At 61.0% G+C, this 111,690-nt stretch carries 106 protein-coding genes and 1 pseudogene (1 of these 107 only partly in view); 47 read left to right on the top strand and 60 right to left on the bottom strand.

Annotation, left to right across the window (positions count from 1 at the left end):
* Positions 1-688 carry the 3' portion of a LysR family transcriptional regulator gene (locus PS14A_RS15175; RefSeq protein WP_212616628.1) on the top strand. The gene continues 227 nt to the left of window position 1, outside the view, so the window shows 688 of its 915 coding nt (coding positions 228-915); its start codon lies beyond the left edge, outside the window; it ends in the stop codon at positions 686-688.
* Here the strand turns inward: PS14A_RS15175 and PS14A_RS15170 are convergent.
* Positions 678-1,448 carry a substrate-binding domain-containing protein gene (locus tag PS14A_RS15170; protein ID WP_056789012.1) on the bottom strand — a complete coding sequence of 257 codons (771 nt, stop codon included), beginning with the start codon at positions 1,446-1,448 and terminating at the stop codon, positions 678-680. The genes PS14A_RS15175 and PS14A_RS15170 overlap by 11 nt on opposite strands.
* Before the next feature lie 12 nt (positions 1,449-1,460).
* Complete coding sequence (locus PS14A_RS15165) at positions 1,461-2,753, bottom strand: MFS transporter (RefSeq protein ID WP_016775219.1); 1,293 nt, start codon at positions 2,751-2,753, stop codon at positions 1,461-1,463.
* 485 nt (positions 2,754-3,238) lie between these two features.
* Here PS14A_RS15165 and PS14A_RS15160 point away from each other — a divergent pair, with 485 nt between their 5' ends.
* Positions 3,239-3,547 (top strand): RcnB family protein, encoded by a 309-nt coding sequence (locus PS14A_RS15160; RefSeq protein WP_130912864.1) that lies wholly within the window; start codon positions 3,239-3,241, stop codon positions 3,545-3,547.
* Between the two features lie 22 nt (positions 3,548-3,569).
* On the opposite strand, the gene PS14A_RS15155 is transcribed toward PS14A_RS15160, so the two are convergent.
* Positions 3,570-3,881: a protealysin inhibitor emfourin gene (locus tag PS14A_RS15155; RefSeq protein ID WP_137214834.1), complete on the bottom strand. Its 312-nt coding sequence runs from the start codon at positions 3,879-3,881 to the stop codon at positions 3,570-3,572.
* A 14-nt stretch (positions 3,882-3,895) separates the two neighbouring features.
* Positions 3,896-4,942, bottom strand: coding sequence for a M4 family metallopeptidase (locus PS14A_RS15150; protein ID WP_212616627.1), 1,047 nt, complete (start codon positions 4,940-4,942; stop codon positions 3,896-3,898).
* Positions 4,943-5,073: 131 nt separating this feature from the next.
* Here PS14A_RS15150 and PS14A_RS15145 point away from each other — a divergent pair, with 131 nt between their 5' ends.
* Positions 5,074-5,412 carry an FKBP-type peptidyl-prolyl cis-trans isomerase gene (locus PS14A_RS15145; protein WP_137214836.1) on the top strand — a complete coding sequence of 113 codons (339 nt, stop codon included), beginning with the start codon at positions 5,074-5,076 and terminating at the stop codon, positions 5,410-5,412.
* Positions 5,413-5,474: 62 nt separating this feature from the next.
* Here PS14A_RS15145 and PS14A_RS15140 read toward each other — a convergent pair whose 3' ends face one another.
* From PS14A_RS15140 to ftrA, 4 genes are all read right to left on the bottom strand, one after another.
* A complete protein-coding gene (locus PS14A_RS15140) occupies positions 5,475-5,810 on the bottom strand; it encodes a hypothetical protein (protein WP_212616626.1) in 336 nt (111 codons plus the stop codon).
* Between the two features lie 8 nt (positions 5,811-5,818).
* Complete coding sequence (locus PS14A_RS15135; RefSeq protein ID WP_130910800.1) at positions 5,819-6,058, bottom strand: pyocin S6 family toxin immunity protein; 240 nt, start codon at positions 6,056-6,058, stop codon at positions 5,819-5,821.
* 14 nt (positions 6,059-6,072) lie between these two features.
* On the bottom strand, positions 6,073-7,293 hold the full coding sequence (locus PS14A_RS15130; protein WP_212616625.1) for an S-type pyocin domain-containing protein: 1,221 nt from the start codon (positions 7,291-7,293) through the stop codon (positions 6,073-6,075).
* Positions 7,294-7,422: 129 nt separating this feature from the next.
* The gene (ftrA, locus tag PS14A_RS15125) at positions 7,423-8,397 is read right to left on the bottom strand and encodes a transcriptional regulator FtrA (protein WP_212616624.1); all 975 of its coding nucleotides are present in this window, start codon (positions 8,395-8,397) and stop codon (positions 7,423-7,425) included.
* Between the two features lie 101 nt (positions 8,398-8,498).
* Here ftrA and PS14A_RS15120 point away from each other — a divergent pair, with 101 nt between their 5' ends.
* From PS14A_RS15120 to PS14A_RS15105, 4 genes are all read left to right on the top strand, one after another.
* Positions 8,499-8,927 carry a rhodanese-like domain-containing protein gene (locus PS14A_RS15120; protein ID WP_137214840.1) on the top strand — a complete coding sequence of 143 codons (429 nt, stop codon included), beginning with the start codon at positions 8,499-8,501 and terminating at the stop codon, positions 8,925-8,927.
* Between the two features lie 335 nt (positions 8,928-9,262).
* Entirely contained in the window at positions 9,263-10,042 is a 780-nt protein-coding gene (locus tag PS14A_RS15115) for an ABC transporter substrate-binding protein (protein ID WP_024013359.1), read from the top strand.
* Positions 10,043-10,241: 199 nt separating this feature from the next.
* Positions 10,242-11,354: a succinylglutamate desuccinylase/aspartoacylase family protein gene (locus PS14A_RS15110; protein WP_130910804.1), complete on the top strand. Its 1,113-nt coding sequence runs from the start codon at positions 10,242-10,244 to the stop codon at positions 11,352-11,354.
* A gap of 182 nt (positions 11,355-11,536) precedes the next feature.
* Positions 11,537-12,253 carry a dienelactone hydrolase family protein gene (locus PS14A_RS15105; protein ID WP_212616623.1) on the top strand — a complete coding sequence of 239 codons (717 nt, stop codon included), beginning with the start codon at positions 11,537-11,539 and terminating at the stop codon, positions 12,251-12,253.
* On the opposite strand, the gene PS14A_RS15100 is transcribed toward PS14A_RS15105, so the two are convergent.
* Together PS14A_RS15100 and PS14A_RS15095 are read right to left on the bottom strand one after the other, a co-directional pair.
* On the bottom strand, positions 12,243-12,800 hold the full coding sequence (locus PS14A_RS15100; RefSeq protein ID WP_212616622.1) for a hypothetical protein: 558 nt from the start codon (positions 12,798-12,800) through the stop codon (positions 12,243-12,245). The genes PS14A_RS15105 and PS14A_RS15100 overlap by 11 nt on opposite strands.
* An 84-nt stretch (positions 12,801-12,884) precedes the next feature.
* Positions 12,885-13,658 (bottom strand): hypothetical protein, encoded by a 774-nt coding sequence (locus PS14A_RS15095; protein WP_212616621.1) that lies wholly within the window; start codon positions 13,656-13,658, stop codon positions 12,885-12,887.
* A 146-nt stretch (positions 13,659-13,804) separates the two neighbouring features.
* Between PS14A_RS15095 and PS14A_RS15090 the strand changes: the two genes are divergently transcribed.
* From PS14A_RS15090 to PS14A_RS15075, 4 genes and pseudogenes are all read left to right on the top strand, one after another.
* Positions 13,805-14,341, top strand: coding sequence for a chalcone isomerase family protein (locus tag PS14A_RS15090; protein ID WP_212616620.1), 537 nt, complete (start codon positions 13,805-13,807; stop codon positions 14,339-14,341).
* Positions 14,342-14,421: 80 nt separating this feature from the next.
* Complete coding sequence (locus tag PS14A_RS15085) at positions 14,422-15,741, top strand: Nramp family divalent metal transporter (protein WP_212616619.1); 1,320 nt, start codon at positions 14,422-14,424, stop codon at positions 15,739-15,741.
* Between the two features lie 166 nt (positions 15,742-15,907).
* Positions 15,908-17,128 (top strand): putative DNA modification/repair radical SAM protein, encoded by a 1,221-nt coding sequence (locus tag PS14A_RS15080; protein ID WP_024013352.1) that lies wholly within the window; start codon positions 15,908-15,910, stop codon positions 17,126-17,128.
* Positions 17,125-17,940: pseudogene (locus tag PS14A_RS15075) on the top strand (TIGR03915 family putative DNA repair protein); the annotation flags it as partial. The gene PS14A_RS15080 and the pseudogene PS14A_RS15075, both read left to right, overlap by 4 nt.
* Before the next feature lie 279 nt (positions 17,941-18,219).
* Here the strand turns inward: PS14A_RS15075 and PS14A_RS15070 are convergent.
* The 5 genes from PS14A_RS15070 to PS14A_RS15050 all read right to left on the bottom strand — a co-directional run bounded on the left by PS14A_RS15070 (position 18,220) and on the right by PS14A_RS15050 (position 24,403).
* Positions 18,220-19,239, bottom strand: coding sequence for a branched-chain amino acid aminotransferase (locus PS14A_RS15070; RefSeq protein WP_137214846.1), 1,020 nt, complete (start codon positions 19,237-19,239; stop codon positions 18,220-18,222).
* Between the two features lie 215 nt (positions 19,240-19,454).
* On the bottom strand, positions 19,455-20,828 hold the full coding sequence (gene lpdA, locus PS14A_RS15065; RefSeq protein WP_130910810.1) for a dihydrolipoyl dehydrogenase: 1,374 nt from the start codon (positions 20,826-20,828) through the stop codon (positions 19,455-19,457).
* Between the two features lie 4 nt (positions 20,829-20,832).
* Positions 20,833-22,107, bottom strand: coding sequence for a dihydrolipoamide acetyltransferase family protein (locus PS14A_RS15060; protein ID WP_212616618.1), 1,275 nt, complete (start codon positions 22,105-22,107; stop codon positions 20,833-20,835).
* Positions 22,108-23,166 carry an alpha-ketoacid dehydrogenase subunit beta gene (locus PS14A_RS15055; protein WP_003224000.1) on the bottom strand — a complete coding sequence of 353 codons (1,059 nt, stop codon included), beginning with the start codon at positions 23,164-23,166 and terminating at the stop codon, positions 22,108-22,110. It lies immediately after the preceding gene.
* A gap of 1 nt (position 23,167) precedes the next feature.
* Positions 23,168-24,403: a 3-methyl-2-oxobutanoate dehydrogenase (2-methylpropanoyl-transferring) subunit alpha gene (locus PS14A_RS15050; protein WP_024013347.1), complete on the bottom strand. Its 1,236-nt coding sequence runs from the start codon at positions 24,401-24,403 to the stop codon at positions 23,168-23,170.
* A 184-nt stretch (positions 24,404-24,587) separates the two neighbouring features.
* Here PS14A_RS15050 and bkdR point away from each other — a divergent pair, with 184 nt between their 5' ends.
* Positions 24,588-25,076, top strand: a complete 489-nt coding sequence (gene bkdR / locus PS14A_RS15045) for a Bkd operon transcriptional regulator BkdR (protein WP_039762201.1) — start codon at positions 24,588-24,590, stop codon at positions 25,074-25,076.
* Positions 25,077-25,177: 101 nt separating this feature from the next.
* Here the strand turns inward: bkdR and PS14A_RS15040 are convergent, their stop codons facing one another.
* Positions 25,178-26,041, bottom strand: coding sequence for an MBL fold metallo-hydrolase (locus PS14A_RS15040; protein ID WP_024013346.1), 864 nt, complete (start codon positions 26,039-26,041; stop codon positions 25,178-25,180).
* Between the two features lie 92 nt (positions 26,042-26,133).
* Here PS14A_RS15040 and PS14A_RS15035 point away from each other — a divergent pair, with 92 nt between their 5' ends.
* From PS14A_RS15035 to PS14A_RS15025, 3 genes are all read left to right on the top strand, one after another.
* The gene (locus PS14A_RS15035; RefSeq protein ID WP_133336678.1) at positions 26,134-26,475 is read left to right on the top strand and encodes a metalloregulator ArsR/SmtB family transcription factor; all 342 of its coding nucleotides are present in this window, start codon (positions 26,134-26,136) and stop codon (positions 26,473-26,475) included.
* 166 nt (positions 26,476-26,641) lie between these two features.
* On the top strand, positions 26,642-27,886 hold the full coding sequence (locus PS14A_RS15030; RefSeq protein WP_212616617.1) for an FAD/NAD(P)-binding oxidoreductase: 1,245 nt from the start codon (positions 26,642-26,644) through the stop codon (positions 27,884-27,886).
* 10 nt (positions 27,887-27,896) lie between these two features.
* The gene (locus PS14A_RS15025; RefSeq protein WP_016775192.1) at positions 27,897-28,697 is read left to right on the top strand and encodes a sulfite exporter TauE/SafE family protein; all 801 of its coding nucleotides are present in this window, start codon (positions 27,897-27,899) and stop codon (positions 28,695-28,697) included.
* A gap of 86 nt (positions 28,698-28,783) precedes the next feature.
* Here PS14A_RS15025 and PS14A_RS15020 read toward each other — a convergent pair whose 3' ends face one another.
* From PS14A_RS15020 to PS14A_RS14995, 6 genes are all read right to left on the bottom strand, one after another.
* Entirely contained in the window at positions 28,784-30,064 is a 1,281-nt protein-coding gene (locus PS14A_RS15020) for a TRAP transporter large permease (RefSeq protein ID WP_016775191.1), read from the bottom strand.
* A complete protein-coding gene (locus PS14A_RS15015; protein ID WP_212616616.1) occupies positions 30,064-30,591 on the bottom strand; it encodes a TRAP transporter small permease in 528 nt (175 codons plus the stop codon). The genes PS14A_RS15020 and PS14A_RS15015 overlap by 1 nt, the downstream gene beginning before the upstream one ends.
* A gap of 75 nt (positions 30,592-30,666) precedes the next feature.
* Positions 30,667-31,641: a TRAP transporter substrate-binding protein gene (locus PS14A_RS15010; RefSeq protein WP_137214851.1), complete on the bottom strand. Its 975-nt coding sequence runs from the start codon at positions 31,639-31,641 to the stop codon at positions 30,667-30,669.
* Positions 31,642-31,702: 61 nt separating this feature from the next.
* Entirely contained in the window at positions 31,703-32,596 is an 894-nt protein-coding gene (locus tag PS14A_RS15005) for an SMP-30/gluconolactonase/LRE family protein (RefSeq protein WP_212616615.1), read from the bottom strand.
* Positions 32,597-32,639: 43 nt separating this feature from the next.
* Positions 32,640-33,464, bottom strand: coding sequence for an NAD(P)-dependent oxidoreductase (locus tag PS14A_RS15000; RefSeq protein WP_110645549.1), 825 nt, complete (start codon positions 33,462-33,464; stop codon positions 32,640-32,642).
* A 272-nt stretch (positions 33,465-33,736) separates the two neighbouring features.
* The gene (locus PS14A_RS14995) at positions 33,737-35,032 is read right to left on the bottom strand and encodes an OprD family porin (RefSeq protein ID WP_212616614.1); all 1,296 of its coding nucleotides are present in this window, start codon (positions 35,030-35,032) and stop codon (positions 33,737-33,739) included.
* A gap of 309 nt (positions 35,033-35,341) precedes the next feature.
* Here PS14A_RS14995 and PS14A_RS14990 point away from each other — a divergent pair, with 309 nt between their 5' ends.
* On the top strand, positions 35,342-36,997 hold the full coding sequence (locus tag PS14A_RS14990) for an MFS transporter (protein WP_073471236.1): 1,656 nt from the start codon (positions 35,342-35,344) through the stop codon (positions 36,995-36,997).
* Entirely contained in the window at positions 36,994-38,136 is a 1,143-nt protein-coding gene (locus PS14A_RS14985; protein ID WP_212616613.1) for an HlyD family secretion protein, read from the top strand. The genes PS14A_RS14990 and PS14A_RS14985 overlap by 4 nt, the downstream gene beginning before the upstream one ends.
* A gap of 125 nt (positions 38,137-38,261) precedes the next feature.
* On the opposite strand, the gene PS14A_RS14980 is transcribed toward PS14A_RS14985, so the two are convergent.
* Positions 38,262-38,456, bottom strand: coding sequence for a hypothetical protein (locus PS14A_RS14980; RefSeq protein WP_212616612.1), 195 nt, complete (start codon positions 38,454-38,456; stop codon positions 38,262-38,264).
* 107 nt (positions 38,457-38,563) lie between these two features.
* On the opposite strand from PS14A_RS14980, the gene thpR reads away from it, so the two are divergent.
* Positions 38,564-39,103, top strand: coding sequence for an RNA 2',3'-cyclic phosphodiesterase (thpR, locus tag PS14A_RS14975; protein WP_137214856.1), 540 nt, complete (start codon positions 38,564-38,566; stop codon positions 39,101-39,103).
* A gap of 245 nt (positions 39,104-39,348) precedes the next feature.
* Here thpR and PS14A_RS14970 read toward each other — a convergent pair whose 3' ends face one another.
* The 5 genes from PS14A_RS14970 to PS14A_RS14950 all read right to left on the bottom strand — a co-directional run bounded on the left by PS14A_RS14970 (position 39,349) and on the right by PS14A_RS14950 (position 44,644).
* Positions 39,349-40,446, bottom strand: a complete 1,098-nt coding sequence (locus PS14A_RS14970; RefSeq protein WP_095182000.1) for a polyamine ABC transporter substrate-binding protein — start codon at positions 40,444-40,446, stop codon at positions 39,349-39,351.
* 141 nt (positions 40,447-40,587) lie between these two features.
* A complete protein-coding gene (locus PS14A_RS14965; protein ID WP_212616611.1) occupies positions 40,588-41,463 on the bottom strand; it encodes an ABC transporter permease subunit in 876 nt (291 codons plus the stop codon).
* A complete protein-coding gene (locus tag PS14A_RS14960; RefSeq protein ID WP_212616610.1) occupies positions 41,460-42,374 on the bottom strand; it encodes an ABC transporter permease subunit in 915 nt (304 codons plus the stop codon). The genes PS14A_RS14965 and PS14A_RS14960 overlap by 4 nt, the downstream gene beginning before the upstream one ends.
* The gene (gene potA, locus PS14A_RS14955) at positions 42,371-43,513 is read right to left on the bottom strand and encodes a polyamine ABC transporter ATP-binding protein (protein ID WP_039763289.1); all 1,143 of its coding nucleotides are present in this window, start codon (positions 43,511-43,513) and stop codon (positions 42,371-42,373) included. Before potA ends, PS14A_RS14960 begins: the two co-directional genes overlap by 4 nt.
* A gap of 369 nt (positions 43,514-43,882) precedes the next feature.
* Positions 43,883-44,644: a gamma-glutamyl-gamma-aminobutyrate hydrolase family protein gene (locus PS14A_RS14950; RefSeq protein ID WP_212616609.1), complete on the bottom strand. Its 762-nt coding sequence runs from the start codon at positions 44,642-44,644 to the stop codon at positions 43,883-43,885.
* A gap of 282 nt (positions 44,645-44,926) precedes the next feature.
* Between PS14A_RS14950 and PS14A_RS14945 the strand changes: the two genes are divergently transcribed.
* The 6 genes from PS14A_RS14945 (at position 44,927) to PS14A_RS14920 (ending at position 51,312) form a co-directional block, all read left to right on the top strand.
* Positions 44,927-46,303: a glutamine synthetase family protein gene (locus PS14A_RS14945; protein WP_007918694.1), complete on the top strand. Its 1,377-nt coding sequence runs from the start codon at positions 44,927-44,929 to the stop codon at positions 46,301-46,303.
* Positions 46,304-46,557: 254 nt separating this feature from the next.
* Positions 46,558-48,048 (top strand): aldehyde dehydrogenase, encoded by a 1,491-nt coding sequence (locus PS14A_RS14940; protein WP_212616608.1) that lies wholly within the window; start codon positions 46,558-46,560, stop codon positions 48,046-48,048.
* A 49-nt stretch (positions 48,049-48,097) separates the two neighbouring features.
* Entirely contained in the window at positions 48,098-49,381 is a 1,284-nt protein-coding gene (locus PS14A_RS14935) for an FAD-binding oxidoreductase (RefSeq protein ID WP_130910983.1), read from the top strand.
* Positions 49,382-49,803: 422 nt separating this feature from the next.
* Complete coding sequence (locus PS14A_RS14930) at positions 49,804-50,352, top strand: cupin domain-containing protein (protein WP_011333561.1); 549 nt, start codon at positions 49,804-49,806, stop codon at positions 50,350-50,352.
* 196 nt (positions 50,353-50,548) lie between these two features.
* Positions 50,549-50,833: a hypothetical protein gene (locus tag PS14A_RS14925; protein ID WP_130910982.1), complete on the top strand. Its 285-nt coding sequence runs from the start codon at positions 50,549-50,551 to the stop codon at positions 50,831-50,833.
* Positions 50,834-51,027: 194 nt separating this feature from the next.
* Positions 51,028-51,312 carry a hypothetical protein gene (locus PS14A_RS14920; RefSeq protein WP_130910981.1) on the top strand — a complete coding sequence of 95 codons (285 nt, stop codon included), beginning with the start codon at positions 51,028-51,030 and terminating at the stop codon, positions 51,310-51,312.
* A gap of 70 nt (positions 51,313-51,382) precedes the next feature.
* On the opposite strand, the gene PS14A_RS14915 is transcribed toward PS14A_RS14920, so the two are convergent.
* Positions 51,383-51,814 (bottom strand): hypothetical protein, encoded by a 432-nt coding sequence (locus tag PS14A_RS14915; RefSeq protein WP_130910980.1) that lies wholly within the window; start codon positions 51,812-51,814, stop codon positions 51,383-51,385.
* 158 nt (positions 51,815-51,972) lie between these two features.
* Between PS14A_RS14915 and PS14A_RS14910 the strand changes: the two genes are divergently transcribed.
* Together PS14A_RS14910 and PS14A_RS14905 are read left to right on the top strand one after the other, a co-directional pair.
* On the top strand, positions 51,973-52,395 hold the full coding sequence (locus PS14A_RS14910; protein ID WP_212616607.1) for an HD domain-containing protein: 423 nt from the start codon (positions 51,973-51,975) through the stop codon (positions 52,393-52,395).
* 145 nt (positions 52,396-52,540) lie between these two features.
* Positions 52,541-53,560 (top strand): AbrB family transcriptional regulator, encoded by a 1,020-nt coding sequence (locus PS14A_RS14905; protein ID WP_212616606.1) that lies wholly within the window; start codon positions 52,541-52,543, stop codon positions 53,558-53,560.
* A gap of 133 nt (positions 53,561-53,693) precedes the next feature.
* Here the strand turns inward: PS14A_RS14905 and PS14A_RS14900 are convergent, their stop codons facing one another.
* Positions 53,694-53,858 (bottom strand): hypothetical protein, encoded by a 165-nt coding sequence (locus PS14A_RS14900; protein WP_163012744.1) that lies wholly within the window; start codon positions 53,856-53,858, stop codon positions 53,694-53,696.
* 83 nt (positions 53,859-53,941) lie between these two features.
* Between PS14A_RS14900 and PS14A_RS14895 the strand changes: the two genes are divergently transcribed.
* Complete coding sequence (locus tag PS14A_RS14895) at positions 53,942-54,727, top strand: DeoR/GlpR family DNA-binding transcription regulator (RefSeq protein ID WP_212616605.1); 786 nt, start codon at positions 53,942-53,944, stop codon at positions 54,725-54,727.
* A gap of 112 nt (positions 54,728-54,839) precedes the next feature.
* On the opposite strand, the gene PS14A_RS14890 is transcribed toward PS14A_RS14895, so the two are convergent.
* From PS14A_RS14890 to PS14A_RS14870, 5 genes are all read right to left on the bottom strand, one after another.
* Positions 54,840-56,123 (bottom strand): FAD-binding oxidoreductase, encoded by a 1,284-nt coding sequence (locus PS14A_RS14890; protein WP_212616604.1) that lies wholly within the window; start codon positions 56,121-56,123, stop codon positions 54,840-54,842.
* 146 nt (positions 56,124-56,269) lie between these two features.
* Positions 56,270-57,634 carry a glutamine synthetase family protein gene (locus PS14A_RS14885; RefSeq protein ID WP_130911054.1) on the bottom strand — a complete coding sequence of 455 codons (1,365 nt, stop codon included), beginning with the start codon at positions 57,632-57,634 and terminating at the stop codon, positions 56,270-56,272.
* A gap of 573 nt (positions 57,635-58,207) precedes the next feature.
* On the bottom strand, positions 58,208-59,107 hold the full coding sequence (locus tag PS14A_RS14880; RefSeq protein ID WP_212616603.1) for a bestrophin family protein: 900 nt from the start codon (positions 59,105-59,107) through the stop codon (positions 58,208-58,210).
* Between the two features lie 25 nt (positions 59,108-59,132).
* The gene (moaA, locus tag PS14A_RS14875) at positions 59,133-60,131 is read right to left on the bottom strand and encodes a GTP 3',8-cyclase MoaA (protein ID WP_016775169.1); all 999 of its coding nucleotides are present in this window, start codon (positions 60,129-60,131) and stop codon (positions 59,133-59,135) included.
* A 119-nt stretch (positions 60,132-60,250) separates the two neighbouring features.
* On the bottom strand, positions 60,251-61,102 hold the full coding sequence (locus PS14A_RS14870) for a CAP domain-containing protein (RefSeq protein ID WP_212616602.1): 852 nt from the start codon (positions 61,100-61,102) through the stop codon (positions 60,251-60,253).
* A 197-nt stretch (positions 61,103-61,299) separates the two neighbouring features.
* Here PS14A_RS14870 and PS14A_RS14865 point away from each other — a divergent pair, with 197 nt between their 5' ends.
* Entirely contained in the window at positions 61,300-61,920 is a 621-nt protein-coding gene (locus PS14A_RS14865; protein WP_137214868.1) for a cell wall hydrolase, read from the top strand.
* Here the strand turns inward: PS14A_RS14865 and PS14A_RS14860 are convergent.
* On the bottom strand, positions 61,917-62,630 hold the full coding sequence (locus PS14A_RS14860) for a murein L,D-transpeptidase catalytic domain family protein (protein ID WP_016775166.1): 714 nt from the start codon (positions 62,628-62,630) through the stop codon (positions 61,917-61,919). The genes PS14A_RS14865 and PS14A_RS14860 overlap by 4 nt on opposite strands.
* A gap of 152 nt (positions 62,631-62,782) precedes the next feature.
* On the opposite strand from PS14A_RS14860, the gene PS14A_RS14855 reads away from it, so the two are divergent.
* Entirely contained in the window at positions 62,783-64,399 is a 1,617-nt protein-coding gene (locus PS14A_RS14855) for a L,D-transpeptidase family protein (RefSeq protein ID WP_212616601.1), read from the top strand.
* 86 nt (positions 64,400-64,485) lie between these two features.
* Here the strand turns inward: PS14A_RS14855 and PS14A_RS14850 are convergent, their stop codons facing one another.
* The 6 genes from PS14A_RS14850 to PS14A_RS14825 form a co-directional block, all read right to left on the bottom strand.
* Positions 64,486-65,328: an NAD-dependent protein deacetylase gene (locus tag PS14A_RS14850; RefSeq protein WP_212616600.1), complete on the bottom strand. Its 843-nt coding sequence runs from the start codon at positions 65,326-65,328 to the stop codon at positions 64,486-64,488.
* A gap of 54 nt (positions 65,329-65,382) precedes the next feature.
* The gene (locus tag PS14A_RS14845; protein WP_137214871.1) at positions 65,383-66,429 is read right to left on the bottom strand and encodes a class I SAM-dependent methyltransferase; all 1,047 of its coding nucleotides are present in this window, start codon (positions 66,427-66,429) and stop codon (positions 65,383-65,385) included.
* Between the two features lie 149 nt (positions 66,430-66,578).
* Positions 66,579-67,649, bottom strand: a complete 1,071-nt coding sequence (locus tag PS14A_RS14840; RefSeq protein ID WP_249121310.1) for an NAD(P)/FAD-dependent oxidoreductase — start codon at positions 67,647-67,649, stop codon at positions 66,579-66,581.
* Complete coding sequence (locus tag PS14A_RS14835) at positions 67,612-69,795, bottom strand: hypothetical protein (RefSeq protein WP_212616598.1); 2,184 nt, start codon at positions 69,793-69,795, stop codon at positions 67,612-67,614. Before PS14A_RS14835 ends, PS14A_RS14840 begins: the two co-directional genes overlap by 38 nt.
* A 218-nt stretch (positions 69,796-70,013) precedes the next feature.
* Entirely contained in the window at positions 70,014-71,324 is a 1,311-nt protein-coding gene (locus PS14A_RS14830; RefSeq protein WP_130911046.1) for a HAMP domain-containing sensor histidine kinase, read from the bottom strand.
* Positions 71,321-72,061: a response regulator gene (locus PS14A_RS14825; protein WP_039762337.1), complete on the bottom strand. Its 741-nt coding sequence runs from the start codon at positions 72,059-72,061 to the stop codon at positions 71,321-71,323. The genes PS14A_RS14830 and PS14A_RS14825 overlap by 4 nt, the downstream gene beginning before the upstream one ends.
* A 297-nt stretch (positions 72,062-72,358) precedes the next feature.
* On the opposite strand from PS14A_RS14825, the gene PS14A_RS14820 reads away from it, so the two are divergent.
* From PS14A_RS14820 to PS14A_RS14800, 5 genes are all read left to right on the top strand, one after another.
* On the top strand, positions 72,359-72,622 hold the full coding sequence (locus PS14A_RS14820) for a DUF2790 domain-containing protein (RefSeq protein ID WP_016775158.1): 264 nt from the start codon (positions 72,359-72,361) through the stop codon (positions 72,620-72,622).
* Positions 72,623-72,655: 33 nt separating this feature from the next.
* Positions 72,656-73,036 (top strand): hypothetical protein, encoded by a 381-nt coding sequence (locus PS14A_RS14815; protein ID WP_110600975.1) that lies wholly within the window; start codon positions 72,656-72,658, stop codon positions 73,034-73,036.
* An 88-nt stretch (positions 73,037-73,124) separates the two neighbouring features.
* Positions 73,125-74,336, top strand: a complete 1,212-nt coding sequence (locus tag PS14A_RS14810; protein WP_212616597.1) for a cytochrome c biogenesis protein DipZ — start codon at positions 73,125-73,127, stop codon at positions 74,334-74,336.
* Positions 74,337-74,609: 273 nt separating this feature from the next.
* Positions 74,610-74,882, top strand: a complete 273-nt coding sequence (locus PS14A_RS14805) for a DUF4242 domain-containing protein (RefSeq protein ID WP_137214877.1) — start codon at positions 74,610-74,612, stop codon at positions 74,880-74,882.
* Positions 74,883-74,915: 33 nt separating this feature from the next.
* Positions 74,916-75,728, top strand: coding sequence for a class I SAM-dependent methyltransferase (locus PS14A_RS14800; protein ID WP_212616596.1), 813 nt, complete (start codon positions 74,916-74,918; stop codon positions 75,726-75,728).
* A gap of 134 nt (positions 75,729-75,862) precedes the next feature.
* Here PS14A_RS14800 and pcsA read toward each other — a convergent pair whose 3' ends face one another.
* Positions 75,863-76,585 carry a phosphatidylcholine synthase gene (pcsA, locus tag PS14A_RS14795; RefSeq protein ID WP_130911042.1) on the bottom strand — a complete coding sequence of 241 codons (723 nt, stop codon included), beginning with the start codon at positions 76,583-76,585 and terminating at the stop codon, positions 75,863-75,865.
* 260 nt (positions 76,586-76,845) lie between these two features.
* Between pcsA and PS14A_RS14790 the strand changes: the two genes are divergently transcribed.
* A complete protein-coding gene (locus PS14A_RS14790; RefSeq protein WP_137214879.1) occupies positions 76,846-77,583 on the top strand; it encodes a tellurite resistance TerB family protein in 738 nt (245 codons plus the stop codon).
* A 263-nt stretch (positions 77,584-77,846) separates the two neighbouring features.
* Here PS14A_RS14790 and PS14A_RS14785 read toward each other — a convergent pair whose 3' ends face one another.
* Complete coding sequence (locus tag PS14A_RS14785; RefSeq protein WP_137214880.1) at positions 77,847-78,305, bottom strand: transposase; 459 nt, start codon at positions 78,303-78,305, stop codon at positions 77,847-77,849.
* 194 nt (positions 78,306-78,499) lie between these two features.
* On the opposite strand from PS14A_RS14785, the gene ligD reads away from it, so the two are divergent.
* A complete protein-coding gene (gene ligD, locus PS14A_RS14780) occupies positions 78,500-81,121 on the top strand; it encodes a DNA ligase D (RefSeq protein ID WP_212616595.1) in 2,622 nt (873 codons plus the stop codon).
* Here ligD and PS14A_RS14775 read toward each other — a convergent pair whose 3' ends face one another.
* A complete protein-coding gene (locus tag PS14A_RS14775; protein ID WP_178083677.1) occupies positions 81,122-81,523 on the bottom strand; it encodes a hypothetical protein in 402 nt (133 codons plus the stop codon).
* A gap of 80 nt (positions 81,524-81,603) precedes the next feature.
* Positions 81,604-81,918 carry a DUF2388 domain-containing protein gene (locus PS14A_RS14770; RefSeq protein WP_039762352.1) on the bottom strand — a complete coding sequence of 105 codons (315 nt, stop codon included), beginning with the start codon at positions 81,916-81,918 and terminating at the stop codon, positions 81,604-81,606.
* A 161-nt stretch (positions 81,919-82,079) separates the two neighbouring features.
* Between PS14A_RS14770 and PS14A_RS14765 the strand changes: the two genes are divergently transcribed.
* On the top strand, positions 82,080-82,733 hold the full coding sequence (locus PS14A_RS14765) for a DUF2238 domain-containing protein (protein WP_212616594.1): 654 nt from the start codon (positions 82,080-82,082) through the stop codon (positions 82,731-82,733).
* A 4-nt stretch (positions 82,734-82,737) separates the two neighbouring features.
* On the opposite strand, the gene sodC is transcribed toward PS14A_RS14765, so the two are convergent.
* The gene (gene sodC / locus PS14A_RS14760; protein WP_016775149.1) at positions 82,738-83,259 is read right to left on the bottom strand and encodes a superoxide dismutase family protein; all 522 of its coding nucleotides are present in this window, start codon (positions 83,257-83,259) and stop codon (positions 82,738-82,740) included.
* A 243-nt stretch (positions 83,260-83,502) separates the two neighbouring features.
* Here sodC and PS14A_RS14755 point away from each other — a divergent pair, with 243 nt between their 5' ends.
* Positions 83,503-85,116, top strand: coding sequence for a methyl-accepting chemotaxis protein (locus PS14A_RS14755; RefSeq protein WP_212616593.1), 1,614 nt, complete (start codon positions 83,503-83,505; stop codon positions 85,114-85,116).
* Between the two features lie 159 nt (positions 85,117-85,275).
* Here PS14A_RS14755 and PS14A_RS14750 read toward each other — a convergent pair whose 3' ends face one another.
* Positions 85,276-85,707 (bottom strand): nuclear transport factor 2 family protein, encoded by a 432-nt coding sequence (locus tag PS14A_RS14750; RefSeq protein WP_130911035.1) that lies wholly within the window; start codon positions 85,705-85,707, stop codon positions 85,276-85,278.
* Between the two features lie 528 nt (positions 85,708-86,235).
* Here PS14A_RS14750 and mqo point away from each other — a divergent pair.
* Positions 86,236-87,882 carry a malate dehydrogenase (quinone) gene (mqo, locus tag PS14A_RS14745; protein ID WP_076563408.1) on the top strand — a complete coding sequence of 549 codons (1,647 nt, stop codon included), beginning with the start codon at positions 86,236-86,238 and terminating at the stop codon, positions 87,880-87,882.
* Positions 87,883-88,100: 218 nt separating this feature from the next.
* Here the strand turns inward: mqo and PS14A_RS14740 are convergent, their stop codons facing one another.
* Positions 88,101-88,529 (bottom strand): nuclear transport factor 2 family protein, encoded by a 429-nt coding sequence (locus PS14A_RS14740; RefSeq protein ID WP_212616592.1) that lies wholly within the window; start codon positions 88,527-88,529, stop codon positions 88,101-88,103.
* 486 nt (positions 88,530-89,015) lie between these two features.
* On the opposite strand from PS14A_RS14740, the gene PS14A_RS14735 reads away from it, so the two are divergent.
* Positions 89,016-89,774 (top strand): OBAP family protein, encoded by a 759-nt coding sequence (locus tag PS14A_RS14735; RefSeq protein WP_249121320.1) that lies wholly within the window; start codon positions 89,016-89,018, stop codon positions 89,772-89,774.
* A 1-nt stretch (position 89,775) separates the two neighbouring features.
* Here the strand turns inward: PS14A_RS14735 and PS14A_RS14730 are convergent, their stop codons facing one another.
* Together PS14A_RS14730 and PS14A_RS14725 are read right to left on the bottom strand one after the other, a co-directional pair.
* On the bottom strand, positions 89,776-90,642 hold the full coding sequence (locus tag PS14A_RS14730; RefSeq protein ID WP_212616590.1) for a CAP domain-containing protein: 867 nt from the start codon (positions 90,640-90,642) through the stop codon (positions 89,776-89,778).
* Positions 90,643-90,894: 252 nt separating this feature from the next.
* Entirely contained in the window at positions 90,895-91,665 is a 771-nt protein-coding gene (locus PS14A_RS14725) for a hypothetical protein (protein ID WP_212616589.1), read from the bottom strand.
* Between the two features lie 111 nt (positions 91,666-91,776).
* Here PS14A_RS14725 and PS14A_RS14720 point away from each other — a divergent pair, with 111 nt between their 5' ends.
* Positions 91,777-92,736 carry an aldo/keto reductase gene (locus tag PS14A_RS14720; RefSeq protein WP_212616588.1) on the top strand — a complete coding sequence of 320 codons (960 nt, stop codon included), beginning with the start codon at positions 91,777-91,779 and terminating at the stop codon, positions 92,734-92,736.
* A gap of 6 nt (positions 92,737-92,742) precedes the next feature.
* Here PS14A_RS14720 and PS14A_RS14715 read toward each other — a convergent pair whose 3' ends face one another.
* Positions 92,743-93,636 (bottom strand): LysR family transcriptional regulator, encoded by an 894-nt coding sequence (locus PS14A_RS14715; RefSeq protein WP_212616587.1) that lies wholly within the window; start codon positions 93,634-93,636, stop codon positions 92,743-92,745.
* A 96-nt stretch (positions 93,637-93,732) separates the two neighbouring features.
* On the opposite strand from PS14A_RS14715, the gene PS14A_RS14710 reads away from it, so the two are divergent.
* Positions 93,733-94,209: a cupin domain-containing protein gene (locus PS14A_RS14710; protein WP_212616586.1), complete on the top strand. Its 477-nt coding sequence runs from the start codon at positions 93,733-93,735 to the stop codon at positions 94,207-94,209.
* Between the two features lie 338 nt (positions 94,210-94,547).
* Here the strand turns inward: PS14A_RS14710 and paoC are convergent, their stop codons facing one another.
* The 4 genes from paoC to PS14A_RS14690 form a co-directional block, all read right to left on the bottom strand.
* Positions 94,548-96,746 (bottom strand): aldehyde oxidoreductase molybdenum-binding subunit PaoC, encoded by a 2,199-nt coding sequence (gene paoC / locus PS14A_RS14705; protein ID WP_212616585.1) that lies wholly within the window; start codon positions 96,744-96,746, stop codon positions 94,548-94,550.
* Entirely contained in the window at positions 96,743-97,699 is a 957-nt protein-coding gene (locus PS14A_RS14700; protein WP_016775138.1) for a xanthine dehydrogenase family protein subunit M, read from the bottom strand. The genes paoC and PS14A_RS14700 overlap by 4 nt, the downstream gene beginning before the upstream one ends.
* On the bottom strand, positions 97,696-98,319 hold the full coding sequence (paoA, locus tag PS14A_RS14695; RefSeq protein ID WP_016775137.1) for an aldehyde dehydrogenase iron-sulfur subunit PaoA: 624 nt from the start codon (positions 98,317-98,319) through the stop codon (positions 97,696-97,698). The genes PS14A_RS14700 and paoA overlap by 4 nt, the downstream gene beginning before the upstream one ends.
* A 270-nt stretch (positions 98,320-98,589) precedes the next feature.
* Positions 98,590-100,344 carry an L-lactate permease gene (locus PS14A_RS14690; protein ID WP_130902471.1) on the bottom strand — a complete coding sequence of 585 codons (1,755 nt, stop codon included), beginning with the start codon at positions 100,342-100,344 and terminating at the stop codon, positions 98,590-98,592.
* Positions 100,345-100,589: 245 nt separating this feature from the next.
* Between PS14A_RS14690 and PS14A_RS14685 the strand changes: the two genes are divergently transcribed.
* The gene (locus PS14A_RS14685; RefSeq protein WP_016775135.1) at positions 100,590-100,796 is read left to right on the top strand and encodes a hypothetical protein; all 207 of its coding nucleotides are present in this window, start codon (positions 100,590-100,592) and stop codon (positions 100,794-100,796) included.
* Between the two features lie 51 nt (positions 100,797-100,847).
* Here PS14A_RS14685 and PS14A_RS14680 read toward each other — a convergent pair whose 3' ends face one another.
* A complete protein-coding gene (locus PS14A_RS14680; protein ID WP_212616584.1) occupies positions 100,848-101,129 on the bottom strand; it encodes a hypothetical protein in 282 nt (93 codons plus the stop codon).
* Positions 101,130-101,408: 279 nt separating this feature from the next.
* On the opposite strand from PS14A_RS14680, the gene PS14A_RS14675 reads away from it, so the two are divergent.
* Positions 101,409-102,431: a hypothetical protein gene (locus tag PS14A_RS14675; RefSeq protein ID WP_212616583.1), complete on the top strand. Its 1,023-nt coding sequence runs from the start codon at positions 101,409-101,411 to the stop codon at positions 102,429-102,431.
* A gap of 90 nt (positions 102,432-102,521) precedes the next feature.
* Positions 102,522-103,142, top strand: coding sequence for a TetR/AcrR family transcriptional regulator (locus PS14A_RS14670; protein WP_024013291.1), 621 nt, complete (start codon positions 102,522-102,524; stop codon positions 103,140-103,142).
* Between the two features lie 584 nt (positions 103,143-103,726).
* Here PS14A_RS14670 and preA read toward each other — a convergent pair.
* From preA to hydA, 3 genes are all read right to left on the bottom strand, one after another.
* Complete coding sequence (preA, locus tag PS14A_RS14665; RefSeq protein ID WP_212616582.1) at positions 103,727-105,001, bottom strand: NAD-dependent dihydropyrimidine dehydrogenase subunit PreA; 1,275 nt, start codon at positions 104,999-105,001, stop codon at positions 103,727-103,729.
* Complete coding sequence (locus PS14A_RS14660; RefSeq protein ID WP_212616581.1) at positions 105,002-106,369, bottom strand: NAD(P)-dependent oxidoreductase; 1,368 nt, start codon at positions 106,367-106,369, stop codon at positions 105,002-105,004.
* 155 nt (positions 106,370-106,524) lie between these two features.
* Complete coding sequence (hydA, locus tag PS14A_RS14655) at positions 106,525-107,964, bottom strand: dihydropyrimidinase (protein WP_212616580.1); 1,440 nt, start codon at positions 107,962-107,964, stop codon at positions 106,525-106,527.
* A gap of 623 nt (positions 107,965-108,587) precedes the next feature.
* Here hydA and PS14A_RS14650 point away from each other — a divergent pair.
* Together PS14A_RS14650 and PS14A_RS14645 are read left to right on the top strand one after the other, a co-directional pair.
* On the top strand, positions 108,588-110,072 hold the full coding sequence (locus PS14A_RS14650) for an NCS1 family nucleobase:cation symporter-1 (RefSeq protein WP_212616579.1): 1,485 nt from the start codon (positions 108,588-108,590) through the stop codon (positions 110,070-110,072).
* Between the two features lie 235 nt (positions 110,073-110,307).
* A complete protein-coding gene (locus PS14A_RS14645; RefSeq protein WP_122602773.1) occupies positions 110,308-111,591 on the top strand; it encodes a Zn-dependent hydrolase in 1,284 nt (427 codons plus the stop codon).
* Positions 111,592-111,690 lie beyond the last annotated feature (99 nt).

The following is a 111,690-nucleotide window of genomic DNA, read 5'->3' as shown; positions in this document are numbered from 1 at the left end:
GGATGATCTCGACATTGCCTTGCTCGGCATCAGCGAAGTCGCCTCGACCCGTTTGGGGCATGTCACCGTCGCCTGCGTGCCGTCGGCGGCGTACTATTTCATGCCCCGCGTGGTCGCGCGCTATCACCAGCAATTTCCACGGATCAAGGTCAAAGTCCTCGATTCCAGCGCCCACGATGTGTTGAGTGCGGTGGTCAATGGCGAGGCGGATTTCGGTTTGAGTTTTCTCGGCACGCAGGATGCCAAAGTCGAGTTCGAACCGCTTGTGCAGGAGTGCTACGTTGTCGCCTGTCGCCGCGATCATCCACTGGCCGGGCGCAGCAGCGTCAGTTGGGACGAGTTCTATCAGCAGGATTACATTGCGCTGGACAAGACTTCGGGCAATCGCTTTCTGCTTGATCAGGCCTTGGGCGGGGTGGTGCCGCAGCGGCAGAGCATCTGCGAGACGCGGCATGTGACGACGATGATCGGCTTGGTGGAGGCGGGGCTGGGCGTGGCGGCGGTGCCGTTGATGGCGATGCCCGGGCCGGAACATCCGATCCTGACGCGGGTGCCACTGATTGAGCCGCAGGTGATGCGCAGTGTCGGCATCATCAAGCGCCGGGATCGCACGTTGACCCCGGCGGCTTTGGAACTGGAGCGGCTGGTCGTGGAAATGCGCGTCCAGCCGCCAACGATCAACGCTTGACCGAATCCAGCCCGGTGGCCTGCACGTCAGCCTGAGCGGCCGGTGCCGCGAGGTAGGCGAGCAGGGCCTTGGCTTCTTGCGGATGCTCGGCCTTGACCGGGATGCCCGCGGCAAAACGCGTCACCGACTGCACCGATTCCGGAATCTTCGCGACGAAGCTCACACCCGGCACCGGCAGCAATTCGCTGACCTGCTGGAATCCCAACTGATAGTCGCCAGTGGCGACCACCGAACCGACCGGTATCCTGGCAATCATTTTCGCCTTCGGTTTCAACTGGTCTTCGATGCCGAGTTTCTTGAACAGCTGCTGCTCGATATACACGCCGCTGGCGCTGTCGGAGTAGGCCACTGACTGCGCATCGAGCAGGGTTTTCTTCAGGCCGTCGACGCTGCTGATGTCCGGTTTCGCCGCGCCTTCACGCACCACCATACCGATTCGCGAATCCGCCAGTTCAACGCGGGACGCCGGGTCGACCTTGCCCTGTTTGATCAGCTCATCAAGGGCGTAACCGACCATGATCACCACGTCGGCGTGCTCGCCGCGCGCCAGACGATTGGGGATCGCTTCCGGCGCCTTGCCCATCGACGGGCCGAGGCTGGTGGTCAGCGTGTTGCCCGTTGCGGCAGCGAATTTCGGCCCGAGGATCTTGTAGGCGGCGGTGAAGCCACCGGAGGTCATCACGCTCAATTCTTCGGCTTGGGCCGCGAAGTTGAATGCGAGACCGGCGAGCAGGGCGGTGACAGTAAAAAGTTTTTTCATGGCGAGTTTTCCTCAGGCCGCGACAGGTTGCAGACGACCACCGGCACGGCGGTACAGGTAAAGCGTGGCGCACAGCGCGCACAGCGCACCGATGCTCATCCAATAACCTGGCGCGGCTTTGTCGCCGGTGTACTGGATCAGGAAAGTCGACATCGCCGGGGTGAAACCGCCGAAGATCGCCGTGGCCAGGCTGTAGGCCAGGGAGAAACCGGCGACGCGCACTTCCACCGGCATGATTTCGGTCAGCGCCGGAATCATAGCGCCGTTGTACAAGCCATAGATGAACGACAGCCACAGCAGCGACAGCAGCATGTTGGTGAAGCTCGGCGCCTGCACCAGGAACGACAGCGCTGGATAAGTCGTGGCCAGCGCCAGCAGGGCCATGCCTATGAGCACTGGGCGACGACCGATACGGTCGGACAACGCACCACCAATCGGCAGCCAGAAGAAGTTCGACACACCCACCAGCAGCGTCACCAGCAGCGCGTCGGAAGTGCTCAGGTGCAGCACGGTTTTACCGAAGGTCGGCGCGTACACGGTGATCAGGTAGAACGCGGTGGTGGTCAGCGCGACCATCAGCATTCCGCCGAGCACCACGCCCCAATTCTGGCCGAGGGTGCGGAACACTTCGCGCATGCTCGGGCGATGTTTACGCGCGGCGAACTCTTCGGTTTCCGCCAGGTTGCGGCGCAGGAAGAAGATGAACGGGACGATCATGCAGCCGACGAAAAACGGAATGCGCCAGCCCCAGGCGGCCACGGCTTGCGGCTCCATCCACTGGTTCAGACCGTAGCCCAGCGCGGCAGCAACGATGATCGCCACTTGCTGACTGGCCGACTGCCAAGCAGTGAAAAAGCCTTTGCGGCCCGGCGTGGCGATCTCGGACAGATACACCGAAACACCACCGAGTTCCGCGCCGGCGGAGAAGCCTTGCAGCAACCGCCCGATCAACACCAGCGCCGGAGCGAACAGGCCAATGGTTTCGTATCCGGGCACCAGCACAATCAATATCGTGCCGCTGGCCATGATCGACAAGGTGACGATCAGACCTTTGCGCCGGCCGACGTCATCGATGTACGCGCCGAGCACAATGGCGCCGAGCGGACGCATCAGGAAGCCTGCGCCGAATACTGCGAAAGTCATCATCAGGGAGGCGAACTCACTGCTCGCCGGGAAGAACACCGCCGCGATCTGCGTGGCGTAGAAGCCGAACAGAAAGAAGTCGAACTGTTCGAGGAAGTTGCCCGAGGTCACCCGGAAGATGGCACCGGCCCGCGAGCCGTTGGTAGGAATTGAGGCTGTCATTGAAAAGTACTCCACCGCTTTTATGACGTGCGCTACGGAGAAGCGGCGCACGGTTTTTATTGAGGTGGATGGTGGCGCAGATGTAACAATCTGTTAATTGCATTGTTGGCATGGATTGATGCGTGGGGCGGATCAATGCTTCCGGTGCTTGGTCCATTTGTGGGAGCGAGCCTGCTCGCGAAGGCTTTCCGTCAGTTGGCAACGATGGCGGATGTGCCGGCGTATTCGCGAGCAGGCTCGCTCCCACAGGGGATCGGTGGGGATCAGAGAATCAGCGTCCGCCAAGTCTTGTGGGAGTGGAGCTCAGGTCAAAAACTGTGGTGTAACACCAACCCTGTGGGAGCTGCGGTGCGACGATTCGAGTTGCCAGCGATGGCGGTCTGATGGACAAGGCCTCTTACGGCCACCTCCAGCAAAAAACAAGGAATGTTTCCCGCGCCGCGCAGTCGGAGTTCAGGTACTACCTATCTGAAAGAGGTTCACCGATGAACAGCAAAACCCTAATCGCCAGCATGGCCCTCGTCGCCGGCATTGCCGGGATCACGCCCATTGTTCAAGCGGCGCAAACCTCCAGCGATCCCTCTGTGCAATCGCCGACCAGCGATCGCCAGCTGAAGGTCAACGACCGCGCGCCGGAAATGTACCAGCGCGAAGACAAGGCTCTGAAGAACTGGAAAGCCAAAGGTCTGAAAGCACCGATCGAGCAGGCACAGTGGGTGCAGATCAACGACAAGTACGTAATGGTGATGATCACCAACGGCACGATTGTCGAGATGCAGCCGGTCGAGAAATAGCCTGATTGCGGGGGGAGAGCGTTTACAGAAGCTCTCCCTTGTCCCACAGACTCACCAGCTCCCCCGGCGCCCGATCCTCCGGCACCTTCAACACCATTTCCCCGGACTGATAGCGCACTTCAATCTGGTAGAAGCGCTGATCCCCACGGCCCGATTCGCTGCTATCGAGTGGCAGGCAACCCTCAAGCACCGAGCAGATCCTTGAACGCTGGCTGATGTCGCACTGGGCAAATTCGATTTCCCGTGGGCGGCTCAGGCTGTGAATCGCTGCAACGCCACCCTGGCGAGATACGCGCAAAACGGAATCTTTATCCAGCTCGGGTAGCGTTTTCATACGGTCTCCTCGGATTATTCGATACCGACCTGTGCCCAGGCTTGCTGCACCGTGTCGGCTGCTTCGGTGCCGAAGCGCCGGTCAGCGTGGTCGATCGTCAGTTTCGCGAACGCGTCGAACGTTGCGTCCTGGCTCAAGCGATCGTCACACAGCGTGTCGTACCAAATGCGTCCGGCCTTTTCCCAGGCGAAACCGCCAAACGCTCGGGCTGCCAGGTAAAACGCGCGGTTGGGAATGCCGGAGTTGATGTGTACGCCGCCATTGTCTTCGCTGGTGATGACGAACTTGCGCATGTGATCCGGTTGCGGATCCTTGCCCAGCATCGGGTCGTCGTATGCCGTGCCGGGGTGCGACATCGAGCGCAGGCCCTTGCCTTGGATCTGTGGCATCAGCAGGTCGGCGCCGATCAACCAGTCTGCCTGCTCGGCGGTTTCGCCGAGGGTGTATTGCTTGGTCAACACGCCGAATACGTCCGAGAGCGACTCGTTCAACGCGCCGGACTGGTTGGCATAAATCAGCCCGGCTTCGCTTTCGGTGACGCCGTGGGCCAGTTCATGGCCGATGACGTCGAGCGAGCGAGTGAAGCGCTGGAAGATTTCGCCATCGCCGTCACCGAAAACCATCTGCGCGCCGTTCCAGAATGCGTTCTCGTAGCCCTGGCCATAATGCACGCTGCCGATCAGCGCGAATCCCTGATTGTCGATCGAGTCGCGACCGAGCACCTTCCAAAAGAAATCATAGCTGGCGCCCAGCGCATCGTAAGCCTCGTCGACCGCCGGGTCCCCCGATGCCGGCTGGCCCTCGAGGCGCACCGGCATGCCCGGCAAGAGCATTTTGTTCTGCGCATCATGCACGCTGCGCCGCGCCAGGCCAGGCTTGCTCGCCTCCGGCAGAATCGCCCGTGCCGGCGGCTGCGAAGGACGGCCAGGGTTGGGCAGCAGGCTGCGCACATGATTCAGCGTCTGCATCGCGGCGTTGCGCTGCGGCTCGGAACCGTGGGCAATGATGCGGTTGAGAATGTAGGGTGGGATGAAACTGCGCAGCAATCGAGAGTCGGTCATCTAAGCATCCTTGTCGTCATACGATGTCGATACACATGTGAGCGGCAAGGCGTGTTTTCGGTTCCATGGATTGCCATCGACGCCGGATTCTGCGAAAAACGCCGCCTGCGAACATCTCAAGAGCCAACGACATGACAGACGAACTGCAAATCATCGACCTGCAACCGGGCGACGGCAAAGCCGCGGTGAAAGGCGCGCTGATCACCACCCAATACACCGGCTGGCTGGAAGACGGCACCGAATTCGACTCGTCCTGGAGCCGAGGCAAACCGTTTCAGTGCGTGATCGGCACTGGCCGCGTGATCAAAGGCTGGGATCAGGGGCTGCTGGGCATGCAGGTCGGCGGCAAACGTAAATTGCTGGTACCGGCGCATCTGGGATACGGCGAGCGGACCATGGGTAAGATTCCGCCGAATTCGAATCTGGTGTTTGAAATTGAGTTGTTGGAGGTTTTGACGCGGGAGGATTGAGGTCTGAGGAACGTGCGTCTGGATGAAGCCACCCTCATCCAAACGCTTGCAACTCCGGATGCTCAGGTGAACATCTCTATATCGTCAATCGTGTCCTGAATGATGCCCTGCAATGAGGGCATCCGACGCCTTACGTTCTCAAGGGCAGGCAAAACGGTTTCGGTATCCAGTCTTCCATGCCGACGAGCGATATGGCCCAGGGCGGTGATGGCAGATGCAGCAATCGCCTCGGTTTTGCTGGAGAGGTATTGGAGGCAGATCGCCTGATCCCACACTGGATCTTCTTCGCTCATACCAATCGACACTAGGCCCGTTACCACATTTTCGGCGACGCCACTTGCAATGCGTGTCATCGCCGCGTCGCGGGAAATGGATGGATCCTGGTAGATGATGCTCACCGTCGACGCTAGCCCCTGACGCCGATGAATAAATCCAGCTCCTTCGGCAATTGCTCTCCGAGTATTTCGCTGATTCGTTGAGTTTGCTCCGCAGTCATTAGCCATTCTCCGTCAGGGCTTAGGCTTAGTTCTGGCCAGCCCATTACGGCCAATATCGGATGCTCAGATTTCGAGTCTACCGTCAGCTCGAATTTGAGCGCATCGTCCTCGCTTTCGTCTGGTAAAAAGCCACTAATCCATAAAAACATATCTTGATTCCTCTTCACTTTGGAGTCCATCGCTCGGGATCGGCAGGATCGATTTGCTCGCCCGTTTCATGATTGAACTCGCCTAAATGTTTGCCTTGCTTGTTATAGAGTTCTATAGCGCCTGTTTTGCTATCCCATTCATAGATTCGACCTTTCTTGTCTTTCCATCTGCTGCGCTTGCCGCCACCACCTTGAACACTGCTTTTGGATTTGACGGGATAGGTATCCGGGTATGCTGGGAGAGAAACGGGAGGCCGGTGATATTTGATATCACCGCCAAGAGCAGGTCTTGAAAGCACAACGTATAGAGGCTGTACTCCGGAGTCAGCCGGAAAGACCAGAATAAAGTCTTGGTATTCAGGCGGGTAAACCGGATTGACAATGATTTTGTCCGCCTGCTCGGTCGGCGGGTATACCCAGATATGGGGAACCTGCGGCGCACTTTCCAGCGGCGGAATTGCCGATCCGCGTGACGAGTCTACTGAGGGAGTCCAGAGTAGGGTCGACCCATTGCCAAAATCTGCGACGTACGAGGCGCCTTGCTTGACGAACTGGACGACAGGAATCATTTCCCAATCGCTGCGCGTTTGAGTGTTGTATCCGTATCCTTTCACCGTGCCGTCGGGCTGCTGTTGTACATGCAATCGAACCCGAGTCCGAGCTGTATCGAGGGACTGTAGTTGCTCTTCTGAGTAGAGAGCACTATCGGCGAGACTCGAAGGCCACAGCAGCGCAACCAATCCGAGCAACCCGCCTGCGACGACACCGCCGGTAGCCAGGCTTGTGCTACTGGCGGCCGCAGTGCTGGCGCTCAGACTGCCAGAGCTGCCGAGAGCAAAAGCTCCGATGGATGCCTGCAGATTGGTGGCTCCGATAGCTTTGAGTGGGATATTCCCAGTCGAGTCACGTTCCCGCCCCGCTAGCAAGGACAGCGTTCCATAATCCGAAATTTTCCCAACCGGTATAAATCCGGATGGATTGGCATTATTGATGACGCCGTTCGGCAGCTTGCAACTTTTCGCAAATACACAGCCGCTTAAATAGTGCTGTTGTCGTATGGCCTGATTGCCAAGTCGATCTTCGTGAAACTGCTGCCGCGCCAGCATGTCTTCATAAGCGCCTTGTGCGGCCTCGCGCTCAGCAAGTTCGCTGGCTGTCATGTAGCGGCTGGTGATGTGGTGTCCATCTCCCTCTGGCGGGTTTTGAACCCGGGGGATGTCTTTCTTGCGAGCCATGAGCGTCCTTGTCCGCTGTTTAAAAACGAAGCGGACGCTAAAGCAACGAAGGGGTAATGGATGTAGGACGCGTCTGAAAGTGTTGCTGTTGTTACAACTGCAAAAAGATCAAATCCATGACCAGACAGGTCAACAAATCGCCTTACCCTCCCGCCCAAACCGCTCCCGATAAACCGACGGCGGCACACCCACCACGCTGCGAAACGCCACGCGAAAACTCTCCACCGAGCGATAGCCGCAGCGCTGGGCGATCTGCTCGGTGTGTTGATGGGTGCTCTCGAGCAGCTCCCGCGCTCGCGCCAGGCGTTCATGTTGCAGCCACGCCTTGGGCGTTTGCCCGCTGGCTTCGGTGAAGCGCCGCAAAAACGTGCGCTCGCTCATCGCCGCTTCGCTGGCCAGATCGCGGACTTCCAGTGGTTCGTGCAGGCGTTCGCGGGCCCATTGCATGACGCGCGACAGGTCGCTGCGGGGTGTCGGGCTGACCGGGGTGGGGATGAATTGGGCCTGGCCGCCGGTGCGTTGTGGCGACATGACCAGGCGCCGCGCAACGGCGTTGGCGACCTGCGTGCCGAAGTCGCGGGTTACCAGGTGCAGGCAGGCGTCGATCCCGGCGGCGCTGCCGGCGGAGGTGATCAGTTGGCCGGCGTCGACGTAGAGCACGTCCGGATCGACCTCGATCGCCGGGAAGCGTTGCGCCAGTTCACCGGTGTAGCGCCAGTGCGTGGTGGCGCGGTGGCCGTCGAGCAGGCCGCTGGCGGCGAGGACGAACACGCCCGAGCAGATCGACAGCAACCGCGCGCCTCGGTCATGGGCCTGACGCAACGCGTCGATCAGCGCTGGCGGTACCGGGGCGTTGCGGTCGCGCCAGCCGGGAATGACGATGGTGCGCGCTGCGGCGAGCAGTTCCAGGCCACCATCGGCCAGCACCTGAATCCCGCCCATGGCGCGCATCGGGCCTTTATCGACCGCGGCAATCGCGTGTTCGTACCAAGGGAAGTCGAACTCTGGCCGGGCCAGGCCGAAGATCTCCACGGCAATGCCGAACTCGAATGTGCAGAGGCCGTCGTAGGCCAGAATGGCAACCAGATTGGGCTGAGTGGGCATTTGGCGGAAATCTCCCGGTCGGTGTCTTGCGCGCCACTGTAGCGGCAAGCGCCGTCTCGATAAAGTCTGTTCATCCCCCACAGACAAAGGAGCAACACAGCATGACCAGCCTGGTTAGCGAAATTCCCGCCGCCCCTTCGGCGATTGCCCTGATGCATTTCAGCAATCGTCTGACCTTCGAAACCGATTGTTCCGACGTGTTCAGTAGCCACGAGGCCGGGGAGGTCGATTTTGTTCTGGTGGATGTGCGCGGCCCATTGGCGTTCGAGCGCGGCCATGTGCCCGGCGCGATCAATATCCCGACCCGCTTGCTCACGGCGGAGCGCTTGGCCGATTACCCGAAATACACTTTGTTCGTGGTCTATTGCGCCGGGCCGCATTGCAACGGCGCGAACAAGGCTGCGGTGAAACTCGCCGCATTGGGTTATCCGGTCAAGGAGATGATCGGCGGCGTCACCGGATGGCTGGATGAGGGTTTCGAACTGAGCGCGGCGTCAGTCGCCAACACACCTGTCGCCTGCGAATGCTGACGTTTCTGTAGGAGCTGCCGAAGGCTGCGATCTTTTGATCTTGATCTCAAAAAAACAGGATCAAAAGATCGCAGCCTTCGGCAGTTCCTACAGAGGCAATCAGCGTTTTTTGCTCTGAAAGCAGTCTTGTCCTACAGCCTTCGCACCACCACGGCGCACGCGTTGACCCTCGTCAATGCGTGCGCCGATGTTCTGTAAGTATTTGTCGCTTAAAAACAATTGCCTCCCTGCGCGCCGCCATAGACTGCCGGCCACGTCGGTTTTTGCCGTTAGAACGCCATGACCGAACGCTGACTCGAAAGCTGCCAATAAAAGCCTCCGCACGGGAGTAATAAATGAAAAAGCTAGTGATGTTCGGTGCCCTGGCACTGTCGATGTTGTCCCTGACCGCCGTGGCCGAAGACGCCAAGCCGATCCGCATCGGTATCGAAGCCGGGTACCCGCCATTCTCGATGAAAACCCCTGACGGCAAACTCACTGGTTTTGACGTGGACATCGGTGACGCACTGTGCGCGCAGATGAAGGTTAAATGCACGTGGGTCGAGCAAGAGTTCGATGGCCTGATCCCGGCGCTGAAAGTGAAGAAGATCGACGCGATCCTGTCGTCGATGACCATCACTGACGATCGCAAGAAAAACGTCGATTTCACTATCAAGTACTACCACACCCCGGCACGTTTCGTGATGAAGGAAGGCTCGGGCGTGAAAGACCCGCTGACCGAACTCAAGGGCAAGAAAGTCGGCGTGCTGCGCGCCAGTACTCACGACCGTTACGCGACTGAAGTGCTGGTTCCGGCCGGGATCGAACTGGTGCGCTACGGCTCGCAGCAGGAAGCCAACCTCGACATGGTGTCCGGGCGTATCGACGCGATGCTGGCCGACTCGGTCAACCTCAGCGACGGTTTCCTGAAAACCGACGCCGGCAAAGGCTTCGAATTCGTCGGCCCGACCTATGAAGACGCCAAGTACTTCGGCGGCGGCGCTGGCATCGCGGTGCGCAAGGGCGATACCGCGCTGGCTGAGCAGTTCAACAAAGCCATCACCGAAATCCGCGCCAATGGCGAGTACAAGAAAGTCCAGGACAAGTACTTCGACTTTGACGTATACGGCCATTAATACGCCGTGAAAAAAAGTGGCCCCGTTTGCGCGGTGGCCACTTTTTTTATGTTTTTTTATTGATGGAAATTCTCTGTGGGAGCGAGCCTGCTCGCGAAAGCGGTCTGACATTCGACATCGTCATCGTCTGACCTGACGCATTCGCGAGCAGGCGCGCTCCCACAGGGATTTGCGTAACCCAGCTATTGAGGAGTTTTTCATGCAACGCATCGACCACGTTCTGCCCTGGAGCCATTTGGGCAGCGAGCGCTCCCTCAGCGTGTTCCGCTACGGCGCCGGCAGCCGCAAGGTGTATATCCAGGCCAGCCTGCACGCCGATGAACTGCCGGGCATGCGCACCGCGTGGGAACTCAAGCTGCGCTTGAACGAACTGGAACGGCAGGGCCGTTTGCAGGGCGTTATCGAACTGGTGCCGGTGGCGAATCCGATCGGCCTGGATCAGCATCTGCAAGGCAATCACATGGGCCGCTTCGAACTGGGCAGCGGCAAGAATTTCAACCGCGCATTCGTCGAACTCAGCGCCCCGGTCGCGGCGCTGGTTGGCGAGCGTCTGGGCGCGGATGCCGAGGCCAACGTCGCGCTGATCCGCCAGGCCATGGCTCAGGTCTTCGAAGAATTGCCGGCGCCGGCCTCGCAACTGGAAGCCTTGCACCGCCTGTTGCTGCGCCACGCCTGCGACGCCGACATCACTCTCGACTTGCACTGCGACTTCGACGCTGCGATTCACCTCTATGCGCTGCCGCAACACTGGCCGCAGTGGCAATCATTGGCGGCGCGACTGAAGGCGGGCGTCGCGTTGCTCTGCGAGGACTCCGGCGGCAGCTCGTTCGATGAATCCTGCTCGACGCCGTGGCTGCGTCTGGCCAAAGCTTTCCCGAACGCGGCGATTCCGGCGGCGAATCTGGCGACGACGCTGGAGCTGGGCAGTATGGGTGATACTCGCGTCGATCAGGCTCAGGCCAATTGCGAAGCGATCCTGGGTTTTCTCGCCGAGCAGGGTTTCATCAGCGGCGAATGGCCGGCGGCGCCGAGCGAATGTTGTGAAGGTCTGCCGTTCGAAGGCACCGAATACCTGTTCGCCCCGCACCACGGCGTGGTCAGTTTCCTGCGCAATGCCGGCGAGTGGGTAGAGCAGGGCGATGCGCTGTTCGAGGTTGTTGACCCGTTGCAGGATCGCGTGACCACCGTGCGCGCTGGCACCAGCGGGGTGCTGTTTGCGCTTGATCGCGGGCGTTATACCGAGCCGGGGATCTGGCAGGCGAAAGTGGCGGGGCGAGTGCCGTTTCGTACCGGCAAGCTGACCAACGACTGACAGGTTGCGGTGAAGGTGCGGGCCTCTTCGCGAGCAGGCTCGCTCCCACAGGGGGAACGCATTTCAACGGTGGGAGCGAGCCTGCTCGCGAAAGGGCCATCAGCCACTCCACAAAATTTGGATCCTCAGCCGAGAATGTTAGGCTCCCCCGCGAACCCGACACTCTGTGAAGGAACGCTGCAATGCTCAAATTGTTCGCCCTGCTGACCCTGCTCGCATCCACCGCCGTCCACGCGCAAACCACCCTGCAATCCGATCTGCCGCTCAAATACCTCGAACAGGTCCATGCCGACGCTGAACCACGTCCGCTGGTGATTTTCCTGCACGGTTACGGCAGTAACGAGGCCGATCTGATCGGCATGAAATTTCAGCTGCCAGCGCAGTACAACTACCTTTCCGTGCGCGCACCGATGACGTTGGGTGAAGGACGTTTCCAGTGGTTTCGCAAGAAAGGTGAAGGCGCCTACAACGGCGAGACCGATGATCTGAAGGTCAGCGGCCAGAAGCTGCGCGACTTTATCGCCCAGGCGGCGAAGAAATATCACGCCGCGCCGGACAAGGTGTACCTGATCGGCTTCAGCCAGGGCGCGATGATGAGTTACGAAGTGGGCCTGCGCGCGCCAGCGGTCGTGGGCGGGTTTGCCGCGTTGAGCGGGCGCTTGTTGCCGGTGCTCAAAGCCGAACTCAAGCCCGGGCAAGCGCCACTGCCGCTGAGCATATTTATCGGCCACGGCACCGCTGATGATCCGGTGCCTTACCGTCACGGCACCGAGGCCAACGCGCTATTGCACAAGCTCGATTACAAACCCGAGTTTCACGCGTATCCGGGCGTCGGCCACAGCATCAGTGCGGCCGAATTGCGCGATTTGAACGGCTGGTTGCAGCGGCTCAATCCTTGACGATGGCTTTGACCAAAGCATCGTGACCCTTCTTGTCGCTGGCGCGGGAAATCACCTGCACCAGCGCCATCTTCGTTCCCGAGCCGGCCAGCAGCGTGGTATTCAGGGTTTGGCCACCACCCTGGGTGGCGGTGCTGTCAACCTGACGCAGACCCAGGCCGGTGCCTTTTTGGGTCAGGCTTTTCTCGCTGAGTTTGTTGAAGTCCGGCAGAGCCTTGCGCTGATCATCGATGAAACTCGACACGCTGCCGTCGAGAAACTCACCGTCGTTGTCCTTGACGTTCTGCCCAGCCGGGATCTGGTTTTCGGCGGCGATGACCACGGTCTTGGTGGTCTGGTTGGTGTACATCGTGCCCTTGGCCCCGCTCGGGCTGGTGGGCAGCGGGTCAGCGACAAAGCCTTTGGGCAGGACGAAGGCGAATTTGCCGTCGAGCAGCGTAACCTTCTCGGTTTTGACTTTTTCCTTGGCGGCGTGCGCGCTGATCGCACCGAAACCGGCAACGGCCGCCAGCATCAGGACGACGGCTTTTTTGCTCAACAATGACATCTGAATCTCCGGGAAATGGTCGCGCGAGGCGGGCGATCATCCCACGGAGCGTACCGGGCGTTCCAGCGCGATTCGTCCGGGCGGTTATTGCGCTTGCGCCTTGGCCAATGGCCGCGCCAGCAGACGCCGGGTCACCCCGAGCATCGCCACCGACACTGCCACGCCTACGACAAAACCGCTGAGGCCCATGGTCGGCAGCGTCAAGGCCGACACCAGGCAGAACGCCGAAAACGAATACATGCCGGTCGCCGTTGCGCGCAATAACGCAGCGGTAAACGCCGGGCCGCGGGTTTGTTGCGAGAACACCGCCATGACGCTGCCCAGCACCGGGAACACCGCGAGCAGGCCGCTCCAGCGTTCGCCGACGGTGCTGGCGAGCATCGTCACCACCAGCGTCAGCGCCGCGCCGGCGATCATCCGCCAGATCAGTTTGTCCGACTTCGGTGCCGGCCCGTTCAACACCAGCTGCACCTCGGGGAACAGATAAGGCGAAGCGAGCAGTGCCACCGCTGCCGCAATCACCGAGAACGGCAGGGACGCCGGAATCACCGACAACACCGTCGCCAGCGCGGCCCAAACCGCCAGTGAAATGGTCAACGCCCACGGCCAGTTCGCCCGCTGCGCCACCTGCGCATAAGTGATGCAGAAAGCGATCATCGCGAACATTGCCGACAGCGCCGCGACCGCCGATTGCGCGGCAAATTGCGGCCCTTGTTCGATCGCCAGAAAGAACAGAATCGGCCCGACCACCACTGGCAATCCCGACAGCCACCCGGCCACGCTCGGCCCCCAACGTTTGCCCGCCAGGGAAATCAGCAGGAGAAAACCGGGAATCAGCAGCAGTTTGAGGATCAGCACGCGGGTGTCTCCATCGGGTCAGGATGGGCCACGTTAGCACTGCCACCTGAAGATTGCTGCCTATGTTCGCAATTTTTGTATACAAAAATTCAGGCGTGAATCCAGCTATGCTTTGATCATCAGAATGCAGCGGAGACGATACGGCGATGAACAGAACACCGAAGCTCGTACGAGGCTGTTGTGGCATCGGCTTGTGGGTGCTGTTGCTGACGCCGACGTGGGCCAATTGGCAGGACGCGGTGCCAGGGGCGCAAATCATCGGCAGCGGCGATTTCAGTGTATTCGGCTTCGATGTTTACAGCGCGCGCTTGTGGAGTGCCGCGCGGCCGCTGGCGGACGGCCAGCCGTTTGCACTGGAGCTGATCTACCGGCGCAACATCTCGCGAGACGATCTGGTCAGCACCAGCGTCGATGAGATCAAACGCCTTGCCGGTCCTCGGGTCACTTCAGCGCAATTGGCCGGCTGGCAGGCGCAGATGCAGCAATCCTTTGTCGACGTCCAGGCCGGCACGCGGATTACCGGCGTGTATCTGCCGGGGAAGGGCGCGCGGTTTTTTGTCGGGCAGAAGCTCCAGCATGAGATCGAGGATCCGCAGTTTGCCAAGGCGTTTTTTGCTATCTGGCTGGATCCGCGAACACGCAGTCCCGAATTGCGCGAGCAGTTGCTGGGGGTGAACCCATAGGTTCAGTGATCTTTGCGCTTCAAGGCATCAGGCGAAACGACTAAGCTGCCGGGCTCCCGTTTTTGTTTCTGGATGTGTGCGTGAAATTCAGTTTGCCCAAAATCGCCACCGCGCCGTTTTGCCCGCCGGAAGTGGCCGGCAGTGTTGCGGTCGATCCGACTGCCTCGTTCTTCAAACGTGTGCTGCGCTTCGCCGGCCCCGGTTTGCTGGTGTCGATCGGCTACATGGATCCGGGCAACTGGGCCACCGCGATCGAGGCTGGTTCGCGTTTTGGCTACAGCCTGTTGTTCGTGGTGCTGCTGGCGAGCCTGGCCGGCATGGTCGTGCAGTGCCTGTGTTCGCGGCTGGGCATCGCCACTGGGCGCGATCTGGCGCAGTTGTCCCGCGAGCGTTACAGCACGCGGACCGCGCGCCTGCAATGGATACTGGCGGAAATCTCGATCATCGCCACCGACCTCGCCGAAGTGCTTGGCTGCGCCCTGGCGTTTCACTTGCTGCTCGGTTGCTCGCTGAGTTTCGGCATCGCTCTGACGGCTTTCGACACGCTGCTGGTACTGGCCCTGCAGAACCGGGGATTCCGTCGTCTCGAAGCGATCATGCTGGTGCTGGTCGCGACCATCGGTGTGTGTTTCTTCGTCGAATTGTTGTTGATCAAACCGTACTGGCCAGACGTGGCGCTGGGCTTTAAACCCTCGCTGTCCGCGATCAGCGATGCGGCGCCGCTGTATCTGGCCATCGGCATCCTCGGCGCCACCGTCATGCCGCACAACCTTTATCTACACACCTCGATCGTGCAAACGCGGATGTTCGGCAAGGACCTGGCGAGCAAGCGGGACGCGGTGAAACTGGCGCGGATCGACACCATCGGTTCGCTGGCCCTGGCGCTGCTGGTCAACGCTGCGATCCTGATTCTCGCAGCGGCGGCGTTTCACCAGTCCGGGCACACCGATGTGGTCGACATTCAGGACGCCTATCACCTGCTCGACCCGCTGGTGGGCGGTGCGCTGGCCAGTGTGTTGTTCGGCGTGGCGCTGCTCGCGTCGGGGCAGAGTTCGACCTTCACCGGGACCATCGCCGGGCAGGTGATCATGGAAGGCTATCTGAACCTGCGCATCCCGTGCTGGCAGCGGCGTTTGATCACTCGCGGGCTGGCGCTGATTCCAGCGTTCATCGGCGTATGGCTGCTCGGTGATGGCGCTATCGGCAAGTTGCTGGTGTTGAGCCAGGTGGTGCTCAGCCTGCAACTGCCGTTCGCCTTGTACCCGCTGATCCGCATGACCAACGATCGGCAATTGATGGGGCCGTTCGTCAATCGCTGGCCCACGCGGGTGCTGGCCTGGGGGCTGTTTGTGTTGATCAGCGGGGCGAACAGTTGGTTGATATTGCAGTGGGCGGTTTGATCACTGTGTTGCGGTGACTGGCAGGGCCTATTTGCGAGCAGGCTCGCTCCCACTGGTTGCGCGGTTGGCCGCAATTCAGATGGCCAGCCGACGAGGGGTCATCCATCAACTTGTTTCGCAGCGGGCGAGCCTATACTGTATATGCACACAGTAAAGAGCCCGCGCCATGCAAATCATCGACAAGCTGAGCATCCTCGCCGACGCCGCCAAGTACGACGCCTCCTGCGCCAGCAGTGGTGCGCCCAAGCGCAGCTCTGAAGGCAAGAGCGGGCTCGGTTCGACGGACGGCATGGGCATTTGCCACAGCTACACGCCGGACGGGCGCTGTGTGTCGTTGCTGAAAATCCTGCTGACCAACTTCTGCCTTTATGATTGCCAATATTGCGTCAACCGCCGTTCCAGCGATGTGCCGCGTGCGCGCTTCACCCCGGAAGAAGTCGTGACGCTGACCATGGATTTCTACCGGCGCAACTGCGTCAGCGGCCTGTTTCTCAGCTCCGGGATCATCCGCTCGGCGGACTACACCATGGAGCAACTGGTGCGCGTGGCGAAGCTGCTGCGTGAAGAGCACGAATTTCGCGGCTACATCCATCTAAAGACCATTCCGGAAGCCGATCCGGCCTTGATCGAAGAAGCCGGGCGTTATGCCGACCGCCTCAGCGTCAACATCGAACTGCCCACCGATGCCAGCCTGCAGACCCTGGCGCCGGAGAAGGACATCACTTCCATCAAGCAAGCGATGAACACCATCTACACCGGCGTGCAAACAGTATTGAACGAGCCGCGCTCGGCAAAGTTCGCCCCGGCCGGGCAAAGTACGCAATTGATCGTCGGTGCCGATGACACCGATGACAGCACCATCCTTCACAGCGCCCAGTCCCTGTACGGCAATTTCCGCCTGCGCCGGGTCTATTACTCGGCATTCAGTCCGATCCCCGACAGCCCGAAAAGCGTACCGCTCGCCGCGCCACCGCTGATGCGCGAGCACCGTTTGTATCAGGCTGACTTCCTCCTGCGCAGCTACGGCTACAGCGCTGACGAACTGCTCAAAGGCCCGGGCAATCTGGCGCTCGATATTGACCCGAAGCTGGCCTGGGCACTGGAGAATCGCGAAGTGTTCCCGCTGGACCTCAACCGTGCTGACGCGACGTTGATCGCGCGCATCCCCGGCATTGGCTTGCGCACCACCGAGCGCTTGGTCGAGTTGCGCCGTCAGCGCCGCATCCGTTACGAAGACGTCGCGCGGATGCGCTGCGTACTGGCCAAGGCCAAGCCGTTCATCATCACCAGCGATTACCACCCACAACAGGCGGAAGTCACCAGCCACATGCTCTACCAGCAATTGCGCGACCGGCCGATGCCGCAGCAGATGGGGTTGTGGGGATGATCAGTCTCGATTGTGACGATCTGTTCGACACCTGGCGCCAGCAGGCGCGCTGGTTGCTCAGCCATGAGATCGATCCGAGTCTGGTGAGCTGGGCGGCGGAAGGCGTTGGCGATCTGTTTGCCAGCGATGATCACGTGCCCGAAGGGCAGGGGCCGTTTCAGGCGCGTATCCCGCGCGCGCTGCTCGACACCCTCGAGCACGCGGCGCGCTATCGCGGCGAACAGCGCTGGAGCCTGTTGTATGAAGTCCTGTGGCGCGTCAGTCACGGCGACCGCACGGCGATGATGGCCGGCGACAAACTCGGCAGCGAGTTGCAGCGGCGCATCAAGCAGGTCAGCCGCGAGGCCCATCATCTGCATGCATTCGTGCGTTTCATCGAGCGGCCAAAGGATCTGCCCGGCCCGCAATATGTCGCGTGGCATGAACCGGCCCATGACATTCTGCACAGCGCCAGCGAGCATTTCATCGGGCGCATGGGCCAGCATCGCTGGTTGATCGCCACACCGCGTGACGGCGTTTATTACGACGGTGAGCAATTGATTCACGAGCGGCAGTGCCCGATTGAATGGCAGCAACTGGCGCAGAACGTCGACGACCCCCACGGCGATTTGTGGTTGACCTACTACAGCCACATCTTCAACCCGGCGCGGTTGAACCCGAAGGTCATGCAAGGACATTTGCCGGTGCGGTTCTGGAAGAATCTGCCGGAGGGCGAATTAATACCGGGATTGATCACCCAGGCGCGGATGGGCAAGCAGCAGAATGGGCAGGCGAGCGGGATTGCTGATCGGACGGGTAAACGCATTACCTCCAAAAATCAAAAGCAAACCCTCACCCCAGCCCTCTCCCGGAGGGAGAGGGAGCCGACCGAGGTGTTCTCGCAAAATACATCGACGTGAATCACCGAGTCGAACTCAGTTTTGAAAAGCACACGGATCGGCTCCCTTTCCCCCTCGCCCCCACTGGGGGAGAGGGCTGGGGTGAGGGGGAAAAGATCTCCAGCCTTACACAAAAAAAACCAACAACCACAATCAAAAAAGCCCCCCACCAATCACTCGGTGGAGGGCTTTTGAGCATCAGCAGTCGTCAGATCAAACCTTGACGATCCAGCCCGCTGGCGCTTCGATGTCGCCGGTCTGCACGCCAGTCAACTCTTTGTAGAGCTGATGGGTCACCGGGCCTACCTCGGTTTCGCTGTGGAACACATGCAGGTGATCGTTGTAGCTGATGCCGCCAATCGGCGTGATCACCGCAGCGGTACCGCAGGCACCGGCTTCCTTGAAGTCCGACAGCTTGTCGATCAGCACGTCGCCTTCAACCACTTCCAGGCCCAGACGCGATTTGGCCAGTTCGATCAGCGACAGGCGGGTGATGCCTGGCAGGACCGATGGTGAGTTCGGGGTGACGAACTTGTTGTCGTGGGTGATCCCGAAGAAGTTGGCCGAACCGACTTCCTCGATCTTGGTGTGGGTCATCGGATCGAGGTAGATCGCGTCGGCAAAGTTGGCTTTCTTGGCTTTCGAGCCCGGCATCAGGCTGGCGGCGTAGTTGCCGCCGACCTTGGCCGCACCGGTGCCTTGCGGGGCCGCGCGGTCGTAGCTGGAGATCTGGAAGTTGTGCGGGGTCAGGCCGCCCTTGAAGTAGGCGCCGACCGGGATGCAGAAGATCGAGAAGATGAACTCGGGCGCGGTGCGTACGCCGATGTTGTCACCGACGCCGATCACGAACGGGCGCAGGTACAGCGCGCCGCCGGTGCCGTACGGCGGGATGAAACGCTCGTTGGCGCGAACCACGGCTTTGCAGGCTTCGATGAACTGCTCGGTGTCGACCGTCGGCATCAGCAGGCGCGCGCAGCTGCGTTGCATGCGCAGGGCGTTCTGGTCCGGGCGGAACAGGTTGATCGAGCCGTCCTTGCAGCGATAGGCCTTCATGCCTTCGAAGCACTGCTGACCGTAGTGAAGGGCAGTGGAGCCTTCGCTGATGTGCAGGACGTTATCTTCGGTCAGGGTGCCTTTGTCCCACTCGCCATCGCGAAAGTACGACAGATAGCGCTTGTCGGTCTTGATGTAGTCAAAACCCAGCTTGTCCCAATTGATGCTTTCGTTACCCATGACACCCTCTATCACTGAACAACCGCCGAAACGGTTCAAGGCTTCTGACGTTTTTTTGGATGGGCACAACAATACTTCATTCTTGAGCGGTTTCGCAGCCCGGACTATCTGATGACACTCAGATAAATAGTGTTGCCCTCAAGAATTCGCGAGCAGGCTCGCTCCCACAGGGGAATGCATTGCAAGTGTGGGAGCGAGCCTGCTCGCGAAAGGGCCTACAGATGCAGCGCATGCCCCAGTGCCCGCAACGCCGCTTCCTGCACCGCTTCGCCCAAGGTCGGGTGGGCATGAATGGTGCCGCCGATGTCTTCCAGGCGCGCGCCCATCTCCAGGCTCTGCGCGAATGCCGTCGACAATTCGGAAACCCCGACTCCCACCGCTTGCCAGCCGACAATCAGATGATTGTCGCGACGTGCGACCACGCGGACGAAGCCGCTTTTCGATTCCAGGGTCATTGCGCGGCCGTTGGCGGCGAACGGGAAGCTTGCAACGATGCAGTCCAGCCCGGCAGCCTTGGCCTCGTCCGGAGTTTTGCCGACCACCACCAGTTCCGGGTCGGTAAAGCACACGGCGGCGATGGCGGTCGGGTTGAATTCGCGGCGCTTGCCGCTGATCAGCTCGGCAACCATTTCGCCCTGAGCCATGGCGCGGTGGGCGAGCATCGGTTCGCCGCTCACGTCGCCAATGGCGTAGACGTTGCGCATGCTGGTCTGGCAACGGCTGTCGATCCTGATCGCCGAACCGTTCATGTCCAGGTTCAACGCCTCGAGATTGAAGCCTTGGGTGTTGGCTTTGCGACCGACGGCAACCAGTACCTGATCGGTTTCCAGATTGAGGGTTTCGCCTTCGGGATCGCGCACCTGCAACGTGCCGTCGAAGCCCAGCACGCTGTGCTTGAGGTACAGCTTCACGCCCAGCTGCTTCAGCGCTTCATGCACCGGTTGCGTCAGTTCTGCGTCATAGGCCGGCAGAATCCGGTCCTGCGCCTCGACCACGCTGACTTCGGCACCGAGCTTGCGATAGGCGATGCCCAGCTCCAGGCCGATGTAACCACCGCCGACCACCACCAGACGCTTCGGCACAGCCGTCGGCGCCAGCGCTTCGGTGGAGGAGATGATCGGCCCGCCAATCGGCAGGATCGGCAGGTTGACGCTGGTCGAACCGGTGGCCAGCACCAGATGTTCGCACTGGATACGCGTATCGCCGACTTCCACGGTTTTGCCGTCGATGATTTTCGCCCAGCCGTTGATGACCTGAATCTTGTTTTTCTTCAACAGCGCGGCGACGCCAGTGGTCAGGCGATCAACGATGCCGTCCTTCCACTCGACGCTTTTGCTGATGTCCAGGGTCGGCGCGGCAACGCTGATGCCGAGCGCCGAATGCTGGCTGTGATGCTGCGTCTGATGAAACTGCTCAGCCACATGAATCAGCGCTTTCGACGGAATGCAGCCGATATTCAGGCAGGTGCCGCCCAACGATTGGCCTTCGACCAGGATGGTCGGGATGCCCAGTTGCCCGGCGCGGATCGCCGTGACGTAACCGCCGGGGCCGCCGCCGATGATCAGCAAAGTGGTGTTCAAAGTCTGCATTCCATTACTCCACAAACAAGGTGGCGGGTTGTTCGATCAAGCCACGGATGGCCTGGATGAAAAGCGCCGCGTCCATGCCGTCGACCACGCGGTGATCGAAGGAGCTGGAGAGGTTCATCATCTTGCGGATCACCACTTGGCCTTTGACCACCATCGGCCGTTCGACGATTTTGTTCACGCCGACAATGGCCACTTCCGGCAGATTGAGCACCGGCGTGCTGACAATGCCGCCCAGCGCACCGAGGCTGGTCAGAGTAATGGTCGAACCGGACAGCTCATCGCGGCTGGCCTTGCCACTGCGCGCGGCGTTGGCCAAACGCGAAATTTCCGCGGCGCTGTCCCACAGGCTGCGCGCCTCTGCATGACGCACCACAGGCACCATCAGGCCGACATCGCTTTGCGTGGCGACGCCGACATGCACCGCACCGAGGCGGGTGATGACTTGCGCTTCGTCGTCGTAACGGGCGTTCATCTGCGGGAAGTCGCGCAGGGCCACCACCAGCGCGCGAACAAGGAACGGCAACAAGGTCAACTTGCCTCGGCTGGCGCCATGTTTTTCATTCAGGTGCGCTCGCAGTTCTTCGATCGCGGTGACGTCGATTTCCTCGACATAGCTGAAATGCGCTGCGCGCTGCGTGGCGTCCTGCATGCGCTGGGCGATCTTGCGGCGCATGCCGATCACTTGAATCTGTTCTTCGTCGTTGCGCTGAGCGTACGCGGCGCCAACTGGTGCCGAAGCGTTCGACTGACCTTGCGCCAGATAGGCTTCAAGGTCTTCGTGCAGCACACGACCGGCCGGGCCGGTGCCGCGCACCAGACGCAATTGAATGCCCAGATCCAGCGCATGTTTGCGCACGGCCGGCGATGCGAGCGGGCGTTCATCCGCTTCGCGAGCAACCATCGGGCCTTGGCAAACGGCAGCCGGACGTGGTGCGGCGGTTGCGGCGGGTTTGCTTTCGACAGCGGCTTCAACTTTCGGCGCAACCGGTGCTTCTTTGACAGCCGCGGGTGCGGCGGACTCTTTAAGGTTGCCGGCTCCTTCGACTTCGATGCTGATCAGCACACTGCCGACCGCCATCACTTCACCCGGCTGACCACCAAGGGCGATCACCTTGCCATGCACCGGCGACGGAATATCGACCATCGCCTTGTCGGTCATCACATCCGCCAGCACCTGGTCTTCAACCACCAGATCGCCAACCTTGACGTGCCACTGCGACAGTTCTACTTCTGCGATGCCTTCGCCAATGTCCGGCATCTTGATAACGTGCGTGCCCATTCAGACCTCCATGACCCGTTTCAACGCCGCGCCCACGCGGGACGGCCCTGGGAAATACGCCCACTCCTGCGCGTGCGGGTAGGGAGTGTCCCAACCGGTGACGCGTTCGATCGGCGCTTCCAGGTGATGGAAGCAATGTTCTTGCACCAGCGACACCAGCTCGGCGCCGAAACCGCAGGTGCGGGTGGCTTCGTGAACCACCACGCAGCGGCCGGTTTTCTTCACCGACTTGACGATGGTTTCCAGGTCCAGCGGCCACAGGCTGCGCAGGTCGATGACTTCGGCATCGACGCCGGATTCTTCGGCAGCGACTTGCGAGACGTATACGGTGGTGCCGTAGGTCAGCACGGTCACGTCCTTGCCCGGGCGAGTGATCGCAGCAACGTCCAGCGGCACGGTGTAGTAACCGTCCGGCACCTGGGCTTGCGGGTGTTTCGACCACGGGGTTACCGGGCGGTCGTGATGGCCATCGAACGGGCCGTTGTACAGGCGTTTCGGCTCAAGAAAGATCACCGGGTCATCGTTTTCGATGGAGGCGATCAGCAGGCCTTTGGCGTCGTACGGGTTGGACGGCATCACCGTGCGCAGACCGCAGACCTGAGTGAACATCGCCTCGATGCTCTGGCTGTGGGTCTGGCCGCCGTAGATGCCACCGCCGCATGGCATGCGCAGGGTCATCGGTGCGGTGAACTCGCCGGCCGAGCGATAACGCAGGCGCGCTGCTTCGGAAATGATCTGGTCGGAGGCGGGGTAGACGTAGTCGGCGAACTGGATTTCGGCGACCGGACGCAAACCGTAGGCGCCCATGCCGACGGCGACGCCGACGATGCCGCTTTCCGAAATCGGTGCGTCGAACACCCGCGAAGTGCCGTACTTGGTCTGCAGGCCTTCGGTGCAGCGGAACACGCCGCCGAAGTAGCCGACGTCCTGACCGAACACGACGACGTTGTCATCGCGCTCAAGCATCACATCCATGGCCGAGCGCAGGGCCTGGATCATGGTCATGGTGGTCGTGGTCATGGCGGTTTCCAACTGAATATTGTTGTTGTGATCGTTCATGTCAGATCCCCAACTGCTGACGCTGGCGCTTCAAGTGCTCCGGCATCTCTTTGTAGACGTCTTCGAACATGGTCGCGGCGCTTGGAATCTGCCCGCCGGCGAGGGTGCCGTACTGTTCGGCCTGTTTCTGCGCGGCAATCACTTCGGCTTCAAGTTCAGCGCTGACGGCGCTGTGCTCTTCCTCCGACCAGTGACCGACTTTGATCAGGTGCTGTTTCAGACGCGCGATCGGATCGCCGAGCGGGAAGTGGCTCCAGTCATCGGCAGGGCGGTATTTCGATGGATCGTCGGAGGTCGAGTGCGGGCCGGCGCGGTAGGTGACCCATTCGATCATGGTCGGGCCGAGGTTGCGCCGGGCGCGTTCGGCAGCCCAGGCAGAGGCGGCGTAGACCGCGTAGAAATCGTTGCCATCGACACGCAGCGAGGCGATGCCGCAACCGACGCCGCGTCCGGCGAAAGTCGTGGCTTCACCGCCGGCGATGGCCTGGAAGGTGGAAATCGCCCACTGGTTGTTGACCACGTTGAGGATCACCGGCGCCCGATAAACGTGAGCGAAGGTGAGGGCGGTGTGGAAGTCCGATTCGGCGGTGGCGCCGTCACCGATCCACGCCGAGGCGATTTTCGTATCGCCCTTGATCGCCGAGGCCATGCCCCAGCCAACGCCCTGAATGAACTGGGTGGCGAGGTTGCCTGAGATGGTGAAGAAACCGGCGTCCTTGACCGAGTACATGATCGGCAACTGGCGGCCCTTGAGTGGATCGCGCTCGTTGGACAGCAGTTGGCAGATCAGGTCGACCAGCGGCACATCGCGGGCCATCAGGATGCTTTGCTGGCGGTAGGTCGGGAAGCACATGTCGTCGATGTTCAGCGCCAACGCCTGGGCGCTGCCGATGGCTTCTTCGCCAAGGCTCTGCATGTAGAACGACATCTTTTTCTGCCGCTGGGCGACGACCATGCGGTTGTCGTAGATGCGCGTCTTGAGCATCGCGCGCATGCCTTTGCGCAGTATCTCGACCGGCACGTTTTCGGCCCACGGGCCCAACGCATTGCCTTGGTCGTCGAGCACGCGAATCAGGCCACGGGCGAGGTCGGCGGTGTCGGCAGGTTCTACATCAACAGGAGGTTTGCGCACCGTACCGGCATCGGTCAGATGCAGGTAGGAAAAGTCGGTTTTGCAGCCGGGACGGCCCGAGGGTTCAGGGACGTGCAGGCGCAGCGGTTCATACGCTTGGGTCATGGCTTCTACGCTCGATCTTGTGAATTTCTTGTAGTGAGCTGGCAGTCATTCCGGGATGAGGAAATCTTGTCCTACAACAATCATAGGCGTGGCCAAGAAGAATATTTCTCTGTGTTTCGTTGCGCTGGCGACCATTTGCAGATAGAAATTCTGCATAAACATAAAAAACAGGTGGTTTTGTCTCATGCGCAAACTGGACCGTACCGATATCGGCATTCTCAACAGCCTTCAGGAGAACGCGCGCATCACCAACGCCGACCTCGCTCGTTCGGTGAATTTGTCACCGACGCCTTGCTTCAACCGGGTCAAGGCCATGGAGGAATTGGGCCTGATTCGCGAGCAGGTCACGCTGCTGGATGCCGATCTGCTGGGGCTGCACGTGAACGTGTTCATTCACGTCAGCCTGGAAAAACAGGTAGAGGAGGCGTTGCAGCATTTCGAGGAAGCGATTTCTGATCGGCCTGAGGTGATGGAGTGCTATCTGATGGCGGGTGATCCGGATTATCTGATTCGCGTGCTGGTGCCGAGCATTCAGTCGCTGGAACGCTTCATGATGGATTTTCTGACCAAGGTGCCGGGGGTGGCGAACATTCGCTCGAGCTTTGCGCTCAAGCAGGTGCGCTACAAGACTGCGTTGCCGCTACCTGCGAACGGTTTGACGTTGGGCACGTGAAGATCAAAAGATCGCAGCCTGCGGCAGCTCCTACAGTTGCACCGCATTCCAAATGTAGGAGCTGCCGAAGGCTCGGGCCGCGATCGGACGATCTTTTGACGTTAAAGCTTGTTAAGCGGGATCTTCAGATAAACCACGCCATTGTCCTCAGGCGCCGGCATGTTCCCCGCCCGTACATTCACCTGAATCGCCGGCAGCAGCAACGTCGGCATGCCTAACCCAGCGTCACGTGTCGTGCGCATTTCGACGAACGCCGCTTCATCGATCCCGTCATGCACATGAATATTGCTTTTGCGCTGTTCGCCAACAGTGGTCTGGCACTGTGAGGCGCGGCCCTCGGGCGGGTAATCGTGGCAGACGTAAAGCTTCACGCTGGCCGGAAACGCCAGCAGCTTCTGGATCGACTTGAACAATTGCTGCGCATTACCTCCAGGGAAATCACAGCGCGCGGTGCCAACGTCCGGCATGAACAGCGTGTCACCCACCAGGATCTGCTCGCCGTCGATCAGGTACGCCATGTCCGCTGGCGTATGGCCGGGGACGTGCAGGGCGGTGGCCTTGAGATTGCCGATCATGAACGACTCGTTCGGCGCGAACAGGTGATCGAACTGCGAGCCATCGACGCAAAATTCCGGCTCCAGATTGAACAGCGCCTTGAACACATTCTGCACTTTGCTGATCGATTCGCCGATGGCGATCTTGCCGCCCAGTTCCCGACGCAGGTACGGCGCAGCGGAGAGGTGATCGGCGTGGGCGTGGGTTTCCAGCAGCCATTGCACTTGCAGCCGGTGCGCACGCACGAAAGCGATGATCTTGTCCGCCTGCGCGGTGCCGGTGCGCCCGGCAGCGCCGTCGTAATCGAGCACCGGGTCGACGATCGCGCACTGGCCGCCGTCGGCTTCATAGACCACGTAGCTGTAGGTCGAGGAGGCGGGGTCGAGGAACGCTTCAATCTGGGCGGACATGGCAGAAACCTGTGCTGAGGAATTTCGAGTTGCAACAGTTTATGTAAAAACATAATGTTCGCAGCTTAAGTGACCTTCAAGGCCTCGTGCAAATGCAATCCAGTCTGACCGAATGTGAAGTCGCCCAACTGCGCGCCTCGGCGTCCAAAGCCTGCGCCTTGCTCAAAGCCTTGGCCAATGAGGATCGCCTGTTGATCCTCTGTCAACTGACCCAGGGCGAACGCAACGTCGGCGAGCTGGAAAAAATCACCGGCGTACGCCAGCCGACGCTGTCCCAACAACTGGGCATCTTGCGCGATGAAGGCCTGGTCGCGACCCGCCGCGAAGGCAAATACATTTTCTACGGCCTGGCCAGTCACGAAGTGATTCAGGTGATGAAAACCCTCTCGGGGCTCTATTGCGGAGCGGTACTCAAGAGCTGGGAACAGCCATAAATGCCAGCCCTCACAAACATCTCCTGTGGGAGCGAGCCTGCTCGCGAAGGCGGCATGTCAGCCGACGAATAGTTGACTGAGCCACCGCTTTCGCGAGCAGGCTCGCTCCCACATTGTTTGTTGTGGTGGACCAAAAAATCCTTGCGTGCAGCAAAAGGAACAAGCAATGAACGATCAACACTGGGGCCCATCCATCAGTGCCGACATCGTGGTCATCGGCGGCGGCACGGCCGGCATCGGTTTTGCCGCCAGCCTGCTCAAGCGTGACCCGCAGCTCAAAGTCACCGTGATCGAACCGAGTTCACAGCACTACTATCAACCGGCGTGGACGCTGGTCGGCGGTGGTGCGTTTGATGTGAAAGACACCGTCAGGCCGATGAGCAAAGTCATGCCGCGTCAGGCGACCTGGATTCAGGCCAGTGTCAGCGCCATCGACCCGCAAAGCCGCCAACTCACCCTCGACGACCGACGCACCGTCAGCTATCAGAACCTGGTCGTCTGCCCCGGCCTGCGCCTGGCCTGGGAGAAAATCGAAGGCTTGCAGGAAAGCCTCGGCCAGCACGGCGTCACCTCCAACTACAGCTATCAGCACGCCCAGTACACCTGGGATCAAGTGCGGAAACTGCGCGATGGCCGGGCGCTGTTCACCCAACCAGCGATGCCGATCAAATGTGCCGGCGCGCCGCAGAAGGCCCTGTACCTGTCTTGCGATTACTGGCGCAAATCCGCCGTGCTGAAAGACATCAATGTCGAATTCAATCTCGCTGGCGCTGCGCTGTTTGGCGTGCCGACCTTCGTGCCGCCGTTGATGAAGTACATCGAACAGTACGGCGCGCAACTGGCGTTCAACTCGAATCTGGTCAAGGTCGACGGCCCGGCGAAAACCGCCTGGTTTGAAGTCAAGGACGCCGACGGCAATGTCAGCCGGATCGCGAAAACCTTCGATCTGCTGCACGTCGTGCCGCCACAAGTCGCGCCGGATTTCATCGCACAGAGTGCGCTGGCCGATGCCGGCGGTTGGTGCGAAGTCGATCCACACAGCTTGCAGCATCCGCGTTATCCCGAGGTGTTCGCACTGGGCGATATCTGCGGCACCAGCAATGCGAAAACTGCGGCGGCGGTGCGCAAGCAGGTTGTCGTCGTTGCGCAGAACCTCCTGGCCGCGCGCAAGCATCAACCGCTGCCGCTCAAATACGACGGCTACGGCTCGTGCCCGCTGACGGTGGAGAAGGGCAAGGTGATCCTCGCCGAGTTCGGCTATGGCGGCAAACTGCTGCCGACTTTCCCGCTGGACCCGACCGTGCCAAGGCGTTCGGCATGGTGGCTGAAAGCGACGCTGCTGCCGTGGTTCTACTGGCACGGCATGCTCAAGGGCCGCGAGTGGCTGACGCGTCTGTCCAGGGTCGACTGAGAAAACCCCTATGTTGCTGGCAAGTCTGTTTGGCGTGGTGATGGGGTTGGTCCTCGGCCTGACCGGCGCGGGCGGCGGGATTCTCGCGGTGCCGGCGCTGGTGCTCGGGCTCGGCTGGACGATGACGCAAGCGGCGCCGGTGGCCTTGTTTGCGGTCGGCAGCGCGGCGGCGGTCGGGGCTATCGATGGTTTGCGCCATGGTCTGGTGCGTTACCGCGCGGCGCTGTTGATCGCGGCACTGGGTGCGGTGTTTTCGCCGCTGGGGATCTACTTCGCGCATCAGTTGCCGGAAAAGATTCTGATGATGCTGTTTAGCCTGCTGATGGTTCTGGTCGCCTGGCGAATGTTCAGAAAGGAGCGTCAGCAAGCCGGGCCGAGCGATCACGGTCACGCCAGTTGGGGGCAGAAAAACTGCATGCTCAACGAGCAGACCGGGCGCTTCGACTGGACCGCCAAATGCACCGCCACCCTGGCTGCACTGGGAGCGGTTACTGGCGTGGTTTCGGGTTTACTGGGCGTCGGCGGCGGCTTTCTGATTGTGCCGGCGTTCAAGCAACTGACCGATGTGCAGATGCGCGGCATCGTTGCGACGTCGTTGATGGTTATCAGTCTGATTTCCGCGATCGGGGTGATCGGCGCGTTTCATGCGGGGGTGCGTATCGACAGCCAGGGTGGGGCGTTCATTGTCGCCAGCATCGTTGGCATGCTCATCGGTCGCAGGCTGTGCGCGCAGGTGCCGGCGCGGGCGTTGCAGGTGGGGTTTGCCAGTGTCTGTCTGGTGGTGGCGGGGTACATGTTGTTGCGGGCTTGACGATCAGAAGATCGCAGCCTCGTTGCACTCGACAGCTCCTACAGGGGGAATGCGATTCCTGTAGGAGCTGCGATCTTTTCAGACGGTTACAACACCAGGTGCGGCAGCCACAGCGAAATCGCCGGAACGTAGGTCACCAGCAGCAGCACCAGGAACAGCACGCCATAGAACGGCAGCAGCGCTTTTACGGTGCTTTCGATACTGACCTTGCCCACCGCCGAGCCGACGAAGAGCACGGCCCCCACGGGCGGTGTTATCAATCCGATCCCCAGGTTCACCAGCATGATCATGCCGAACTGCACCGGATCGACACCGATGCCCATGATCACTGGCATCAGGATCGGCGTCAGGATCAGGATCAGCGGCGCCATGTCCATCACCGTGCCGAGCAACAGCAGCATGACGTTGATGCACATCAGGATCACGTAGCGGTTGTCCGACAGGGTCAGGAACAGCGTGGTGATTTTCGCCGGGATCTGCATCAGGGTCATGATGTAGCCGAAGCTGGCGGCGAAACCGATCAGGATCATCACGATGGAGATGGTGCGCACCGTGCGGTGCATCAGCTTGGGCAACTCGCTCCATTTGTAATCGCGGTAGATGAACATGGTCACGAAGAATGACCACAGCACCGCGATGGCCGCCGATTCAGTGGCGGTGAAAATCCCCGAGAGAATGCCGCCGAGGATGATCACCATCGCCATCATGCCCCACAGGGCTTCGCCGACGATCTTCAGCGCCTGGCGCATCGGAATCACTTCGCCCTTGGGGTAGTTGCGCTTTTTCGCGAAGATCAGGCACAGCACCATCAGGCAGGCGCTCATCAGCAGGCCCGGGACGATGCCGGCCATGAACAGCGAAGCGATCGACACCGTACCGCCAGCGGCCAGCGAGTAGAGCACTGAGTTATGACTTGGCGGGGTCAGCAGGGCTTGCACCGAACCGCTGACGGTCACAGCGGTAGAGAAGTCGCGCGGATAACCCTTGCGCTCCATCTCCGGAATCAGCACCGAACCCACCGACGCGGTGTCGGCCACTGACGAACCGGAGATCGCGCCGAAGAACGTCGAGGCAACGATGTTGACCAGCGACAGACCACCACGGACGAAACCTACCAGCACCCCGGCACATGCCACCAAACGCCGGGACATGCCGCCCTCGGCCATGATCGCGCCGGCGAGGACGAAGAACGGAATGGCCAGCAGCGAGAATTTGTTCACCCCCGAGGCGACCTGGATCATTACCGCCTGGAATGGAATGTCGATCCACCAAGCGCCGATCAGCGCAGCGGCGCCCAACGCGTAAGCGACCGGCATGCCGATCAGAATCAATACGATAAAACTGCCCAGCAGAATCAGAGCGTCCATTAAGCGGCACCTTCACTTTCTTCAACCAGGTCGAACTGCACGACCCGACGTTTGCTCTGGTCACCGAGCAAGAGTTTTTCCACGACAAAAATCAGCGTCAGCAAGCCGCCCAGGGGGATCGGCAAGTAGGTCACGCCAACGCGCAGATCGGGCAGGGCGGCCATGAACTGGTTCCAGGTGGACATGCACAGCTTGGTGCCCCAGATGGTCATGAAGATGCAGATGGCCGCCATCAGCAGTTGCGAAAAAATCGCCGCTGCGGATTTCAGCTGCGGTGGCATGCGGTCGGTGAGCATGGCCACGGCCATGTGCGCACCGGCGCGGTAACTGGCGGCGGCGCCGATGAAGGTGAACACCATCATCAGCAGGATCGCCGTCGGCTCTGGCCAGCTGGAGCCGGTGCCGAGCACGTAGCGGGCGAAGACGCCCCAGGGAATCATCAGGGAAATCGCCAGGACGGAGAGGCCGGCGACCCAGATGCACGTCATGTAGATCTTGTCGTTGATACGCAGCAGCAGATTCTTCATCGGGTTCCACCGTAACCGGGCGCGCCTGAACCGCTGGCGCGCCGGGCCTTTTTCATGAGTACAGAGCGGGAGGCGTTACTGAACAGCTTCGATTTTCTTGATCAGGTCGGCGTACTTCGCGCCGTACTTTTCCCGCACCGGTGCGGTGGCGTCGTAGAAGGGTTTTTTGTCAACGGTGATGAACTCGACGCCGGCGGCCTTGAGTTTTTCTTCGCTGGCAGCGGACTTCTTGTCCCACAACACGCGTTCTTCAGCCTGGGCAGCCTTGGCCGCGGTTTTGACCATCTTCTGTTGATCCGGAGTGAGTTTTTCCCAGGTGATTTTCGACATCACGATCGGCTCTGGCAGGATCAGGTGACCGGTCAGGCTGTAGAACTTGGCGTTCTGGAAGTGGTTGTGTTCGAGCAGGGTCGGCGGGTTGTTTTCCGCGCCGTCGATCACGCCGGTCTGCAGGGCGCTGAAGATTTCCCCGGTGTCCATGGCGATGCCGTTACCGCCCATGGCGTTCATCATGTCGATGAACATCGGATTGCCTTGTACGCGGATCTTCATGCCCTTGAGGTCTTCGAGCTTGCGCACCGGTTTCTTGGTGTAGATGTTGCGCGTGCCGCCGTCCATCCACGCCAGCGCCACCAGGCCGAATTCGGAGTTGGTGATCTTGTCGAGAATCTCATCGCCAACCGGACCGTCGATGACGTTACGCATGTGTTGCTGGTCGCGGAAGATGAACGGCATGTTGAACACGTTCACATCCGGCACCACAGGGCCGACGATCCCCAGGCTGACGCGGGACAACTGCACTGCGCCGACCTGCATCTGCTCGATGACTTCCTTCTCGGAGCCAAGCACACCGCCCGGGAAGTATTGGAAGGTCAGTTCGCCGTTGGTTTCCTTGGTCAGGGTGTCGCCCATGGATTTTTCAGCCACCACGGTTGGATAACCGGCGGGGTGAATGTCGGCAAATTTGAGTTTCATTTCCGCCTGAGCGGCACCGGCAAAGGTGAACATCAGCGGGAGTGCAGCGGCGAGCAAGGTGCGTTTGAAGTTCATGGGGGGTGAGTCTCCAGTCTTGTTATTTTTGTGTTCAAGGCGCAGCGGTGCAGCAGAGGGTCTAAAGCAAATCGTTGAATTGCGGTTCGGCGAGGCCTTTGACGCCTGGCTTCAGGGCGAACACGCCGCCGGCCAGCGATTGCGGGTCGTGGTCATCGCCGGGGCGAATCGAGGCGACAAACAAGGTGTCCAGGTTGCTGCCGCCGAAAGCGCACATGGTCGGTTTCTTCACCGGTACTTCCAGCGAGAAATCCAGTCGGCCATCCGGGGCGAAGCGGTGAATCAGGCCGGCGTCGTTGGCGCAGATCCAGTAGCAGCCTTCGGCATCAACGGCAGCGCCATCGGGGCGGCCGGGGAAATGATTCATGTCGACGAAGATTCGGCGATTCGATGGCGTGCCGGTCTCGGTGTCGTAATCGAAGGCCCAGATCAGTTGCACATCGGGGTGCGAATCCGACAGGTACATGGTCTTGCCGTCAGGGCTGAAAGCGAGGCCGTTGGGCACGATGAAGCCATCCAGCTGCGCTTCGATCACGCCCGTCTGCCCGGCGCCGTAGCGATAGAGTCGGCCTTCGGGCGCGTTCAGGCCCATGTTGAGCACCATGCTGCCCGCCCAGAAACGCCCTTGGCGATCACAGCGACCGTCGTTGAGGCGCATGTCCGCGCGGCTGTGCTCGACAGTCGCAAGCAATTCACTGTCGAGGCTGCCGTCGCTGTGCGGGTGCAGGCGAAAGAAACCGCTTTCCATGCCGGCGACCCAGCCGCCACTGTGGTGGCGGGTGATGCAGGCGAGCATTTCCGGGGCCTTCCACGAGGCAACATGCCCGCTGTCAGCGTTCCAGCGTTGCAGCCCACCGTTGGGAATATCGACCCAGTACAGGGCGTTTTCCTGCGGCACCCAGACCGGGCTTTCACCGACCGCGTTGCGGGCGTCGACGATCAATTCGGCTTGCATACTCATTCCCATGGTTTTTATTAAAGGGGATCAAGTCGAACGGTCAGTCGCCGAACGGGCCTGCTGCGACGAAAGCGCCGCCCTGATAGATCCGCGCCGGATCATCGTCGGCTGGCATCGGTTGCGCTTCGACCTTGTCGCGGAACACTTCCGAGGTGTCCTTGGCTTCGAAACCGAGGTGGCTGGCGTAGCGGTTGTCCCACCAGACGTCTTTGTTGGCGGACATGCCGTAGACCACGGTGTGGCCGACATTCGGCGTGTACAGCGAGCGTTCGAGCAGTTGCGTGAGATCGTCGAAGCTCAGCCAGGTGTGCATCATCCGGCGGTTCTGCGGTTCGGGGAACGAGGAGCCGATGCGGATGCTGACGGTTTCGATGCCGTAGCGATCGAAGTAGAAACTGGCCATGTCCTCGCCGTAGGACTTGGACAAGCCGTAGTAACCATCGGGACGACGCGCCGAAGTGGCGTCGAGCTGTTGGTCCTGTTTGTAGAAACCGATGACGTGGTTGGAGCTGGCGAAGATCACCCGCTTCACACCGTGCTTGCGCGCCGCTTCGTAAATGTGGAACACGCCGCTGATGTTGGCACCGAGGATTTCTTCGAACGGGCGCTCGACCGAAACGCCGCCGAAATGCAGGATCGCATCGACCCCTTCGACCAGTTGATGCACGGCTTGCTTGTCGGCGAGGTCGCAGAGCACGACTTCTTCGTGGTCATCGACGGCCGGGGCGAGGGCGGCGATGTCGGACAGGCGCAGCACATTGGCGTAAGGGCGCAGGCGTTCGCGCAGGACTTTGCCCAGGCCGCCGGCGGCACCGGTCAGCAGCAGGCGGTTGAAAGGAGCGCGGGGGGTAGAGGTAGACGTCATGGCAATCCCTGAACACATTGTTATTAGGTTTGTTGTAGGTTGTCGTATGACTGCGCTGAAGTATCGGTAGGGTTTCCGGATCTTGTCAACGCGACTTTTGGTGTAGATGACGGAAGGGGCGGTTCATTTTCTCAACACCCTATACCTGACTTGCAATGCAATTCCCGTGTGGGAGCGAGCCTGCTCGCGAATGCGATGTGCCAGTCAGAACAAGTCGACTGGTCCGGCGCTTTCGCGAGCAGGCTCGCTCCCACAGGTGAAACCACCAACCGTTACAACAACGAAATCGGATAGCTGATAAAGATCCGGTTCTCGTCAAATTCGTTGGTGCTGAAGTCCCGGCGAATGGTCGCGTTGCGCCATTTCACGTTGAGGTTCTTCAGCGGGCCGCTCTGCACGGTGTAGGCCAGTTCCGATTCGCGGCCCCACTCCTTGCCGTCATTGGTGTTGGCGGTGTGCACGTTATCGCCGCTGATGTAGCGGTTCATCAGGGTCAGACCAGGCACGCCCAGGGCAACGAAGTTGTAGTCGTGACGCACCTGCCAGGAGCGCTCTTTGGCGTTGTCATAACTGGCGTTGTAACTGTCGTTGGCCAGGGTGCCGCCGCTGGTGCCGTTGACGCGCATCCAGGCATCGTCGCCGGTGAGTTTCTGCAGGCCGACATAGAAGGTGTTGCCACCGTACTTGGCCGAGAGCAGGGCGAACGCGGTCTTGTTGTCGAGGTCGCCGGCCTGAGCGCTGCCGTCTTCCTTGCCGGTGAAAAAACCGAGGTTGGCGCCCAGCGTCCAGTCGCCCATCGGCTGGCTGTGGCTGAGGTTGAAATACTGCTGCTGGTAGATGTCGGTGAGCTCGGCGTACCACACGCCGACCATCGTGCGTTTTTCGTTGAAGCTGTATTCGCCGCCGCCGAAGTTGAAGCGATCGGAGGTGAATGCACCGCGGCCGTTCATCGACATGTCTTCCATGCTCGCGTCGTTGCGCGGGCTGTTGCCACGGAACTGGCCGCCGTAGACGGTCAGGCCGTTGATTTCAGTGGACGTGATCTGGCCGCCGCGAAAGGTCTGCGGCAGGGAGCGGCCATCGTCAGAGCGCAGGATCGGCAGCACCGGCATCCATTCACCGACTTTCAGTTCGGTCTTCGAGACTTTGGCTTTCAGCGCCACGCCGAGACGGCCGAAGTTGTCGGCCGGGCGACCGTCATCATGGATCGGCAATAGTTGCGTGCCGCCCGTGCCTTTGCCGCCATCGAGCTTCTGCGAGTACATGCCAAGGATGTCGAGGCCGAAGCCGACGGTGCCCTGGGTGAAGCCGGATTTGGCGTCGAGAATGAAGTTCTGCGTCCATTCTTCAGCCTTGCCCTGCGGATTGGCCGGGTTGACGAAGTTGCGGTTGAAGTAGGCGTTCCGCAGGTTCAGCGTGGCTTTGCTGTCGTCAAGAAAGCCTTCGGCATCGGCGCTCATCGGCAGGGCCAGAGCGAGGCTGCTGCAACCGATCAGGCTCAGGGTCGAACGCGGTTTGAAATGGGCAAAACGTGAAGGGCGGACGGAATTGCGGGCGAGTGGGCTCACTGTGACGCTCCCTGGATCGTTTGTTGTTTTTATTATTTGTCATACGTCGTCGTACAACATCGATGCGGATATTTCCCAGATTTACGGGGATTGTCAACTGGAAGTTATACGATGACCTCCCATGCGACGCCGAACCCATGTGGGAGCGAGCCTGCTCGCGAATGCGGACTTTCATTCAATGAAGTTGTCGACTGACACAGCGCTTTCGCGAGCAGGCTCGCTCCCACAGGGTTCCTTGGTGTCTGTCGAGTCGTGTGTTGCCCGTCAAATTGCGGCAAACTTCCTTCACCCCCAGCACCAGGCCGATCCATGGATAAATACGCCCCGCGCAACTGGCAACCCCACGAAAAGCCCAGCCTGCCCGGTTCCCCTTCGACACCACTGCACTCCACGCCCAAGCGCCTGGCGTATGCGGCGGTCGGTGTACTGGTGGCGGTGACCGGTGGGCTGGGCAACTCGTTGGTGGTTGCCAACCTGCCTTACCTGCAAGGCTCGCTCGGCGCGACCACGGCGGAGATGGCCTGGCTGCCGGCGGCCTATGTGATGACCAACGTGTCGATGAACCTGCTGTTGGTGAAGTTTCGCCAGCAGTTCGGTTTGCGCGCATTCACCGAAGTATTTCTGGTGCTGTACGCGCTGGTGACCTTCGGCCATTTGTTCGTCAACGATCTCAATTCGGCAGTGGCGGTGCGGGCTGCCCACGGCATGGTCGGTGCGGCGCTGAGCTCGCTGGGTCTGTATTACATGGTGCAGGCGTTCCCGGCGAAGTGGCGGCTCAAAGCGCTGGTGCTCGGCCTCGGCACGTCGCAGTTGGCGTTACCGCTGGCGCGGCTGTTTTCCGAAGACCTGTTGCAGATCGCCGAATGGCGCGGTCTGTACCTGTTCGAATTGGGCATGGCCCTGCTGTCACTCGGCTGTGTGTTGCTGCTGAAGTTGCCGCCCGGTGACCGCTTCAAGACCTTTGAAAAACTCGATTTCCTCACCTTCGCCATCCTCGCCACGGGTGTGGCGTTGTTGTGCGCGGTGCTGTCGCTGGGGCGGATCGACTGGTGGCTGGAGGCGGACTGGATCGGCGTGGCGCTGGCCTGTTCGATCGCGCTGATCATCATGGGCCTGGCTATTGAGCACAACCGCAGCAACCCGATGCTGATGACACGTTGGCTGGGCAGCGGAACGATGATTCGCCTGGCGCTGGCGGTGACCCTGATCCGCATGGTCACCTCGGAGCAATCCACCGGCGCAGTGGGGTTCATGCAGAACCTCAACATGGGCTATGAGCAGTTGCACAGTCTGTATGTGGTGATGCTGATCGGCAGTATCGCTGGGCTTGCCACCAGCGCGTTGACCATCGACCCCAAACATTTGCTGATGCCGTTGATCATTTCCTTGGCGCTGATGGCCACCGGTTCGGTGATGGACAGCTTCTCGAACAACCTGACCCGCCCCGAAAACATGTATTTCAGTCAGTTCCTGCTGGCATTCGGCAGCACGTTTTTTCTCGGCCCGACCATGGTCTTCGGCACGCGCAACGTGCTGACCAATCCGCGCAACCTGGTGAGCTTTTCCGTGCTGTTCGGGATCTGCAATAACCTCGGCGGACTGCTCGGCGCGGCGTTGCTCGGCACTTTTCAGATCGTGCGGGAGAAGTACCATTCCAGCCACATCGTCGATCATCTGGTGATGTCCGATCCTTTGGTGGCTGCGCGAGTGCAGAGCGGCGGCTCGGCGTTCGGCGGTTTGCTCGCCGACCCGAGCCTGCGCAATCTGGCCGGCATGCGCAGCCTCGCCAATGCGGCGACACGCGAAGCGAACGTGCTGGCCTATAACGATGTCTTCATGCTGATCGCGGTCATTGCCGTCCTGACCATGATCTGGCTTTCGATTCGTGCGTTGTGGCTGATGAGCACCACCAAAGCCATTGAGCCGACACCTTCCGTACCACCCAGCGGTGCCACTTCTTCATGACCGAACCGACCACCACAACCACCAACGCCATCGCCGCCACGCCTGAAGGTGAGGCGCCGCCATCGTCGCCGAACACCGCGCCGCGTTCGCTGCGGGTGCGGATCATTTCTTCGCTGGGCTTTGCCGCAATCGCCATCGTCGGCGTGCTGATCGTGTTGTATGCCTGGCAACTGCCGCCATTCAGCAGTGCGGTCGAAACCACCGAAAACGCCTTGATTCGCGGGCAGGTGACGATCATCGGCCCGCAGCTCAGCGGCTATGTGTTCGAAGTCCCGGTGCAGGACTTCCAGTACGTCAAGGCCGGGGACCTGCTGGTGCGTCTGGACGACCGCATTTATCAGCAACGCCTCGACCAGTCCCTGGCACAACTGGCGGTGCAGAAAGCCGGATTGGCCAACGTCGTGCAGCAGCGCAACAGCGCCGAAGCAACGATCAAATTGCGTCAGGCGGTGCTCGCCGACAGCCAGGCGCAGTTGCGCAAGAGCGAGGCGGATCTGCGGCGTAATCAGGAGCTGGTGCGCGACGGCTCGGTGTCCAAGCGCGAATTCGACGTGACCCTCGCTGCCAACGCGCAAAGCACGGCTTCTGTGGCGCAGGCCAAGGCCAGTCTGGAAATCGCCCGGCAGGATCTGCAAACGGTGATCGTCAATCGCGGCTCGCTGGAGGCCGCCGTGGCCAGTGCCGAAGCGGCGGTGCAACTGGCGCGGATCGATCTGTCGAACACGCGAATTGTCGCCCCACGCGACGGCCAGCTCGGGCAGATCGGCGTGCGCTTGGGGGCCTACGTCAACTCCGGCGCGCAGCTGATGGCGTTGGTCCCGGACCAGAAGTGGGTGATCGCCAACATGAAGGAAACCCAGATGGCCAACGTCCGGGTCGGGCAACCGGTACGCTTCACCGTCGACGCCTTGAATCACCGCAGATTCACCGGCCACGTGCAACATATTTCCCCGGGCACCGGCTCGGAATTTGCCTTGCTGCAGGCCGACAACGCCACCGGCAACTTCGTCAAGATCGCCCAGCGAGTGCCGGTGCGCATCACCATCGATCCCGATCAGCAGGAAGAAGAACGCTTGCGGCCGGGGATGTCAGTGGTTGTCAGCATCGACACCGCCGCCGGCGACACCCAACCCCACTGATCAATGCATGACCCAGTGGGAGCGAGCCTGCTCGCGAAAGCGTCGTATCAGTGTCATTTGTTTATCTGACACACCGCTTTCGCGAGCAGGCTCGCTCCCACAGGATTAGTTCGCACGGGCTCTATTCACTCGGCCGAGGGAGTGACCCGGCAACTTTTGCGGTTGCGGATCTGCTCGTCGGTGGGCCTCTCGCGAACGAATTCGAAGCGCGGTTCGCCTTCGCTGTAATGCACCAGCCAGCCCCATTCCAGTTCGCTTTCGTCCTGTCCGGGATGTGGTGGCCGGGCCCACCAGGGTTCTTTGCTGAGGATCTCGCGCATGGCAGCCTCCGGTTGATGGCAATCCTTGAACTATAGCTTCCTGTCGCGAGTCGTCAGAACAGGCTGTGTAGAATCGGCGCGTTCATGACGATATGGGGGGCAGGGCGATGATGGATGAAGTGCGCAGGGATGAACCGTCGAAACGGCTGTTTTTCGCTTTGGACTGCCCGCCGGCGCAGCGCAAGGCAATCGCCCAGTGGCGCGCGGAGCTGGGCCTGCGCAGCGGCAAACCGGTGTCGGCGGATAACTTTCATCTGACTCTGCTGTTTCTCGGTGCGGTGCCGCTGGCGCAGATTCACGGCGTCTGCGAAGCAGCGAGCAGTGTGCGTATTCCCGGCGAAACGTTACGCATTGCGCTGGATCGCTTGCAGGTCTGGCATCGCGCCGGTGTGTTGTCCCTTGCACCCGAGCAGGCGCCGCCGGCGTTGCTGCGCCTGGTCTACGCGCTGGAGCAGGCGATGCTGCCGTTCGGTTTTGACGAGCCCACCCACGAGTTCCGCCCGCACCTGACACTGGCGCGGGAGTACCGCGCGCCGGAGCCGGAAGCGCGCACGCCGCCGGAGTTCTTTCTGCGTGCAGAACGCTTCGCTTTGTTCGAATCGCACAAGGGTCGGTATCGAGTTGTGCAGGACTGGCCGCTGATCTGAACGGACAAAAAAAGGCGCCCGAAGGCGCCTGCAAATTCACCCGAGCCGAGGGAGCCGGGTGAGGCCGTTCAGAGCAGGGTGCAGCGGTGGTAAGGCGCTGCGTGAACGGAAAATTTTCAGCACTGCATTGCTTCATTGTGGGAGCGAGCCTGCTCGCGAAGGCGTCGGCACATCCAACATTTTCGTCGCCTGTCCTACCGCTTTCGCGAGCAGGCTCGCTCCCACACTTTTGATCATCGCTGTTTTTATTTCCCGAGCTTCACCCGCGTCCAGCCGCGCGTCATGATCCGCTGTGTGGCAATCGGCTGATCCGGCACTGCATACAAGGTCGCCATCACAGCTTGCGACGGATACGAGCCCGGTTCGTTGCGGATCGCTTCGTCCACCAGTGGCGTGGCCGCTGCGTTGGCGTTGCTGTAGCCGATGCTGTTGGTGACTTCGGCGATGATGTCCGGGCGCATCAGGAAGTCCATGAACAGGTAGGCATTGTCGACGTTCGCCGCATCACGGGGAATGGCGACCATGTCGTAGAAACTGCCGGCGCCTTCCTTGGGAATGCTGTAGTCGATCACCACGTTGTTGCCCGACTCCACTGCGCGGGCCTTGGCCTGCAGGACATCGCCGGAGTAACCGACCGCCACGCAGATGTTGCCGTTGGCCAGATCGGAGATGTATTTCGAGGAATGGAAATACGCCACGTACGGGCGGATTTTCATGAACAGCGCTTCGGCTTCGGCGATGTGCGCCTTGTCCTTGTCGTTCACCGGATAGCCCAGATAGTGCAGGGCGGCCGGGAGCATTTCGGTCGGCGAATCGAGGAAACTGATGCCGCAGGCTTTGAGCTTTTCCGCGTTCTCCGGTTTGAACAGCAAGTCCCAGGAGTTGGTCGGGGCGTTGGCGCCGAGAACTTCCTTGACCTTGGCCGGATTGAAACCGATGCCGATCGAGCCCCACATGTACGGGAACGCGTGCGCGTTGTCCGGATCACTGGCGGCGGCGTTTTTCAGCAGCACCGGGTTGAGATTCTTCCAGTTCGGCAGCTTCGATTTGTCCAGCGGCTGATAAACACCGGCCTTGATCTGCTTGGCCAGGAAACTGTTCGACGGCACGACGATGTCATAGCCGGATTTGCCCGCGAGCAGGCGCGCTTCCAGGGTTTCGTTGCTGTCGAAGACGTCGTAGGTCACGCGAATGCCGGTCTCGTCTTCGAACTTTTTCACGGTGTCCGGCGCGATGTAATCGGACCAGTTGTAAACACGCAGCACCTTGTCGTTGGCCTGGGCGCCCATGACCATTGCGCCCATTAAGGACAGTGTCAGCAGAGTCCTGCCAAACATTTTCATCGGTACAACTCCCTTCTTCTTATTCAAAAACACAACTTGATCGACGAGCCCTCGGTAGGAGCTGACGAGTGCAACGAGGCTGCGATCTTTTGATCTTGATTTTGAAGATCAACATCAAAAGATCGCAGCGTTCCGCAGCTCCTACACGGCGGTCGCCGCACGTTGCGGCTGCCACGCTTCATTCGCGGTCTGATCCATCGCTTCCTGGATCGCTTTTTTGCGGTTGGCCTCTGCCTTGCGGCCGAAGTACCAGACCAGGAAAGTCACCAGCGACACTGCCAGCAGAATCAGGCTGGCCACGGCGTTGATCTCAGGCTTCACGCCCAGGCGCACCGCCGAGAACACCTCCATCGGCAGCGTCGTCGAGCCCGGCCCGGAGACGAAACTCGCCAGCACCAGATCGTCCAGCGACAAGGCAAACGACATCATCCCGCCGGCGGCCAGCGACGGCGCGATCATGGGAATGGTGATGAGGAAAAACACTTTGAATGGTTTGGCGCCGAGGTCCATCGCCGCTTCTTCGATCGACAGATCCAGTTCCCGCAGGCGCGCGGAGACTACCACCGCCACATAAGCGGCACAAAAGGTGGTGTGGGCGATCCAGATGGTGACGATGCCGCGCTCCTGCGGCCAGCCGATCAGTTGCGCCATCGCCACGAACAGCAGCAACAGCGACAGACCGGTGATCACTTCCGGCATCACCAACGGCGCGGTCACCAGACCCCCGAACAGCGTGCGGCCCTTGAAGCGCGTCACCCGCGTCAGCACGAACGCCGCCAGCGTCCCCAGTGCCACAGCGGCAATCGCGGTGTAGCAGGCGATTTCCAGCGAGCGCAGCACCGAGCCCATCAGTTGCGTGTTGTCGAGCAGGCCGACATACCACTTGATCGACCAGCCACCCCACACCGTCACCAGTTTCGAGGCGTTGAACGAGTAAATCACCAGAATCAGCATCGGCAGATAAATGAACATCAAGCCGAAGATCAGCATGAACTTGGAAAAGTTGAAGCGTTTCATCCCCGTGCCTCCATCTCTTTGGCCTGGCTGCGGTTGAACAGCAGAATCGGCACAATCAGGATCAACAGCATCACCACCGCCAGCGCAGAAGCCACCGGCCAGTCGCGGTTATTGAAGAACTCCTGCCACAGCACGCGACCGATCATCAGCGTCTCCGGGCCACCCAGCAGTTCCGGGATCACGAACTCGCCGACCACCGGAATGAACACCAGCATGCAACCGGCAACGATGCCGTTCTTGGCCAGCGGCACGGTGATCTTCCAGAAGTTGTTGAAGTTGCTCGAACCCAGATCCTGCGCGGCTTCCAGCAGACTGTTGTCGTGCTTGACCAGGTTGGCGTAGAGCGGCAGCACCATGAACGGCAGATAGGCATAGACCACGCCGATGTACACCGCAGTGTTGGTGTTGAGGATCTCGATCGGGTGATCGGTGAGTCCGGTCCACATCAGGAACCCGTTGAGCAGTCCGTTGTTGCTGAGGATGCCCATCCACGCATACACGCGGATCAGGATCGCCGTCCAGGTCGGCATCATGATCAACAGCAGCAGGACGTTTTGCGTTTCCTTGCCGGTCTTGGTGATCGCGTAGGCCATCGGGAAACCGATCACCAGGCACATCAGCGTGCTCAGCGCCGCGACCTTCAGCGAGCCGAGATATGCCGACAGGTACAGCTCGTCTTCGCCGAGTAGGGTGTAGTTGCCGATGTTCAGCAGCAGCTGGAATTTCTGTTCGGCGAAGGTGTAGATCTCCGAGTACGGCGGTATCGACAGCGCGGCTTCCGAGAAGCTGATCTTCATCACCAGAAAGAACGGCAGCATGAAGAACAGGAACAGCCAGATGAACGGAATGCCGATCACCAGTTTTCGTCCGCTGGGCACCAGGCGCAAGAATTGCTGATTGAAAGTTCTCATGAGCGCAGCACCACGCCGCTGTCGTCTTCCCACCAGACATAGACCTTGTCGTCCCAGGTCGGCCGCGCGCCACGGCGTTCGGCATTGGCCATGAACGACTGGACGATCTTGCCGCCTGGCAGCTCGACGTAGAACACCGAGTGGCCGCCGAGGTAGGCGATGTCGTGGACCTTGCCTTCGGACCAGTTGTAGCGGAATTCCGGTTGGGTGGTGCTGACGAGCATTTTTTCCGGGCGGATGGCGTAGGTGATCGACTTGTCCTGCACCGACGTGCTGACGCCGTGACCGACATAGATCTTCTGCTGCAAGTCGGGGCTGTGAATGATCGCGTGGCCTTCGAGATCTTCCACCACCGTGCCGTCGAAAGCGTTCACGTTGCCGATGAATTCGCAGACCATGCGGCTGACCGGCGCTTCATAAATGTCCACCGGGCTGCCGATCTGCGCGATCCAGCCCAGGTGCATGATCGCGATGCGCTGGGCCATGGTCATGGCTTCTTCCTGGTCGTGGGTGACCATGACGCAGGTCACGCCGACGCGCTCGATGATTTCCACCAGCTCAAGCTGCATCTGCGAACGCAGCTTTTTGTCCAGCGCACCCATTGGCTCGTCGAGCAGCAACAGTTTCGGCCGTTTGGCCAACGAGCGGGCGAGGGCCACGCGCTGACGCTGGCCGCCGGACAACTGGTGCGGGCGGCGCTTGGCGTATTGGGTCATGTGCACCAGACGCAGCATTTCTTCGACGCGGGCATCGATTTCGCTGGCCGGCAAACGGTCCTGTTTGAGGCCGAAGGCGATGTTCTGTGCCACGGTCATGTGCGGGAACAGTGCGTAGGACTGGAACATCATGTTGATCGGCCGCTCGTACGGCGGCATGTCGGTGATGTCCACGCCGTCGAGCAGAATCCGCCCCTCGGTCGGCCGCTCGAAACCGGCGAGCATGCGCAGCAGAGTCGATTTGCCCGAACCGGAACCGCCCAGCAGCGCGAATATTTCGCCCTGATGGATCTCCAGGGACACATCGTCCACGGCCACGGTTTCGTCGAACTTCTTGGTGACACGATCGACTTTCACCAGCACCTTTTTCGGTTGCTGATGACCCTCGAGTGCCTTGCGGTAAGTGCTGGAGGCGTTTGCCATGTGAAACTCCCAACAGGTGTCGTGTGCCTGGCCAATGTGGCCGGGCTTAAGTGGATTGCGGAGCGGTCCGGAATGCCTGTCAGCTGGCGCAGAACCTGTGGGAGCGAGCCTGCTCGCGAATACGGAGTGTCAGTCGACATCATCGTTTGCTGATACACCGCTTTCGCGAGCAGGCTCGCTCCCACAGGGGATATGCGTTGACCTGAGTGGCCTTTGTCCGTACCGATCCGGCTTGTTCGGCGCCGCTGTCCTGGCTGCCTGGGTCGTACTTGTTGTTATCACGGGTGTTGCAGTTCACGACGGGCGGATGTGCAAACGCACACCCGCCAGCCGTGGGGGCAGTAAATCGCTATCGAATCTTTGGTTGCGTCAGCGCTGACTGCGCTTCGCCGCCCGTTGCCGGCACGCTGCGCCGAACGCCTGGAAAATCTTCAGGTAGTTCGGGTTGTCCAGCACTTGCCATTCCGGGTGCCATTGCACGCCGAGGGCGAAGGTCGGGCTGTGCTCGACCGAGATCGCTTCGATCAAACCGTCCGGTGCCACGGCTTCAGCACGCAGGCCGGGAGCGAGGCGGTCGATGCCTTGGCTGTGAATCGAATTGACCTGAAATTCGTCGGGCAGCTCCAGCGCTTCGAACACACCGCCAGCGATCACGCTGACCGCATGGGCCGGCGCGTATTGCACGGCGACATCCGGGCTGTCGGCTTCACGGTGATCGAGCATGCCGGGCAGCTCGTGCACCTTCTGATGCAGGCTGCCGCCGAACGCCACGTTCATTTCCTGGAAACCACGGCAGATGCCGAGCACCGGAACGCCCGCCGCGATGGCTGCACGCAATAAAGGAAGGGTGGTGGCGTCACGGGCCGGATCGTGATCCGTGCCGGGGGCGCTTGCCGGGCCTTGATAGTGGAAGGGCTCCACGTTCGAAGGTGAGCCGGTGAGCAACAGGCCGTCGAGCTGACCGAGCAGGTCATCGATTTCAGTCAGTTTGCCGAGGGAAGGAATGACCACTGGCAACCCTTCAGCGCCAACGCTGACAGCACGTAGGTACTTGTCGCCGCTGATGTGATAGGGGTGCAGGCCAATCTGTTTGACGCACGCAGTAACGCCGATCAATGGCTTGAATGCCATTTTTATTCACCTCGAAGTCTGTCACTTGAACGAGCTTTTCCGGAGCTTAGCCTCGTTGATTTTAATTAACAACTGCCATGTAAAAAATTCTAAACGCCGTTCATCAAATCGCTCAGGTTTATCGGGATTTAGGGACGGATATGGCACGAGAGTGTTAATAAAAGCCCGAAAAATAAAGCCTGCAGGGCAGGGCGTTCGCTATTGACTTCACTTTGCCTTTCAGATTGACTGGCTGCGCAACACAGTGGTGAACATAATAATTAACAGCTAAATAGGTGCATCATGTCGGTCCCTCTGCGTACCGTTCAACTCAACGAAGCCAACGCATTCCTTAAGAAATATCCTGAGGTTTTGTACGTCGACCTTCTGATTGCGGATATGAACGGTGTGGTGCGCGGCAAGCGCATCGAACGCACCAGTCTTCATAAGGTGTACGAAAAAGGCATCAACCTGCCGGCGTCGCTGTTCGCGCTGGACATCAACGGCTCGACGGTGGAAAGCACCGGCCTGGGCCTGGATATTGGCGATGCCGATCGCATCTGCTACCCGATTCCCGGCACCCTGAGCATCGAGCCGTGGCAAAAACGCCCGACCGCACAACTGCTGATGACCATGCACGAGATCGAAGGCCAGCCGTTCTTCGCTGATCCGCGTGAAGTACTGGCTAACGTGGTGCGCAAATTCGACGACCTCGGCCTGACCATCTGCGCGGCGTTCGAACTCGAGTTCTACCTGATCGACCAGGACAACGTGAATGGCCGTCCGCAGTCGCCTCGCTCGCCGGTGTCCGGCAAGCGTCCGGTGTCGACTCAGGTGTACCTGATCGACGACCTCGATGAATACGTCGATTGCCTGCAAGACATCCTCGAAGGCGCGAAAGAGCAGGGCATCCCGGCTGACGCCATCGTCAAGGAAAGCGCCCCGGCGCAGTTCGAAGTCAACCTGCATCACGTTTCCGACCCGATCAAGGCCTGTGATTACGCGGTGCTGCTCAAGCGTCTGGTGAAAAACATCGCCTACGACCACGAGATGGACACGACTTTCATGGCCAAACCGTATCCGGGTCAGGCCGGCAACGGTTTGCACGTGCACATTTCGATTCTGGACAAAGAAGGCAACAACATCTTCGCCAGCGAGGATCCCGAGCAGAACGCCGCACTGCGTCACGCGATCGGCGGTGTGCTCGAGACCCTGCCGGCGCAAATGGCGTTCCTCTGCCCGAACGTCAACTCGTACCGCCGTTTCGGCGCACAGTTCTATGTGCCGAACTCGCCGAGCTGGGGCATCGACAACCGCACCGTGGCCGTGCGCGTGCCGACCGGTTCGGCGGATGCCGTGCGCATCGAACACCGTGTCGCCGGTGCCGATGCCAACCCGTACCTGCTGATGGCTTCGGTGCTGGCCGGCATTCACCACGGCCTGACCAACCAGATCGAGCCCGGCGCGCCGGTCGAAGGCAACAGCTACGAGCAGAACGAGCAGAGCCTGCCGAACAACCTGCGCGACGCCCTGCGCGAGCTCGACGACAGCGAAGTCATGGCGCGCTACATCGACCCGATGTACATCGACGTGTTCGTCGCGTGCAAGGAAAGCGAGCTGGCCGAGTTCGAGAACTCGATCTCTGACCTTGAGTACAACTGGTATCTGCATACGGTCTGAAGATCAAAAGCCCCTCACCCTAACCCTCTCCCGGAGGGAGAGGGGACTGACCGCGTCGTCTGGAGATATCCGGCGACCTGAACGATCCAGTCGATGATGGATTCGGCAAAGATTTTTCAGGTCGGCGCAGTTACCAGGCATCCCCCGATCGGTCCCCTCTCCCTCTGGGAGAGGGCTAGGGTGAGGGCAGCGATTCCCGGCCAGACAAAGCAACCAGACCAACCCCCAAATTCCCCCTTGTCGAGCTCAAAACAATGACCACAACCCGCAACGACTGGGAACAACGCTTCCAGTCCCTGTCCATCGAATCCCGCGCCTTCATCAACGGTGAATACCGCCCGGCGATCAGCGGCGACACCTTCGAATGCCTGAGCCCGGTCGACGGGCGCTTTCTTGCCGCCGTCGCCAGCACCGATGAAGCCGACGCCAACCTCGCCGTCGAAGCCGCGCGCCAGTCCTTCAACTCCGGCATCTGGGCGAAAAAGGCCCCGGCAGAGCGCAAGCGCATCCTGATCCGCTTCGCCGATCTGATCCTGCAACACCAGGAAGAACTGGCGCTGCTGGAAACCCTCGATATGGGCAAACCAATCAGCGATTCGATGAACATCGACATCCCGGCGACCGCCAACGCGATCCGCTGGAGCGCCGAGGCCATCGACAAGATCTACGACGAAGTCGCCGCCACCCCGCACGACCAACTCGGCCTCGTTACCCGCGAGCCCTCGGGTGTGGTCGCGGCGATCGTGCCGTGGAATTTCCCGCTGATCATGGCCAGCTGGAAGTTCGCTCCAGCGCTGGCGGCGGGTAACTCGTTCATCCTCAAGCCTTCGGAAAAATCGCCACTGACCACCATCCGCATCGCGCAACTGGCGCTGGAGGCGGGTATTCCGAAGGGCGTGTTCAACGTGCTGCCGGGCTACGGTCACACCGTCGGCAAGGCGCTGGCGTTGCACATGGACGTCGACGTGCTGGCCTTCACCGGCTCCACGGCGATCGCCAAGCAGCTGATGATCTATGCCGGGCAGAGCAACATGAAACGCGTCTGGCTCGAGGCCGGCGGCAAGAGCCCGAACGTGGTGTTCGCCGACGCCCCGGACCTGCGCGCGGCAGCCCAAGCGGCGGCCAGTGCCATCGCCTTCAATCAGGGCGAAGTCTGCACTGCCGGCTCGCGTCTGCTGGTCGAGCGCTCGATCCGCGAGCAGTTCATCCCGCTGCTGGTGGAAGCGCTGCAAGCGTGGAAACCGGGGCATGCACTGGATCCGGCGACCACCGTCGGCGCCGTGGTCGACCAGCGCCAACTGGACAACGTGCTGCGCTATATCAGCATCGGCCGCGAGCAGGGCGCCGAACTGATCGCCGGCGGCCAGCGCACCCTCGAAGAAACCGGCGGCCTCTACGTGCAGCCAGCGATTTTCGACGGCGTGACCAATGCGATGACCATCGCTAGGGAAGAAATCTTCGGCCCGGTGCTGTCGCTGATCACCTTCGACACTGCCGAAGAAGCCCTGCAAATCGCCAACGACAGCATCTTCGGCCTCGCCGCCGGGGTGTGGACCAGCAACCTGAGCAAGGCGCACACCTTCGCCCGCGGCCTGCGCGCCGGCAGCGTCTGGGTCAACCAGTACGACGGCGGCGACATGACCGCGCCATTCGGTGGCTTCAAACAATCGGGCAACGGTCGCGACAAATCGCTGCATGCGTTCGACAAGTACACCGAACTGAAAGCGACCTGGATCAAGCTCTGACTCTTTTACAGCGGCGGCCGCCCCTGGTTGGCGGCCCTCGGAGAAACCTATGAAACAGCAACACGTAAACAGCTACTACGCCGCCACCCGCAACGAAGTCATCGACTTCCCGGTTCTCGAAGAGGCAGTGGACTGCGATGTCTGCATCATCGGCGCCGGCTACACCGGTCTGTCCTCGGCACTGTTCCTCAGCGAAGCCGGCTACAAAGTCACCGTGCTGGAAGCGGCGAAAGTCGGCTACGGCGCCAGCGGTCGCAATGGCGGCCAACTGGTCAATTCCTATAGCCGCGACGTTGATGTCATCGAAGAGCGCTACGGCGACAAGACTGCAGAAATCCTCGGCAGCATGATCTTCGAAGGCGCCGACATCATTCGTTCGCGCATCAAGGATTACGACATCAAGTGCGACTACCGCCCGGGCGGCATCTTCGCGGCGATGAACAAGAAACAACTCAATGGCCTGGCCGAGCAGAAGCGCAACTGGGAACGCTACGGCAACCGCAATCTGAAGATGCTCGATGCCGCGGACATTCGTCGCGAAGTGGGTTCCGACGCCTACGTTGGCGGCTTGCTGGATATGCAGGGCGGCCACGTTCATCCGTTGAATCTGGCGCTAGGGGAGGCCGCTGCCATCGTGCGCTTGGGCGGCAAGATCTACGAGCAATCGGCGGCGGTGGAAATCACCTACGGCGAGCCGATCACCGTGCGCACCGCCAAGGGGCTGGTCCGCGCCAAATACCTGCTGATCGCCGGCAATGCTTATCTGCCGCAAGGCCTCGACAACCGCGTCACCGCGAAAAGCATGCCGTGTGGTTCGCAGATCGTCGTCACCGAACCGCTGACCGAGCAGCAGGCGCGCAGCCTGATCACCAACAACTATTGCGTCGAAGACTGCAACTACCTGCTGGATTACTACCGCCTCACTGCCGACAACCGCCTGCTTTACGGTGGTGGCGTGGTCTACGGCGCGCGGGAGCCGGACGATATCGAGCAACTGATCCGGCCGAAGATCCTCAAGACCTTTCCGCAGCTCAAGGACGTGAAGATCGACTACCGCTGGACCGGTAACTTCCTGCTGACCATGTCGCGGATGCCGCAATTCGGCCGTATTGAAAAGAACGCCTACTACATGCAGGGCTACAGCGGCCACGGCGTCACCTGCTCGCACCTGGCCGGCAAACTGATCTCGGAAATGATCCGCGGCGACGCCGAACGCTTCAACGCCTTCGCCGCGCTGCCGCACATGCCAATGCTCGGCGGCCGCACCTTCTCCGCACCGCTTACCGCTCTGGGTGCCGTCTACTACTCCCTGCGCGACCGCTTCGGCGTCTGATTGACCTCACCGGCGGCGGTCCGAAAGACCCCGCCGGTTTTTCACTTATGCAAAAGCACTGATGTCCACTGTGGGAGCGAGCCTGCTCGCGAAGAGGCCAGCCCAGCCACACTCGCTTTTGCTGACCTGCTCAAAACCAAATGTGGGAGCGAGCCTGCTCGAGAATGGGCCATGTCAGCCAAGATCTTCGTTGTCTGACACACTGCTTTCGCGAGCAGGCTCGCTCCCACAGTGACTGTATTGCCAAGGCCAACAGGACTTTTGCCGCACCATCCATCGAACCTGCTGAGCAACACCGGCAAACGTGATTTAATAGCCGCCTTTCACGGTTCCGGGACACGGGAGCAACGTGATCCGCGCCACCTGCGCGGCACCCGCCACCCACCCCCATCGCCCTTAAGTCGCTCTCACATAAGGCTGTCATGGATACGGGTTCTCGACTCAAACTAGTACGCGAAAGCTACAAACTCTCCCAGCGCGAGCTCGCCCGGCGTAGCGGCGTGACCAACGCGACCATCTCGCTGATCGAACAGAACCGCGTCAGCCCCTCCGTCAGCTCGCTGAAAAAGCTGCTCGAAGGCATACCGATGTCCCTGGCCGATTTCTTCACCTTCGACCAGCCCCCGCGCGAACACCAATACGTGTTCCGCGCCAACGAACAACCCGACCTCGGCCGCCACGGCCTGCGCCTGCTGCTCATCGGTGCCTCCGTCCCCAGCCGCCAGATGCGCCTGCTCCGCGAACAATACGCCCCCGGCGCCAGCTCCGGCGAAGAGCCGATCGTGCATGCCGAAGGTGAAGAGTGCGGGCTGGTCACGCGTGGCACGGTGGAACTGACCGTGGACGGGCAGGTGAGTGTGCTGAGTGCGGGGGATGGTTATTACTTTCCGACGACGCTGCCGCACAAGTTCCGCAATATCGGCGCAGATGAGGCTGAGATTATCAGTGCGAATACGCCGGCGAATTTTTGAGGAGCATGCGTTTCGCATAGCTTTATCGAGGTTGGTTCTCCAGGAAACCATGGGCCGTTTGGGTGTTTTCCTGCGAAGTATTCGGATGTCGACAATTCGCGGGGTCTTCGGCTGATAACCACTCGTCCGACGCATCGCACGTTCGCCGCACAGCTTCTTCCAATGCTGTAACTCACCACGCAAAGGAAGAGCCTCCATGCTGAACCATAAAATCGCGGTGTTAACCGTCGCGGCGCTGCTCTTCGGCAGTGCGCCGTATGTGCTCGCGGCAGGCGAAACGTCGACCCCGAAGGCGAGCGACGGCACCAGCCAGACTCGTGAACCGGCGTCGCCAGCCACCAATGCCGACCCGGATGCCGATTCGCTGCCCCCGGGTGGTGATGGTGGCAAGACCGACAATGGACCGGTGCCTTCCGCCTCCAAACCCAGCCCTGCGGGTCAACCATCCGGTAGCAGCAGTGGGGGGAGCGGTGGTGGTTGATGGCTACGTCGTACTGGAAAGCCCGGTCTTTCGAGCCGGGCTTTTCTCTGCCTGCCAGAAATTTTTTTGTCGATGACCCGATGTCTCTTCCGAGGCGTCGGGTTTGTTTATTTTTGCCATTCGTCAGCCCCTCTGCATTTTCGCCGCGCGCCTGATTCCAATGCATACCTTACCCCCGCAAAGGAACCGCCAAAATGCGCCCAGTCAAGCTCGCAGCACTGTCCCTGGCCACCCTGTTATCCGCCACCTCGCTCTACGCGACAGCCGCCAGCGACACCCCGGCACCCACCGCCAACGACGGCAATAGCCAAACCAACCCAAGTGCGCCGGAAGATATTCATTCCAACGGTGCCACCGTGCCCAAAGGCACTCAGGGCAACACCACCAACAATGACGGCTCGACACCTGCGGGTTCCAAGCCCAGCGGTTCGAAGCAGTCGAACGACAGCGGCACCAGCAGCGGTGCTGGTGAAGGTTGAGGCTGTTTGCAGATGCAGCAAGCCCGGCGTCAAGCCGGGCTCTCTATCAGGCAATCCTTGATAACCGAGGCTATTTAGCCTTCCAGTTCCCGCCGCTGTTTTCACAATCAATCTTCGCCTGAGCCAGATGCTCACCGTCGTAGTAATACGTGGTGACTTTGGCGTTGTCGGGCATGTTCAGCGGTTTGGCGCTTTTGTCTTTGCTGGTCGAGTGGGGGTTGGCCAGGGATTCCTGAGTCAGACGGGCGGTGCAGGTGGCCTGGTAGTGGTCGTCGCAGCGATCGACTTTTTTCTTGGTGGCGTTGAGAGTGTCCTTGGTTTCGTTGCTGCATGACCAGTTGATGGAGTCAACGGGCATGCCTTCGTATTCGTAGCAACTGTGGGTTTCCACGGCAGGCACTGCGGCGCTGGAGGAGCGGGTCTGCACGTCGCAGCCTTCGGCCATGACGCAGGTGGGGATAATGGCGAACGTGGCGATCAGGAGCAGCAGTCGGGTTTTCATCGGCAATTCCTCTCCAATGGCGCCGCGTCTGATCGGTGATTTGGCGCTTGTCTGGTTTCGAGGCGGCGAGGTCGGGCAAGGTTCAATCGGTTTGCGCTGAGCGATCTTCGCGTACACTGCGCAACAATCAGAAACATACAGCGCAGGATTCGATTCCCATGGCCCAGACCCTCGAACGCGCCATCGCCATTGCCGCCACCGCCCACAGTGGGCAAGTGGACAAGGGCGGGGCGCCGTACATTTTGCATCCGCTGAAAGTCATGTTGCGCATGCATACGCTGGAGGAGCGCATCGTCGCTGTGCTGCACGATGTAGTCGAGGATTGTGGAGTGAGCCTGGATGATTTGCGCGGGGAAGGTTTCAGCGAAGAGGTGCTGGCGGCGATTGCAGCGGTGACCAAAGTGCCGGGTGAGGCCTACGAGGATTTTGTCGACCGCGCCGCGCAAAACCCGATCGGGCGGGTGGTGAAGCTGGCGGACCTGGAGGAAAACAGCGATATCTCGCGGATCGCCTCGCCGAGTTGGGATGATCTTGAGCGTATCGAAAAATACCGACGGGCGATCGCCCGCTTGCGTATGTAAGACGTATTGGATTCTTGTGGGAGCGAGCCTGCTCGCGAAGGCGATAGATCAGTTATTCATCTGTGACTGGCAGGACGCTTTCGCGAGCAGGCTCGCTCCCACAGGGGAATGGTGGTGTGTCACAAAATAGCCAGGAAGGCGAACTATGAAATCCATTGTGTGCTTGTTGATTGCGGCCGGTTTCGGCGCGTTATTGCAGTTTGAAGGCGTACCCCACGGCTTGCTGCTGGGCTCGATTGTCGTTACCGCGTTGATTGCCAGCAAAACCGGCATCGCCCCGGCAACTCCTTATGGCTTGTGCTACATCCAGGTCACGCTGGGCATTGCCACTGGGCTGATGTTCGAAGCGTGGGACAGCGAAACGGCCACTACGATGTTGCCCAGCCTTGGCGTGTTGCTGATCTGCCTGACCGTACAAATCGCACTCGCCGGATGGTGGCTGACACGCGGTGCCGGCTGGAACCGCACCGACGCATTGTTGGCGGTGTATCCCGGCGCATTGGCCGCAGTGTTCGATTTGCTTGAGTCGGAAAAGGCTTCGAGCAAAGTCATCATCGTGCATCTGATGCGGCTGCTGTTGATCACCGTGCTGGTGAGTTTGCTCATTCCCGGGCAAGCGGCGGTGGCTGAAGTCGCCAGCGATCCGTTGACCACAGGCATGGCGCTGACCGCGTTCTCTGTCATCGCGCTGAGCGTATTGCTCGGCCGCTTGCTGTTGCTGGTCGGCGTCCCGGCGCCATTCATGCTTACCGCGATTCTCATAACCGCTGTATTTGTGAAGTCGGGATGGCTGCACGGCTTTCACATGCCGGAGTGGAGTTTGAACCTGGCCGCACTCATTCTTGGCGTGCGCATCGGCTCACGTTTTCAGGGGCTCGGCATCGCAGAACTGGCGCGGCATGGGCGTACCGCTTTGGTCTCGGTGGGTTTGATGATCGTCGTTGCAGCGGCGTTTGCCGAGGTGGCTGCGCGCTGGCTGGGCAGTGATCCGCTGTCGCTGTGGCTGGCTTACATGCCGGGCGCGATCGAGACGATTGCGATTGTCGCGTTTGGCGGCGGGCTGAATGTGGTGTTTATTCTGACGCATCACCTGAGCCGGATGGTGCTGCTGCATTTTGCCCCGGCGTTGTTGGTGCAGGTCAGGCGGGTGCGCCAGGAAACCTGAAGCAAGCCAGTGCTGCCTGGCGATTGCGGCGTGTCAGTCAGCTCCATCCCCCTCACCCCAGCCTTTTCCCCCAGGGCGGCTGCGGCGCATAAACGGCTTCGTGAGCAAGTGCTGGGCTCGGTTTGACGCGCTGTCAGGCGTGGCCCAAGGCAATCGCGAACGACACGACAATCATGCAGGCGAAGGCGAAGTTGAGATTCATGGGCTGTTCATCCTGAGCTTTTGAGAGTGGGGCCATTGTGAACAGGCGCAGCGCAAAGAAAAAATTCGCCGTGTTGATTCCAATGATCGAAAGCATTGATAGCCGCTGCGTTTGTATTTGCCCGAGACTTTCGCTAGTGTCGCTGAAACCTGCAACTACAAGCACAAAAAGGCATAACCATGCACGACCACTCCATCGCCGAATTGCCGTCCCTGCGCCGGCAGAAAATCCTTTTGCTTCTCGAGCGGGACGGCAAGGTCATGGCCTCCGAGCTGAGCCAGCATTTCGCAGTCTCCGAAGACACCATCCGCCGCGATCTCGCCGAGCTGCACAGCGCCGGGCTGGTGCAGCGCGTGCATGGCGGGGCGCTGCCGCGACCGAAGGATTCGGGCAAAGATTACTTCACCCGCCTGGATGAGACCGACGAGGTCAAGGTGCGTCTGGCGCAATTGGCGGCGCAGCACATCGAGGACGGGCAGATTGTGCTGTTCGATTCCGGCTCGACCACGTTGCAGGTGGCGCGCGCATTACCCGCCGATATCCGCATCACTGCGGTGACCGCATCACCGCTGACAGCGATTGCTCTATCGGAATACAAAGGCGTGAAAGTGATTCTGGCGGGTGGTGAATTGAATCCGCATTCGATGTCGGCCAGTGGTCAGGAAGCGCTGCGACTGCTGGCCGGAATCAAGGCTGATCTGGCAATTACCGGGGTGTGTGCGATTCATCCAGAGGTGGGGATCACCTCACTGCATTTCGATGAGGTGCCGATCAAACAGGCGATGCTCGACAGTGCAACGCGGGTGATTGCAGTGACCTCGGCGGACAAGTTGGGCGCGGTGGAGCCGTTTGTGGTGGCGCCGTGTACGCGCCTGCATACGTTGATTACCGAGCGGCATCCGGGGTCGGGGAATGTCGAGGATTATCGGCGGCTGGGGATTGTGGTGGAGCAGTTGCCGGATTGAATTTTGTGTTGGGTTTGAGGGCCTCTTCGCGAGCAGGCTCGCTCCCACAGGGTGTTGTGTCGTTCACAAATCCAATGTGGGAGCGAGCCTGCTCGCGAAAGGGCCGGTCCAGTCAGCGCAACCGTTCGAGCATCTGGTAATACCACATCCCCGCCGCCAGCAACGGGTTGCCTAGCAGGTCGCCCATTGGCACGCGAATGTGCTGGCACGCGGCGAAGGTATCGAATTGCTCCATTTGCCCGGTGATCGCGCGGCTCATGATCTCGCCCATGATGTGCGTGGTGGCGATGCCATGTCCCGAGTAGCCCTGGCAATACCAGATGTTGTCCGAAAGCTTGCCCAGTTGCGGGATGCGGTTGATGACGATGCCCATCGCGCAGCTCCACTGGTAATCGATCGGCACGCCTTTTAGCGCCGGGAACGTGCGTTCGATACACGGGCGCAGTTCCGCAGCGATGTCGCGCGAATCCTTGCCGCTGTAGTTGGCGCCGCCGCCGAACAGCAAACGGCCGTCGGCGGTGAGCCGGTAGTAATCGAGGACGAAGCGGCAGTCGTACACGGCGAGGTCTTCGGGGTTGATCTGTTGCGCCAGATCACCCAGCGGCGCGGTGGTGACGATGCCGCCCATGGCCGGGAAGATCTTGCCCTTGAGCTGACCCGGTTCGAGCTTGTGATAGACGTCACCGGCGAGCATCACCTGACTGGCGTCGATCTGGCCGTGGGCGGTGCGCACGCCAGGTGTGTCGCCGTGAATGATCTCCAGCACTTCACTGTTTTCGAAGATCTGCGCGCCCAGGCTTTCGGCTGCGCGTGCTTCGCCAATGCACAGGTTGAGCGGGTGCAGGTGCATGTTGCGGGTGTTCTTGATCGCGCCGTGGTAGAGCTCGCTTTGCAGCAGGTCGCGAACCTGGCTGCGGTCGAGCAGGCTCACTTCATCGCCTAATCCGCGACGCACGGCTTCGTCGTAGTCCTTGCGCAGATCGACCATGTGGCTCGGCTTGTACGCCGCGTGCAAATGGCCGTGTTTGAGGTCGCACTGGATCGCATATTTCTCGACGCGCTCGCGGATGATTTCATGCCCGCGCCAGCGCAGATGCCAGATGAAATCGTCCACGTCATCGCCCAGTTTCGCGCGCATCTGCTTGCGCATCGCGCCGTCGCCGGAGAGGCTGCCGGTGACTTGCCCGCCATTGCGCCCGGTGGCGCCCCAGCCAATTTTGTGGCTTTCGACGATGGCGACTTTCAGGCCTTTTTCCGCCAGTTCGACGGCAGTGGCGACGCCAGTGAAACCGCCGCCGATGATCACCACATCGACCTTGTGCCGGCCTTGCAGGGTCGGGTAGTCGGTGTCCTGGTTGAGGGTGGCGGTGTAGTAGGAATTGCAGCGAATGGTCATGTCGGGGTCCACAAAAATTCTAGTTCGAAGTGCATTCCCTGTGGGAGCGAGCCTGCTCGCGAAAGCGGTGTGTCAGTCACCCAAAATGTTGAATGTGACGACGCCTTCGCGAGCAGGCTCGCTCCCACAGGTTCGGTGTTGGATCTTTAAGCCTCGGTCAGGTACCACCGCCAATCCTGCTCACCCACTTCAGCCATGAACTGCCGATACTCGGCACGCTTCACCGCCAGATACACCCCAAGGAATTCCTGGCCCAACGCCTCCCGTGCCCACTGTGAATTTTCCAGCGCCTGCAACGACGTCAGCCAATCGGTCGGCAGCAGTTCTTTCGCCTGCGCATAACCATTGCCCTCGACCGGTGCCCCCGGATCCAGCTCTTCACGGATGCCGCGATGAATGCCGGCGAGGATCGCTGCCGCTGCCAGATAAGGGTTGGCATCGGCGCCGCAGATGCGGTGTTCGATGTGTCGTGTTGGCGCCGGGCCGCCGGGTACGCGCAGGCTGACCGTGCGGTTGTCGACGCCCCAGGTCGGCGCCAGTGGCGCGTAGCTGTTGGCCTGGAAACGCCGGTAGGAGTTGGCGTTGGGGCAGAACAGCAGCAGCGAATCGAGCAGCGAGGCAAGCATGCCGCCAATCGCCGTGCGCAACAGCGGCGTGCCGGCCGGGTCTTCAGAAGCAAACAAATTACGCCCCTCGGCATCGGCCAGGCTGACGTGCATGTGCATGCCGGTGCCGGCCAGATCATCGAACGGCTTGGCCATGAACGTCGCCTGCATGCCGTGCTTGTGCGCCACGCCTTTGACCAGACGCTTGTAGCGCACCGCCTGATCCATCGCCTCCAGCGCATCGCCGTGTTCCAGAGTGATTTCCACTTGCCCCGGGGCGTATTCGGAAATCGCCGTGCGCGCCGGAATGCCGTGCAGTTTGCAGGCGCTGTAGAGGTCGGCGAGGAAGGGTTCGATCTGCTCCAGCTCGCGCAAACCATAGACTTGCGTGTGTCGCGGTCGTCCGCCGTCAGCGTCCAGCGCCGGTTGCGGGCGGCCGTTGTGATCGCGTTTGGCATCGAGCAGATAGAACTCCAGCTCGCACGCCATGATCGGGTGATAGCCCTCGGCCTTGAGCCCGTCGATCACCTTGATCAGCAGGTGCCGAGGGTCAGCGATGCTCGCCGGCATGCCCTCGCTCGGGTGCATGCTGACCTGCACCGCAGCGGTTGGAATCTGTCGCCACGGCAAGCGCACCAGACTGCCTTGCAGCGGATAGGCGCGGCAGTCGATGTCGCCAACGTCCCAGACCAGTCCGGAGTTCTCGACGTCCTCGCCTTGTACGGTCAGGCCAAGGATGGTGCTCGGCAATGGCCGGCCGCTTTCGTACACGGCGAGCAGTTCTTCGCGGTGCAACAGCTTGCCGCGCGGCACGCCGTTGGCGTCGAGGATGAACAGTTCGATCATGTCGATATCGGGGTTCTGTTCGAGGAACAGGCGTGCTTCTTCGATGGCTGCGAATTTCATGGCAAATCACTCACGGTGGCGCCGCACAGGCGCGCAGATTCGGCCGGACACGACGCGACAAAAAGGCGTAAGTGTCCCGGCAGGGATATCAGGAAAATCGGGAAATTGACTGTCGCGGTTTCAGCTCACGCGATCAGGCAGGGACGGCGATATCCGGCGGGCGTGCGGAGTGACGCAGCTTGGAACGGCGCAGGGCCATGGGCAGATTGACGATGCGGTTCATACGCGGCCCCTGTTGCAGTGGGCGCGTACAGCAGAGACGTGCAACCTTTGGGGTTGTTGTGGTGACGTACTCATAACGCGTGTTTCCGTTGGCGGAAAGCGTCGGCGGCTGGGCAGGCCCGGCGACCGGTGTGCCCGGATAGTAAGGGGGAATTTGCGCGCGTGTAAATGGAAGATTCGTCGGTGGCGCTTTACGGCGTTTGGGCTGCTTGACCGAGTTGCCTTTTTCGCGAGCAGGCTCGCTCCCACAGGAGAGTGCATTTCAACTGTGGGAGCGAGCCTGCTCGCGAATGGCCGCACTTCGGTCCAGAGGGAACACGCCGGGCCTTTTTGTTGTTTGCCGCTGTGCCATCAGCGCAGCACGTAATCGTCCGGCTCCGGCGCGGGCGGCAACGGCGAGACGCCGAGTTCGTAAAGCACATCGCGCTCCAGGGTACGCACCAGCGCATCGGTCGGCAGATCGTTTTCATCGCGCCCGAACGGGTCTTCGAGTTCATCGGCTATCGCGTCGAAGCCGAAAAAGGTGTAGCTGACAATTGCCGTGAACAGCGGCGTCAACCATCCCAGCGATTGCGCCATGGCGAACGGCAGCAACAGGCAGAACAGGTAGATGGTGCGGTGCAGCAGCAGGGTGTAAGGGAAGGGCAGTGGCGTGTTCTTGATGCGGTCGCATACGGCCTGGGCCTGGCTCAGGCAGGTCAGGTGATTGGCCAGCAATTGATAACGCCATGGCGATAGCACACCGGCCGTTTCCAGCTGGGAAAACTGGCGCCCGAGCTGATGAAGGATCTGTCCGCAGTGATCCGGCGCCGCCCCATCGATCGGCGGGCTGACCCAGTCGGCACTGGCCTGCTCCTCGCTGTCTCCTCGCAGCCGTGCATTCAACGCATGGGCGAAACCGCACAGGTTGCGCAACAGTTGTGCACGCAGGCGGGTGTCATCGAGGTCTTGGGTTTCGCGCATCACCGCGCGCACCCGCAACAGCACCTCGCCCCAGGCCTTGCGGCCCTCGTACCAACGGTCGTAACAGGCGTTGTTGCGAAAGCTCAGGAAGATCGACAGCGACAGGCCGAGCAGGGTGAACGGTGTCGAATTGATCTGGGCGAAGTAGCTCGGCACCAGAAGTTCGATCAGCACAATCGCTGCCGCCAGCAGTGTCAGCATCAAAGTGCGCACGGCGATGCGTTTGGCGATCGAGCCTCTGAGGGTGAACAGCACGGCGAACTGATTGGGTCTCGGTCTGACGATCATCTCGCGGTCCCGGTTGCGCGGCGAATCAGCCGCCGGTCATGTTCATGAAACGCACCACTTGCACGTCGTCGTTGACTTCGAAGTTGTGTCGATACGGCTTGAGTTTCATCGCCTCGATGATCGCGTTCTCCAACCGTTCCGGGTGGCCCGGATGTGCGCGCAGTACCGCTTTGAGATCCATCGAATGCTCGTTGCCCAGGCATAGCAGCAAGCGACCTTCGACAGTAAGGCGCACGCGGTTGCAGGTGCCGCAGAAGTTGTGGCTGTGCGGTGAAATGAAGCCCAGGCGAATGTTCGGTGCTTCGGCCACGCGCCAGTAACGCGACGGCCCCTGCGTCGATTCGGTCGAGTCGATCAGGGTAAAACGTTCGGCGATGCGTTCGCGTACTTGCGCGCTGGAGTAGAAGGATTCGGCGCGGCTGTGTTCGGCGATCGCGCCCAGCGGCATCTCTTCGATGAAGGAAATATCCAGATCACGCTCGATGGCGAAACTGACCAGATCGTTGATCTCGTGATCGTTGCGGCCCTGCATCACCACGCAATTGAGCTTGGTACGGGTGAAACCGGCGGCACGCGCGGCATCGATGCCGTCGATGACCTGCGCCAGATCGCCAGTGCGGGTCAGCTCTTTGAAGCGCTGCGGATCGAGACTGTCGAGGCTGATGTTCAGGCGCTTGACCCCAGCGTCGAACAGCGGCTGGGCCAGTCGGCCCAATTGTGAGCCGTTGGTGGTCAGGCATAGTTCGCGCAGGCCGGGCAGGGCGGCGATCTGTTCGCAAAGTTGCACGACACCAGGCCGGATCAGCGGCTCGCCACCCGTGAGGCGGATCTTGCGCGTGCCGAGGGCAACGAAGCTTTGCGCTACCTGGAACAGCTCTTCGAGGGTGAGGATCTGCTGGCGCGGCAGGAACTGCATGTCCTCGGCCATGCAATAGACGCAGCGAAAATCGCAGCGGTCGGTGACCGACAGGCGCAGATAATCCACGCGGCGGTTGTGACCATCGATCAATTCACGCTGTGTCATGGGCTCGCCTCGTGGATGTGGAGCGCCGTCAGCGGGCGCAGATCGCGCAGGGTAGGCTGCGTTCGCCATGCCGTCCAATCACTCTGGCTGACCGAGTGATTGACGGCGTCGATGATGCCTTACGGTGCGCCAAACATTGCCGTCCAGTAAATGCCGGCGTTGCTTTTCGGATCGGTCGCATAGGCGGCGCCCAGTTCCTGATATTGCGGATTCATCAGATTGGCGCAATGCCCGGGGCTGGCGAGCCAGCCGTCGACCACCTTGCCGACGGTGTCTTGCCCGGCGGCGATGTTCTCGCCGACCAGTTGCCCACCGTAGCCGGACAGCTCGGCGCGGTCGCCTGGCGTGCGGCCGTCGCGGTCCTTGTGGTCGAGGTAGTTATTGTTGGCCATGTCGCGGCTGTGATCCTGAGCGACAGCGCCCAGCGTGGCATTCCACGCCAGCGGTGCTGCCGCCGCGAAGGATTGGCCACCGCACTGGCGCGCCTGGCTGCGCGCGGTATTGAGTTGCGCCAGCAGCTTTTGCCCTTCGCTTTGTGCATCGCCGAGTTTCGCCGTCAGCAACGGCCGCGCGAGAACGATGCGCCAGTCGCGGTCGACACGGTTGACGCCGATATCGACAAACTGCGGGTCGAGCACCACCTGGCAGAAGCTTTCCTTGATCGCCTGCATCGCCGCCGCTGCATCGCGCGGGCCGTTGAGGGTGATCGCCTGCACGTTGACCATCGGGTAGTGGGCGCTGGTCATGGCCTGCTGCAGATCGACCGAGCCGCTGGCAGGCAGGCGCAGACGTGGATCGGCCGACAGCGGTGGCAACTCGTTCGATGCCTGCGTGCCGCAACGCTGCGGCTGGCTGCGATAGCTGTTGATCGACTCGATCAATTGCAGTTCATCGGCAGCCAGCGCCGAGGTGGCGAACACCACGCCCAGCGACAGTGCGGCACAACGCAAAACGGACGGCATGAAGCGCATGGAAATCTCCCTTGAGCTGAATGCGCCCATGATGCGCGAAAGGCCCCCGGTGAGTGAATGTGTTTTTCTTTGCGGCGGATTTTTTCTGCGCTGGTGTGCCCGCGCATTTGCTCGCTACACTCTGCGAAGACCCCGCAAACCGGGCGTCTCACCGACGTAACATCTTGCCCCGGGCGGGCGCTGACGGAAGAACCGACATGGGATCGAAAGGCTTGGCGGGCGGTTTGTTGTGGATCTTTTTGACCGGCGCGGCATGGGCCGGGGCGCAGGCGCCGATCGAGGCCAAGGCCGAACAGAAAGCCGAGGTGCTGGAGGAGAAGGCGGCGGATAAAGTCAGTGCTGCGCCGGCGCCGAAATCCGAAGCCATCACCCCCACCGAAGCGCAGGCGGTAGACCCGGCCGGCGCCGCGCCGCTCGACGATCCGCTGACCTGTCTGGCGCGCAGCATCTATTGGGAAGCCAAGGGCAAGGACACCCCGGAAATGGAAGCCGTCGCCAGTGTGGTGATGAATCGCCTCGGCCACGACGGCTTTCCCGACACGGTGTGCGCGGTGGTCAAGCAAGGATCGGAAACCGGCAATTGCCAGTTTTCCTGGTGGTGCGATGGCAAGCCCGATCAGGTCAAGGAAGACGCCGAATACGCGCTGGCCAAGGAAATCGCCGGCAAGGCGTTGAACCGTCAGCTCAAGGACCGCACGCGCGGTGCCCTGTATTTTCACGATCGCGGCGTGCACCCGAGCTGGGCCAAGGCCTATCGCAACACCGCGCAGACCGGCAGGTTCCTGTTCTACAAACCCGCCGGCGGCGACGCGCGCTAACTGGCGTGGGTGTTGAGAATGCTCGCCACCTGTTGCGGCTGGCAGTTCAGATACGGTGACTTTTGCAGCCAGCGCTGATCCGGATACCAGGAAAACATGAACTGGCCGTTTTTCAGGCGATCGATCACCTGTTTGGCGATCTGCGGCCGTACGGCGGGGCAACCCTGACTGCGGCCGATACGCCCCTGACGCTTGCTCCACAGCGGGTTCACATAACTTGCGGCATGAATCACGATCGCGCGATCACGGGCCAGATCATTGAAACCGGGTTCCAGACCATCCATGCGCAGCGAATAGCCGTGAGTACCTTCGTAGCTTTCCTGAGTGCGGAACAGACCGAGGCTGGACTGATAACTGCCTTCGCGATTGGAAAACTGCGTGGCGAAGTTTTCCCCGGAGTTCGAACCGTGGGCAACCAGATCACGCAGCACCAGTTTCTTTTTGCTCAGATCGAAGATCCACAGGCGGCGTTCGGTGGACGGTTGCGAATAATCGATGATCGCCAGATGCCGCGAGGGTTTCGCGCCGTTGTTGACCGCGCATTGCATGGCGTTCAATGCACCTTTGAGCGCCTGGGGATTGAGTTCCGGCGCGGCGTGGGCGAGGCTGTTGTAGAGAACCGGCGATGGCTTGCCGGCGGCAAATACTGGGCTGGTCACGGCGACAAGGGTCGCGGTGCTCAACAGAAGTCGGCGCAAAAACGTCAACATTTTATAAAGTGTCCTCAACTTGCTACATAAACGGCACTTTGGCTCCTGACTCCCAGTCAATACCCGCAGGCTCGCGGTTCGAGCCTGACTGTTCAGCGCACCTGATGTAAGGTTGACCGTCATCTGGACGGCCATGGATTGGAGTAAAGCAGTTGTTCAAAAAGTACGCATGCTACTTGAGCATTTGTTTGCTCGCTGCGCCGTTTGTCGCTTGCGCCGATGAGCCGCTGCCCCCGCTCGAAACCCTGCCGACGCCTGAAACGCAATTGCCGGTCGAGCCGCGCAGCCCGTTGCAGGCGGTTTTGATCAGCCTGGCGCAGTCGTGCCCGGCCATTGCTCCGCGTCTCAATGGCCCGGCGTTGAGCCAATTGCAGGCGTTTTATGAACAGCAGGACTGGATGCCGGTGTGGGCGAGTGAGTCGGCACGCTTGCCGGCATTGCGCGCGCAATTGCAGCTGTTGGCCGATGATGGGTTGAATCCGAATCGCTATGCGGTCGCGACGACACCGCCGCAGGATGGCGAGCTGTGCGCCGACATCGACATCAGCCGCAACTATTTGCAGGCCTTGCAGGATCTGCATTACGGCCGTCTGTTGCAATCGCATTTCGAACCGCTGTGGCGTGTCGACGGCCCGCCGACCGACCGTCAGGCGCAATTGCTCAGCATTGCTGTGCCGGGCATGAACGATATTGCTACGGCGTTCGACCTGGCGCGTCCGCATCTGCCGCAATATCAAAGCCTGCGTCAGCTGTATGCCGCGCAACGCTTGCAAGCCTTGCCGCAATGGCAGCCGGTGGGCAACGGCCCGCTGCTGCGTCCGGCGATGGAAGACCCGCGCGTGCCGGAACTGGCCCGTCGTCTGTATAGCGAAGGCTATCTGCCACACGCACTGGTGCCGCCGGACAACGCCTACGATGACGTGTTGGTGGAAGCGGTGAAGCACTTTCAGGCCAGCCATTCGTTGCAGGCTGACGGCGTGGTCGGGCCGGGCACCATTGCCGAGCTGAACATCAGCCCGCTGACCCGCCGCGATCAGTTGCGGGTCAATCTCGAACGTTTCCGCTGGATGGCCCAGGACATGGAGCCCAGCGGGCTGGTGGTCAACGTGGCCGCCGCTGAGCTGACGCTGTATCAGGGCGGCCAACCGGTGTGGCAGACCCGCACCCAAGTTGGCCGCGCCGAACGCCAGACGCCGCTGCTCAAATCCCGCGTCACCCGGCTGACGCTGAATCCGACCTGGACCGTACCGCCGACCATCTGGAAAGAAGACAAGCTGCCGGAAATCCGCAAGGACCAGACTTTCCTCAGCCGCCAGAACCTGCAAGTGCTCGATGCCAACGGCCAGCCTTTGGCAGCGGCGGACATCGACTGGGACAACCCCGGCAACATCCTCCTGCGTCAGGACGCCGGCCCGCGCAATCCGCTGGGGCAAATGGTCATCCGTTTCCCCAACCCGTTCTCGGTGTACCTGCACGACACGCCAAGCAAGGCGCTGTTCGACAAAGGCCCACGGGCGTTCAGTTCCGGTTGTGTGCGCGTTGAGCACCCGCTGCAACTGCGCGATCTGCTGCTGTCCCCGGCGGAAAAAGCTCGCACCGAGACTTTGCTGGCAACCGGCACCACCCATGAATTTCGCCTGTCGGCGCCGGTGCCGATCCTGATGACCTACTGGACGGCGCAAGTCGACAGCAGCGGCCATGTGCGTTATGCGCCGGACATCTACAGCCACGACAGCGCATTGCTGGCGGGGCTGGATCGGGCGCACTAAGCCAGAACACTTCGGTCAGTTCCCTCTCCCTCGGGAGAGGGCCAGGGTGAGGGGCAAATCTCAAGTCGAGCGCAATACTCGAAAACTCACCGCCCCAGCTCCTCCACCAACCAAGGCAAAAGCTCCTCACACGACCCTTCAATCTTCAAATCGAGCAGATCATCCGCCCGGGTCTTGCCCAGATTGATCGCCATCAACGGCTTGCCACGCTCGGCAATCACCCGACACAAGCGAAACGCCGAATACGCCATCAACGACGATCCCACCACCAGCAAACCCGCCGCATTCTCGGCAGCGGCCAGCGCCCGCGCTGCCGTCGGCTGCGCCACGTTCTCGCCGAAAAACACCACATCCGGTTTCATCCGCTCACCCGCGCAATGCGGGCACTGCGGTACCTGAAAGCGCGCTTCAAATGCCGGGTCGAGCAAGGTATCGCCATCCGGCGCCTGCACCGCATCAACACCACTCAGGTAGGGATTCTGTGCCTCCATCTGCTGCTGGATCGCATCGCGCTCGCTGCGTTGCCCGCAATCCAGGCACAGCACTCGGTGCAGGCTGCCATGCAGTTCGATCACATCGTGGCTGCCGGCCTGATCGTGCAAGGTGTCGACGTTCTGCGTGATCAAAGCGTTGATCCGGCCACGCCGCTGCAACGTTGCCAGCGCCTCATGAGCGGCGTTCGGCCGGGCCTGACGCACGCGCGGCCAGCCGAGCATGGCCCGCGCCCAGTAGCGCCGGCGCGATTCCGGGGCGGCGAGAAATTCCTGGTACATCATCGGCTGCCGCCCGCGACGCACGCCGTCACTGTCGCGATAGTCCGGAATGCCCGATGGCGTGCTGATGCCGGCGCCGGTCAATATCAGGAATTTATCGTCGGCCATGGCCTGCAACAGCGTATCGAGATGTTCGCGGATCGGACTATCGAGCATGCTCAGCACTCCAGAATGGGCAGTGCTGGCAGGTTAGCACGCGATCCGCACGGGTTACTTGCGCGCCTCCAGAATCAGGTTGAACGGCGTCTGCGTGGCGCGGCGGAACTGCTTGAACCCGGCCTCGACAAAGACTTTGCGCAGGCGCATTTCACCGGCCTGCGCACCGAGCCCGAGGCCGACTTCCTGGGACAGCGAATTGGGCGTGCAGATAAACGTCGACGCGGCGTAGAACAGGCGCCCGACGGCGTTGAGATTGTCGTCCAGTTTGTCGTTGGCGAACGGTTCCACCAGCAACACCGTGCCATCGTCTTTCAGCGACTCATAAGCGTGGCGGGCGGCGCCGACCGGGTCGCCCATGTCGTGCAGGCAGTCGAAAAAGCAGATCAGGTCGTAGTCGCCGCCGGGATAGTTTTTCGCCGTGCCCTCGAAAAATCTGGCGCGATTGCCCACGCCACCTTCTTCGGCGCGTTGCGTGGCGACGGTGACTGACGGCGCATGGAAGTCGAAGCCGACAAACTGCGATTTGGGAAACGCCTGGGCCATGATCACCGTCGAGGCGCCGTGGCCGCAGCCGATGTCGGCAACTTTGGCGCCGCGTTCCAGCTTCGCCACCACGCCGTCCAGGGCCGGAAGCCATTCGGCAATCAGGTGACCTTTGTAGCCGGGGCGGAAGAAGCGTTCGGTGCCGCTGAACATGCACGGGTGGTGATCGCCCCACGACAAGGCGCCATTGCCGCGCATGGCCTTGACCAGTTTGTCCTTGTCATGGAAAAACGACGCCACCACGCCGAGACCGCCAGCGACGTACACCGGCGAATCTTCCACGGCCAGCGCCAGTGCCTGCTCTTCGGGCAAACGAAACTGACCGTCAGAGTGTTCCATGTAGCCGGATGCGGCATGGGCGCTGAGCCATTCGCGTACCAGGCGCGGATTGCAGGTGGTTTTTGCTGCGAGGGCTTCGGGGCTGATCGGTTGGCTGTCGGCCATTGCCCGGTACAGGCCGAGTTCTTCGCCGACAATGACATTGGCCAGCATCGCCGCGCCACCCATGTCGTTGACCAGTTTGCCCATGAATTCGTTGAGCTTCGCCTCATTCATCACGTGTGCTCCTGAAACAGGATCACCGTCCGGCGGCGTTGAATGTCGAGGCAGGCGCCACCGGGCGGTGGTCACGGATTGGGGCAGGGCACAGCAGACGTCCTGCGGCCCCCTCGACTGGGTAATGAATGAGTCTAGTCTTCTTTTGCTCAATCAGTGCCCAGCCATCGGGGCGGGAACGGGTGCTGACGATAAAAACTGCGCAGCTGTGTCAGGTCGTGCTCATACCAACAGCGCAGCCATTGTTGATACTGCGCTTGCGCGGCAGTTCGCAGTAATGGTCGGTACAGGCTGTCATGGATAGCTTGGGCGGCCTGCATGCCGCTCATCAACGCCTTGAGCACACCGTGCGACGAAGCCGGATCGAGTCGGCATGCAGCATCACCTACGAGAAGGTAGCCGTCACCGGCAACGGTCGCGCTGATGCGCCAGCTTACCTCGGCTCCGCGTATCGTCCCCGATTGCGGTAATGCCTGGAGGTCTTCGGGCAGCATTTGTCTGGACTGCCTGACGGTCTGTAGTGCGTCGGTTTCAAACGCAAGGTGTGTCCAATGGGTCAATTGCGGCCCAATCCGGGCGACCCATGTCCAGCCATCCGTCGTGGCCAGCAGGTGCGGATTGCTCGCGTAGCGGGCCGGCTGACCGTGCAAATATCCACAGCGGGCCACTAACACAGGAGAATCGATTTGCTCTGTCAGGTGCAATTGGCGTCCAAGCCAGCCGGCTGCACCACTGGCATCGATCACGTACGAGGTGTAAAGGCAACCGACGTCGGCTTCTACGCCGATTACCTGTTGCCCGACCGTGAGAGCGCTGTGCGCCCGACACGGCTGGTATATCTCTACACCCGCTGAAGCGGCTTGCTGTAATAACGCGGCGTCCAGTAGCACGCGGCTGATCTGGAAGCCGCGCCACGGGCCAGTTACGTCCGCGCCGAAAGCGTTGAAGCGCCGCGGACCGTTCCAGTGCACCCATTGACCCTCAAAGCGCAGGGTTGACGAGACACAGAGCAGATCGGCGACGCCCAGTTGTCGCAACAACGGTTCGATACCCGGGTGCAGGCTTTCGCCGGGACGGAAGCGGGGAAACGCCTGACGCTCGAGCAAAGCCACGCGCAGTCCACGGCGGGCACAGCTGATGGCGCTCGCACAGCCCGCAGGTCCTGCGCCGATCACTACGACATCAAAGTGTTTCAACCGCGACCTGCCAGGGGCCTGCATCCTGTTTCATCAGGATGAGATCAGTGCTGACAAACAGCAGGACCTGACGCTCGACCTCGACGTGACGCAACTTGAAATCATCATCGGCAATGCTGACGGCTCCGCGCTTGTACATCGAAAAACGCTGCACCCACCCCTCAAGGGCAACGCCGGCTTGCTGCTGTGCGTTGTCGAGTTCGTTGTCTGGTCGCTGCACCTCCAGAAACGACAGCAGTGGCCAGGCATTGCGCCGGGCATTGTCCCTGTCAGCACCAAGCGCGCGGTAAACCCTGTACATCGAGACGACGCGTCTTTCATACGCCGTTTGCGAGGTGTGGCCGGTCAGGCGCAGAGAAAACCGGCCTTGCAGGGCGACCTGTGTGTAATCGGCGTGGACGTAGGCGTGGTACTGGGCAAACAGGCGATTGTCTTCAACGATCAGTTGCGGGCCGCGCTGGTCGTCCCAGGCAATGGCGCCGCCCTGGCCGATTTCCTTGTCGGTCAACGGAATGATGGTGTGCAGGCTTGAGCGTGGTTCGAAGACTCGCGCCGAGTCCGGTGCCACCCCCGGCCAAAAGGAGCCCAGCGCCGCGCATATTTTTGCGTCCTCGGGAAACGGGCTTGCCATCTGATAGCCGGCCAACACGTTGATCCATTGCGCATCCGGGGTTTTCTGCCGAACCCATCCTACCTCCCAGCCCGGGCCGAAAACTCCGGCAGCGCCGTCAGGCAGCGAGGAGGGTCGTGGACTTGGTACGGGCGGGATTTGTGACAGATCGCGCGGGCGCGGTTCAGCCGAGGCGACAATCGCCGTCACCCCTCGGTCCGTATGCGAGAACAATTGATCCTCGAGATTCAGGTTGGCGCAGTACCGCACGTTCGAAAGTGCTTCGAGGCGGGCGTGCCAGACGTCGGAGTCAGGCAAAAGCGGCTCTTCGCGGACCCAGTGCAACAGTTTGCGCTGGCTGCACAATGGGTAAAAATCCGGAGGACCGATAATCGAATAAGCGGCCACCGTCGGCAGAAGGTCGTTGAGTGCCGGGCAATCTGGCCGGACCCAGCCGTCGGCGGTTGCGTCCTGATAATGCAGAGCTTCATAACCACCTTGTCGAACCAGTGCTTCGACATCTGCACGGTCGTTCAGGTTTTCGATGCTGCCATCTGCGTTGACCTTGTGCCGACCATGCACCATGCCAGCGGTGTTGGCTGGCATTAGAAAAGTCAGCGGTCGGCCGTCGATCTGGGCGGGTTCGACCAGTCGCGCTTTCGACTGTGGGACCAACAGACCCGCGCCCAATTCATCGGCTGGCGCCCAGTCGGCCAGATTTTCGGTCACGACAAAGGGTGCCTGGCTGATTTGCGGTTCCTCCCAGCCAGTGCCGCTGTGACGTAAATGGATATGCCGCAACTTCTCGTTGATCTGATGGTTTTCCAGCGTTACCGACAATTCCATGCCCGCCAGACACTGGTCCCCATCGAACAGTTTGTGCAGCGGCACCCAGAAGTCCAGCTCTGGATCGACTTCAGCCTGAAAGTCCATGGGGCCGAAGCGCTGCGCATCGCCGCGCAACTGCATGGCAATGTAGGCGCTGTAGCGCACCGGCATGACCCGAATGCTATGCACGTCGTCGTCGACAAATGGCAAAAAGCATCGCTGTCTGGCGTCATATCGGGCGGGCGCGGTGCCGACGCGGGCAATGCCGGTGCGCGAAAAGCACAGGTCGGCGTGTCGGCCGTGCACGGTGTCGGCGGCGCAGCGATATTCACTGGCAAAAGCGACCACCGCCAAAGGTGCGCCTGCGGCGGTCAGCCGCAGTTGATCGAGAGTGGGCGGGGCGATGCTGTAGACATAGTTCAGCACGGTTTCGATTTCGCCCGGCGTCGGAAACAGCAGCAGATCTGTTCCGGTTTCATCGACGGTCACTCGCGGTGACGCCAGTGCGTGATAAAGCAGACTGCGCGAGGGCACCGCTGCTTCGATTGCGCGCGTTCCGTCAGGGGCGAAATCTTCGAATCCGCTCAGGTTGCGGTCAATCTTCATCGGCCGCACAAGTTCGGCTGCCAGTGGCTCCGCAAGCAGATCAAGGCCATGGGCCAACATCAGCGAATGCCAGCCGCCGGGGGCCAACCGGCGACACACGTGTGTGACGGATTCGAGCAGAGTCATGGCTGATCCTCGTTACGGTTCGCGAGCCGTCATCAGACAGCACAAGGCTGATGCCCCGCTACTGTCAGGTCTGACAGTAGCGGGGCGTCTGGACATGCATAACCATAGGGGCCTTTGCCTGGGCGTAACAGTCGGGAGATTCCGACGAGGTTGTAGGCAGATGCCTGCTGTTTGGATGGCAACAGCAGGGGGCAGGAGGGAAATTTAAACGGTGGCTATCAGCCGGGCAGCGGCAACTTCAGCTCAGCGCACAACCCGCCACCTTCACGATTGCTCAACAGCAGCGAGCCACCGAGCGCCATCGCCAGTTGCTGGGCGATCGCCAGCCCGAGCCCGGTGCCGCCGGTGTCACGATTGCGCGAGTTTTCCACGCGGTAGAACGGTTCCAGTACCTGCGCCAGTTCGGCCTCGGCGATGCCCGGGCCGCGATCGAGGACTTTCACCGACAGGCTGTTGCCCTGCGCTTCGACCTGCAATTGCGCGGCGCCGGCGAATTTCAGGGCGTTGTCGGTCAGGTTCACCAGCACCCGGCGCAGGGCCTGCGGACGGGTTTCGATTACCGCTTTGCTTTTGCCGCCGAGCTGCACGTCCTTGCCCATGTCCTGATAGTCGAAGACCAGGCTGTCGAGGAACGAGTCGAGATCAGTACGCCGGCTTTCTTCGGTGGCGCCGTGAACGCTGCGGGCGTAGGCCACGCCTTCGCGCACCAGATGCTCGATCTCGCCCAGATCGCTGCTCAGTTTGTCTTTCTCGACGGAGTCGTCCATGAACTCTGCGCGCAATTTCATCCGGGTGATCGGCGTTTGCAGGTCGTGGGAAATCGCCGCGAGCAGTTGCATGCGTTCTTTCAGGTAGGCGGCGATGCGCGTCTGCATGGCGTTGAACGCCCGTGCCGCGTGGACAACTTCGGTCGGCCCTTGCTCGTCGAGCTTGATCGGGTGAGCGTTGGGGTCGAGGGTTTCCACCGCGTTGGCGAGGCGGGTGAGGGGACGGATGGCAATGCGCACGGCGAGCCAGGTGCAGAGGATCAGCAACGCCAGTTGGCCCAACAGCACCACCGGCAACCACGGTGACAACGGCACCATCGCCGGACGGATATCGATGGTCACCGGGCTGCCGTCGCTCAGGCGCAGGTGGCCCTGGAAATGTTGTCTCGGACCGCCGGGAACTTCGGTAAACACGATTGGATAAGTGTCACCGATGGCCGCAGTGATCGAAGCGATCGCGACGGACTTTTCAGCCGAGGTCACCGGCATGCCCGGTTCGCCCTCGTTGAGCAGGTAGCCGTAATTGCGCCGGGCCAGACGCGGCAGCCAAGCCTCGCGTTCGGCGGCGGGCAGGCGATCGAGGATCGCCATCGACGTCGAGACGTCGGTTTCGAGGTTGCCGAGCATGGTGCTTTTCGCGCTCTGGTAACGCTCGTAATACTGCGCGCCGAACGACAGGCCCTGCGCCAGAATCAGCCCGATCAGGAATATCAGCGACAGGCGCGAGGCGAGGGTACGCGGCCATTGCAGCTTGAGTTTCATGCCGACGCCCCAAGCAGTTCGACCGGCAGCGAAAACACATAACCTTCACTGCGCACAGTCTTGATGTAGGCCGGTTCGCGGGCATCGTCGAGCAGACGTTGACGCAAGCGGCTCACCAGCAAATCAATGGAGCGATCGAACAGATCGGCCTCGCGGCCCTGGGTCAGGTTGAGCAGTTGATCGCGGCTGAGCACCCGTTGCGGATGGTCGAGGAACACCCGCAGCAGGCGGTATTCGGCGCCGCTGAGGGCAACCATGGTGCCGTCGCTGTCGAGCAGGTGGCGGGCCGAGGTGTCCAGTTGCCAACGACCGAACGCCAGCAGGCGTCCGGCTTCGGTGACCACCAGATTCGGCGGCAGCATGCGCGTGCGGCGCAATACGGCGTTGATCCGCGCCAGCAGTTCGCGGGCGGCGAACGGTTTGGTCAGGTAATCGTCGGCGCCCATTTCCAGGCCGATGATGCGGTCGGTCTCATCGTTGCGCGCGGTGAGCATCAGCACCGGCGTCGCCTTGTGTTTGCCCACGCGCAATTCGCGGCACAGCTGCAGGCCATCGTCGCCGGGCATCATGATGTCGAGCACGATCAGGTCGACGGTGTTGGCATCAAGGAAGCTGCGCATCTGCCGGCCATCGGCGACCACTGTCGTGCGCAGGCCGTTCTTCTTCAGGTAGTTGCCTACCAGTTCACGGATCTCGCGATCGTCGTCGACGATGAGAATGTGATCGACATGTTCCATCGGTTCAAGCCTCTGTCAAAAGGGGAATGCCGTGCAGTCTATAGCGCCGTGGAACGCACGCCTGCCTGCCTTTGTATTGCAGTGTATCTGCCCCGACGGCGGATACACGCCGACGCAAAATCACGATTTTTTCGGGGTTTTGTATCGCTCTGTATCTACACACTGCAGGGATACACAACGAGTGATTCTCGTCCTTTCCTGACACAGACGCGATACCTCGAAGGCCTCAAATAGGCTCCATCGAGGCACACACAGACCGCCTCGGCTCAAACCCACTGAAGCCTTGAGGACTACACCATGAACAACAAATCCGTATTCGCCGCCTGCCTGTTCGCCGCGCTGAACATCTGCACCCTGTCGGCCCACGCCGAAGCTGACGTCAGCCGGCAAACCTACACCTACGGCACCCATCTGGATATCCAGAAAGTGCTGTCGATGACCGAAGACACCTCGGTGACCTGCGGCATCACCGAGGCGCGCATGACCTACCTCGATTCCGCCGGCAAAACCCGCGAGCTGGATTACAGCAAATTCGCTGACGGCTGCAACAACCAGAACTGAGTCATCCCTACTTTTTCTGCAAGGAGTTTTGCCATGAACAACGTCTCGCGCTTTCTGACCGCAGCAGCCTTCGCCTTCACCGGTGCCGCCGCCCACGCCAACAGTGCTGTGGAGCAGAGCAGTTGCGCCAGCAGCACCTGCTTCCAGCTGACCACCGTGGCGAAGGAGGGCAGCGATGCCTTGATCGCCGCTGACGGCTCCAGCCGCACGCCGCAGGGGCAGATGGTCGCCGCTGATGGTTCCAGCCGCACGCCGCAGGGGCAGATGGTTGCCGCTGACGGATCGAGCCGCACGCCGCAAGGCCAGATGGTCGCCGCTGATGGTTCCAGCCGTACACCGCAAGGCCAACTGGTCGCGGAAAACGGTGCCAGTCGTACGCCTCAAGGGCAGTTGCTCGACGGCCAGACTGCATGAGCCACGGCGTAAATAAAGCGAGCTAGCGAGGGGGCGTTTCCCTCGCTGCCCGGTTGTGTGCCCAGCCCCCATTCCAAGGTGACCCCTTATGTACCTCATCGCATTTCTCGGCGGTCTGCTGACCGTTCTCAGTCCGTGCATCCTGCCGGTGGTGCCGTTTCTGTTCGCTGGCGCCAACCGTACCCGTTCCTCGATCTTCCTGACTCTCGCCGGCATGGCGCTGACCTTTGCGCTGATCTCCAGCCTCGCGGTGGTCAGCAGCGAGTGGGTGATTCAGGCCAGCAACACCGGCCGCCACGTTGCCTTGCTGGTCATGGCGCTGTTCGCCCTGTCGCTGATCTCGGCCCGCGTCGGTGACTGGCTGACCAGGCCGTTTGTCGCGCTCGGCAATCGTCTCGATCAGGACACGCGTAAACGTGCAGGACCGATGGGCTCGATCATGCTCGGTGTCGCCACCGGCCTGTTGTGGGCGCCGTGTGCCGGGCCGATCCTTGGGGTGATTCTGACCGGCGCGATGTTGCAAGGCGCCAATGCGCAGACCAGCCTGTTGCTGCTGGCTTACGGCGTCGGCAGTGCCTTGTCGCTGGGCACGTTGATCTTCGCCGGACGCGGTCTGGTCAATCGGCTGAAACCGTCGATCCCGTTCAGCGGCTGGTTGCGTCGCGGTGCCGGGGTTGCGGTACTTGCTACGGTCGCGGTGATCTCGACGGGCGCCGACAAAACCCTGCTCGCCAATACCTCTTCCGAGGGCGTGGCCAGCGTCGAGAAAAACGTTCTGGAAAACGTGCCGAAAGTGGTCGACTACTTCGTCAGCAAGGTCCGCGCCGATTCAATGATGGACGAGGCCCGGGGCGCGATGCCTTCGCTGTCGGGCGCTGTGCAGTGGCTCAATTCACCGCAGCTCAGTGCCGAATCCCTGCGCGGCAAAGTGGTCCTGGTGGACTTCTGGACCTACGACTGCATCAACTGCCAGCACACCCTGCCGTACGTCAAAGACTGGGCGCAGAAATACGAGAAGGACGGCCTGGTCGTGATCGGCGTGCACACCCCCGAGTACGGCTACGAGCGCATCATCGACAACGTCAAGGATCAGGTGAAAAAACTCGGTATCACCTACCCGGTAGCGATCGACAACGACTACGCGATCTGGCGCAACTTCAGCAATCAATACTGGCCGGCGCATTACCTGATCGACGCCAAGGGCCAGGTGCGTTACAGCCACTTCGGCGAAGGTCGTTATGCAGAGCAGGAGCAGATGATCAAGCAGTTGCTGGAGGAGGCCAAGGCACCGGCCGCCTGATCAACACAACAATGGCTCATGGGTCGCCGATCTTGAGCCATTGGGCTTTTTCCCTGATTTCTTCCCACGACATGCATCCCATGCTCGCTTCGCGACGTACCGTGTTTCATGAGCTTGACAGATCTTCACCGCTCATCGGCAAAGTGCCGTATTTATAGGGCTGACGGACGATTGGCAAGGACGGCGGCCGGTGCTGGCGCGATAGTGAGCGGGCGAGGTCGTTATCAATCTCGCAACGTCGCCAACACTTATAAAAAGAACAGTGAGGTTGCCATGCCCAAATTCGTGATTGAACGCGAGATTCCAGGCGCAGGGAAGCTGTCAGAGGACGAACTCAAAGCCGTTTCGCAGACTTCCTGTCAGGCACTAAGGGATCTGGGGCCGCAAGTGCAGTGGCTGCAGAGCTATGTGACTGCCGACAAAATCTATTGTGTGTATATCGCTCCCGATGAAGAACAGGTGCGCGAGCACGCCAGGCTCGGCGGTTTCCCGGCCAACAGCGTAGCGCGAGTGGTGCGGGTGATCGATCCGACCACTGCTGAATGACCTGCGTATGAATCTGCCACGGAGCTCGCTGTGATGAGTACCCCGATTGATCTCACTGCCCTGAAGGAACGTCAGAAAGTCGCTTGGGCCAGTGGCGACTACGCCGTGATCGGCACCACTTTGCAAATCGTTGGAGAAAGCCTCGCCGAGGCCTGCGATCTGCGCTGCGATGAAGAAGTGCTGGATGTCGCCGCCGGTAACGGCAACGCGACCCTGGCAGCGGCGCGGCGCGGTTGTGTGGTGACCTCGACCGATTACGTGGCGGCACTGCTGGAGCGTGGTCAGGATCGCGCCCGGGCCGAACATCTGGAGGTGATTTTTCAGGTGGCCGATGCCGAGGCGCTACCGTTTCCCGATGAAAGTTACGACGCCGTGCTGTCCACGTTTGGGGTGATGTTCGCGCCTGATCAGGTCACCGCCGCTGCTGAACTGGGGCGGGTCTGTCGTCGCGGCGGGCGGATCGGAATGGCCAACTGGACGCCGGAGGGCTTCGTCGGGCAGATGTTCAAGATTCTCGGCCAGCACCTGCCGCCGCCAGCGGTTGCTCAGCCACCGTCGAACTGGGGCTCGGATGCGTGGCTGCACAAGCAGTTCGATGATCGCGATTTTCTTGTTCGGGTATCCCGCAACCACTTCAATTTCCGCTACCGCTCGGCGGCGCATTTCATTGACATCTTTCGCCACTGGTACGGGCCGGTGCACAAGGCATTTGCGGTGTTGTCGGCGGAGGCCGGGCAGGCGCTGGAGGATGATCTGACCGAGTTGCTCAATCGCTCGAATCGCGCGGGGGAGGCGTCGCTGGTGGTGCCGAGTGAATATCTGGAGGTGGTGATTACCAAGCGCTAGTCCACATCGGATCTCCTGATTGATGAATATCTCTGTGGGAGCGAGCCTGCTCGCGAAAGCGGTGTGCCAGTCAACCTTGATGTTGATGGAACCACCGCATTCGCGAGCAGGCTCGCTCCCACAGGGGAATGTGCTTATTTCAAATGGCCGCGATCAAACCACTCCAGCGCCGTGCGCCAGATGCAGATCCCGAGGAAATAAGCCGACATCAGCAACCACAAACCCATCACCAGCGGATTGATCACTGGGTGATTGAGCACCAGCGACAGGCTGCACAACAGCCAGATCGCCGTCACCGCGATATTGATTGGCATGAAACGACGCACGCGGAACGGGTGCAGGAACTTCATCCGCGTCACCGTCAGCAATGCCAGCGCGATTACGGTGAGGAAGGTAATCCACGGTCCCGGACCAATGATGTACAAACACAACGCAACCACGTTCCAGGCCGCCGGGAAGCCGACAAAATAGTTGTCCTTGCTCTTCATGTTGACGTTGCAGAAACAGAACAGCGACGACACCAGGATCACCGACACCGTCAGCAACAGGGTGTAATCAGGCAGGGGAATGTAGCGGTAGATAAACAGCGCCGGGATGAATACATACGTCAGGTAATCGATGACCAGATCGAGGATCGAACCGTCGAAACTCGGCAGCACCGATTGCACGTTTACCTTGCGCGCCAGTGCGCCATCGAGGCCGTCGACGATCAGCGCCACGCCCAGCCACATCAGGCAATGGATCGGCTGGTTTTCCAGCAGGGCGAGGGTGGCAAGAAAGGCGGTGACCACGCCAGTCGCGGTAAAACCATGGGCGCCCCATGCTTTGAGCCTGGCGATGTGTACGGTGGATATCACGGGGGCGTTCTCCAGAAAGTGAAGCAAGCCGGGTATCGCCCATTATCAGAAAGGGCGTCGGCAAACCGGGTCGGGTTGCAGCTATCGACCGGTTTCGCCGGGATAAGGTTCACCACCCATGAATCTTAGCTGGCTCGCGGAAAATTTCTCGGGTGCGATTTCATCGGTTACCCGGCGTCAGCCCAACGGTGCTGGCGCTATGGCTGCGTCGGTCTATCGTTGCCAGACGCAATCAGGCCGGGGCCTCGGAGGATAACGTCATGAACACCAGCGATTTGCTTGAACAACTGCTGCGAGGCCAGGCCTCGGCGGGACAACAACGCGGGGCTTCGACCGGTGACGGTCTGGGCGGATTGCTCGGTGGCCTGTTGGGCGGCGGCAGTCAGACCGGAGCGGGTGGGGCGGCTGCTTCGGGTGGCCTCGGCGGCTTGGGTGGTTTACTCGGTGGCCTGCTCGGCGGTGGTGGCCTGGGAAGCGCACTTGGTGGCGGTAGCCGAAGCCGTACCGGCGGGACCAATTACGCGGCGCTCGCATCGCTGGGGATGATGGCCTACCAGGCGTACCAGGCCTGGCAACGCAGCCAGGCCAGCAATGCGCCGCAAGATATGCCACAAACCGCCGACCTGCTCGCCGGCCCGCAAATCGAAACCCACAGCCACGCGGTGCTGCGCGCGTTGATCGCCGCCGCCAAGGCTGACGGCCGCATCGACGACGCAGAAAAGCACCTGATCAGCAGCGAAATCGGCAAACACACCGCCGATCCGCAGTTGCAACAATGGCTTGATGGCGAAGTCGCCAAGCCACTGGATCCCCGCGAAGTGGCGCAATCCGCTGACGGCGATCCTGCCGTAGCCGCCGAAATGTACCTGGCCAGCGTCATGCTGGTGGACGACCAACAGGACGCCGAACGCAGCTATCTCGATGAGCTGGCCGCAGCTTTACAGATCGATCCGGATCTGCAAGTTCATCTGGAACAGCAGGCGAAAGGACAAGCCTGACGCAACGTCAAAAGATCGCAGCCTTCGGCAGCTCCTACATTTGAAATACGGTGCAACTGTAGGAGCTGCCGAAGGCTGCGATCTTTTGATCTTCAGCGTCAGAAAGGAAAATCCTCAGGGCGCAACCAGAACAGCTCGCATGGTGTTCCTGTCTGCGCAGAGTGCGGCGTTTCGAAAATAAAAAGATCGCAGCCTTCGGCAGCTCCTACCTTTGAAATACGGTGCAACTGTAGGAGCTGCCGAAGGCTGCGATCTTATGATCTTCAGAGCCAAATGGCATCCCACAAAGGGTAGTCCCCAAGGCGCGCCATCAGACCGGCTCTTACAGGATTCTTGACTACATGAAGCGCAGCGGCTCTAAGATCCTCATCCCGCCTCAACGCGCGGTCGTAATAACCTCGCTGCCATAATTGTCCCTGGCGACCATGTCTTCGATTGTAAGCCTGGCAACTTCGGGACTTAACGCGACACATAAGATCCGCAAGCGAGCCGTGATCAAGCTCCACTAGCCAATGCAGATGGTCTGGCATTACGACCCAAGCCAGAGAGGTGGCTAACCCGGCTTCACTGCAACGTCTCAGCTCGTTGACCACCAGCCTCCCGTCGTGCCAATTGGTAAAAACACGTTCACGTCGGTTAACCACAACGGTCAGTAAATAAATTCTTCCGGTTTCAGAGTGTCGGCCCATTCTCAGACGACAGGCTTTTGCAGCAGCAGGCATTCCATTGCCTCCCTTTCAAGAACTTGAAAAAACCTTAGCGTCTGCACTCTGTTTAGCCAGCCCAGCCAATTACTGGATGTGTCGTTACAAGCCCCGGCCGCTCCATCCGTCCGGGGCTTTTTTACCTCGATTGAATTTTTCCCCCGCCGTGTCGCTCTTCTGCATAACAGAACCCGTCTGCCATCGGTGCGCTCATGAACAGGAACCTCGACGATTACAACCGCATGCGTGATTTTTCCGCGACGTCGGAACCGGCCGCAGTCAAGCGCTCGGGCCGTAGGTCGGCCAAGGATCATGCCTTGCAGTTCTGCATCCAGAAGCACGACGCTTCGCACCTGCATTACGACTTTCGCCTCGAACTTGACGGTGCCCTCAAGAGTTGGGCTGTGCCGAAGGGGCCGTCGCTGGATCCTTCGGTCAAGCGCTTGGCGATCCATGTCGAGGATCATCCGCTCGATTACGCGACGTTTGAAGGCAGCATTCCCGAGGGGCATTACGGCGCCGGTGATGTGATCGTCTGGGATCGCGGCGTGTGGATTCCGCTGGAGGATCCGCACAAGGCCTACGCCAAGGGCCGGCTGAAGTTCGAGTTGCAGGGCGAGAAGCTCGGCGGCGTGTGGAATCTGGTGCGCACGCACATGCCGGGCAAGAAAGAACAATGGTTCCTGATCAAGCATCAGGACAACGCCGCGCGCCCGCAGGATGATTTCGACGTGCTGGTCGCCGAGCCCGACAGCGTGCTCAGCGAGCGCACGATTGTCGGCAAATCGGCGACTGCCGCCGATAAAGCCAAACCGATAAAAAAGGCCCCGGCCAAGCCGCGCAAGCAAGCGTCCGGGCAGCTCACCGGCGCGCGCAAGGCCAAGCTGCCGGCGCTGATCAAGCCGGAACTGGCGACGCTGGTCGACAGCGCACCCGAAGGGCAGTGGAGCTACGAGATCAAGTTCGACGGCTACCGGATCATGGCGCGGATCGATCACGATGAAGTGCAGCTGTTCACCCGCAATGGCCACGACTGGACGCACAAACTGCCGCAGCAGGCCAAGGCACTGGCGGCGTTGGGGCTGGAATCGGCGTGGCTCGATGGCGAGATGGTGGTGGCCAATGAGCAAGGCGTGCCGGATTTTCAGGCGTTGCAGAATGCCTTCGATGCCGGGCGCAGCGGCAATATCGTCTATTACCTGTTCGACGTTCCGTATCTCAACGGCGTTGACCTGCGCGACGTACCGGTCGAAGAGCGTCGCGCCGCGCTGAGCACCATCCTCGGTGCGCAGAAAGAATCCTCAACGCTGCGTTTCTCCGAAGCCTTCGAAGAAACCCCGGACGCGCTGCTCAACAGCGCCTGCCAGATGCAGATGGAAGGCCTGATCGGCAAGCGGCTCGGCTCGCCTTATGTGTCGCGGCGCAGCGGTGACTGGATCAAGCTCAAGTGCAAGCATCGCCAGGAGTTCGTCATTGTCGGCTACACCGATCCGAAAGGCGCGCGCAGTGCTTTCGGCGCGTTGCTGCTGGGCCTGCACGACCGTGACAGCGGCGAGTTGCGTTATGCCGGCAAGGTCGGCACCGGGTTCAACGAAACCACATTGAAAAGCATCCTCGCCCAACTCAAGCCGTTACTGACCAAGAGCGCGGCGGTGGTCAATCCGCCCAGCGGTTTCGACGCCAAGGGCGTGCACTGGCTCAAACCCAAACTGCTGGCCGAAGTGGCATTCGCCGAGATGACCAAGGATGGCTCGGTGCGTCACGCCGTGTTCCATGGTTTGCGCGATGACAAACCGGCCAAGGACATTACAGAGGAGCGAGCGAAGCCTGTGAAAGCTGCCAAGTCCGACAAGTCTGAAAAGACCGAAAAAACCAAAACCGCCGCCAAGCAACCGGCGAAGAAAAACGCCGCCAGCAAAGCCGAAACCGCACCGTCGCAATCAGGACTGGCCGGCGGCAAGGTGCGCATCACCCACCCGGATCGAGTGATCGACGCCGTCAGCGGCACGACCAAAATGCAACTGGCGCAGTATTACGCTAGTGTCGCCGAATACATCCTGCCGCAACTCAAGGATCGCCCCGTCGCACTGGTACGTGCTCCCGACGGCATCGCCGGCGAATTGTTCTTCCAGAAGAACGCCGATCGCCTGGCCATTCCCGGCATCACCGCACTGGACAAGGACGTCACCGGACAGCCAGTGATGATGATCAATAACCCCGAAGCGCTGGTCGGCGCGGTGCAGATGAGCACGGTGGAGCTGCACACCTGGAACGCCACGACGGTGGATCTGGACAAGCCAGATCGCTTCGTCCTCGACCTCGACCCGGATCCGGCGCTGCCATGGAAAAGCATGGTTGAAGCCACCGCGCTGACCCTGACCGTGCTCGATGAGTTGGGTCTGAAAGCCTTCCTGAAAACCAGCGGCGGCAAAGGCATTCACTTGGTGGTGCCATTGACGCGCAAGCACGGCTGGGATGAAGTGAAGGACTTCAGCCACGCCATCGTCAGCCACATGGCCAAGTTGCTGCCGGATCGTATTTCAGCGGTGTCCGGGCCGAAAAACCGCGTCGGTCGGATCTTCATCGATTACCTGCGCAACGGCCTTGGCGCCACCACTATTTGCGCCTACGCCGCACGGGCACGGGAAGGTATGCCGGTGTCGGTGCCGCTCTACCGAGAGGAAGTCGCTGAAATCAAGGGCGGTAATCACTGGAACATCTACAACGTTCACGAGCGTCTGACCGAAGTCGGCGATGAGCCTTGGGCGGACATGAAGAAGACCCGTCAGACCATCAGCGCCGAGATGCGCAAACGCGTCGGCATGAAAAAGTGATCAGGTGTCGCGCAGCAAGTCATGGGCGTTGAGCAGTTCAAAGGCGATTTGCGGGTGGTTTTCCAGGCCCTTGCGAATCGCCGCCGGGATCGCTGCGCGTGTCTTGCGACACAGGCCCGGCAGCTCGTCGATCTGAATGGCAATGCCGCGCATGGTGCGCACTTCGTTGAAGCCTGGGGCGACATCGACGCGGATGCCCAACTGCTCGTACATGCGCTGTTGCAGGCGTTTGAGGTCGTCGAGGTCTTTGAGTTGTTCCAGGCGCGCCAGGAGAATTTTTTCCTCGGCACGAGTCAGGCGCAGGATGCGCAAATCCGCGCCAGGCGTTTCCAGCAACGGATCGCGCCCGCAGATGCAGGCGCCGGGTGGGCAGGGTGAGCGCAAGGGCAGGGTCGTCGTCATGGCCTCCATCATAGAGGCCGTCGGACGGATTTGCCTATGCGCACTCAGCGGCCGTCCATCGGCCGCTGCTTCCCTCGTGCCTACTGATGCACGCCTTCGTATTGCACCAGAATGGCGTTGGCCAGGTCTTCATCGCTGGCGTTCAAGCCAGGGTTGGCCTGGCGCACCTGTTGCAGTACCGACTCAAGATAAACCCCACGAATGGCCCCGCCGCTTGCAACGAACGCAGACACGTCGTCACGGGCCGGAATCACCATTTTGTCGTCCTTGAAGGTCGAGTACAGCGACGCGGAAACACCTGCGGAGGTGGCGACGTCACCCGCGTCAACGCGGGCCAGCGCCGAACCGACCGGCAGGCAAAGCATTAAAGAAGAAATCAGGACTAACTTGCGCATGACGTGTTCCTCCACAGGCGCTAAGCAAAAAGGGAAGGGACTACATAACGTCAGAGGTGAACGGCGCGCCGGAGTTCCGTTAGCGCTGAAAACGAAGCGGCGAGGAACCGGGCAAAAAGGCAGAGTGTCTACCGCATGCCTGCATTGCCGAGAAGCGAACCATGCTCGTCAGAGTCAGCGACAACATTGCCCAACCGGCAGATACGCGAATCGAAGCGCTTTTGCTCGCTGGATTTGTCTGCCTGACCATCGCGCTCGGCCTGTTCCCGCGCAGCCGCGTCGACTGGCTATTGGAAAATGTCTTGGCGTTGGCGCTGGTGTTAGCCCTGCTGCTGGCGCATCGGCGTTTTCGCCTGTCGACGCTGTCGCTGGGGATGCTCTTCGCCTTCCTGTGCATTCATGAAGTCGGCGCGCATTACACCTATTCGCGGGTGCCGTACGATCAGTGGGGCACACTGCTGACCGGCGTCAGCGTAAACAAGGTGCTGGGTCTGGAACGCAATCACTATGACCGGCTGGTGCACCTGAGCTATGGATTGCTGCTGGTCTGGCCGATTCGCGAAGTGCTGCTGCGCCTGACGCCGTTGCGCGGCGCGTGGCTGGCGCTGTTGACCCTGAATGTAGTGCTGGCGACGTCGGCGTTGTACGAATTGATCGAATGGGTCGGCGGCGCTTACCTGGGCGACGACACTGGCCAGGCCTTCGTCGGCGCGCAGAATGATCCGTGGGATTCGCAGAAGGACATGGCCCTGGCGCTGTTCGGCGCCGGGCTGTCCTTGCTGGTGTTGACGCGCTGGCGTCGAGCGCCGCGCTGAGGGATCAGATCACCCCGCAAGCCATGCGATCACCGCCACCGCCCAGAGGCTTGGGCATGTCGGAATGGTTGTCGCCGCCGGCGTGAATCATCAGAGCGTGCCCCTTGATCTCGGAAATTTTCTTCAGGCGCGGCGCCAGCACCGGGTAGTTGGCGACACCATCAGCCGTCACATACACCGCCGGCAAATCACCCAGATGCCCGTCAGCATAAGGGCCAAGGTGCTTGCCGGTTTTCGCCGGGTCGAAGTGTCCGCCAGCGGCCAGTGCTGCGCCCTTGACGCCATCCTTGGTGCCCGCTTCGCAGCTGCCGTTTTCATGGACATGGAAACCGTGAATACCCGCTGGCAAAGATTTCAGGTCGGGGGTGAAAAGCAGGCCATAAGGCGTCTCACTGACAGTCACCGAACCGATCGCCTGCGGCGCACCGTCGGCGCTGACCAGGTTGATCGCGACTTTCTCCGTTGCCGCCTGCGCGGTGCCGATTGCCAACGTGCCGAGCAGACCAAACCACAGTGCGCGTTTCATAAGCGTTTCCTTCAGCTGCATGAATGTTCGAAGCGCTGGATTGATAGCCGGCCAGGGTTAACCGGCGATGAAGGCGTTATCCAGCGGCGCTGCAATGTGTGACCGGGTTCGCGTTTGAAAAGTTTTGCCGGATTCAAGTCGCCGCTGACATCAGCCGATACGCTCTGTGTCGGCAGTTCCCTGCACATAGGCTTAACTGAAATCCGACAAGCGCAATCCAGCGTGCCCACGGGAGATTCCACGGTGTCGATCAAACTGCGTTTGGTGTTGCTGATTGCGACCAGCCTGCTGACGGCGCTGATCGTGAGCCTGGTCAGTTACGTCGGCAACTTGCGGATGGCCACGGCGGTCGCCGATAACACGGTGAGCATGAGCGCGCTGCGCAATCACATGGAAGCCGACATGATGCACGACGCCCTGCGCGCCGATGTCTATTCGGCGATGCTGGTCGGCCTGGGCAAAAGCACCGCCACCGCGACCGAGGTGCGCGATTCGCTCACCGAGCACGCCGGGCATTTTCGTGAAGTGCTGGATGACAACCTGAAGCTGCCGATCAACCCGCAGCTGCGCACGGCGCTGGAGCAGATCAAGCCGAGCCTCGACACCTACATCAAATCCGCCGAGCAGATTGTCGGCGTGGCGCTGGACAAGCCGGATGCCGCCCAGCAGCAGCTTGGTACTTTCAATAGCGCCTTTACTCAGCTCGAAGAGCAGATGGGCGCGCTCAGCGAACTGATCGAAAACAACACCCTGCACACCAGCGAAGGCACCGAAGCGGCCATCCGTCACGCTAATCTTGCGCTGGCAGTGGTGCTGGTCGTCAGTCTGTTGCTGCTGCTGATTCAGGGGCGCTGGGTCATCCTGAGTATCATGGGGCCGCTCAAATCCGCCAGCCGCATCGCCGAAAGCATTGCCCATGGCAATCTCAGCGAACCGATTGTCGAGCCCGCCGGCAAGGACGAAGCCAGCGTGTTGATCCGTACATTGGCGACCATGCAGCGTGATCTGCGCAACATGATCGACGTGGTGCGGCGCAACGCTCACGGCGTCAGTGGCATGAGCGAGCAGCTCAGCCAAGGCTGCCATCAGGTCGCCGACAGCAGCCAGCAGCAAAGCGTTGCCGCTGGGACCATGGCGGCCGCCGCCAGTCAGATGACCGCGAGCATCGAAGAGATCACCCGCCACGCCGAACGTGCCCTGAGCATGGCCAATCAGGCCGAAAACCTGGCCAAGGAGGGGGGCGGGGTGATCCACCAAGTGGTCAGCGACATGGACGACATCGCCCGCTCGGCACAGCAGTCGGCGCAGGTCATCCGCACGCTGGATCAGGAATCCGAGGCAATCTTCAACATCATTCAGGTCATCAAGAGCATCGCCGACCAGACCAACCTGCTGGCCCTCAACGCCGCGATCGAGGCGGCGCGGGCAGGTGAGCAGGGTCGTGGTTTTGCCGTGGTCGCCGATGAAGTGCGCAGTCTGGCCGCACGCACCAGCGCCTCGACCCAGGAAATCGCCGCAATGGTCGCACGCATCCAGAACAGCACGCGCGAGGCGGTCAGCAGCATGGAGGCCGGCGTGGCGCAGGTCGACAAAGGCATGGCGGTGACGGCGGAAGTCGAGCGGGCGATTCGCGAGATCCTCGACGCCACGCTGAACACCACGCAACTGGTCAACGACATCACCCGCACGATTGGCGAACAGAGTATGGCCAGTAACGAAATCGCCCATCAGGTGGAGATGATTGCGGGAATGAGCGAGGGCAATAGCCGGGTGATCGGGCAGACCGCGACGACTACCGATGAATTGTCGAATCTGGCGGGGCAGTTGGCGCAGTCGGTGGATCGGTTTCGGTTGTGATGTTGGGGTAGGCTTGCGGGTTTTCTATTGCCTGAGCCAGCGCTTTCGCGAGCGGGCTCGCTCCCACAAGGTTCGCCAGTGTCGAGTCCTTTGTGGGAGCGAGCCTGCTCGCGAATAGGCCAGCTCTGACAGGATTGAATCAGGCCAATGGTCCCTTAATCAAAACCTGAACGCCTGCCGCCCAACCAACAACCATTTCCCACCCTGTTTCTGCCAGATCTGGAAATTCTCGATCTCGGTCGGAATCACCTCGGTCCCCTTCAACGCCTGTGCGGAGAAGTGGTGGCGCACTAATGCGGTATCGCCGGACATCGTGATGGTCTGCTTTTGCATCTCCAGGGTCTTGAATGCGCTGCGGCCGGTTTCGATGTCGGCGATGAATTCCTGCTTGTCCTGAATCTTGCCGCTGGAGTGGCCGTAGGTCAGATTCGGCGCGGTCAGAGCGTTCAGCTCGGCGATGTCTTTGTGCAGCATCGCCTGGGTCAGGTGATCGACTGCTTGGGCAACTTCTCTTTCCGCCGGGGCAGGGGCGGCGATGGCGCAGGCGCTAAAGGCGCAGAACAGGCCGATGAGGAGGCGCGACTTGGTCATGGTGTTTCCTTGTTGTTATTGGGTTTGGATGACTGGTTCATTTCGTCAGTCATCGTACAACGTAGCAGGTAATTTTCTGTATGAACAACGAGCGGTTGGCACTGATTTATCAAGTTGCGAAGCGCATCGCGCAAAAAAGTTTGCAGGCCGATGCCTGATCGCCATCATGTTTGGTGCCCGATGGCCGATAAGTCCCTGAGCGGAAAAAGACTTTCAAGTCGGGAACAGACGCGCGGGTTCGCCCTGACGTGATATTCTCCGCGCCAATTTGCTTTGACCTAATTCGGTTGGCCTGCCTTTTCAGCGGGCCGACGGGATCCCTGTCGCTCAAGCAGCTGAAGCCAATAACGATAAGAAGTCAGTTCAGAAGGGACATTAACTGAGGTCGATGCCACTTGTCGGCCTTGTGTGCCCACCCGTCAATATTGAAGTGTGCCCGATTGCGCGATGCCAGCCTGAGCGTCAACCAAGCGCAACGCAGACTGATAACAACGACGGGCGGAAGGCGTTTTATCATAGGTGCAACAGATGTTTAAGAAAGTGAACACAGCCTTGCTCGGTCTGGCTTTGGCGATGGGGATGTCGTCTGCCAATGCTGCCGAAGCGAAGAAAGTTGACGTCCTGCTGATCGGCGGCGGCATCATGAGCACCACCCTGGGTGTGTGGATCAATGAGCTGGAACCGACCTGGTCGATGGAAATGGTCGAGCGCCTCGATGGCGTCGCCCTGGAAAGCTCCAACGGCTGGAACAACGCCGGTACCGGTCACTCGGCTCTTGCCGAGCTGAACTACACCCCGGAAGACGACAAGGGCAACGTAACGATCCCGAAAGCTGTCGAGATCAACGAAGCGTTCCAGGTTTCCCGTCAATTCTGGGCCTGGCAGGTTCAGCAGGGCGTGCTGAAGAACCCTCGCTCGTTCATCAACACCACACCGCACATGAGCTTCGTGTGGGGCGATGACAACATCAAGTTCCTGAAAAAGCGCTACGAAGCGCTGCAGGCGAGCCCGCTGTTCGCCGGTATGCAGTACTCCGAAGATCCGGCTGTGATCAAGAAGTGGGTACCGCTGATGATGGAAGGGCGTGACCCGAACCAGAAAATCGCGGCCACCTGGAGCCCGCTGGGTACGGACATGAACTTCGGCGAAATCACCCGCCAGTTCGCCGCTCACCTGCAAACCAAACCCAACTTCGATCTGAAACTGTCGAGCGAAGTCGAAGACATCACCAAGAACGCCGACGGCACCTGGCGTGTCAGCTACAAAAACCTCAAAGACGGCAGCAAGACCGAAACCGACGCCAAGTTCGTGTTCATCGGCGCTGGCGGCGGTGCCCTGCACCTGCTGCAGAAGTCGGGCATTCCTGAAGCCAAGGAATACGCAGGCTTCCCGGTTGGCGGTTCGTTCCTGGTGACCGAGAACCCGACGATTGCCGAGCAGCACCTGGCCAAGGCCTATGGCAAGGCTTCGGTTGGCGCGCCACCGATGTCGGTTCCGCACCTGGACACCCGTGTCCTGGACGGCAAGCGCGTCATTCTGTTTGGCCCGTTCGCGACCTTCAGCACCAAGTTCCTCAAGGAAGGTTCGTACTTCGACCTGCTGACCAGCACCACCACCCACAACATCTGGCCAATGACCAAGGTCGGCATCAAGGAATACCCGCTGGTCGAGTACCTTGCCGGTCAGTTGATGCTGTCGGATGAAGACCGTCTGAACGCGCTGAAGGAATACTTCCCGAACGCCAAAGCCGAAGACTGGCGCCTGTGGCAAGCCGGCCAGCGTGTGCAAATCATCAAGCGTGATGAAGCCGCTGGCGGCGTGCTGAAACTGGGCACCGAGATCGTTGCTTCGCAAGACGGCTCGATCGCCGGCCTGCTGGGCGCATCGCCGGGCGCGTCGACCGCTGCGCCGATCATGCTGAGCGTGCTGCAGAAAGTCTTCAAAGACAAAGTCGCAACCCCAGAGTGGCAGACCAAGCTGCACCAGATCGTGCCAAGCTATGGCACCCAGCTGAACAGCGATCCGGCCAAAGTGGCTGCCGAGTGGGCTTACACCGCCAAGATCCTCGAACTGCCGACACCTCCGGTGATCGGTCAGGTAGCTGCTCCGGCGGCACCTGCGGCTGACAAAGCCGTAGCGCCGAAGGAAAACGCTGCACGTGACATGGCTCTGTAACCAGAACCCTGAAACACAAAACCCACTGAACCGGCGACGGTCAGTGGGTTTTTTTGTACGCCGAACCTGTAGGAGCTGACGAGTGCAACGAGGCTGCGATCTTTTGACTTTGACTTTGACGTTTGAAGATCAAGATCAGGATCAAAAGATCGCAGCCTCGTTGCACTCGTCAGCTTCTACGCTCCTACGCTCCTACGCTCCTACGTTCCGGCGAAGATTCAGGCTTTCGCGTTCGCCAGGTAGGCCCCCAGGCGCCGACCCATTTCTTCGCCCAGTGCCTGCAACCCGCTCAGCGGCCGTACCATCACTTCGAACTCGACAATCTTGCCGTGCTCATCGAAGCGAATCATGTCGATGCCTTTGAGTTCCTTGCTGCCGACCCTGGCGCTGAATTCGAGAATCACATTCAGGCCATCCGCCGTCGCCAACTCGCGGTGATAGGCGAAATCTTCGAAGACTTCAAACACGGTGTTGAGGATCATCGCCACCACCGGCGCGCCGGGGTAGGGCGTGTGGGCCATGGGCGAGCGGAACACAGCTTGCGGATCGAGCAGATCAGGCAGGGCTTTGAGATTGCCGCTGCGGATCATTTCGTGCCAGCGCTCAAGGGACGCGGCGACGTTGGGCTGCAAGGCGAGGTCGGGCATGGTCACTCCGGTTTTTATTGTTGTCGGTCGGCAATGACTGTAGATCAACCGCGCCGAAAGTGGATCCTCAAGTCTCAGCCTGAATACCGCTTCATCCCCGAAGCGGATCAGATGCGCATCTGATCCGTATTTTTCTGTTTCATCTGCCTCTGTATTCAGTACAGCCACAGGCTCAGAATGCCCCGGTAGTGCGGCCAGTCACCCTCCGACCTCATCCCGCAGCGTCCGGTGCACCGCACACCCAGCATCAAGGAGCGCAACATGTACAAGATGGCGATTTTTCTCGGCGGTTTCCTGACCTTGACCATTCTGATCGGCGTGCTGGCGACGATCTCTCCAGTCTGATCCGCACGCAGCTTTTTCGAACTCTGCCGTTCTCCTGCTTTCAGTTGCAGAACAGGGCCAGCACGCGCCCGTCACTGAAAGTTCGAGGAATGAAACATGCGTACGATAACCTCACAGGGACGTTGGGTTCCTATCGCTCTGATGGTCGCCGCGTTGACCGGTTGCGCCATGAGCAACACCGATTCACCGGTGCAGACGCCCGGTCAGGCCAAGGCCTCCGACACGGAAATGCTCGAAGTCGGCGCGCAGTGGTTGCAGGACAAACCGCCGATTCGTGCATTGAACATGTACCTCGATGGCTTCCATTTTTACAACGGTCATCCCGGCGCGCAGATGGAAGCTCACCACTATTGCTCGGCGCTCAACGAAGAAGTGTTCCAGTGCGTGATCTACGACGGCAACACCGCTGAAGCCAAGCTGATGGGCGTCGAATACATCATCAGCCAGCGCCTGTTCACGCAATTGCCGGCAAAAGAGAAAGCCTTGTGGCACAGCCACGCTCACGAAGTCAGTTCTGGCCAGTTGGTCGCGCCGGGCATCCCGCAAGTGGCAGAAACGCGCTTGATGGAAAAACTCGCCAATACCTACGGCAAGACCTGGCACACCTGGCACACCGATCAGGACAAGCAACTGCCGCTGGGCGTGCCGCAGCTGATGATGGGCTTTACCGCTGACGGTCAGGCCGATGCGCAAATGGTCCGCCAGCGCGATCAGCGTCTGGGCATTGATAGCGCCGAAAAGAAAAAGGCCCGTGCCGAGATCAAACCGGCGCCGGTCGCACCGGGGGCTGACGCGTGGCAGAAGGGCAATGCCGTGCAGCTCAACGACCCGACCGGTCATCAACACGTCATGCCGCGCTCGGCCACGCCAAGCGATGAGAACGCCCGGAGCCAGCCGTGATTTACGGCGCGCCGAACAGCATCGTCCAGTAAACACCCTCGTCGCTGCGCGCTTCACTGGCGAAGCCGGCGCCGACCTGAGTGAACATCGGGTTCATCAAGTTGGCGCAGTGGCCCGGGCTGGCCAGCCAGCCGGCCATGGCCTTACCCGGTGAGCTTTGTCCGGCAGCGATGTTTTCCCCGACCTGACGGCCGCGATAGCCGGCAGCCCTGGCGCGGTCGGCCGGCATGTCGCCGTCGGGGTCGCGGTGGGCGAAGTAGTTGCCGTAAGCCATGGCCTTGCTGTGCCCCTGAGCCGCTGCGCCGAGGGCGGCGTTCCAGCTCAACGGTCGCGCGGCGGCAAAGCGCTGGCGGCCGCACATGCGCGGCCGGGCGCGGGCAGCGTTGACCTCGGCGAGCAATGCCTTGCCGACGCTGCGGTTGTCACCGACGCGGCTGTCGAGCACCGGTTGCGCCAGCACCACCTGCCATTGATTGCGCGAATGGCTGACGCCGATGTCGGCGTAGTTCGCATCCAGCAAGGCGCCGCAATAATCGCTCTGCAACTGATCGAAGGCCTCGTCGGCGTCTTCGGCTCCGATAATGCGGATGCTGCGAACCGTGATTGCTGAATAGCCGGAAGACTTCAACGCCTCGCGCATGCCGCCGCCGTAGCGATAGCCGATCGGCAAGGCCAGATTCGATTTCAAAGCCAAAGGCGCCAGACGCTGCGCAGGGCGGCGATCGCAGCGTTGCGGATGGGCGCGGTAATCATTGATGGCGGCCACCAGCTCGCGCTCCGCACTGGCGTGGGCGGATTCAGTGAACAAAGGAAACAGGCTCAGCAGGCACAGCGAAACGAAGCGAGACGAACGAACGGTGTGGCGCATGGGACGGACAGCTCTGAAAGGGGGACAGCGCTTGAGTGGGTGAGCCGTGTGTGGCGGCGCGGATAGGACTGGGTTTTTTGGACTTGGTTCAGTGGCGGCAAATGCAATTGGATTGCTGTTGTTCGAACCGCTGCCTTCGCGAGCAGGCTCGCTCCCACATTGGACTTGCGGCGTACCCGGAACACCCGTGGGAGCGAGCCTGCTCGCGAAGGGGCCAGCCCGGCCAGCGCCTCTATCGCTGGGAAGCAACCACTAGCGATTCAACACATCCCCCAGCCACTGCAAATACTGCTCGCGCTCGGAAATCGAGTTATGCCCCGAGTCCGGCACCACCTTCATCGTCGCCACGCCCGCAGGAAAATTCTCGAACAGCCGCTGTGTACTGCTGCGCCCTATCACTTCGTCATCACTGGCCGCCAACAGCAACGTCGGCGTGCGGATATGCGCCGCGTACTTGCCCGATTCAAAACGATCCTTGAGCAACCAGTTCACCGGCACCCACGGGTATTGCCGTGCGGCGATTTCCTCGAGGCTGTTGAACGGCGTCACCAGAATCAGATTCTGCACCGGCCGCTGACTGGCCAGGCGCACCGCCACCCCCGAGCCGAGGCTGCGTCCGATGACCGCAATCTGCGGGTGGCTGGCGTAGACCTGATCGAACAACGCCAGCGCATCTTCGGCAATCGCAGCTTCGGATGGCGAGCCGGTGCTGCCAGCGAAGCCCCGGTAATGCAGGAAATACAGCGCGCAGTCAGGAAACGCCTCGGTGAACTCCGGCAGATTTCGCGATACGTCCTCGGCATTGCCCCCGAAATAAATCAGCGCCTGCGATCCGCTGCGCTCTCGAGTGGTCACCCAGACCTCGGCATCCGGCATTGACAGTTTCAATCGCGAATCCGCCGCAACCACGGCGGCAGGCTGGGGAAACCAGATCAGCGAGCGCTGAAACACGAACAGCGCGGCGCACAGCACCAGGTACACGGCAATGATGAAAACGACGAGTGACATCAGGGTTCGGGACATTCGGCTACTTTTAACGGGGAGAAAGGTTGGCTGTGGCAGTGTAGTTCAGCGACTGCGCCTGACAGCCGGCGCACACACCGTGCAACAGATCCGCGCAGCAGGAGGACTCGCATGCGCCACACTGAGAGTTACTCCCGTCGCCGCTTGCTCACGTTGGCTGCCCAAGCTGCGGCGCTGTTCACCATTGATCAGGCGTTGGCCAGCAGCGTAGCGCCGACCGCCACTGCGCCGCCCACGGCAGGAGACCAGACCATGCAGACCCGCGCCATCCCTTCCAGCTCCGAGGCACTGCCCATGGTCGGCTTGGGCACCTATCGCGGTTTCGACGTCGCTGCGGGCGATCCGGTTTACCGGCAATTGCCCGCCGTGCTCGAAGCGCTGTTCAGGAAGGGCGGCACGCTGATCGACAGCTCACCCATGTACGGCCGCGCCGAGCAGACCACCGGTGAACTGCTGTCGATCCACGAACCGCGCTCGCCGGCGTTCCTCGCCACCAAGGTGTGGACGCGCGGGCGCAAAGAGGGCATCGCGCAGATGGAGCAGTCCTTCAGACTGCTGCAAACCGAGCGCATCGACCTGATGCAGATTCACAACCTGCTCGACTGGCAAACCCACTTGCCGACCCTGCGCGAATGGAAGGAGCAGGGGCGGATTCGCTACATCGGCATCACCCATTACACCTCGTCGGCCTATGACGAAGTCGAAGCGGTGTTGAAGGCCGAGAAGCTGGACTTTCTGCAAATCAACTACGCCCTCGATGATCGTGCGGTCGAGAAACGCATCCTGCCGCTGTGCCGCGAGCGTGGTGTGGCGGTGATTTGTAATCGGCCGTTTGGCGGCGGCGATTTGCTCGCCCGGCTCAAGGGCAAACCGCTACCGGCGTGGGTTTCGGATGTGCAGGTCAACAGCTGGCCGCAACTGGCGCTGAAGTTTCTCCTGGCGCATCCGGCGGTGACCTGTGTGATTCCCGGGACCAGCAATCCGCGCTACATGGCTGACAACGCCGGAGCCGGTTTTGGGCCGATGTTGACCGATGCGCAGCGGCATCAGTTGATTGCGTTGCTGGGCTGAGCCGGGTCAACCGCGATAGCGCAACGCCTCCAGCAACAACGCAAACGCTGGCGCTGCCTGGCGCCGGCTCGGGTAGTACAGGTGATAACCGGAAAATGCCGGGCACCAGTCTCCAAGCACCTGGACCAGGCGACCGTCCGCCAGAAAGGGCGCGACGACGTTTTCCGGGATGTAGCTCAGACCGAATCCGTCCAGTGCAGCGTCGAGCAACGGGTATACGCCATTCAGGGTGACCTGCCCGGCAACGCGCACCTTCAGACTTTCACCGTCCTTTTCGAACTCCCACGAATACAGCCCGCCATTGGTTGGCAGGCGCAGGTTGTTACAGGCGTGGTCGGTCAGGTCGCGCGGGGTTTGCGGCGGATCGCGCCGGGCGAAGTAGGCGGGGGAGCCGACCACGGCCATGCGCATATCCGGACCGATACGGGTGGCGATCATGCCTTGGGCGACGTCTTCGCCCAGGCGCACACCGGCATCGAAGCCCTGGCCGGCGATGTCGACGAAACCATAGTCACAGCAAACCTCGACCGACACATCCGGGTATTGGGGCAGGAAATCCTGCAACACCGGACGCAGGATCCTGTTCAGCGAATGGTCGGTGGCGCTGATGCGGATCTTGCCCGCCGGAGTTTCACGCAGGTTGCTCAGGGCGGCCAGTTCCCCTTCGATTTCATCGAAGCGCGGACCGATGGTTTGCAGCAAGTGTTCGCCGGCCTCGGTCGGCGAAACGCTGCGCGTGGTGCGGGTCAGCAGGCGCAGGCCGAGACGCGCTTCGAGACTGCGGATGGTGTGGCTGAGCGCCGATTGCGACACGCCAAGTTTGGCCGCGGCCTTGGTGAAACTGCGTTCACGGGCGACGGTGAGAAAGGCGAGCAGGTCGGTGGCATTTTCCCGAAGCATTGATGATTTTCCTGCATAAGTTTTTTCGGATTCTAGTCGATTATCCAAAGAGTGCGGATCGCTACAGTGGTTGCATCATTTATTGGAGGAAATGCCATGAACCCGATTGCTGCTTCCGCACTGACGCTCTCGCTGCTGGCTGGTGAGGTGCAGGCCACCGAAAATCCCCGCGTCACGGTCACACCGAATGGCTCGCAACCTTCGGCCAAAGGCCCTGCTGACTGGTTTACCGGCACGGTGCGGGTGGATGCGTCGTTCAAAGGCACCGATGAGGCGCGGATCAGCGGCGCGATCGTGACGTTTGAGCCTGGCGCGCGCACGGCATGGCATACCCATCCGCTGGGGCAGACATTGATCGTCACCTCGGGGGTAGGCTTCGTGCAGGAGTGGGGCCAGCCGGTTCGTGAAATCCGCCCGGGCGATACCGTGTGGATTGCCCCGGGCGCCAAGCACTGGCACGGGGCAGCACCGACGACGGCGATGAGTCATATCGCGATTGCCGAAGTGCTGGATGGCAAGGTGGTGGACTGGATGGAGCAGGTCAGTGATGAGCAATATCCAAAGACCGAGTGAAACCGTGCCCCTCACCCCAGCCCTCTCCCGAGGGAGAGGGAGCCGATTGGGGGATGCTGGAGACGTTCGGCATTCTGCAAGCGTGGTGGTGAATCCACTCGACCCCTAGCACCCCATGCAGGTGCGCTAACAGCATGCGGCTCACCCCAGGCGTCTCCCGGGGGAGTGGGAGCCGACCGGGGTGTCTTGCGATGTGCATCGACCTGAACTTGCCGTTGCGATTATGGATACACAGAAAGACTTTCACCTCGCTGCACATCCTGAATATACCCGGATCGGTCCCCTCTCCCTTTGGGAGAGGGCTAGGCGGGCGGCGTTCCGATGAGGGGCTTTTCGCTTCAGATCATCTCCGGCAATGAATCCAGAATCTTGTCCAGCGTAATCGGATACTCGCGCACCCTCGCGCCGGTGGCGTTGTAGATCGCATTCGCCACCGCCGCACTAACGCCGCAAATCCCCAATTCACCCACGCCCTTGGCCTTCATCGGTGATGAAATCGGGTCGGTTTCTTCGAGGAAGATCACTTCCTGATGCGGAATGTCGGCGTGCACCGGCACCTCGTATCCGGCCAGGTCATGGTTGACGAAGAAGCCCAGGCGCTTGTCCACCGCCAGCTCTTCCATCAATGCCGCGCCGACGCCCATGGTCATCGCGCCGATGACCTGACTGCGCGCCGACGTCGGGTTGAGGATCCGTCCCGCAGCGCACACCGCGAGCATGCGCCGTACGCGAACCTCGCCAGTGGCGGCATCGACGGCGACTTCGACGAAGTGCGCGCCGAAGGTCGATTGCTGATATTTCTCGGCCAGATCACCGAACTCGATGCTGTCCTCGCCGACCAGCGCGCCGCCTTCAGCCGCGTTGCGCAGCGGCAGGCTCTTGCTGCCGACCCGCACCTGTGCATCGGCAAACTCCGCCTGATCCGCGGCCAGCCCCAGCTTGGCCGCCACCGCTTCGCGCAGTTTCACGCACGCAGCGTAGACCCCAGCGGTCGAGCAGTTGCCGCCGAACTGGCCACCGGAACCGGCCGACACCGGGAAGTCCGAATCGCCCAGACGCACCACTACATCATCCAGACCAACGCCCATCATCTCGGCGGCGGTCTGCGCGATGATCGTGTAGCTGCCGGTGCCGATATCGGTCATGTCCGTTTCAACAACGACCTTGCCATCACGCTCCAGGCGCACGCGGGCGCCGGACTTGACCAGCAGGTTGTTGCGAAACGCCGCCGCCACGCCCATGCCGATCAGCCAACGGCCTTCACGACGGGTGCCCGGTTGCGCCTTACGCTGATCCCAGCCGAATTTCTCCGCGCCGATCTGCAGGCATTTGACCAGTTGGCGTTGGGAGAACGGCCGCTCGGTTTTCACCGGGTCGACTTGAGTGTCGTTAGCGATGCGGAACAGCACCGGATCCATCTTCAGTTGTTCGGCCATTTCGTCCATGGCAATTTCCAGCACCATCAGCCCCGGCGCTTCACCCGGCGCGCGCATGGCGTTGCCTTCGGGCAGGTCGAGCGGGGCGAGGCGCATGCTGACGCGGCGGTTTTCTGCGGCGTAGAGCAACTGGCTCGGTTGCGCGGCCAGTTCGACCTTGCCGTCGGCGAGGTTGCCTGACCAGCCTTCATGGGCGATGGCGGTCAGCTTGCCGTCCGCCGTTGCGCCCATGCGGATGCGCTGAATCGTAGCCGGGCGATGGGTGGTGTTATTGGCCATTTGCGGGCGGGCGAGGGCTACTTTCACCGGCCGCCCCGCCATGCGCGCGCCGAGAGCGGCGAGAATCACGTCGGCGCGGATGAACAGTTTGCCGCCGAAACCACCGCCGATGTACGGCGAGACCAATCGGACTTTTTCCTTCGGCAGGCCGAGGGTTTTCGCAATGTCACCGACACTCCAAGCGACCATCTGGTTCGAGGTCCACACGGTCAGCTGATCGCCTTTCCACGCGGCGAGTGTGGCGTGCGGTTCCATCATCGCGTGGGACTGGTCTGGCGTGGTGTAGGTTTGATCGAACTGCACCGGCGCGGCGGTGAAGGCCTTGTCGAAGTCGCCGTGATTGACGTCCGGCAGCTCGTCTTTCGGCTCGACGCCGAGGTCTTTGACGCTGGCCAGATCGAACTTGCCTTCGCTGGTCTCGTAATCGACCCTGACCAGTTGCGCGGCGGCGCGGGCCTGTTCGAAGGTTTCGGCAACCACCAATGCAACGGCTTGCTGGTAGTGCTGCACTTCGGGACCGGCGAGCAGGTGCGCGGCGTTGTAATCGCCTTTGTCGAGCTTGCCGGCATTCTCGGCAGTGACGATTGCGAGTACGCCGGGCGCTGCTTTGGCTTCGTCGAGATGAATGGCTTTGATCCGCCCTTTGGCGATCGCCGAGTCGACCATGAAACCGTAGGCCTGATTGGCCGCCGCTTCATGTTGCTCGTAGGCGTAAGTGGCCTGGCCGCTGGTTTTCAACGGGCCTTCGATGCGCTCGGTGGGCTGGCCGACGACTTTCAGGCGGTCGATGGGATTGGTGGTGGCGGGCGTGTCGAATTTCATGCGGTTTCCCTCGCTTGCGCCAACACCGAAGCCAGCGTGCGCTCGACCAGTGTCAGTTTGAATTGGTTGTCATCGGTGGGTGTCGCGCCTTCGAGCAGGCGTTCGCTGACCGCTTTGGCGCCCTTGGGCAACAGCGCTTCAGCGGCTTCGACCCGCCACGGTTTCGGCGCAACGCCGCCGACGGCGACACGGCCGGTGCCGTCCTTTTGCAGGATCAGACCGACTGAAACAAGGGCAAACGCGTAAGACGAGCGATCGCGGACCTTGTGATAAATGTGCGTGCCGCCGACCGGTGCCGGCAGGGTCACGGCGGTGATGAACTCGCCGGGCGTGAGGCTGGTTTCGATGTGCGGCGTGTTGCCCGGCAATTGATGGAAATCGGCCATGGGAATGCTGCGCGTGCTGCCGTCAGGCTTGACCGTTTCGATCTGCGCATCGAGTGCGCGCATGGCAATGGCCATGTCGCTCGGGTGGGTGGCGATGCAAGCGTCGCTGACGCCGATGATCCCCAACTGCCGGGTGACCCCGCCGATCGCCGCGCAACCGCTGCCGGGGTTGCGTTTGTTGCAGGCCTGGTGGGTGTCGTAGAAGTACGGGCAGCGGGTGCGTTGCAGCAGGTTGCCGGCGGTGGTCGCCATGTTGCGCAACTGCCCGGAAGCCCCGGCGAGCAGGGCGCGGGAGAGCAGGGCGTAGTCCTTGCGCACGCGCGCGTCGGCGGCCAGATCAGTGTTGCGCACCAGCGCGCCGATGCGCAGTCCGCCTTCGGGTGTTGCTTCGATCTGGTCCAGGCCGAGGTGGTTGATATCGATCAGGTGCACCGGGGTTTCGATGTCGAGTTTCATCAGGTCGAGCAGGTTGGTGCCGCCGGCGATGAACTTGGCGCCTTCGACTTGCGCAGCCTGGGAAGCGGCTGCGGCAGGCGAGTCGGCGCGGCTGTAATTGAAGGCTCTCATGCCGGCACCTCCGCGACTTCAGTGATGGCTTCGATGATGTTCGAGTACGCGCCGCAGCGGCAGATATTGCCGCTCATGCGCTCTTGCAGTTCGGCGGCGATCAGCTTCGGCGGCTCGGTCAGGCTCGGGCTGACGTGGCTGGGAATGCCGTCGCGGATTTCCTTGAGCACCGCGACCGCCGAGCAGATCTGCCCAGGGGTGCAATAGCCGCACTGGTAACCGTCGTGCTTGATGAACGCGGCCTGCATCGGGTGCAGCTTGTCCGGCATGCCGAGGCCTTCGATGGTGGTCACCTCACTGCCGTCGTGCATCACCGCGAGGGTCAGGCAGGAGTTGATCCGCCGACCGTCGGCGATCACCGTGCAAGCGCCGCACTGGCCGTGGTCGCAGCCTTTCTTGGTGCCGGTCAGGTGCAGGTGTTCGCGCAGGGCGTCGAGCAGCGTGGTGCGGGTGTCGACTTCGAGGGTTTGCGGTTTACCGTTGACTTGCAGGGTAACTTTACTCATGGCCGGTTGCTCCAGACTGGCCGCGTAGGCCTTGAGGCTGATAAAGGGGGGCATGGCGAACGCCGTCGCGGTTACGGCGCCGAGGATCATGAAATTGCGTCGGGAAATCGGCATGGTTCGATTCCTTGTCTCTCATCGGGCGGCAGGATTGCAAAAGGCCCAAACGGGCGCGCCGGCATGCATGCCAGTCTCGTAAAAGGAGTGACCGCAGCAGGAGGGAAAAGGTTTTGTCGGATTTGCGCCTAAGAGTTATGTGCGCAGCTCATCAATTGACCTGTGGGAGCGAGCCTGCTCGCGAAAGCGTCGGGTCAGACCCAGCCGCTGCTGGATGTGCCGACCTCTTCGCGAGCAGGCTCGCTCCCACAGTGGAGTTGTGTTTTTCAGTTATGGCCCACCCACCACCATCGAGGTAAACGGTGCGACGTACGCCTGCAACGTCACCAGCCCGCCGACCAGGATCGCCAGCACGATCGAGTGGAAGAACACATAACGCAGGATCTCGCCCTCATGCCCGTACCAACGGGTTGCGGTCGAGGCAACGACGATCGACTGCGCATCGACCATCTTGCCCATCACCCCACCGGAACTGTTCGCTGCCGCCATCAGCACCGGGCTGATACCCAGTTGTTCCGAGGTCACCCGTTGCAAGCCGCCGAACAGCACGTTCGAAGCGGTGTCGGAACCGGTCAGCGCAACTCCCAGCCAACCGAGCAAAGTGCCGAACATCGGATAGAAAATCCCCGTCGCCGCGAACGCCAGGCCCATGGTCGCATCCAGCCCCGAATAGCGGGTGAGGAAGCCCAGCGCGAGCATCGCCGCAATGGTGATCAACGAAAATCGCACCACCCACAACGTGCGCAGGTACTGCTTGATCAGTTGCGGGATCGAATAACCCATCAGCAGACCGCCGACGATCGCCGCCAGCAAAATCCCGCTGCCGGTCGCGGTCAGCCAGGTGAACTTGTAAATCGCTTCCTCGGCTTTCGGCGCTGCGACAACCGGCGGCACTTTTTCTATTTGCAGGTGCAGACCGGTGAAGGTCACCGCTGGGGCGAAGATCGGGTTGGCCTCGCGCACCGGTTTGCCTTGCGGGTCGAGCTTGGCCGATTGCGTGACCGGGTCGATCACCGGGCGCGTGTCGAACATGTTCTTGAAGCCCTGCGTGCCCCAGGCAAAAACGAACACCGTGAGAATAATCCACGGCATCCACGCACGCATCACTGCCGGGCGCGCCTGATCGCTGAACGCAGCGCTGGCGGTGACTGTTTCTTCATCGACTTTCGAGTTGTCGACGCGCCCGGACAGCGCTGCCGAGGTGTGGATGGTCGCCGGTTTCCACACCTTGAGGAACAGCGTCAGACAGGCCATGGATATCAGCGCAGCGATGACGTCCACCAGCATCGGCCCGTGGTAGTTGGACACGAGAAATTGCGGGATGGCGAAACTCACCCCGGCCACCAGAATCGCCGGCCACACCTCGAGCATCTTGCGCCACCCGGCAAACGCCCAGATCAACCAGAACGGCACCAGCACCGAGAAGAACGGCAGCTGCCGCCCGACCATCATCGACAGCTCCATCTCATCCAGCCCGGTGACTTTGGCCAGGGTGATGATCGGCGTACCCAGCGCACCGAAAGCCACGGGCGCGGTGTTGGCGATCAGCGCCAGGCCGGATGCGGCCAATGGCGAAAAACCCAGGCCGATCAGGATCGCCCCGGTCACCGCCACCGGCGTGCCAAACCCCGCCGCACCTTCGAAGAACGCGCCGAAGCAGAAGGCGATCAGCAGCAACTGCAAACGTCGGTCATCGGTGATCCGCGCTAGGGAATCCTGCAGCACTTTGAACGAGCCGTTTTCGGTGGTCAGGCGATGCAGAAAGATGATGTTGAGCACAATCCAGCCGATCGGCAGCAAGCCATTCGCCGCGCCGAACAACGCCGCCGAACCGGCCATGCCCGCCGGCATGTCGAAGGCGAAAATCGAGATCAGCAGGGCGGACGCCAGCGCCATCAGCGCCGCCAGATGCGCCTTGACGTGAAAGAACGCCAGCGCCGCGAGCATCACCACCACCGGCACTGCGGCCATCAGCGTAGAGAGCACCGGGTTACCGAACGGGTCGTAGATTTGCTGCCAGACCATGGTCCACCTCTGCTTGTTGTTATTGAGGGTGCAGATCCATTGCATGGGGGTTGGTTGCAAGCAGTATAGGTGGCATTACGCCGCCGTTCGGCCGTGGCGAACGGGCCGACAAACGGTCGATAGTGGCCACTGAATCAACGCGCTTTTGCCCGGTCGTATCTGCGGCTGCGCGCACTGCGTCCCGAAGACGCGGTGCAGCGTGGCGATTTCCGTCGTCAAGACCTTGGGTTTTAGGGAAGTGTTGAATGAAGCAAGCGACAACGATGCTGCTCACTGTGACCGCCGCCGTATTGCTGAGCGGCTGTATTGCGGATTTTGATGATGACCACCGGCATGGCCGGCACTACGACCGCGACCACGGCCGCTATTACGACCATGACCGGCGCTGGGACGACCGCGATGACGACCGCCGCGATGGCCGTCGTTATCACCGTGATCGCGATGATGACTGATTGAATGAAGAGGGCGTTCCCATCAAAGGAACGCCCTCTGTGCATCAGCCTTCAGCTGAAAAAACGAGCGTTCGCCTGGACGCGGGATCGCGCAGGCACCGAGGCCTCGTGATCGAGCAAATGGGTGGCGAGTATGTCGCTCAGAAAACGGAACTGATCGTTGAGGCCGACCACTTCATTGCTGAAATGATTGCTGGCGGCGGGCATCAGCAGATCGTCGAAATCCTTGTTGAACACCAGCGTCTGCGCATTGCGCGGCACGACGTGCTGTTGGTAGTAGTTGCTGCCGAACACCGGGAAACTCACGGCGAGGGTGACTTGGGTGTGGATCATGATGTGAACGCCTCGTTGTGTTTCGGATGGGTCAATCGTGCCTTTCATCAAGGGAGGGCGGAAGGCAATCGTGGCGATGGTGGATATCGATGGCGGTGATGGTTGAGGTTTGTGGTGCTGCTGTTGGCGCCTTCGCGAGCAGGCTCGCTTCCACAGGTGCAAGGCATTCAAATGTGGGAGCGAGCCTGCTCGCGAAGAGGCCGGAACCTTCAGCATCGAAATCGACTGACCTGCCTATACTCAAACCAGCATCTCCCCAAGCCAAAGGACACCACCACCGTGAACCCACGCGCGCTGGTCGTCGCCGCACTGCTTTTGCTCGCCGGCTGCGCCACCTCGGCCCGGGCGCCGGTGAGTGCGCCGCAGGCGGTGGTGGTGTCGGCGCAAACCTGGCAGCAGATCGACCGCGAGATCCTCAGCGCTTCGCAGCAGGCCACCGAGCAGGTCAAGCTGTTCGCCCGTGGCTCAATGGAACATTGGCGCACTCGGGTCTATCAGCAAACTGAAGAAAATTTCATCCCCTGGTTCAGCAGCTACTGGACCCAGGAATGGCTGTCGATGAAGGTCAGTTGGTACACGATCAGCGCCGGCGGTGAGCAGGACGCTTCGGCGAAACGGCTGGCGGCGTATCTGCTTGAGCAATATCAGGAAAAAGTCCTCGCGCCGGTCGCCGTGGAGATCGATCCGGATGCGATCCTGGCGCAGGCCACGGCGTTCTACGCGCAGTTGATGGCGCAGCAGATGCCGCTCATCGCCCAGCGTCATGGTGTGCCGATTGCGCAGCTCAATGGGCGTTTGCAGAAGATCCCGGCCATCGCCCTGGGCCCGCCGCCGGCGCGGGATGCTTCGCTGTTCAAAGTCATCAGCACCGAGCCGCTGAACACCCTCCCGGCGTACGCCGCACTGATCGACAAGATCCACACCGACGGCGGCGCCAAGGGCATTTCCTCCACCGACGCAGCGATGGCCCCGGTGGCCAAGCGCGCCAGCCAACGCATCGAGGCAGAAATGGCCCCGCGCGGCGCCGCCAGTGCGGTGGCGGCAGCGGCGGGTAAACTCGCCGGGGCGATGATTTCCGTCGGCGTGGCCGGCATACGCGCCATCATCCAGGCCAACGACCGCCCCGACAGCGAAGCGCTGATCCGCAGCAGCCTCGGCAACACCTTCGACAAGGCCTGGCAGAAGCTGCTGCAAAATCCGACCACGGGGGTGATGGCCGGCACACTGCACATGGCCGGGCAGGTCGAAGGTAATCTGGGCGTGAGTGAACCAACGCCTATCGGTGTGAGCGCTGTGCCATAGCGCTTGTACCTGCGAAGTTTTGTTGGCGGCGGTCGCGCCCGGATCAGAGCGGATGCTAGTCTTGCGCAACGCTGTTGTCAGGGAGCCCACATGGGCAATCACAAGATCGAAATTCGCCGCAGTAACGTCGAGAAAATCCTGCTGGCGGCGGAAAAGGTTTTCGCCGAAAAAGGCTTCGGCAGCACCGCCATGGCGGACATCGCTGCCGAAGTGCAGTTGCCGCGTTCCAATCTGCATTACTACTTCAGCACCAAGAGCGAGCTGTACAGCGCGGTGCTGTTCGATCTGCTGGAAGTGTGGAAGCAGGACGCGCTGTGCTTCGAGATGTTCGACGACCCGCGCGTGGTGCTGAGCAGTTACATCCGCGCCAAGATGAACCACTCACGCAGCCGGCCGTATGGCTCGAAAGTCTGGGCCAACGAGATCATCCACGGCGCGCCGACCCTGGGCGAGGCGCTGGATGCGAGCCTGTATGACTGGGCGAAGATGAAGGAAGCGAAGATTCGCCAGTGGGTCGAGGACAAGCGGATTCTGCCGGTGGAGCCGTCGGGCTTGCTGTACATGATCTGGGCGTCGACCCAGCACTACGCCGACTTTGATCATCAGGTGAATATTCTGAATGATCACCAGCCGTTGTCGGATATGCAGTTCGAGCGGGCGGTGCAGACAGTGACGGGTGTGATTTTGCGCGGGATCGGGCTGGAGCCTTGAAGAGCACCATCAAGGGCCTACCCTCACCCCAGCCCTCTCCCAGAGGGAGAGGGGGCCGACCGAGGTGTATTGAGAGGTACACCGACCTGAAAGACCGTGTCGATTATGGATGCAAAGCAGTCCTGCCTGTGAACCCCGGTCGATTCTGGATTCACAACAACTCTTACAGGTCGGCGGAGTTTGTCAGCATCCCCCAATCAGTCCCCTCTCCCAGAGGGAGAGGGGGCCGACCGAGGTGTATTGAGAGGTACACCGACCTGAAAGACCGTGTCGATTATGGATGCAAAGCAGTCCTGCCTGTGAACCCCGGTCGATTCTGGATTCACAACAACTCTTACAGGTCGGCGGAGTTTGTCAGCATCCCCCAATCAGTCCCCTCTCCCAGAGGGAGAGGGGGCCGACCGAGGTGTATTGAGAGGTACACCGACCTGAAAGACCGTGTCGATTATGGATGCAAAGCAGTCCTGCCTGTGAACCCCGGTCGATTCTGGATTCACAACAACTCTTACAGGTCGGCGGAGTTTGTCAGCATCCCCCAATCAGTCCCCTCTCCCTTTGGGAGAGGGCTAGGGTGAGGGGCTTTTTCAGACTGCAACGTGATACGGATTGCGCGGATCATGATTCCAGTCCAGAAACGGCTTGCCCGTGTCCATCGGTACCATCTCGATGCAGTCGGCCACGGGGCAGGTGATCTGGCACAGATTGCAGCCCACACACTCCTCATCGATCACTTCATATTTATGCGTGCCGTCGGCCTGTTTCAGACTGCCGATCGCCTGGTGTGAGGTGTCCTCACAAGCGATGTGGCAACGCCCGCAACCAATGCACGCCTCCTGGTCGATCTTCGCGATCACTTGGTAGTTGATATCGAGGTATTTCCAGTCGGTGGTGTTGCCCACCGCACGCCCGGAAAATTCGGCGATATTGGCGTAGCCCTGGCTGTCCATCCACCGCGACAGGCCGTCCTTCATCTCTTCGACAATGCGGAAACCATGCAGCATCGCCGCCGTGCACACCTGCACCGCGCCGCTGCCCAGCGCCATGAACTCCGCGGCGTCGCGCCAGCTGCCGATGCCGCCAATGCCGCAGATCGGCAAGCCCTGGGTCTGCGGGTCACGGGCAATTTCCGCGACCATGTTCAGCGCAATCGGCTTGACCGCCGAACCGCAATAACCGCCGTGGGTGCTTTTGCTGCCGACGGTGGGCAGGGCGACCATGTGGTCCAGGTCGACGCTGGTGATCGAGTTGATCGTGTTGATCAGCGACACCGCATCGGCGCCACCACGATGCGCCGCCCGGGCAGCGACGCGGATGTCGGTGACGTTCGGGGTGAGTTTGACGATCACCGGCAGCGAGCAGTACGTCTTGCACCAGCGCGTCACCTGCTCGACGTACTCCGGCACCTGGCCGACCGCTGCGCCCATGCCGCGTTCGGGCATGCCGTGGGGGCAGCCGAAGTTCAGTTCGATGCCGTCGGCGCCAGTGGCCTCGACCAGCGGCAGGATGTGTTTCCACGACTCCTCGACACACGGCACCATCAGCGACACTATCAACGCGCGATCCGGCCAATCCTTTTTCACCTGAGTGATTTCGCGCAGGTTGATTTCCAGTGAACGGTCGGTGATCAGTTCGATGTTGTTGATGCCCAGCACTTCGCGATTGGCACCGTAATGCGCCGAATAACGCGAGGAAACGTTGACCGCCGCTGGATCCTCACCCAGGGTTTTCCAGACCACGCCACCCCAGCCCGCTTCGAAGGCGCGGACCACGTTGTAGGCTTTGTCGGTGGGTGGCGCTGAGGCCAGCCAGAACGGGTTGGGCGCTTTGATACCGGCGAAGACTATCGAGAGATCGGCCATTTACGCAGCCTCCACGTTGAGCATCAGTTGAGCGTTGATCGCCTCGGCGGCGCGTTTGCCGTGCTGCACCGCTTGCACGGTAAGGTCCTGATCGAGGCTGGTGCAGTCGCCGCCGGCATACACGCCGGGGACACTGGTGCACAGGTTTTCATCGACCTCGATGCGTTCGCCCTGACGCTTGAGTTCGCGCGCCAACGGATCGCTGAGAGCGCTGTCATCGAAGCTTTGGCCGATCGCTTTGAAGATCGCATCGGCAGCCAGCTCGAAGGTTTCTCCGGTGGTTTGCAGACGGCCTTCAACCAGATCGGTGCGGGCGAAACGCATGCCGCGCACGCGGCCCTGATCATCGAGCAACACTTGCTCCGGCTGCGCCCAGGTCAGCAATCGCACCTGGTTGGCTTTGGCGATGTCCTGCTCATGGTGGGTGGCGCCCATGTCTGCGGCACCACGGCGATACACCAGATTGACGTCGCGCGCGCCGAGGCGGGCCATCTGCACAGCCATGTCGATCGCGGTGTTGCCGGCGCCGAGAACGATGCAGCGTTCGGCCAAGGGCAGTTGCGTGAGGTCATCGGCCTGGCGCAGTTCGCGGATGTAATCGGTGGCGGCGAGCAGGCCCGGCGCGTCTTCGTGGGCCAGACCGAGTTGCTTGCTGGCATTCAGGCCGAGGCCGAGGAATACCGCGTCAAACTGCTGATGCAGTTCGCTGAGGGTGAGGTTTGCACCGAGTTTCTGGCCGTGGCGGATTTCTATCCCGCCAATCTGCAGGAGAAAATCCAGCTCCTTCTGCGCGTAGTCATCGACCAGTTTGTACTTGGCAATGCCGTACTCGTTGAGCCCGCCGGCCTTTTCCCGTGCTTCGAAAATCACCACGTCATGCCCGTGCATCGCGCTGCGATGGGCGCAGGACAACCCGGCCGGCCCGGCGCCGACCACGGCGATACGTTTGCCTGTGGCCGGGGCGCGCTGGAACGGATGTTCGGCGAAATGTGCGTTGTCTACGGCATAACGTTGCAGCAGACCAATCAGCACCGGCGCACATTCCTGCGCGTTGTTGCGCACGCAGGCCTGCTGGCAGAGGATTTCCGTCGGACAGACCCGCGCGCAACTGCCGCCGAGGATGTTTGCCGAGAGGATCTTTTGCGCCGCGCCCTGTACGTTGTCCTGATGGATGTTGCGGATGAACGACGGGATATCGATTTCGCTGGGGCACGCATTGACGCAAGGCGCGTCGTAGCAATACAGGCAGCGCGAGGCTTCCAGATGCGCCTGACGGGCATTGAGCGGCGGCGCCAGATCAGTGAAATGGCCGGCGAGGGCGGCCGCGCTTTCGTGCGGGTGGGGGAGGTGGTTCAGGGTCTCGATCACGGTTTATGGCCTCATGGCTAATTGAGGTGCTGCCTCTGGTGGGCAGTGGTTTTATGGCGTCAGGGAGGGCCTCTTCGCGAGCAGGCTCGCTCCCACATTTGCAATGCGCTCACCTGTGGGAGCGAGCCTGCTCGCGAAGGCCGAAGGCCTGGATTTCAGCGTTTAACAGCGCTCGGCTTGTGCAACTCCGCCCGCTTGCTCAACAAATCAAACACCGCCGGGTAGGCCGGCCGTTCGATGTAGCGTCCGGCGCCGCGTTCGGCGCGCAGATCGCCGTCGGCCCAGACCACACGGCCCTGGCTAACGGTGTGGCTCGGCACGCCGCGCACGGTCTTGCCTTCGAAGATGTTGAAGTCCACCTGCTGATGGTGGGTCTTGGCGGAAATGGTCCGTGTGCCTTGCGGATCCCACAGCACCAGATCGGCGTCGGCGCCCACACGGATCGCACCTTTGCGCGGGTAGATGTTGAAAATCTTCGCGGTGTTGGTGGAGGTCAGCGCGACGAAATCCTGCATCGACAATCGCCCCGAGTTGACGCCTTCATCCCACAACACCGCCATACGGTCTTCGATACCGGCGGTGCCGTTGGGGATCTTGCTGAAGTCGTCGCGGCCGGCGGCTTTCTGCTCGGCGCAGAAGCAGCAGTGGTCGGTGGCGGTGGTGTGCAGATTGCCGTTCTGCAGCCCGTGCCACAGCGCCTCCTGGTGGCCGCGCGGACGGAACGGCGGGCTCATCACGTAGCCGGCGGCGGTCTGCCAGTCCGGGTGTTGATAGACGCTGTCGTCGAGCAGCAAGTGCCCGGCCAGCACCTCGCCGTAAACCGGCTGGCCCTTGCTGCGGGCATAGGTGATTTCGTCCAGAGCTTCCTTGGTGGAAACGTGCACCAGGTACAACGGCGTGCCGATGGTTTCGGCAATGCGGATCGCCCGGCTCGCGGCTTCACCTTCGACCTGCGAAGGTCGCGACAGCGGATGCGCTTCCGGCCCGGTAATGCCCTGAGCCATCAACTTGCGTTGCAGGTGATAGACCAGCTCGCCATTTTCTGCGTGCACAGTCGGCACCGCACCGAGTTCCAGACAGCGCTCGAAACTCGCCACCAGAGTGTCGTCGGCGGCCATGATCGCGTTCTTGTAGGCCATGAAATGCTTGAAGCTGTTGATGCCGTGGTGGCTGACCAGATCGGCCATTTCCTCGCGCACCTGCTCGCTCCACCAAGTGATCGCGACGTGGAAGCCATAGTCCGACGCAGATTTTTGCGCCCAGCCGCGCCACTGATGAAACGCTTCCATCAGCGATTGCTGCGGGTTGGGAATCACAAAATCGATGATCGACGTGGTGCCGCCGGCCAGACCCGCCGCCGTGCCACTGTAGAAATCCTCACTGGCCACGGTGCCCATGAACGGCAGTTGCATATGCGTATGCGGATCGATGCCGCCGGGCATCAGGTACTGGCCACTGCCGTCGAGCACTTCGGCGCCGGCGGGAATGTCGAGGTTTTCACCAATGGCTTTGATCACGCCGTCAGCGCAATAGACGTCGGCGCGGTAACTTTCATCATGGGTAACAACGGTGGCGCCACGGATCAACAGAGACATTCCGGATTCCTCGCAGGCATGACCGACTTGTGCCGGTTCTAGATGTTTTATTGAAGTACAGCGGCGCAGTTCATATTCCTGTCATCGCTGTCAGGAATAGAAACTAGTCGCGATTTCAAGAATGATCAAGAATATTTTTTATAAGCTTATAGCTCTTTCAACCTATTGATAAATAAGAATAAATAATATAAATCACCAAAATGGTGAGGCTGCTCACCATTTTGACGCACTTGACAGGATGGAAATATGAGCAAGATTTCCTATGTGAAATCAGCCGCTTGAAGTTGTGCTGCGGTTGCGGGTTCACCGACAAAAATAAATGCAGTGCACCAGTTTGAGTCCTGACACTTCGGACAACTTGCCCGACGTTTAGCCTGAGCGTTCAGACAAGTTTTCCCGGACTCATCGAATATTCAATTAAAACTGATGAATATCAGAAAGTTGCAAAGCGTGCAGTGCACCGCCCAAGCGTTCAGCGCCAGACCGGCACGTTTATTGATGCCGTCGCTGACACCATGGCCGGTGCATGAAAGTTGTCAGTTCCTCCGGCCATCGTCCGGCTGGCGCCGTATGCGCCAGCCGCCTGATGAGCAAAAAATAATCAGAAGAACAGTGGAGCGGCCATGCAACAGACCAGATCACAAGTGACCGAGCGCGACGGCTTGTACGAGCTCGAAGCGGGCAGTGATGTCCTCGACAGTCCCCGCTACAACCACGACATGGCACCGACCAAGGTGCGCGAACGCACCTGGAACAAATGGCACATCACCGCGCTGTGGGTCGGCATGTCGATTTGCGTGCCGACCTACACCCTCGGCGGCGTGCTCACCGCCTATTTCGGCTTGAGCGTCGGCGAAGCGCTGTTGGCGATTCTGTTTGCCAACGTCATCGTGTTGATTCCACTGACCCTCAATGCTTTCCCCGGCACCAAGTACGGCATTCCGTTTCCGGTGCTGCTGCGCTCGTCGTTCGGCATTCTCGGTTCCAACGTGCCGTGCCTGATCCGCGCGTTGGTGGCGTGTGGCTGGTTCGGCATCCAGACCATGTTCGGCGGCCTGGCGATTCACCTGTTTCTCGGCTCGGTGTTCGAGGGCTGGAAATCCCTCGGCGGCACCGGCGAGGTGATCGGTTTCATGGTGTTCTGGGCGCTGAATCTGTGGGTGGTGATTCGCGGTGCCGAGTCGATCAAATGGCTGGAAACCTTGTCGGCGCCGTTGCTGGTGGCGGTGGGCATTGGCCTGCTGGTGTGGGCGATGCCCAATGTGTCGATGACTGAGTTGCTGGCGATCCCGCCCAAGCGTCCGGAAGGCGCCAGCGTGGTCAGTTACTTCGCGGCAGGGCTGACGGCGATGGTCGGGTTCTGGGCCACGCTGTCGCTGAACATTCCCGACTTCAGTCGCTACGCCAAGAGCCAGAAGGATCAGATCCTCGGGCAGATTTTCGGCCTGCCGCTGACCATGTTCCTCTTCGCCGCGCTGGGCGTGGTGATGACCGCCGCATCGGTGAAACTGGTCGGCGTCACCGTGTCCGACCCGGTCACGCTGATCGGCCATATCCAGAGCCCGGTGTGGGTCGCTGTGGCCATGGCGCTGATCATCGTTGCCACGCTGTCGACCAACACCGCCGCCAATATCGTCTCGCCAACCAATGACTTCCAGAACATCGCGCCAAAGGTGATCAACCGCACCAAAGCGGTGTTACTGACTGGTCTGGTCGGGCTGGTGCTGATGGGCCATGAACTGCTGAAAAAGCTTGGCCTGATCGTTTCCGACATCAGCCTGGAAACCGTGTATTCAAACTGGCTGCTGGGCTACTCGAGCCTGCTCGGGCCGATCGCCGGGATCATGGTGGTGGATTATTTCCTGATCAAGAAACAGCAATTGGACCTCGCCGGGCTGTACCGCGATGACGTGTATCCGGCGTGGAACTGGGCCGGCTTTCTCGCGTTTGGTGTACCGGTGGTGCTGACTCTGCTGTCGCTGGGCAGCGATGCCTTCAGCTGGTTCTACAGCTATGGCTGGTTCACCGGCTCAGCGTTGGGCGGGGTGATTTATTACGGGCTGTGTGTGATGCGGGCGCAGCCTTCTGCCGTGAAAACAGCGGTGTGAGCAAGGGCCTTTTCGCGAGCAGGCTCGCTCCCACATTGGAAAAGCATTCTCACTGTGGGAGCGAGCCTGCTCGCGAAGGCGATGCTCCATACACCGCCGAAACTGATCGTTCCCACGCTCTGCGTGGGAACGCAGCCCGGGACGCTCCGCGTCCCAACAGCGGACGCAGAGCGTCCATGGATGAATGCCCACGCAGAGCGTGGGCACTATCGGCATCAGCATTGAGGAGATCCCCATGAACGCAGCCGTAGACGTTCTGCAATCCACCCATCAGCACATCAACCGCGATCGCCTCTGGGCCTCGCTCATGGAACTGGCGAAACTCGGTGCCACGGTCAAGGGCGGCGTCTGTCGCCTGGCCCTGACCGACCTCGACCGCCAGGCCCGCGACCTGTTCGTGCAGTGGTGCAAGGACGCCGGTTGCAGCGTCACGGTCGATGCCGTCGGCAACATCTTTGCCCGGCGCGCCGGACGCAACCCGAATCTGCCGCCGGTGATGACCGGCAGTCACATCGACACCCAGCCCACCGGCGGCAAGTTCGACGGTTGCTTCGGCGTACTCGCCGGCGTCGAAGTGCTGCGCACCCTCAACGACCTCGGCGTGGAAACCGAAGCGCCGCTGGAAGTGGTGGTCTGGACCAACGAAGAGGGCTCACGCTTCGCCCCGTGCATGATGGGCTCCGGGGTCTTCGCCGAGAAATTCACCCTCGAAGAAACCCTCGCCAAGGTCGATGCCGACGGCGTCACCGTTGGCGAGGCGCTGAACGCCATCGGCTACGCCGGCCCGCGCAAGGTCAGCGGGCACGCGGTCGGCGCGTATTTCGAAGCGCACATCGAGCAAGGCCCGATCCTTGAAGATGAAGAGAAAACCATCGGCGTGGTACTCGGCGCGCTCGGGCAGAAGTGGTTCGATCTGAAATTGCGCGGCGTCGAAGCCCACGCCGGCCCGACGCCGATGCACCTGCGCAAGGATGCCCTGGTCGGCGCTTCGGTGATCGTCGGCGCCGTCAACCGCGCCGCCCTCGGCCATCAGCCCCACGCCTGCGGCACGGTTGGCTGCCTTCAGGCCTATCCCGGCTCGCGCAACGTGATCCCCGGCGAAGTGCGCATGACCCTCGACTTCCGGCATCTGGAGCCGGCGCGGCTGGATTCGATGATTGCCGAAGTGAAACAAGTCATCGATGCGACCTGCGAAGAGCACGGCCTCACCTACGAACTGACCCCGACCGCCGACTTCCCGCCGCTGTACTTCGAAAAGGGCTGTGTAGAGGCGGTGCGCGGCGCCGCGAAAGGGCTGGGTCTGTCGCACATGGACATTGTCAGTGGCGCCGGGCATGACGCGATCTTTCTCGCCGAGCTAGGTCCGGCCGGGATGATCTTCGTGCCGTGCGAGGGTGGGATCAGCCATAACGAAATCGAGAATGCCGCACCGGATGATCTCGCGGCGGGGTGCGCGGTGTTGCTAAGGGCGATGCTTGCCGCTTCGGCGATGGTGGCGGCCAGCGAGCGAGCCGCCTAAGGTAAACACACCCAGTAAACCTGTGGGAGCGAGCCTGCTCGCGAATGCGCCGGGTCAGTCACCGAATGGTCTATCTGACCCAGCGCTTTCGCGAGCAGG

Origin of the sequence: Pseudomonas sp. 14A (assembly GCF_018132745.1) — a bacterium.
GTDB lineage: Bacteria > Pseudomonadota > Gammaproteobacteria > Pseudomonadales > Pseudomonadaceae > Aquipseudomonas > Aquipseudomonas mercuritolerans.
Note: the sequence above shows the minus strand (reverse complement) of the source record. Positions and strands in the feature narration are given on the sequence as shown.

What these genes read in the sequence shown, in the direction of transcription:
- PS14A_RS14850 (WP_212616600.1), bottom strand. Translation starts at nt 65,328, where the DNA reads ATGCTCGATAGTCCGATCCGCGAACATCTCGATACGCTGTTGCAGGCC.
- PS14A_RS14670 (WP_024013291.1), top strand. Translation starts at nt 102,522, where the DNA reads ATGGGCAATCACAAGATCGAAATTCGCCGCAGTAACGTCGAGAAAATC.
- PS14A_RS14785 (WP_137214880.1), bottom strand. Translation starts at nt 78,305, where the DNA reads ATGCCTGCTGCTGCAAAAGCCTGTCGTCTGAGAATGGGCCGACACTCT.
- PS14A_RS14770 (WP_039762352.1), bottom strand. Translation starts at nt 81,918, where the DNA reads ATGCGCAAGTTAGTCCTGATTTCTTCTTTAATGCTTTGCCTGCCGGTC.
- PS14A_RS15160 (WP_130912864.1), top strand. Translation starts at nt 3,239, where the DNA reads ATGAACAGCAAAACCCTAATCGCCAGCATGGCCCTCGTCGCCGGCATT.
- PS14A_RS14965 (WP_212616611.1), bottom strand. Translation starts at nt 41,463, where the DNA reads ATGAAACGCTTCAACTTTTCCAAGTTCATGCTGATCTTCGGCTTGATG.
- PS14A_RS15035 (WP_133336678.1), top strand. Translation starts at nt 26,134, where the DNA reads ATGCAATCCAGTCTGACCGAATGTGAAGTCGCCCAACTGCGCGCCTCG.
- PS14A_RS15010 (WP_137214851.1), bottom strand. Translation starts at nt 31,641, where the DNA reads ATGAACTTCAAACGCACCTTGCTCGCCGCTGCACTCCCGCTGATGTTC.
- PS14A_RS14810 (WP_212616597.1), top strand. Translation starts at nt 73,125, where the DNA reads ATGTACCTCATCGCATTTCTCGGCGGTCTGCTGACCGTTCTCAGTCCG.
- PS14A_RS14990 (WP_073471236.1), top strand. Translation starts at nt 35,342, where the DNA reads ATGGATAAATACGCCCCGCGCAACTGGCAACCCCACGAAAAGCCCAGC.
- PS14A_RS15155 (WP_137214834.1), bottom strand. Translation starts at nt 3,881, where the DNA reads ATGAAAACGCTACCCGAGCTGGATAAAGATTCCGTTTTGCGCGTATCT.
- PS14A_RS14870 (WP_212616602.1), bottom strand. Translation starts at nt 61,102, where the DNA reads ATGCGCTTCATGCCGTCCGTTTTGCGTTGTGCCGCACTGTCGCTGGGC.
- PS14A_RS15030 (WP_212616617.1), top strand. Translation starts at nt 26,642, where the DNA reads ATGAACGATCAACACTGGGGCCCATCCATCAGTGCCGACATCGTGGTC.
- PS14A_RS14880 (WP_212616603.1), bottom strand. Translation starts at nt 59,107, where the DNA reads ATGATCGTCAGACCGAGACCCAATCAGTTCGCCGTGCTGTTCACCCTC.
- PS14A_RS15020 (WP_016775191.1), bottom strand. Translation starts at nt 30,064, where the DNA reads ATGGACGCTCTGATTCTGCTGGGCAGTTTTATCGTATTGATTCTGATC.
- PS14A_RS14735 (WP_249121320.1), top strand. Translation starts at nt 89,016, where the DNA reads ATGGTCGCCGCGTTGACCGGTTGCGCCATGAGCAACACCGATTCACCG.
- PS14A_RS14915 (WP_130910980.1), bottom strand. Translation starts at nt 51,814, where the DNA reads ATGAAAACCCGACTGCTGCTCCTGATCGCCACGTTCGCCATTATCCCC.
- moaA (WP_016775169.1), bottom strand. Translation starts at nt 60,131, where the DNA reads ATGACACAGCGTGAATTGATCGATGGTCACAACCGCCGCGTGGATTAT.
- PS14A_RS14690 (WP_130902471.1), bottom strand. Translation starts at nt 100,344, where the DNA reads ATGGTCTGGCAGCAAATCTACGACCCGTTCGGTAACCCGGTGCTCTCT.
- lpdA (WP_130910810.1), bottom strand. Translation starts at nt 20,828, where the DNA reads ATGCAGACTTTGAACACCACTTTGCTGATCATCGGCGGCGGCCCCGGC.
- PS14A_RS14710 (WP_212616586.1), top strand. Translation starts at nt 93,733, where the DNA reads ATGAACCCGATTGCTGCTTCCGCACTGACGCTCTCGCTGCTGGCTGGT.
- PS14A_RS14645 (WP_122602773.1), top strand. Translation starts at nt 110,308, where the DNA reads ATGAACGCAGCCGTAGACGTTCTGCAATCCACCCATCAGCACATCAAC.
- PS14A_RS14950 (WP_212616609.1), bottom strand. Translation starts at nt 44,644, where the DNA reads ATGGCATTCAAGCCATTGATCGGCGTTACTGCGTGCGTCAAACAGATT.
- PS14A_RS15115 (WP_024013359.1), top strand. Translation starts at nt 9,263, where the DNA reads ATGAAAAAGCTAGTGATGTTCGGTGCCCTGGCACTGTCGATGTTGTCC.
- bkdR (WP_039762201.1), top strand. Translation starts at nt 24,588, where the DNA reads ATGCGCAAACTGGACCGTACCGATATCGGCATTCTCAACAGCCTTCAG.
- PS14A_RS15145 (WP_137214836.1), top strand. Translation starts at nt 5,074, where the DNA reads ATGACAGACGAACTGCAAATCATCGACCTGCAACCGGGCGACGGCAAA.
- PS14A_RS14790 (WP_137214879.1), top strand. Translation starts at nt 76,846, where the DNA reads ATGAACACCAGCGATTTGCTTGAACAACTGCTGCGAGGCCAGGCCTCG.
- PS14A_RS14825 (WP_039762337.1), bottom strand. Translation starts at nt 72,061, where the DNA reads ATGGAACATGTCGATCACATTCTCATCGTCGACGACGATCGCGAGATC.
- PS14A_RS14685 (WP_016775135.1), top strand. Translation starts at nt 100,590, where the DNA reads ATGAAGCAAGCGACAACGATGCTGCTCACTGTGACCGCCGCCGTATTG.
- PS14A_RS14845 (WP_137214871.1), bottom strand. Translation starts at nt 66,429, where the DNA reads ATGAATGAGGCGAAGCTCAACGAATTCATGGGCAAACTGGTCAACGAC.
- PS14A_RS15110 (WP_130910804.1), top strand. Translation starts at nt 10,242, where the DNA reads ATGCAACGCATCGACCACGTTCTGCCCTGGAGCCATTTGGGCAGCGAG.
- ligD (WP_212616595.1), top strand. Translation starts at nt 78,500, where the DNA reads ATGAACAGGAACCTCGACGATTACAACCGCATGCGTGATTTTTCCGCG.
- PS14A_RS14960 (WP_212616610.1), bottom strand. Translation starts at nt 42,374, where the DNA reads ATGAGAACTTTCAATCAGCAATTCTTGCGCCTGGTGCCCAGCGGACGA.
- PS14A_RS14935 (WP_130910983.1), top strand. Translation starts at nt 48,098, where the DNA reads ATGAAACAGCAACACGTAAACAGCTACTACGCCGCCACCCGCAACGAA.
- PS14A_RS15040 (WP_024013346.1), bottom strand. Translation starts at nt 26,041, where the DNA reads ATGTCCGCCCAGATTGAAGCGTTCCTCGACCCCGCCTCCTCGACCTAC.
- PS14A_RS14820 (WP_016775158.1), top strand. Translation starts at nt 72,359, where the DNA reads ATGAACAACAAATCCGTATTCGCCGCCTGCCTGTTCGCCGCGCTGAAC.
- PS14A_RS15025 (WP_016775192.1), top strand. Translation starts at nt 27,897, where the DNA reads ATGTTGCTGGCAAGTCTGTTTGGCGTGGTGATGGGGTTGGTCCTCGGC.
- paoC (WP_212616585.1), bottom strand. Translation starts at nt 96,746, where the DNA reads ATGAAATTCGACACGCCCGCCACCACCAATCCCATCGACCGCCTGAAA.
- PS14A_RS15070 (WP_137214846.1), bottom strand. Translation starts at nt 19,239, where the DNA reads ATGGGTAACGAAAGCATCAATTGGGACAAGCTGGGTTTTGACTACATC.
- PS14A_RS14905 (WP_212616606.1), top strand. Translation starts at nt 52,541, where the DNA reads ATGAAATCCATTGTGTGCTTGTTGATTGCGGCCGGTTTCGGCGCGTTA.
- PS14A_RS15015 (WP_212616616.1), bottom strand. Translation starts at nt 30,591, where the DNA reads ATGAAGAATCTGCTGCTGCGTATCAACGACAAGATCTACATGACGTGC.
- PS14A_RS14920 (WP_130910981.1), top strand. Translation starts at nt 51,028, where the DNA reads ATGCGCCCAGTCAAGCTCGCAGCACTGTCCCTGGCCACCCTGTTATCC.
- PS14A_RS14700 (WP_016775138.1), bottom strand. Translation starts at nt 97,699, where the DNA reads ATGAGAGCCTTCAATTACAGCCGCGCCGACTCGCCTGCCGCAGCCGCT.
- preA (WP_212616582.1), bottom strand. Translation starts at nt 105,001, where the DNA reads ATGGCCGATCTCTCGATAGTCTTCGCCGGTATCAAAGCGCCCAACCCG.
- PS14A_RS14860 (WP_016775166.1), bottom strand. Translation starts at nt 62,630, where the DNA reads ATGTTGACGTTTTTGCGCCGACTTCTGTTGAGCACCGCGACCCTTGTC.
- PS14A_RS14930 (WP_011333561.1), top strand. Translation starts at nt 49,804, where the DNA reads ATGGATACGGGTTCTCGACTCAAACTAGTACGCGAAAGCTACAAACTC.
- PS14A_RS15055 (WP_003224000.1), bottom strand. Translation starts at nt 23,166, where the DNA reads ATGAACGATCACAACAACAATATTCAGTTGGAAACCGCCATGACCACG.
- PS14A_RS14895 (WP_212616605.1), top strand. Translation starts at nt 53,942, where the DNA reads ATGCACGACCACTCCATCGCCGAATTGCCGTCCCTGCGCCGGCAGAAA.
- PS14A_RS14750 (WP_130911035.1), bottom strand. Translation starts at nt 85,707, where the DNA reads ATGACCAAGTCGCGCCTCCTCATCGGCCTGTTCTGCGCCTTTAGCGCC.
- PS14A_RS14840 (WP_249121310.1), bottom strand. Translation starts at nt 67,649, where the DNA reads ATGCAGGCCCCTGGCAGGTCGCGGTTGAAACACTTTGATGTCGTAGTG.
- PS14A_RS15060 (WP_212616618.1), bottom strand. Translation starts at nt 22,107, where the DNA reads ATGGGCACGCACGTTATCAAGATGCCGGACATTGGCGAAGGCATCGCA.
- PS14A_RS14925 (WP_130910982.1), top strand. Translation starts at nt 50,549, where the DNA reads ATGCTGAACCATAAAATCGCGGTGTTAACCGTCGCGGCGCTGCTCTTC.
- PS14A_RS14900 (WP_163012744.1), bottom strand. Translation starts at nt 53,858, where the DNA reads ATGCTTTCGATCATTGGAATCAACACGGCGAATTTTTTCTTTGCGCTG.
- PS14A_RS14765 (WP_212616594.1), top strand. Translation starts at nt 82,080, where the DNA reads ATGCTCGTCAGAGTCAGCGACAACATTGCCCAACCGGCAGATACGCGA.
- PS14A_RS14910 (WP_212616607.1), top strand. Translation starts at nt 51,973, where the DNA reads ATGGCCCAGACCCTCGAACGCGCCATCGCCATTGCCGCCACCGCCCAC.
- PS14A_RS14815 (WP_110600975.1), top strand. Translation starts at nt 72,656, where the DNA reads ATGAACAACGTCTCGCGCTTTCTGACCGCAGCAGCCTTCGCCTTCACC.
- PS14A_RS15005 (WP_212616615.1), bottom strand. Translation starts at nt 32,596, where the DNA reads ATGCAAGCCGAATTGATCGTCGACGCCCGCAACGCGGTCGGTGAAAGC.
- PS14A_RS14970 (WP_095182000.1), bottom strand. Translation starts at nt 40,446, where the DNA reads ATGAAAATGTTTGGCAGGACTCTGCTGACACTGTCCTTAATGGGCGCA.
- PS14A_RS14720 (WP_212616588.1), top strand. Translation starts at nt 91,777, where the DNA reads ATGCGCCACACTGAGAGTTACTCCCGTCGCCGCTTGCTCACGTTGGCT.
- PS14A_RS14725 (WP_212616589.1), bottom strand. Translation starts at nt 91,665, where the DNA reads ATGTCCCGAACCCTGATGTCACTCGTCGTTTTCATCATTGCCGTGTAC.
- PS14A_RS14835 (WP_212616598.1), bottom strand. Translation starts at nt 69,795, where the DNA reads ATGACTCTGCTCGAATCCGTCACACACGTGTGTCGCCGGTTGGCCCCC.
- PS14A_RS15050 (WP_024013347.1), bottom strand. Translation starts at nt 24,403, where the DNA reads ATGACCCAAGCGTATGAACCGCTGCGCCTGCACGTCCCTGAACCCTCG.
- PS14A_RS14800 (WP_212616596.1), top strand. Translation starts at nt 74,916, where the DNA reads ATGAGTACCCCGATTGATCTCACTGCCCTGAAGGAACGTCAGAAAGTC.
- PS14A_RS15170 (WP_056789012.1), bottom strand. Translation starts at nt 1,448, where the DNA reads ATGAAAAAACTTTTTACTGTCACCGCCCTGCTCGCCGGTCTCGCATTC.
- PS14A_RS14940 (WP_212616608.1), top strand. Translation starts at nt 46,558, where the DNA reads ATGACCACAACCCGCAACGACTGGGAACAACGCTTCCAGTCCCTGTCC.
- PS14A_RS15105 (WP_212616623.1), top strand. Translation starts at nt 11,537, where the DNA reads ATGCTCAAATTGTTCGCCCTGCTGACCCTGCTCGCATCCACCGCCGTC.
- PS14A_RS14650 (WP_212616579.1), top strand. Translation starts at nt 108,588, where the DNA reads ATGCAACAGACCAGATCACAAGTGACCGAGCGCGACGGCTTGTACGAG.
- PS14A_RS15130 (WP_212616625.1), bottom strand. Translation starts at nt 7,293, where the DNA reads ATGGCTCGCAAGAAAGACATCCCCCGGGTTCAAAACCCGCCAGAGGGA.
- thpR (WP_137214856.1), top strand. Translation starts at nt 38,564, where the DNA reads ATGATGGATGAAGTGCGCAGGGATGAACCGTCGAAACGGCTGTTTTTC.
- PS14A_RS14740 (WP_212616592.1), bottom strand. Translation starts at nt 88,529, where the DNA reads ATGCCCGACCTCGCCTTGCAGCCCAACGTCGCCGCGTCCCTTGAGCGC.
- PS14A_RS15100 (WP_212616622.1), bottom strand. Translation starts at nt 12,800, where the DNA reads ATGTCATTGTTGAGCAAAAAAGCCGTCGTCCTGATGCTGGCGGCCGTT.
- PS14A_RS14945 (WP_007918694.1), top strand. Translation starts at nt 44,927, where the DNA reads ATGTCGGTCCCTCTGCGTACCGTTCAACTCAACGAAGCCAACGCATTC.
- PS14A_RS15150 (WP_212616627.1), bottom strand. Translation starts at nt 4,942, where the DNA reads ATGACCGACTCTCGATTGCTGCGCAGTTTCATCCCACCCTACATTCTC.
- paoA (WP_016775137.1), bottom strand. Translation starts at nt 98,319, where the DNA reads ATGCCGATTTCCCGACGCAATTTCATGATCCTCGGCGCCGTAACCGCG.
- PS14A_RS15000 (WP_110645549.1), bottom strand. Translation starts at nt 33,464, where the DNA reads ATGACGTCTACCTCTACCCCCCGCGCTCCTTTCAACCGCCTGCTGCTG.
- PS14A_RS15120 (WP_137214840.1), top strand. Translation starts at nt 8,499, where the DNA reads ATGACCAGCCTGGTTAGCGAAATTCCCGCCGCCCCTTCGGCGATTGCC.
- PS14A_RS14980 (WP_212616612.1), bottom strand. Translation starts at nt 38,456, where the DNA reads ATGCGCGAGATCCTCAGCAAAGAACCCTGGTGGGCCCGGCCACCACAT.
- PS14A_RS14775 (WP_178083677.1), bottom strand. Translation starts at nt 81,523, where the DNA reads ATGACGACGACCCTGCCCTTGCGCTCACCCTGCCCACCCGGCGCCTGC.
- PS14A_RS15135 (WP_130910800.1), bottom strand. Translation starts at nt 6,058, where the DNA reads ATGTTTTTATGGATTAGTGGCTTTTTACCAGACGAAAGCGAGGACGAT.
- ftrA (WP_212616624.1), bottom strand. Translation starts at nt 8,397, where the DNA reads ATGCCCACTCAGCCCAATCTGGTTGCCATTCTGGCCTACGACGGCCTC.
- PS14A_RS14985 (WP_212616613.1), top strand. Translation starts at nt 36,994, where the DNA reads ATGACCGAACCGACCACCACAACCACCAACGCCATCGCCGCCACGCCT.
- PS14A_RS15165 (WP_016775219.1), bottom strand. Translation starts at nt 2,753, where the DNA reads ATGACAGCCTCAATTCCTACCAACGGCTCGCGGGCCGGTGCCATCTTC.
- PS14A_RS14680 (WP_212616584.1), bottom strand. Translation starts at nt 101,129, where the DNA reads ATGATCCACACCCAAGTCACCCTCGCCGTGAGTTTCCCGGTGTTCGGC.
- PS14A_RS14885 (WP_130911054.1), bottom strand. Translation starts at nt 57,634, where the DNA reads ATGAAATTCGCAGCCATCGAAGAAGCACGCCTGTTCCTCGAACAGAAC.
- PS14A_RS14830 (WP_130911046.1), bottom strand. Translation starts at nt 71,324, where the DNA reads ATGAAACTCAAGCTGCAATGGCCGCGTACCCTCGCCTCGCGCCTGTCG.
- PS14A_RS14730 (WP_212616590.1), bottom strand. Translation starts at nt 90,642, where the DNA reads ATGCGCCACACCGTTCGTTCGTCTCGCTTCGTTTCGCTGTGCCTGCTG.
- PS14A_RS14865 (WP_137214868.1), top strand. Translation starts at nt 61,300, where the DNA reads ATGGGATCGAAAGGCTTGGCGGGCGGTTTGTTGTGGATCTTTTTGACC.
- sodC (WP_016775149.1), bottom strand. Translation starts at nt 83,259, where the DNA reads ATGAAACGCGCACTGTGGTTTGGTCTGCTCGGCACGTTGGCAATCGGC.
- PS14A_RS14715 (WP_212616587.1), bottom strand. Translation starts at nt 93,636, where the DNA reads ATGCTTCGGGAAAATGCCACCGACCTGCTCGCCTTTCTCACCGTCGCC.
- PS14A_RS14805 (WP_137214877.1), top strand. Translation starts at nt 74,610, where the DNA reads ATGCCCAAATTCGTGATTGAACGCGAGATTCCAGGCGCAGGGAAGCTG.
- potA (WP_039763289.1), bottom strand. Translation starts at nt 43,513, where the DNA reads ATGGCAAACGCCTCCAGCACTTACCGCAAGGCACTCGAGGGTCATCAG.
- hydA (WP_212616580.1), bottom strand. Translation starts at nt 107,964, where the DNA reads ATGTCTCTGTTGATCCGTGGCGCCACCGTTGTTACCCATGATGAAAGT.
- PS14A_RS14890 (WP_212616604.1), bottom strand. Translation starts at nt 56,123, where the DNA reads ATGACCATTCGCTGCAATTCCTACTACACCGCCACCCTCAACCAGGAC.
- PS14A_RS15090 (WP_212616620.1), top strand. Translation starts at nt 13,805, where the DNA reads ATGAACAGAACACCGAAGCTCGTACGAGGCTGTTGTGGCATCGGCTTG.
- PS14A_RS15080 (WP_024013352.1), top strand. Translation starts at nt 15,908, where the DNA reads ATGCAAATCATCGACAAGCTGAGCATCCTCGCCGACGCCGCCAAGTAC.
- mqo (WP_076563408.1), top strand. Translation starts at nt 86,236, where the DNA reads ATGTTTAAGAAAGTGAACACAGCCTTGCTCGGTCTGGCTTTGGCGATG.